The 111,107-nt window shown below is 70.5% G+C and carries 110 protein-coding genes and 2 pseudogenes (2 of these 112 only partly in view); 60 read left to right on the top strand and 52 right to left on the bottom strand.

Going from position 1 to position 111,107, the window contains the following annotated elements; genetic code table 11:
* Nucleotides 1-597: the 3' portion of an SDR family oxidoreductase gene (locus OG302_RS03645; protein WP_371525340.1), read on the top strand. Its footprint begins 285 nt before the window's first position; the window shows 597 of its 882 coding nt (coding positions 286-882); its start codon lies beyond the left edge, outside the window; it ends in the stop codon at nt 595-597.
* A 58-nt stretch (nt 598-655) separates the two neighbouring features.
* Nucleotides 656-1,567 (top strand): non-homologous end-joining DNA ligase, encoded by a 912-nt coding sequence (gene ligD, locus OG302_RS03640; protein ID WP_371525339.1) that lies wholly within the window; start codon nt 656-658, stop codon nt 1,565-1,567.
* Between the two features lie 55 nt (nt 1,568-1,622).
* Here ligD and OG302_RS03635 read toward each other — a convergent pair whose 3' ends face one another.
* Entirely contained in the window at nt 1,623-2,420 is a 798-nt protein-coding gene (locus OG302_RS03635) for a VOC family protein (RefSeq protein WP_371525338.1), read from the bottom strand.
* Nucleotides 2,421-2,602: 182 nt separating this feature from the next.
* Between OG302_RS03635 and OG302_RS03630 the strand changes: the two genes are divergently transcribed.
* Complete coding sequence (locus tag OG302_RS03630) at nt 2,603-2,848, top strand: DUF6479 family protein (protein WP_371525337.1); 246 nt, start codon at nt 2,603-2,605, stop codon at nt 2,846-2,848.
* Here the strand turns inward: OG302_RS03630 and OG302_RS03625 are convergent.
* Nucleotides 2,839-3,600: a MerR family transcriptional regulator gene (locus OG302_RS03625; RefSeq protein ID WP_371750009.1), complete on the bottom strand. Its 762-nt coding sequence runs from the start codon at nt 3,598-3,600 to the stop codon at nt 2,839-2,841. The genes OG302_RS03630 and OG302_RS03625 overlap by 10 nt on opposite strands.
* Nucleotides 3,601-3,632: 32 nt before the next feature.
* Here OG302_RS03625 and OG302_RS03620 point away from each other — a divergent pair, with 32 nt between their 5' ends.
* Entirely contained in the window at nt 3,633-4,097 is a 465-nt protein-coding gene (locus tag OG302_RS03620) for a DUF6194 family protein (RefSeq protein WP_371750008.1), read from the top strand.
* Nucleotides 4,098-4,195: 98 nt separating this feature from the next.
* Nucleotides 4,196-5,215 (top strand): Gfo/Idh/MocA family protein, encoded by a 1,020-nt coding sequence (locus tag OG302_RS03615; protein WP_371525336.1) that lies wholly within the window; start codon nt 4,196-4,198, stop codon nt 5,213-5,215.
* Nucleotides 5,216-5,308: 93 nt separating this feature from the next.
* Here the strand turns inward: OG302_RS03615 and OG302_RS03610 are convergent, their stop codons facing one another.
* On the bottom strand, nt 5,309-6,292 hold the full coding sequence (locus OG302_RS03610; RefSeq protein WP_371525335.1) for an NADP-dependent oxidoreductase: 984 nt from the start codon (nt 6,290-6,292) through the stop codon (nt 5,309-5,311).
* Nucleotides 6,293-6,361: 69 nt separating this feature from the next.
* On the opposite strand from OG302_RS03610, the gene OG302_RS03605 reads away from it, so the two are divergent.
* Both OG302_RS03605 and OG302_RS03600 read left to right on the top strand, forming a co-directional pair.
* The gene (locus OG302_RS03605) at nt 6,362-7,348 is read left to right on the top strand and encodes a GlxA family transcriptional regulator (RefSeq protein ID WP_371525334.1); all 987 of its coding nucleotides are present in this window, start codon (nt 6,362-6,364) and stop codon (nt 7,346-7,348) included.
* A gap of 88 nt (nt 7,349-7,436) precedes the next feature.
* Entirely contained in the window at nt 7,437-7,649 is a 213-nt protein-coding gene (locus OG302_RS03600; RefSeq protein WP_371525333.1) for a hypothetical protein, read from the top strand.
* An 11-nt stretch (nt 7,650-7,660) separates the two neighbouring features.
* On the opposite strand, the gene OG302_RS03595 is transcribed toward OG302_RS03600, so the two are convergent.
* From OG302_RS03595 to OG302_RS03585, 3 genes are all read right to left on the bottom strand, one after another.
* Nucleotides 7,661-8,299, bottom strand: coding sequence for a disulfide bond formation protein B (locus tag OG302_RS03595; protein ID WP_371525332.1), 639 nt, complete (start codon nt 8,297-8,299; stop codon nt 7,661-7,663).
* Nucleotides 8,299-8,463 (bottom strand): DUF5993 family protein, encoded by a 165-nt coding sequence (locus OG302_RS03590; protein ID WP_371525331.1) that lies wholly within the window; start codon nt 8,461-8,463, stop codon nt 8,299-8,301. The genes OG302_RS03595 and OG302_RS03590 overlap by 1 nt, the downstream gene beginning before the upstream one ends.
* Before the next feature lie 108 nt (nt 8,464-8,571).
* Nucleotides 8,572-9,024 carry a hemerythrin domain-containing protein gene (locus OG302_RS03585; RefSeq protein WP_371525330.1) on the bottom strand — a complete coding sequence of 151 codons (453 nt, stop codon included), beginning with the start codon at nt 9,022-9,024 and terminating at the stop codon, nt 8,572-8,574.
* A 404-nt stretch (nt 9,025-9,428) separates the two neighbouring features.
* Between OG302_RS03585 and OG302_RS03580 the strand changes: the two genes are divergently transcribed.
* Entirely contained in the window at nt 9,429-10,610 is a 1,182-nt protein-coding gene (locus OG302_RS03580; protein WP_371525329.1) for a hypothetical protein, read from the top strand.
* A gap of 26 nt (nt 10,611-10,636) precedes the next feature.
* Here OG302_RS03580 and OG302_RS03575 read toward each other — a convergent pair whose 3' ends face one another.
* The gene (locus OG302_RS03575) at nt 10,637-11,248 is read right to left on the bottom strand and encodes a dihydrofolate reductase family protein (protein ID WP_371525328.1); all 612 of its coding nucleotides are present in this window, start codon (nt 11,246-11,248) and stop codon (nt 10,637-10,639) included.
* A 281-nt stretch (nt 11,249-11,529) separates the two neighbouring features.
* Between OG302_RS03575 and OG302_RS03570 the strand changes: the two genes are divergently transcribed.
* Both OG302_RS03570 and OG302_RS03565 read left to right on the top strand, forming a co-directional pair.
* Nucleotides 11,530-12,681, top strand: a complete 1,152-nt coding sequence (locus OG302_RS03570; protein WP_371525327.1) for a hypothetical protein — start codon at nt 11,530-11,532, stop codon at nt 12,679-12,681.
* Between the two features lie 39 nt (nt 12,682-12,720).
* Nucleotides 12,721-13,146, top strand: a complete 426-nt coding sequence (locus tag OG302_RS03565; protein WP_371525326.1) for a hypothetical protein — start codon at nt 12,721-12,723, stop codon at nt 13,144-13,146.
* Nucleotides 13,147-13,187: 41 nt separating this feature from the next.
* Here the strand turns inward: OG302_RS03565 and OG302_RS03560 are convergent, their stop codons facing one another.
* Entirely contained in the window at nt 13,188-14,189 is a 1,002-nt protein-coding gene (locus tag OG302_RS03560; RefSeq protein ID WP_371525325.1) for a helix-turn-helix transcriptional regulator, read from the bottom strand.
* A 91-nt stretch (nt 14,190-14,280) separates the two neighbouring features.
* On the opposite strand from OG302_RS03560, the gene OG302_RS03555 reads away from it, so the two are divergent.
* From OG302_RS03555 to OG302_RS03535, 5 genes are all read left to right on the top strand, one after another.
* Nucleotides 14,281-14,883, top strand: coding sequence for a DinB family protein (locus OG302_RS03555; protein WP_371750007.1), 603 nt, complete (start codon nt 14,281-14,283; stop codon nt 14,881-14,883).
* Nucleotides 14,884-15,094: 211 nt separating this feature from the next.
* On the top strand, nt 15,095-16,222 hold the full coding sequence (locus tag OG302_RS03550) for a winged helix DNA-binding domain-containing protein (RefSeq protein ID WP_371525324.1): 1,128 nt from the start codon (nt 15,095-15,097) through the stop codon (nt 16,220-16,222).
* Nucleotides 16,223-16,287: 65 nt separating this feature from the next.
* On the top strand, nt 16,288-17,091 hold the full coding sequence (locus OG302_RS03545; RefSeq protein WP_371525323.1) for an NAD-dependent epimerase/dehydratase family protein: 804 nt from the start codon (nt 16,288-16,290) through the stop codon (nt 17,089-17,091).
* Nucleotides 17,092-17,274: 183 nt separating this feature from the next.
* The gene (locus tag OG302_RS03540; protein ID WP_371525322.1) at nt 17,275-17,682 is read left to right on the top strand and encodes a RidA family protein; all 408 of its coding nucleotides are present in this window, start codon (nt 17,275-17,277) and stop codon (nt 17,680-17,682) included.
* 60 nt (nt 17,683-17,742) lie between these two features.
* Entirely contained in the window at nt 17,743-18,351 is a 609-nt protein-coding gene (locus OG302_RS03535) for a hypothetical protein (protein WP_371525321.1), read from the top strand.
* A gap of 155 nt (nt 18,352-18,506) precedes the next feature.
* Here OG302_RS03535 and glgB read toward each other — a convergent pair whose 3' ends face one another.
* The 5 genes from glgB to OG302_RS03510 form a co-directional block, all read right to left on the bottom strand.
* Nucleotides 18,507-20,825, bottom strand: coding sequence for a 1,4-alpha-glucan branching protein GlgB (gene glgB / locus OG302_RS03530; RefSeq protein WP_371525320.1), 2,319 nt, complete (start codon nt 20,823-20,825; stop codon nt 18,507-18,509).
* Nucleotides 20,826-20,889: 64 nt separating this feature from the next.
* Entirely contained in the window at nt 20,890-22,236 is a 1,347-nt protein-coding gene (locus tag OG302_RS03525; RefSeq protein ID WP_371525319.1) for a maltokinase, read from the bottom strand.
* 14 nt (nt 22,237-22,250) lie between these two features.
* Entirely contained in the window at nt 22,251-23,975 is a 1,725-nt protein-coding gene (gene treS, locus OG302_RS03520; RefSeq protein WP_371525318.1) for a maltose alpha-D-glucosyltransferase, read from the bottom strand.
* Between the two features lie 52 nt (nt 23,976-24,027).
* Nucleotides 24,028-26,004, bottom strand: a complete 1,977-nt coding sequence (locus OG302_RS03515; protein WP_371525317.1) for a maltotransferase domain-containing protein — start codon at nt 26,002-26,004, stop codon at nt 24,028-24,030.
* 71 nt (nt 26,005-26,075) lie between these two features.
* Nucleotides 26,076-26,327 (bottom strand): DUF5133 domain-containing protein, encoded by a 252-nt coding sequence (locus tag OG302_RS03510; protein WP_371525316.1) that lies wholly within the window; start codon nt 26,325-26,327, stop codon nt 26,076-26,078.
* 292 nt (nt 26,328-26,619) lie between these two features.
* Here OG302_RS03510 and OG302_RS03505 point away from each other — a divergent pair, with 292 nt between their 5' ends.
* Nucleotides 26,620-27,138: a pep a2 gene (locus OG302_RS03505; protein WP_371525315.1), complete on the top strand. Its 519-nt coding sequence runs from the start codon at nt 26,620-26,622 to the stop codon at nt 27,136-27,138.
* An 89-nt stretch (nt 27,139-27,227) separates the two neighbouring features.
* On the top strand, nt 27,228-29,327 hold the full coding sequence (gene glgX / locus OG302_RS03500) for a glycogen debranching protein GlgX (RefSeq protein WP_371525314.1): 2,100 nt from the start codon (nt 27,228-27,230) through the stop codon (nt 29,325-29,327).
* A gap of 9 nt (nt 29,328-29,336) precedes the next feature.
* On the opposite strand, the gene OG302_RS03495 is transcribed toward glgX, so the two are convergent.
* The 10 genes from OG302_RS03495 to OG302_RS03450 all read right to left on the bottom strand — a co-directional run bounded on the left by OG302_RS03495 (nt 29,337) and on the right by OG302_RS03450 (nt 38,337).
* Nucleotides 29,337-30,086 carry a FadR/GntR family transcriptional regulator gene (locus tag OG302_RS03495; RefSeq protein ID WP_371525313.1) on the bottom strand — a complete coding sequence of 250 codons (750 nt, stop codon included), beginning with the start codon at nt 30,084-30,086 and terminating at the stop codon, nt 29,337-29,339.
* Nucleotides 30,087-30,091: 5 nt separating this feature from the next.
* On the bottom strand, nt 30,092-31,144 hold the full coding sequence (gene denD / locus OG302_RS03490; RefSeq protein WP_371525312.1) for a D-erythronate dehydrogenase: 1,053 nt from the start codon (nt 31,142-31,144) through the stop codon (nt 30,092-30,094).
* The gene (otnI, locus tag OG302_RS03485; protein WP_371525311.1) at nt 31,141-31,944 is read right to left on the bottom strand and encodes a 2-oxo-tetronate isomerase; all 804 of its coding nucleotides are present in this window, start codon (nt 31,942-31,944) and stop codon (nt 31,141-31,143) included. Before otnI ends, denD begins: the two co-directional genes overlap by 4 nt.
* Nucleotides 31,945-31,985: 41 nt before the next feature.
* Entirely contained in the window at nt 31,986-33,290 is a 1,305-nt protein-coding gene (locus OG302_RS03480) for an MFS transporter (RefSeq protein WP_371525310.1), read from the bottom strand.
* An 85-nt stretch (nt 33,291-33,375) separates the two neighbouring features.
* Entirely contained in the window at nt 33,376-34,068 is a 693-nt protein-coding gene (locus tag OG302_RS03475; protein ID WP_371525309.1) for an aldolase, read from the bottom strand.
* Entirely contained in the window at nt 34,065-35,345 is a 1,281-nt protein-coding gene (gene otnK, locus OG302_RS03470; protein ID WP_371525308.1) for a 3-oxo-tetronate kinase, read from the bottom strand. Before otnK ends, OG302_RS03475 begins: the two co-directional genes overlap by 4 nt.
* Nucleotide 35,346: 1 nt before the next feature.
* Nucleotides 35,347-36,270 (bottom strand): L-threonate dehydrogenase, encoded by a 924-nt coding sequence (ltnD, locus tag OG302_RS03465; protein WP_371525307.1) that lies wholly within the window; start codon nt 36,268-36,270, stop codon nt 35,347-35,349.
* Nucleotides 36,271-36,423: 153 nt separating this feature from the next.
* Nucleotides 36,424-37,074 (bottom strand): dienelactone hydrolase family protein, encoded by a 651-nt coding sequence (locus OG302_RS03460; RefSeq protein WP_371525306.1) that lies wholly within the window; start codon nt 37,072-37,074, stop codon nt 36,424-36,426.
* Nucleotides 37,022-37,888 carry a cytochrome c oxidase assembly protein gene (locus tag OG302_RS03455; RefSeq protein WP_371525305.1) on the bottom strand — a complete coding sequence of 289 codons (867 nt, stop codon included), beginning with the start codon at nt 37,886-37,888 and terminating at the stop codon, nt 37,022-37,024. Before OG302_RS03455 ends, OG302_RS03460 begins: the two co-directional genes overlap by 53 nt.
* Nucleotides 37,889-37,905: 17 nt before the next feature.
* Entirely contained in the window at nt 37,906-38,337 is a 432-nt protein-coding gene (locus OG302_RS03450; protein ID WP_371525304.1) for a DUF2243 domain-containing protein, read from the bottom strand.
* A gap of 268 nt (nt 38,338-38,605) precedes the next feature.
* Between OG302_RS03450 and OG302_RS03445 the strand changes: the two genes are divergently transcribed.
* From OG302_RS03445 to OG302_RS03435, 3 genes are all read left to right on the top strand, one after another.
* Complete coding sequence (locus tag OG302_RS03445) at nt 38,606-39,280, top strand: HAD family hydrolase (RefSeq protein WP_371525303.1); 675 nt, start codon at nt 38,606-38,608, stop codon at nt 39,278-39,280.
* Nucleotides 39,281-39,365: 85 nt separating this feature from the next.
* Nucleotides 39,366-40,268, top strand: coding sequence for an NADP-dependent oxidoreductase (locus tag OG302_RS03440; RefSeq protein WP_371750006.1), 903 nt, complete (start codon nt 39,366-39,368; stop codon nt 40,266-40,268).
* Between the two features lie 26 nt (nt 40,269-40,294).
* Entirely contained in the window at nt 40,295-40,867 is a 573-nt protein-coding gene (locus OG302_RS03435) for a MepB family protein (RefSeq protein ID WP_371525302.1), read from the top strand.
* An 84-nt stretch (nt 40,868-40,951) separates the two neighbouring features.
* Here the strand turns inward: OG302_RS03435 and OG302_RS03430 are convergent, their stop codons facing one another.
* Nucleotides 40,952-41,563 (bottom strand): helix-turn-helix domain-containing protein, encoded by a 612-nt coding sequence (locus OG302_RS03430; protein ID WP_371525301.1) that lies wholly within the window; start codon nt 41,561-41,563, stop codon nt 40,952-40,954.
* Nucleotides 41,564-41,625: 62 nt separating this feature from the next.
* Here OG302_RS03430 and def point away from each other — a divergent pair, with 62 nt between their 5' ends.
* Nucleotides 41,626-42,225, top strand: coding sequence for a peptide deformylase (def, locus tag OG302_RS03425; RefSeq protein WP_371525300.1), 600 nt, complete (start codon nt 41,626-41,628; stop codon nt 42,223-42,225).
* 27 nt (nt 42,226-42,252) lie between these two features.
* Here def and OG302_RS03420 read toward each other — a convergent pair whose 3' ends face one another.
* Nucleotides 42,253-43,581 carry an aspartate aminotransferase family protein gene (locus OG302_RS03420; RefSeq protein WP_371525299.1) on the bottom strand — a complete coding sequence of 443 codons (1,329 nt, stop codon included), beginning with the start codon at nt 43,579-43,581 and terminating at the stop codon, nt 42,253-42,255.
* A 90-nt stretch (nt 43,582-43,671) separates the two neighbouring features.
* On the opposite strand from OG302_RS03420, the gene OG302_RS03415 reads away from it, so the two are divergent.
* The 4 genes and pseudogenes from OG302_RS03415 to OG302_RS03400 all read left to right on the top strand — a co-directional run.
* A complete protein-coding gene (locus tag OG302_RS03415) occupies nt 43,672-44,592 on the top strand; it encodes a LysR family transcriptional regulator (protein WP_371525298.1) in 921 nt (306 codons plus the stop codon).
* Nucleotides 44,593-44,640: 48 nt separating this feature from the next.
* The gene (locus OG302_RS03410) at nt 44,641-44,919 is read left to right on the top strand and encodes a hypothetical protein (RefSeq protein WP_371525297.1); all 279 of its coding nucleotides are present in this window, start codon (nt 44,641-44,643) and stop codon (nt 44,917-44,919) included.
* Nucleotides 44,920-45,017: 98 nt separating this feature from the next.
* Nucleotides 45,018-46,727 (top strand): immunity 49 family protein, encoded by a 1,710-nt coding sequence (locus tag OG302_RS03405; protein ID WP_371525296.1) that lies wholly within the window; start codon nt 45,018-45,020, stop codon nt 46,725-46,727.
* Nucleotides 46,728-46,788: 61 nt separating this feature from the next.
* A pseudogene (locus OG302_RS03400) lies at nt 46,789-47,010 on the top strand (ATP-binding cassette domain-containing protein); the annotation flags it as partial.
* A 59-nt stretch (nt 47,011-47,069) separates the two neighbouring features.
* On the opposite strand, the pseudogene OG302_RS03395 reads toward OG302_RS03400, so the two are convergent.
* Nucleotides 47,070-48,870, bottom strand: a pseudogene (locus OG302_RS03395) (BTAD domain-containing putative transcriptional regulator); the annotation flags it as partial.
* A 173-nt stretch (nt 48,871-49,043) separates the two neighbouring features.
* On the opposite strand from OG302_RS03395, the gene OG302_RS03390 reads away from it, so the two are divergent.
* The gene (locus tag OG302_RS03390) at nt 49,044-50,018 is read left to right on the top strand and encodes an MBL fold metallo-hydrolase (RefSeq protein WP_371525295.1); all 975 of its coding nucleotides are present in this window, start codon (nt 49,044-49,046) and stop codon (nt 50,016-50,018) included.
* 252 nt (nt 50,019-50,270) lie between these two features.
* Here OG302_RS03390 and OG302_RS03385 read toward each other — a convergent pair whose 3' ends face one another.
* Nucleotides 50,271-51,176: a helix-turn-helix domain-containing protein gene (locus OG302_RS03385; protein WP_371525294.1), complete on the bottom strand. Its 906-nt coding sequence runs from the start codon at nt 51,174-51,176 to the stop codon at nt 50,271-50,273.
* A gap of 147 nt (nt 51,177-51,323) precedes the next feature.
* Between OG302_RS03385 and OG302_RS03380 the strand changes: the two genes are divergently transcribed.
* The gene (locus OG302_RS03380; protein ID WP_371525293.1) at nt 51,324-52,148 is read left to right on the top strand and encodes a helix-turn-helix domain-containing protein; all 825 of its coding nucleotides are present in this window, start codon (nt 51,324-51,326) and stop codon (nt 52,146-52,148) included.
* A gap of 87 nt (nt 52,149-52,235) precedes the next feature.
* Nucleotides 52,236-52,940, top strand: a complete 705-nt coding sequence (locus OG302_RS03375; RefSeq protein WP_371525292.1) for a beta-ketoacyl-ACP reductase — start codon at nt 52,236-52,238, stop codon at nt 52,938-52,940.
* A 28-nt stretch (nt 52,941-52,968) separates the two neighbouring features.
* On the opposite strand, the gene OG302_RS03370 is transcribed toward OG302_RS03375, so the two are convergent.
* On the bottom strand, nt 52,969-54,192 hold the full coding sequence (locus OG302_RS03370) for an erythromycin esterase family protein (RefSeq protein WP_371525291.1): 1,224 nt from the start codon (nt 54,190-54,192) through the stop codon (nt 52,969-52,971).
* Between the two features lie 58 nt (nt 54,193-54,250).
* Between OG302_RS03370 and OG302_RS03365 the strand changes: the two genes are divergently transcribed.
* Complete coding sequence (locus tag OG302_RS03365; protein ID WP_371525290.1) at nt 54,251-54,997, top strand: TioE family transcriptional regulator; 747 nt, start codon at nt 54,251-54,253, stop codon at nt 54,995-54,997.
* A 58-nt stretch (nt 54,998-55,055) separates the two neighbouring features.
* Here OG302_RS03365 and OG302_RS03360 read toward each other — a convergent pair whose 3' ends face one another.
* Nucleotides 55,056-55,544 carry a hypothetical protein gene (locus OG302_RS03360; RefSeq protein ID WP_371525289.1) on the bottom strand — a complete coding sequence of 163 codons (489 nt, stop codon included), beginning with the start codon at nt 55,542-55,544 and terminating at the stop codon, nt 55,056-55,058.
* 351 nt (nt 55,545-55,895) lie between these two features.
* Between OG302_RS03360 and OG302_RS03355 the strand changes: the two genes are divergently transcribed.
* The 5 genes from OG302_RS03355 to OG302_RS03335 all read left to right on the top strand — a co-directional run bounded on the left by OG302_RS03355 (nt 55,896) and on the right by OG302_RS03335 (nt 58,864).
* Complete coding sequence (locus OG302_RS03355; protein WP_371525288.1) at nt 55,896-56,372, top strand: DUF3995 domain-containing protein; 477 nt, start codon at nt 55,896-55,898, stop codon at nt 56,370-56,372.
* Nucleotides 56,362-56,862 (top strand): RNA polymerase sigma factor, encoded by a 501-nt coding sequence (locus tag OG302_RS03350; RefSeq protein WP_371525287.1) that lies wholly within the window; start codon nt 56,362-56,364, stop codon nt 56,860-56,862. The genes OG302_RS03355 and OG302_RS03350 overlap by 11 nt, the downstream gene beginning before the upstream one ends.
* Complete coding sequence (locus tag OG302_RS03345; RefSeq protein WP_371525286.1) at nt 56,859-57,320, top strand: hypothetical protein; 462 nt, start codon at nt 56,859-56,861, stop codon at nt 57,318-57,320. The genes OG302_RS03350 and OG302_RS03345 overlap by 4 nt, the downstream gene beginning before the upstream one ends.
* 79 nt (nt 57,321-57,399) lie before the next feature.
* Nucleotides 57,400-58,368: a polyphosphate kinase 2 gene (gene ppk2 / locus OG302_RS03340; RefSeq protein WP_371525284.1), complete on the top strand. Its 969-nt coding sequence runs from the start codon at nt 57,400-57,402 to the stop codon at nt 58,366-58,368.
* 151 nt (nt 58,369-58,519) lie between these two features.
* Nucleotides 58,520-58,864: a VOC family protein gene (locus OG302_RS03335; RefSeq protein WP_371525283.1), complete on the top strand. Its 345-nt coding sequence runs from the start codon at nt 58,520-58,522 to the stop codon at nt 58,862-58,864.
* Between the two features lie 36 nt (nt 58,865-58,900).
* Here the strand turns inward: OG302_RS03335 and OG302_RS03330 are convergent, their stop codons facing one another.
* On the bottom strand, nt 58,901-60,448 hold the full coding sequence (locus tag OG302_RS03330; protein ID WP_371525282.1) for a hypothetical protein: 1,548 nt from the start codon (nt 60,446-60,448) through the stop codon (nt 58,901-58,903).
* Nucleotides 60,448-61,632, bottom strand: a complete 1,185-nt coding sequence (locus OG302_RS03325; RefSeq protein ID WP_371525281.1) for an FAD-dependent monooxygenase — start codon at nt 61,630-61,632, stop codon at nt 60,448-60,450. The genes OG302_RS03330 and OG302_RS03325 overlap by 1 nt, the downstream gene beginning before the upstream one ends.
* 194 nt (nt 61,633-61,826) lie before the next feature.
* Here OG302_RS03325 and OG302_RS03320 point away from each other — a divergent pair, with 194 nt between their 5' ends.
* The 4 genes from OG302_RS03320 (at nt 61,827) to OG302_RS03305 (ending at nt 65,690) form a co-directional block, all read left to right on the top strand.
* Nucleotides 61,827-62,423 carry a hypothetical protein gene (locus OG302_RS03320; protein WP_371525280.1) on the top strand — a complete coding sequence of 199 codons (597 nt, stop codon included), beginning with the start codon at nt 61,827-61,829 and terminating at the stop codon, nt 62,421-62,423.
* A gap of 135 nt (nt 62,424-62,558) precedes the next feature.
* Entirely contained in the window at nt 62,559-64,103 is a 1,545-nt protein-coding gene (locus tag OG302_RS03315) for an FMN-binding glutamate synthase family protein (RefSeq protein WP_371750005.1), read from the top strand.
* A 142-nt stretch (nt 64,104-64,245) separates the two neighbouring features.
* On the top strand, nt 64,246-65,142 hold the full coding sequence (locus tag OG302_RS03310; protein ID WP_371525279.1) for a universal stress protein: 897 nt from the start codon (nt 64,246-64,248) through the stop codon (nt 65,140-65,142).
* 155 nt (nt 65,143-65,297) lie between these two features.
* Nucleotides 65,298-65,690 (top strand): hypothetical protein, encoded by a 393-nt coding sequence (locus OG302_RS03305; protein ID WP_371525278.1) that lies wholly within the window; start codon nt 65,298-65,300, stop codon nt 65,688-65,690.
* Nucleotides 65,691-66,213: 523 nt separating this feature from the next.
* On the opposite strand, the gene OG302_RS03300 is transcribed toward OG302_RS03305, so the two are convergent.
* Nucleotides 66,214-66,768 (bottom strand): hypothetical protein, encoded by a 555-nt coding sequence (locus OG302_RS03300; RefSeq protein WP_371525277.1) that lies wholly within the window; start codon nt 66,766-66,768, stop codon nt 66,214-66,216.
* A gap of 74 nt (nt 66,769-66,842) precedes the next feature.
* Between OG302_RS03300 and OG302_RS03295 the strand changes: the two genes are divergently transcribed.
* Nucleotides 66,843-67,292 (top strand): RDD family protein, encoded by a 450-nt coding sequence (locus tag OG302_RS03295; protein ID WP_371525276.1) that lies wholly within the window; start codon nt 66,843-66,845, stop codon nt 67,290-67,292.
* A gap of 455 nt (nt 67,293-67,747) precedes the next feature.
* Here OG302_RS03295 and OG302_RS03290 read toward each other — a convergent pair whose 3' ends face one another.
* A complete protein-coding gene (locus tag OG302_RS03290; RefSeq protein WP_371525275.1) occupies nt 67,748-69,187 on the bottom strand; it encodes an MFS transporter in 1,440 nt (479 codons plus the stop codon).
* Nucleotides 69,188-69,356: 169 nt separating this feature from the next.
* Here OG302_RS03290 and OG302_RS03285 point away from each other — a divergent pair, with 169 nt between their 5' ends.
* The 4 genes from OG302_RS03285 to OG302_RS03270 are packed head-to-tail and all read left to right on the top strand — an operon-like array spanning nt 69,357 to nt 75,252.
* Nucleotides 69,357-69,779: a hypothetical protein gene (locus OG302_RS03285; protein WP_371525274.1), complete on the top strand. Its 423-nt coding sequence runs from the start codon at nt 69,357-69,359 to the stop codon at nt 69,777-69,779.
* Nucleotides 69,780-69,792: 13 nt separating this feature from the next.
* A complete protein-coding gene (locus OG302_RS03280; RefSeq protein ID WP_371525273.1) occupies nt 69,793-70,821 on the top strand; it encodes a polyphosphate kinase 2 family protein in 1,029 nt (342 codons plus the stop codon).
* Nucleotides 70,818-73,553, top strand: coding sequence for a cation-translocating P-type ATPase (locus OG302_RS03275; RefSeq protein WP_371525272.1), 2,736 nt, complete (start codon nt 70,818-70,820; stop codon nt 73,551-73,553). The genes OG302_RS03280 and OG302_RS03275 overlap by 4 nt, the downstream gene beginning before the upstream one ends.
* 7 nt (nt 73,554-73,560) lie before the next feature.
* Nucleotides 73,561-75,252, top strand: a complete 1,692-nt coding sequence (locus tag OG302_RS03270) for a SulP family inorganic anion transporter (RefSeq protein WP_371525271.1) — start codon at nt 73,561-73,563, stop codon at nt 75,250-75,252.
* Nucleotides 75,253-75,281: 29 nt separating this feature from the next.
* Here the strand turns inward: OG302_RS03270 and OG302_RS03265 are convergent, their stop codons facing one another.
* From OG302_RS03265 to OG302_RS03255, 3 genes are read right to left on the bottom strand one after another with little or no spacing between them, the layout of a single operon-like run.
* A complete protein-coding gene (locus tag OG302_RS03265) occupies nt 75,282-76,778 on the bottom strand; it encodes an alpha-amylase (RefSeq protein WP_371525270.1) in 1,497 nt (498 codons plus the stop codon).
* Nucleotides 76,775-79,474, bottom strand: coding sequence for a glucosidase (locus OG302_RS03260; RefSeq protein ID WP_371525269.1), 2,700 nt, complete (start codon nt 79,472-79,474; stop codon nt 76,775-76,777). The genes OG302_RS03265 and OG302_RS03260 overlap by 4 nt, the downstream gene beginning before the upstream one ends.
* Before the next feature lie 21 nt (nt 79,475-79,495).
* Nucleotides 79,496-80,929 (bottom strand): hypothetical protein, encoded by a 1,434-nt coding sequence (locus OG302_RS03255; protein WP_371525268.1) that lies wholly within the window; start codon nt 80,927-80,929, stop codon nt 79,496-79,498.
* Nucleotides 80,930-81,064: 135 nt separating this feature from the next.
* On the opposite strand from OG302_RS03255, the gene OG302_RS03250 reads away from it, so the two are divergent.
* The 3 genes from OG302_RS03250 to OG302_RS03240 all read left to right on the top strand — a co-directional run bounded on the left by OG302_RS03250 (nt 81,065) and on the right by OG302_RS03240 (nt 84,566).
* The gene (locus OG302_RS03250) at nt 81,065-81,619 is read left to right on the top strand and encodes a DUF1269 domain-containing protein (protein ID WP_371525267.1); all 555 of its coding nucleotides are present in this window, start codon (nt 81,065-81,067) and stop codon (nt 81,617-81,619) included.
* Nucleotides 81,619-82,104 (top strand): DUF1269 domain-containing protein, encoded by a 486-nt coding sequence (locus OG302_RS03245; protein ID WP_371525266.1) that lies wholly within the window; start codon nt 81,619-81,621, stop codon nt 82,102-82,104. Before OG302_RS03250 ends, OG302_RS03245 begins: the two co-directional genes overlap by 1 nt.
* Nucleotides 82,105-82,265: 161 nt before the next feature.
* On the top strand, nt 82,266-84,566 hold the full coding sequence (locus OG302_RS03240) for a LuxR C-terminal-related transcriptional regulator (protein WP_371525265.1): 2,301 nt from the start codon (nt 82,266-82,268) through the stop codon (nt 84,564-84,566).
* A gap of 25 nt (nt 84,567-84,591) precedes the next feature.
* On the opposite strand, the gene OG302_RS03235 is transcribed toward OG302_RS03240, so the two are convergent.
* A complete protein-coding gene (locus tag OG302_RS03235) occupies nt 84,592-84,996 on the bottom strand; it encodes a LuxR C-terminal-related transcriptional regulator (RefSeq protein ID WP_371525263.1) in 405 nt (134 codons plus the stop codon).
* Nucleotides 84,997-85,150: 154 nt separating this feature from the next.
* A complete protein-coding gene (locus tag OG302_RS03230) occupies nt 85,151-85,423 on the bottom strand; it encodes a hypothetical protein (protein ID WP_371525261.1) in 273 nt (90 codons plus the stop codon).
* Nucleotides 85,424-85,653: 230 nt separating this feature from the next.
* On the opposite strand from OG302_RS03230, the gene OG302_RS03225 reads away from it, so the two are divergent.
* Nucleotides 85,654-86,115 (top strand): hypothetical protein, encoded by a 462-nt coding sequence (locus OG302_RS03225; protein ID WP_371525260.1) that lies wholly within the window; start codon nt 85,654-85,656, stop codon nt 86,113-86,115.
* Nucleotides 86,116-86,170: 55 nt separating this feature from the next.
* Here the strand turns inward: OG302_RS03225 and OG302_RS03220 are convergent, their stop codons facing one another.
* On the bottom strand, nt 86,171-87,475 hold the full coding sequence (locus tag OG302_RS03220; protein ID WP_371525259.1) for a diacylglycerol kinase family protein: 1,305 nt from the start codon (nt 87,473-87,475) through the stop codon (nt 86,171-86,173).
* A 123-nt stretch (nt 87,476-87,598) separates the two neighbouring features.
* Here OG302_RS03220 and OG302_RS03215 point away from each other — a divergent pair, with 123 nt between their 5' ends.
* On the top strand, nt 87,599-89,002 hold the full coding sequence (locus tag OG302_RS03215; RefSeq protein WP_371525258.1) for a DUF2252 domain-containing protein: 1,404 nt from the start codon (nt 87,599-87,601) through the stop codon (nt 89,000-89,002).
* On the opposite strand, the gene OG302_RS03210 is transcribed toward OG302_RS03215, so the two are convergent.
* Nucleotides 88,994-89,803 (bottom strand): YhjD/YihY/BrkB family envelope integrity protein, encoded by an 810-nt coding sequence (locus tag OG302_RS03210; protein ID WP_371525257.1) that lies wholly within the window; start codon nt 89,801-89,803, stop codon nt 88,994-88,996. The two genes, OG302_RS03215 and OG302_RS03210, sit on opposite strands and share 9 nt — an antisense overlap.
* Nucleotides 89,804-89,952: 149 nt before the next feature.
* Between OG302_RS03210 and OG302_RS03205 the strand changes: the two genes are divergently transcribed.
* The 5 genes from OG302_RS03205 (at nt 89,953) to OG302_RS03185 (ending at nt 94,339) form a co-directional block, all read left to right on the top strand.
* Nucleotides 89,953-90,861 carry a LysR family transcriptional regulator gene (locus OG302_RS03205; protein WP_371525256.1) on the top strand — a complete coding sequence of 303 codons (909 nt, stop codon included), beginning with the start codon at nt 89,953-89,955 and terminating at the stop codon, nt 90,859-90,861.
* Nucleotides 90,862-90,925: 64 nt separating this feature from the next.
* Nucleotides 90,926-91,552, top strand: coding sequence for a 2'-5' RNA ligase family protein (locus OG302_RS03200; protein WP_371525255.1), 627 nt, complete (start codon nt 90,926-90,928; stop codon nt 91,550-91,552).
* Nucleotides 91,539-93,293 carry an ankyrin repeat domain-containing protein gene (locus OG302_RS03195; RefSeq protein ID WP_371525254.1) on the top strand — a complete coding sequence of 585 codons (1,755 nt, stop codon included), beginning with the start codon at nt 91,539-91,541 and terminating at the stop codon, nt 93,291-93,293. The genes OG302_RS03200 and OG302_RS03195 overlap by 14 nt, the downstream gene beginning before the upstream one ends.
* A 33-nt stretch (nt 93,294-93,326) precedes the next feature.
* On the top strand, nt 93,327-93,485 hold the full coding sequence (locus tag OG302_RS03190; protein ID WP_371525253.1) for a hypothetical protein: 159 nt from the start codon (nt 93,327-93,329) through the stop codon (nt 93,483-93,485).
* 50 nt (nt 93,486-93,535) lie between these two features.
* Nucleotides 93,536-94,339 (top strand): carbon-nitrogen hydrolase family protein, encoded by an 804-nt coding sequence (locus OG302_RS03185; protein WP_371525252.1) that lies wholly within the window; start codon nt 93,536-93,538, stop codon nt 94,337-94,339.
* A gap of 21 nt (nt 94,340-94,360) precedes the next feature.
* On the opposite strand, the gene OG302_RS03180 is transcribed toward OG302_RS03185, so the two are convergent.
* The 6 genes from OG302_RS03180 to OG302_RS03155 all read right to left on the bottom strand — a co-directional run bounded on the left by OG302_RS03180 (nt 94,361) and on the right by OG302_RS03155 (nt 99,389).
* On the bottom strand, nt 94,361-95,008 hold the full coding sequence (locus OG302_RS03180) for a GntR family transcriptional regulator (protein WP_371525251.1): 648 nt from the start codon (nt 95,006-95,008) through the stop codon (nt 94,361-94,363).
* A gap of 259 nt (nt 95,009-95,267) precedes the next feature.
* Nucleotides 95,268-95,459, bottom strand: a complete 192-nt coding sequence (locus OG302_RS03175) for a hypothetical protein (RefSeq protein WP_371525250.1) — start codon at nt 95,457-95,459, stop codon at nt 95,268-95,270.
* A 100-nt stretch (nt 95,460-95,559) separates the two neighbouring features.
* Nucleotides 95,560-97,704 (bottom strand): tetratricopeptide repeat protein, encoded by a 2,145-nt coding sequence (locus tag OG302_RS03170; protein ID WP_371525249.1) that lies wholly within the window; start codon nt 97,702-97,704, stop codon nt 95,560-95,562.
* 100 nt (nt 97,705-97,804) lie between these two features.
* The gene (locus OG302_RS03165) at nt 97,805-98,152 is read right to left on the bottom strand and encodes a hypothetical protein (protein ID WP_371525248.1); all 348 of its coding nucleotides are present in this window, start codon (nt 98,150-98,152) and stop codon (nt 97,805-97,807) included.
* Between the two features lie 236 nt (nt 98,153-98,388).
* Nucleotides 98,389-98,847, bottom strand: coding sequence for a GNAT family N-acetyltransferase (locus OG302_RS03160; RefSeq protein ID WP_371525247.1), 459 nt, complete (start codon nt 98,845-98,847; stop codon nt 98,389-98,391).
* 38 nt (nt 98,848-98,885) lie between these two features.
* Nucleotides 98,886-99,389, bottom strand: coding sequence for a hypothetical protein (locus tag OG302_RS03155; protein ID WP_371525246.1), 504 nt, complete (start codon nt 99,387-99,389; stop codon nt 98,886-98,888).
* Nucleotides 99,390-99,615: 226 nt separating this feature from the next.
* Between OG302_RS03155 and OG302_RS03150 the strand changes: the two genes are divergently transcribed.
* Nucleotides 99,616-100,068 (top strand): SRPBCC family protein, encoded by a 453-nt coding sequence (locus OG302_RS03150; protein WP_371525245.1) that lies wholly within the window; start codon nt 99,616-99,618, stop codon nt 100,066-100,068.
* A 22-nt stretch (nt 100,069-100,090) separates the two neighbouring features.
* On the opposite strand, the gene OG302_RS03145 is transcribed toward OG302_RS03150, so the two are convergent.
* Together OG302_RS03145 and OG302_RS03140 are read right to left on the bottom strand one after the other, a co-directional pair.
* The gene (locus OG302_RS03145) at nt 100,091-100,531 is read right to left on the bottom strand and encodes a S1 RNA-binding domain-containing protein (RefSeq protein ID WP_371525244.1); all 441 of its coding nucleotides are present in this window, start codon (nt 100,529-100,531) and stop codon (nt 100,091-100,093) included.
* Between the two features lie 225 nt (nt 100,532-100,756).
* Complete coding sequence (locus OG302_RS03140; protein WP_371525243.1) at nt 100,757-101,389, bottom strand: hypothetical protein; 633 nt, start codon at nt 101,387-101,389, stop codon at nt 100,757-100,759.
* A 407-nt stretch (nt 101,390-101,796) separates the two neighbouring features.
* Here OG302_RS03140 and OG302_RS03135 point away from each other — a divergent pair, with 407 nt between their 5' ends.
* Entirely contained in the window at nt 101,797-102,996 is a 1,200-nt protein-coding gene (locus OG302_RS03135) for a hypothetical protein (protein ID WP_371525242.1), read from the top strand.
* A gap of 93 nt (nt 102,997-103,089) precedes the next feature.
* Here OG302_RS03135 and OG302_RS03130 read toward each other — a convergent pair whose 3' ends face one another.
* Complete coding sequence (locus OG302_RS03130) at nt 103,090-103,581, bottom strand: Rrf2 family transcriptional regulator (protein ID WP_371525241.1); 492 nt, start codon at nt 103,579-103,581, stop codon at nt 103,090-103,092.
* A gap of 106 nt (nt 103,582-103,687) precedes the next feature.
* On the opposite strand from OG302_RS03130, the gene OG302_RS03125 reads away from it, so the two are divergent.
* From OG302_RS03125 to OG302_RS03115, 3 genes are all read left to right on the top strand, one after another.
* Nucleotides 103,688-104,428 carry an SDR family oxidoreductase gene (locus OG302_RS03125; protein ID WP_371525240.1) on the top strand — a complete coding sequence of 247 codons (741 nt, stop codon included), beginning with the start codon at nt 103,688-103,690 and terminating at the stop codon, nt 104,426-104,428.
* 598 nt (nt 104,429-105,026) lie between these two features.
* Nucleotides 105,027-105,536 carry a transglycosylase SLT domain-containing protein gene (locus OG302_RS03120; RefSeq protein ID WP_371525239.1) on the top strand — a complete coding sequence of 170 codons (510 nt, stop codon included), beginning with the start codon at nt 105,027-105,029 and terminating at the stop codon, nt 105,534-105,536.
* A gap of 58 nt (nt 105,537-105,594) precedes the next feature.
* Entirely contained in the window at nt 105,595-106,731 is a 1,137-nt protein-coding gene (locus OG302_RS03115) for an LCP family protein (protein WP_371525238.1), read from the top strand.
* A gap of 39 nt (nt 106,732-106,770) precedes the next feature.
* On the opposite strand, the gene OG302_RS03110 is transcribed toward OG302_RS03115, so the two are convergent.
* Together OG302_RS03110 and OG302_RS03105 are read right to left on the bottom strand one after the other, a co-directional pair.
* Nucleotides 106,771-108,924, bottom strand: a complete 2,154-nt coding sequence (locus OG302_RS03110) for an MMPL family transporter (RefSeq protein ID WP_371525237.1) — start codon at nt 108,922-108,924, stop codon at nt 106,771-106,773.
* A gap of 152 nt (nt 108,925-109,076) precedes the next feature.
* On the bottom strand, nt 109,077-109,523 hold the full coding sequence (locus OG302_RS03105) for a MarR family winged helix-turn-helix transcriptional regulator (protein WP_371525236.1): 447 nt from the start codon (nt 109,521-109,523) through the stop codon (nt 109,077-109,079).
* A 339-nt stretch (nt 109,524-109,862) separates the two neighbouring features.
* On the opposite strand from OG302_RS03105, the gene OG302_RS03100 reads away from it, so the two are divergent.
* Nucleotides 109,863-110,219: an STAS domain-containing protein gene (locus OG302_RS03100; protein ID WP_371525235.1), complete on the top strand. Its 357-nt coding sequence runs from the start codon at nt 109,863-109,865 to the stop codon at nt 110,217-110,219.
* A gap of 43 nt (nt 110,220-110,262) precedes the next feature.
* Here the strand turns inward: OG302_RS03100 and OG302_RS03095 are convergent, their stop codons facing one another.
* A complete protein-coding gene (locus OG302_RS03095) occupies nt 110,263-110,865 on the bottom strand; it encodes a HutD family protein (RefSeq protein ID WP_371525234.1) in 603 nt (200 codons plus the stop codon).
* Between the two features lie 143 nt (nt 110,866-111,008).
* Here OG302_RS03095 and OG302_RS03090 point away from each other — a divergent pair, with 143 nt between their 5' ends.
* Nucleotides 111,009-111,107 carry the beginning of a GNAT family N-acetyltransferase gene (locus OG302_RS03090; protein WP_371525233.1) on the top strand. 435 nt of this gene lie beyond the right edge of the window, so 99 of the gene's 534 nt are visible here — the first part of the coding sequence; its start codon is at nt 111,009-111,011; its stop codon lies beyond the right edge, outside the window.

The raw sequence follows: 111,107 nt of genomic DNA, 5'->3' as shown, positions 1-111,107 counted from the left end.
GTCGAGAAGGCGGGGCGCCGAGGCCTGGCCGTGCCGTGCGACGTCCGCGAAGAGGAGCAGTGCCGTCGCCTCGTCGAGCGGGCCGTGACGGAGTTCGGTCGCATCGACGTACTGGTCAACAACGCGGCGTACCAGATGTCCCAGCCCGAGGGCATCGCGGACATCTCCACGGAGCAGTTCGACCGCGTCGTACGGACGAACCTGTACGGCATGTTCTGGCTGTGCAAGATGGCCGTGCCGCACATTCCGGCGGGCGGGTCCATCATCAACACCACCTCGGTGCAGGCCTACAAGCCGAGCCCGCACCTGCTCGACTACGCCATGACCAAGGGCGCCATCGTCACGTTCACCCAGGGTCTGGCGCAGATGCTGGTCGAGAACGGCATCCGCGTCAACGCCGTTGCTCCCGGGCCGGTTTGGACGCCGCTGATCCCGGCCACGATGCCGGACACCAAGAAGTTCGGCCAGCAGGCCCCGATGGGCCGGCCGGCCCAGCCCGCCGAGATGGCGCCCGCCTATGTGTTCCTGGCTTCCGAGCACGCGAGCTTCATCACCGCGGAGATCATGAACGCCACCGGCGGCACGCCGTTGCCGTGACCCGGGGGAGCCGGGAAGGGGCGAGGCGGCGGAAGCATCGGTGCGAAGGAGGCGTGACATGAGCCCCACGGTTGATCTACGGGTCGGACGGCGCAGGATCGAGGTGAAGCGAGCCGAGAAGGAGCTGTTCCCGCGGGACGGCATCACCAAGGCGGATCTCGCCGAGCACTACCGGCGTGTGGCACCGCGCATGCTGCCCGAACTGCGCGGCAGGCCGCTGATGCTGGAGCGGATGCCGGACGGGATCGAGGGAGACCGCTTCTACCAGAAGGAGGTCTCCGACTACTTCCCCGACTGGATCCATCGCGCCACGGTGGCCAAGGAGGGCGGCGAGGTGACGCATGTGGTCTGTGACGACGCGGCGACCCTGGTCTATCTCGCGGGCCAGGCGTGCATCACCCCCCATCGCTGGCTCAGCCGCGCCGACCGGCCGCGCCGCCCCGACCGCCTGGTCTTCGACCTGGACCCGCCCGCCGACGACTTCGAGCCGGTGCGCGGCGCCGCGCACCGCCTGCATGAGCTGCTCGATGAGCTGGACCTTCCGTCGGGCCTGATGACCACCGGCTCACGCGGCCTGCACGTCGTCGTACCGCTGAACCGGCGCGATGACGCCGACGACGTGCTCGCGTTCTCCCGCGCCGCCGCTCGCACGCTGGCGGCGCGGCACGAGAAGGAGCTGACGACCGAGCCCCGCAAGGACGCCCGCAAGGGGCGGCTGTATCTGGACGTCGCGCGCAACGGCTACGCCCAGACCGTGGTCGCTCCGTTCGCCGTCCGGACCAGGCCGGGCGCTCCTGTGGCCGTGCCGTTGGGCTGGGCCGAACTGGACGATCCTGAGCTGACCGCCCGCCGCTGGACGGTGACCGACCTCGGCGATCGCCTCGACAAGGACCCCTGGGAGGGACTGGCCCGGCACGCGCGCGGCGTGAGCGCGGCCGCCCGTCGCCTGGAAGAAGATGCGTACGCCTAGCGACATCGCGACCCGCGGAGCCCGATCCGGATGATCAAGACGCCGATCCGGATGCTCACGACGCTGAGTTCACCACGAAGTGCGCCCCGTCGGGATCGCACAGGATCGCCTCCCGCGTCCCGCCCGTGCCCCACAGGACACTGCCGCCGTGGGCCAGCGCGGCCTGGGCGCAGGCGTCCACGTCCTCGACCGTGAAGTGGATCTGCCAGTGGGGCCGGACCTCCGGATCGGGCGCGGACTCCACCGCGCCCGAATGGATGCGGGCCACGACGTCGCCCTGGCTGCGCAGAACGACCCCTTCGTCCTCGTAGTGGACCTCGCAGCAGCCCGAGGCCGCGGACGCCCAGCCCAGGACCTCGGCATAGAAGATGGCCGCGTCGAAGGCGTCCCGGGTGTAGAGCTCCACGAAGACCGGAGCCGCGCGGCGCCAGTCCTCCCAGTCGGACACCAGCTCGCCCTCCCAGATGCCGAAGACCGCTCCCTCGCGATCCGCGACCAGGGCCGCCCGCCCCGGAGGGAACGACAGGGGGCCCACGGCGGTCGTTCCGCCCCGTTCCTGGCTGCGGGCCACGGTCTCGTTGGCGCTGGACGCGGCGAAGAACGGGGTCCAGGCGACGCCGGTGTGCCCGATGGCAGCCACGGCGGACACTCCCGCCACCGGCACTCCGTTCACACTCGCGAACCTGTACTGATCGCCGAGCTTGCCCACGCGCCAGTCCCAGCCCAGTACGGCGTGGTAGAACTCCTGCGCAACCTCTAGATCCCGGGTGGTCAAGCTGACCCAGCAGGGTGCCCCGAACACCGAGCTGCTGGCTACGTTGTGGTGGCTTGCAGGTGCTTTGCCGCTGTTCATCTTCGTACCGTTCCGAGGTCGATGGGCGCCCCACCCCCTTGCGGCTCCATCATCCCCACCGACGGGCCTCACGTCGCGCTGTGTCCCCGGTGGCAGCGAAGAACGGCAGGGCGGGGACGCCATGGAAGGCCGGTAGGGCTAGCGAAGGGGCGTTTTCGCCGTAAATGGGGTAGACGAGTGGTATGCGCACTCACAGCTATACCGTTCTGGCCGTCGAGGGCGGCGGCTCGCTGGTCTTCATCATCGTCGGCGTCGCCGTGGTCCTCGGCCTGCTCGCCATGTTCGTCAGCGGACGGCGCCGCGCGGCCCGCGGTACACAGCCCACCACGCCCGCCCCCGGTGAGGAGCCCGCCAGCGGCGAATCCCAGCGCGGCACCACCTGGCAGACCCCCGACGACGACCCCGACCAGGGGCACCCTCACCCCTGACCGGGCCGGACGGCCGTGACGACGGCTGCCAGGTCGGCGCCCGCCCGAAGCAGTGCCACGGTCTTCGCCGCGATCTCGTCGAGGCGCTGCTGCAGGATGCGTTCCGTGGCTCCCACGCCGTCGGGCCGCTGCAGCGAACCCATGATGTCGCGCACTGCGGGGATGCCGTATCCGGTGGCGCGCAGGGCCGCGACGATCCGGGCCGCTCTGATCGCCACAAGGCCGTAGCGACGTGCGCGCAGTGACGTCACACGCTCGGGGGCGATCAGCCCTTCCTCCTCCCAGAACCGCAGGGCCGATGGGCGTACGGCGAGTGCTCCGGCGAGCTCCGTGATCGTCATGGCGTCCCCCTCGGGCTCGAACCCGCCCGCCCCCGCCTCGGAGTGGATCGCACGCAACGCCTCTTGCGCACGCAGCGCCTCATCCCGTTCCCGCGCAAGCCGGACATGCATCGCGTTGATCGCCGCGGCCGCCTCCGAGAGCGTCTCCGTGCGCAGCTCCGCGCACATCCGCCGGGCCGCGACAGGCCCGACCGCACTCGCAAGACCCCGATAGGCGCGCAGAGCGTGCACGTGGACAGGTGCGTAGGACCGGTAGCGGTTACTCGACCGTGCGGCCGGGGGAATGACTCCCAGCCGCTCCAGGTCGCGCACCTGTTGCACCGAGTACCCCGAGGCTCTGGAGACATCGACGGTTCTGAGCACTGCTCCTTGCACGCCGTTCGCGGTCCCGTCCACCGGCCAACCCCACATAAGCACTTGAAGGTCATGCTTGAACCATGAGTATGGAACAGATCATCGCGACCGTGCGAGGCTTCGACGGCGTGCTCGTGTTCGCCCCGGAAGAGGGAAGTGATGTTCCCGAGCTCGCGTGGGGAGACGCGTTCTTCTACTACGCCCCCGACGGCAGGCTGCCCACGACCGTCCAGCCGTACGGGACGATCGTCACCAAGGACTACCCCGACGACACCGCTTCCGCCCTTTCCCCGCCGGGCCGCTGGCGGGTGAACATCCACGTCGACCGTGCGGTGTTCCGGGAGCTCACCGGGGAGGAGCCACGCAGCCTCGGCCGCCCCCGCGATTTCGCGGCCGCCGACGAGGTGCTGCCGCACCCGGTGTACGGCTCCCTCGGCTGGATCTCCGTCGTCAATCCCGGTGTGCGCACGACGGACACCGTCGTACGGCTTCTGCGCGATGCCCACGAGGCCGCTCGCGCCCGGTTCGCGCGACGACACGAAAGGACGGCCTGACGGAGGGCGCGGCATTGACGCCATGGCGCAATGGAGGGTTCTCTCGCAGGAGATGAGGTGCGGGAGAGTCCTTCACCGGGAGGGGAGAGACCACCGTCATGGCATCTCAGCGAGGACTCGGTGTGGCCGTCGTCGGCACCGGGAAGATGGGCGCGGACCATGTGCGCCGGCTCCACGAGGTCATCAGCGGGGCGCGGGTGACGGCCGTCGCCGACATCGAACCGGAGCGGGCGAAGGCCCTTGCCGCCACGATCGACGGCTGCACGGCCTACACGGAACCGGCGGCCGCCATGGCGTCGGGAGAGGTGGACGCCGTACTCATCGCCTCTCCCGGCCCCGCCCACGAGGCAGCCCTCGTGGACGCACTCGGCCATGATCTGCCGGTGCTGTGCGAGAAGCCGATGACTCCGGACACGGCCTCTTCCCTGCGGATCCTGGAGGCGGAGCAGCGGCTCGGGCACCGGCGCATCCAGGTGGGCTTCATGCGCCGCTACGACGCCGAGTACGTCAAGCTCAAAGAGCTCCTCGACAGCGGCGAGCTGGGCGCGGCGCTGATGCTGCACCAACGCCACCGCAACCTGGCCATGCCCCCGGGCTTCACCGACGAGATGCTCATCACCAGCTCGGTCTCCCACGAGGTGGACGCGACCCGCTGGCTGCTCGGCCAGGAGATCGCGGCGGTCACCGTGCACAAACCGAGGGCGACGTCGCTCGCCCCGGCCGGCATGAACGACCCGCAGTTCATCCTCCTGGAGACCGTGTCGGGCGCGCTCGTCGACGTCGAGATCTTCGGCCACTGCGGATACGGCTACCAGGTCCAGGCCGAGGCGGTCTGCGAGCGGGGCACCGTGCGCATCGGGGACGAACAAGGACCCCGGGTGAGCGCCGACGGCCGCTGGGGAGGCCACGTCCCGCCGGACTACGTCGAGCGCTTCGAGGACGCCTACGACCGCGAGGTGCAGGCCTGGGTGGATGCCACCCGCAGAGGTGAGATCACCGGCCCCAGCGCCTGGGACGGTTACGCCACCGCGGCCGTCTGCGAGGCGGGCGTCGCCTCCCAGCGGGAGGGCGGGCGCATCCAGGTCGAGCTGGCCGAACGCCCGGACTTCTACGGCTAGACGGCCGGCCGTCCGCCGCCGGACGGCGCGGCGGGACTGTGGGGGCGGCACCGAATCGGTGCCGCCCCCACAGTCCCGCAGTCCTCGCGGCGCCTACGGGCGGACCGTGAGCACCAGCTTGCCCGTGACGCGGCCCGTCTCGCCCTCCGCGTGCGCCTTGGCGGCCTCCGAGAGGGGGTAGGTGTCCGAGACGTGGACCCGCAGCTGTCCGGACTCGGCGAGTGCCGCCACGGCCGCCATGCCCGCCTGGTCGTGCTCCACCAGCATGTCCGTGGCCCGCACGCCCAACGCGGCGGCGCGCTCGGCAACTTCGCCGAAGTTGCCCGGCAGGATCGACACCAGGATGCCGCCGGGCCGCAGCACCTCCAGGGAGCGCAGCCGGTCCTCGCCGCCCAGCGGGTCGAGGACCACGTCGATGTCACGGGCCTCCTTCACGAAGTCGGCGCTGCGGTAGTCGATGACCTCGTCGGCGCCCAGGCCGCGCACGAAGTCGTGCTTGGCGGCCGATGCCGTGCCGATGACGTACGCGCCGCGCGCCTTGGCGATCTGCACGGCCACGTGGCCCACGCCCCCGGCCGCGGCGTGCACCAGCACCCGCTGCCCCGGCTCCACTTGGGCGTTGTCGACCAGGGCCTGCCAGGCGGTCAGGGAAACCAGCGGCAGCGCGCCCGCCTCTACGTGGCTCAACCCTGCGGGCCTGGGTACGAAGGCGCGGGTGGGACCGGTCACGTACTCGGCGTGCGAACCGGCGCCGTACGGATACGGCAGCATGCCGAACACCTCGTCGCCCGGCTCGAACAGCGAGACGCCGATGCCGACCGCCTCGACGACGCCCGACACGTCCCAGCCGAGCGTGAACGGCGGCTCACCCAGAAAGGCGCCGAACCTGCGGTGCTTCCAGTCGGTGGGGTTCACGCCCGCCGCGTGCACGGCGACGAGGATCTGGCCGACGCCGGGCTCGGGGCGGGCGACCTCGATCTCCTTGAGCACCTCGGGGTCGCCGAGGACGTCCTGGCTGATGGCCCGCATGGTCGGCCGGGTCGGTTCGGTGGGCTGAGAGGCGGTGTTGTTGGTCATGGGTCCAGCCTGCGGCAAGGGGCTGACCTGGGCAATGGCAAGATTGCCATTAAGCGATAGGATCGTGCCATGGCTTCGATGCAATTCCTCGCCGATCGCCCGCACCGCGTGGTCGTCCTCGCCCTCGACGGCGTCTACCCCTTCGAGCTGGGCATCCCGAACAGGGTCTTCTCGTTGGTCCCAGGGGCTTACGAGGTGGTGACCTGCGCGGCGACGGAGGAACGCACGGTGGCCACCAACGCCGACTTCACCATCACCGTCGGGCACGGCCCCGAGGCGCTGGCGAGCGCCGACACGGTGGTCATGCCGCCGTACGACCTGCGGTACATCACCGCAGGCCTGTCGGAGCCGGTGCGCGACGCGCTCGCCCGGGTCAGGCCCGGCACGCGGTTCGTGTCCATCTGCACGGGGGCGTTCACGCTGGCCGCGGCCGGTCTGCTCGAGGGGCGGCCCGCGACGACGCACTGGGCCCTCGCGGACCACTTCCGGGAGCTGTTCCCCCACGTCGACCTGGATCCCGACGTGCTGTTCGTCGACGACGGCGACGTGCTCACCTCGGCGGGCGCCGCGTCCGGGCTCGACGTGTGCCTGCACGTGGTGCGCTCGGACCACGGCAGCACGGTCGCCAACCGGGTCGCCCGGCACTGTGTCGTGCCCCCGTGGCGTGAGGGCGGTCAGGCCCAGTACATCGAGCAGCCCATCCCGGACGAGGGAGCCACCGGCACCGCCGCCACCCGCGCCTGGGCCCTGGAGCACCTCGACCGGCCGCTGGCCCTGCGGGAGCTGGCCGCGCACGCCCGGATGAGCCCGCGCACGTTCGCCCGCCGCTTCCAGGAGGAGACGGGCACGAGCCCCGGCCGATGGCTGATCCAGCAGCGGGTGCACCGGGCCCGGCATCTGCTGGAGTCCAGCGACCTGTCGATCGACCGGGTCGCCGCGGAGGTCGGCTTCGCCACCGGCACGTCGCTGCGGCAGCACCTGCAGGCGGCCATCGGGGTGTCGCCGCAGATGTACCGGAAGACGTTCCAGGCGGGAGCGGCGGTGGGCGGCGCGTAGGCGCTGCCGCCACGTCGAACGGCTGGTCGGCGGGCGGCTCCCGGCGGCTCGGAGTGCTGGAGCGCGCGACACGGAGCACCCTGGACACATGCAGACCGCGCCGATAATCGTCCACGCACTCTCGCCCACGGGCGGGCGCAGAGTGACCGCGCGCGGACAGATTCTCGGCCTCGCGCACTCGGACACGGACGTGATCGAGTTCCTGCGCCGGGCCGGGTTGCCGGACGCGGAAGTACTGCTCGACGATCCGGCGTGGGTGAAGTGGCGGGGCGGCCGGGCCCACCACTACGAAGCGGCATAGCGCCCGCTCGCTCAGCCGATGATCCCGACGTCGTGGAAGAAGCGGTAGCGGTCCGGGTCGTCCGGCAGGAACCAGTGGAAGCCCTCCAGGAGGAAGACCGCCACCAGGTTCACCGCGATCACCAGAGCGAGGAAGCCGAGCACGACCCCGCCCGCCATGCCGTACACCCCTGACGTAGGCACCGTGGTGTCGGCCGTGGAGTGCGCGAAGGCCAGCACGACACCGATCGCCACCACCGAGGCCATGAAGAGGATCCACGCCCAGACGTACATGTGCAGACCCAGCACGGGCGCGCCGTACCCCTTGTCGCCCGGCAGGATGTGCAGCATCGTCTGCCGCCAGGACGCGAAGGCGCCGCACATCACGGCGACCAGGGCGAGACCCCAGCCCATCATGTAGTCGCGGCCCGCGATGGTGCCGGTCATGCCACGGCGCACGATGTACGCCGACCCCAGCGCGGCGAGCAGCATGAACATGCGCTGCACCATGCACAGCGGGCACGGATAGTCCCAGGAGATGAACTGCACGCCGAGCCCGCCGCAGACCACCCCGGTCCAGCCGACGGCGAAGAAGCAGGCGAACCAGTACTGGACCCTGCCGAGCAGGTGGGAACGGTCGGTACCCACGAGCGGGGACGTCAGCGTGCTCATCAGTAGCTCAGCCCCAGCTTGAGGCCGCTGGTGATGTGGTGGGCGAGCAGCAGGATCGTGAGCGCGAGCATGACCCACCAACCGCCGAGCAGCACGGCCCGTGACCGCTGCCGGTGAAGCGCGTACAGGGTGGCCAGGAGGCCGCCGAAGATGAGGGTGTCCATGGGCGCGGAAGGTATCCGGCGCGACGGCCCCACAGCCGCAGGCCGGTGGGGACGCGCCACCGGTCCACGGGAAGGGACCAACCCCGACCACCCCGCGCTCTTTGGTGCTCAGGCGGGGTGCGCCTCACGCCAGGCCGCCATCGAGAGGTTCCACTCCTCGCCGTCGAGCGCGGTGAGCGAGGCCGGGAACAGGCCGTCCTCCTCCTTGGCGATGTGCCGGTGCAGTTCGTCGACGGCTTCGACGAGGGTGCGTACGTCGTCGGGGTCCGACAGATCGAGAGCGGGCAACAGGGCTGCCAGCTCGCGGTGTTCGCGCTCCAGGCCCGCGATGTAGTCCGCGTACTCGGGGTCCTCGCGCATCACCGTGAACAGGCCGTTCTCCTCGCCCCGCCAGTGCGCGTCCAGCTCGCGGGCCATGGCGTCCACGAGCGTGCGTGCCCGGGCGGTGTCGCCCTGCGCCAGGGCGCGGAGCGCATCGCCCGCCGCATCGGTGACACGCTCGTGCTCGGCGATGAACTCCTTGATGAGCGGGATCTCCCGGCAACCGCAGTAGTGGCACATGAACCTGTTTCTAGGCGAGCCCCCACCCCTCGGGCGAGACGCCACGCATGTGCCGGACAACTCTGTCCCGGCCCACCCTCCCCGTGACACTCTGCGTCCATGGGGTGGGTGGGGTGGGACAGGAGAGTCGGCAGGGTGGAGCCGTGCCTATGGTGCCGCGAGCCGGTCGAGCAGACGAGTCGCTGGCGCAGGCGCAGTTACTGCTGCCGGAGTCATCACCGAAAGGGCAGCGCTTTGTCGTGGGCGTGGGACCTTCTCGACTGGCTGACCGGCTGACGGGCTGACTGGTTGATGGGCCAGCGCCGCTCCCAGGTAGGCTGCCCGCTCGCTGAGGTGCGAGAACTCGCTGAGGTGCGACAAGGGGAGCGATCATTCGCGGCGTTGCGGGAATCAGGCACAGGGGAGTGGCGGCCGTCGTCGTGCTGGCGGCCGTGCTCACGGCTGCGGGGTGCGGCACGGACTCCGCTCCCGGCGGCTCCCGGGAGGATGACCGGGCGAAGGGCTCCGAGGGCTCCCTCACCTGGGAGTTCGAGCACATCGCGGACTTCAGCGGGGAGCTCGCCGATGTCGCCGTCCTCGCCGAGGACGACATCTGGGCGGTCGCGACCGAGAACAACGGTGAGTCCAACGCCCACCTGCTGCACTACGACGGCACGAAGTGGAAGCGCGAGCCCCTGCCCGAAGCTCTCGGCGACAGCACCTACCCGCCCATTCTCGAAGAGGTGGGAGAGAAAGCCCTGTGGCTGCGGCCGCAGACCTCGCAGAACGGCAACGCCGTGAACCGCTGGGCCGAGTGGGACGGCAGCCGCTGGTCCGCGGTGCCCAGCCCCCCGCCGGGCAACATCGGGGACTTCGAGGCTCCGGGCGCGGACGACATCTGGGCGCTCGACAGCGAGCGGACCGCCCAGCACTGGGACGGCACCCGCTGGACCACGACCCGGCTGCCGTACGGCACCTCCGACCTTGCCGTGGCGGGACCGGACGACGTCTGGGCGGTCGGCAGCCGCTCGACCGGTCCCGGCACCCGGATCGAGGGCTCCGGCGAGCGGTACAGCCAGCCCGCATCGATGCACTGGGACGGCACCTCCTGGAAGGCGGTGGACACTCCGCAGGCCCGCTTCGAGGAGCCGCTCCCGCCGGAGCCCGGCGCGAGCCTCGGCCAGGTCTTCGCGCTCGACAACGGTGAGGTGCGCGCCTACGGCAGCAATTCCTTCAACCACGGCGAAGCCGAGAACGAACCCGCGGACGAGTTCATCCGGCTGCGCCGGGACGGCTCGAAGTGGGTCGACCAGAAGGACGCGCCCGGCGGATGCGCGCTGCGGACCCCGGTGGGGCAGGACGACAAGGGGCTGTTCCTCGACGGGAACTGGTACCTGACCGATGACGGCCGGTGCGTGAAGATCGAGCGCCATCGCCTGCCCCTGTCGACAGGGGCCCGCAAGGGGTCGAATCAGTCGCTGTGGCTGAAGGAGATCCACCGGGTGCCCGGCACCGGCGAATGGCTGGGTGCCGGGCACGTCCAGGTCAACCAGTCCGGAGACCCCTTCGGTGCCCCCGTCGTCGTACGCCTGAAGCGTGGCGGCTGACCTTCCGGCCGCACTGCCGGGAGTGGCTACGCGTCGGCCCCGTACGTTCCGTACTCCGGAAGCCCCGTCGACTCGTAGACGTGAATCGCCAGCCCGCCCGGAGTCGTCGCGTTGCTCAGGAGCCGCAGTCCGGCCGGCGCACCGCCGTCCGGCAGCAGGCGGCGGCCCGTGCCCACGACGACGGGGGCGATCGCCAGGCGCAGCTCGTCGACCAGACCGGCGGCCAGCAGGGACTGGCCCAGCCGCCCGCTGCCGTGGATCTGCAGCTCACGGCCGGGCTGCCGCTTCAGCTCGGCGACCTGGGCGGGGATGTCGCCGGACAGGATGGTGGTCGGGTCCCACTCGGCCGTGGTCAGGCTGCGGGAGGCGACGTACTTCGGCAGCCCGTTCAGGAACGCGGCCGACGGGTGCTCCGTCATCTTCGGCCAGTCCCGCGCGAAGTTCAGATACGTACGGCGGCCGAACAGGAACGCGTCCGCCTGACGGAGCCAGGTGCCGACCAGCTGTTCGAACTCGTCGTCGAGGTGCGGCACGAACCAGCCGCCCCGGGTGAAGCCGTCACTGGTGTCCTCGTCCGGCGCCCCGGGGCCTTGGTAGACGCCGTCGAGGGAAAGGAATTCCTGCAGGACCAACCTCATCGCGCACCACTCTCCTGGCCGGGGACGTGTGCGTCCCCCTCACTCTTCAGACATCGTGCCGCGCCAAGACTCATCGGTCCGGGCGCCGTCGATTGCTTGTTCCCGGGGATCAGGCCGCCGGATGTGGCCGCCCCCGTTTGACCTGCGATGGCTGGATCAAAGCGGCTTGATGGCTTACGTACGATCCGTCCGGCGTGGCGAAGCCGTGGGCGGGGTACCGCTTCCCTCCTCAGGTCCACGGGCCATACTGGTCGGGCCCCGACCACTCACAGAACGACTCCATGGCCAAGAAAAGCAGCTCCTCGACCACCGTCCCCGACACCGCGTGGCTGGGGCGCGGGCGCCACCTCGGGCCCGAGCCCGAGCAGGATGTCCGGCGCAACCTGATCGCCCTCAAGGCGGCCGGGGTGCTCGACGACTTCCTGGACCTCGACCCCGTCGAGGCGGCCCGCTCCACCGTCCTGCACCCGCGGGACGAGTCAGCCGACCCCGGCCCGGCCTCCCGCCGCCTCTTCGAGGCGCGATGGCGGGTGGCGGACGACATCACGGTCCGCGCCCAGCTGACCCTGTACGACCCCGAGACCCGCCGCAAGGAAGGTGAGGGCGTCACCTGGGTCCTCGCCGCCGAGGCGGAGCGGGCCTGGGACGCGCACTGGCCCTCGCCCGCCCTCATGTTCTGGCCCGACAGCGACCGGGTCGCCTGGGACCACGACACGGTGCCCGGAGTGCGTCTGCGCACGACCAACCACCTGCCCAAGGACGACGACGAGCTGCGCCACCGGCTGCGGGACTGCACCCGCCAGAGCTGGTACATCCACCTCGTGGTGCACGAGGCGATGACACCGGACGCGATCGGGCAGAAGCCGCTCTCGACGTTCCTGCCGCCGAGCCTGCGGCACCGGGTGGTCGAGCACCGGGGCACGCCGGAGCAGGCACAGATCGCCGACTTCGCGATGAAGCGGGAGCTGAGCGTGCGGATGCCGCGCGGCGGCGCCGTCATCCTGCCCACGGAGCCGCAGACCGCGGGGTACGACGTGGACCACATGACGGTGCGCAGCGTCTTTCTGGACGGCTCGGAACCGACCGAACTCCTCGACAGGATCAAGGAGTTCGCCGCCCTGCCGCGACCGCTGCCCGCCGAGGCCGAGCGCGCCCTGACCCGGCTGCGCCAGGGCTGGCACCTGCTCACCCCGGACGAGGAGCTGACCCACGCCCAGGACATGGTCACCAAGTACGCCGAGGCCCTTGAGGCCATGACGACCTCCCGTGACCTGTATCAGCAGGCCGCCGAAGCGGCGCAGGCCGCGCTGGCCGAGGTGACCGGTGGCGATGGTGTGCCCCGGCCGTCCGCGCCGGGCCACGTCAAGGCGGACGGCTCGCCGCTGAGCGCACTGACCAAGGCGTTCGGCCGCTTCCGGGCCCCGAACAAGTAGGCCGCGCCACCATCGCTCCGGGGGAACAGGACGTGTCGCATGGACAAGTACACGGTCAAGCAGCACGTCACACGGTTCTTCTGGCTCCCGCGCGACGCGAGACGGAAGCCCCCCACGTCCTTTCGGCGCTTGGCGGGGATCTGGCTGTCCGTCCTTGCCGTCGGGGCCGGGTTCACCGCGATCGGGTGGGACGACGAGTTCGGCGGCTCCTACCTCATGGCCGTGATGCTCGTCCTGTACGTCGCCGACGACATAGTCGAAGGGGTACGGCACCGCTGGCCGGCCGCACTGGCCGCGGTGGCCGTCCTGTTCGGCGCGGGCCGGCTCACCGGCGCCGTCCTGCCCGGCTCCCTCGACGCCGCATGGGCGGAGACCTTCGCCGCCGCCGTCGGGGTCACGCTCGGGCTGGCCGTGTCTGCCGCGATCGCGCGACTTCCGTATCCGGAGCGCCCGCGCACCGCCTGATCGGTGGTGGCGGGACGGACTCGCCAAGTGGGGCGGTTTCGTCAAGTGGGCTCATGGGACGCGGCATTGGCGTATCGGCGAGCCAAGTATGCGAAGGCGTCCTTGAGTTCACTCGGGCCGACGACCTCGATGTCGGCGTCGAACCTGCCGATGGCGGCGGCCAGACCGGGCCATGACCACGATCCCAGGACGAGCCGGCAGCGGTCCGGGCCGAGTTCCTCGACGATCCCCTCGCGGGTGTGGCGGGACACCGCCGCCGCGGGCAGGTCGAGGATCACCTCGCCCCGGCAGGGCCAGTCGCCCGAGCCGTCGAAGCCCTGGAACCGGCCTGCGACGAACGCGGCCACCTCGCCGCCGGGCACTTCGCGCGGGGTGAAGCGGGGGCCCGTGGGGATGCGTGGGGTGATCCGGTCCGCGCGGAAGGTGCGCCAGTCCTCGCGGTCGAGGTCCCAGGCGACGAGATACCAGCGCGAGCCCCACGTGACGAGGTGATGGGGCTCGGCCCGGCGGGGAGGGGGATCAGCGCGGTCGCGGTCGGTGGCCTCCGGCGGGGATACGGGGGCGTAGTCGAAGCGGAGCACTTCGCGGGCGTGCACGGCGTTGCTGAGCGCCATGAGCACCTCGCCGCTGACCTGTGGGTCCGGTGCCACGGACGGCCGCTGGACGGCGGTGACCTGAAGCGTGTCGATGCGGTGACGCAGCCGGGCGGGCATGACCTGCCGGACGGTGGTCAGCGCACGCGCAGCGGCTTCCTCGATGCCGGCGCCGGTGGTGGTGGCGATCTGGAGGGCGACGGCAAGGGCCACGGCCTGCTCGTCGTCGAACAGCAGCGGGGGCAGTTCAGCGCCCGCGTCCAGGCGGTAGCCCCCGTCAGGGCCCTTCAGGGCGACCACGGGATAGCCGAGCTCGCGCAGGCGATCGACGTCGCGCCGCACCGTGCGCGGGCTGATGCCCAGTCGCTCGGCGAGCAGCGCCCCCGGCCAGTCCCGGCGTGCCTGGAGCAGGGAGAGCAGCGAGAGCAGTCGCCCTGAGGTCTTCGGCATGACTCCATGGTGCCTGGAGAAGCGGCCACAACCTGACCGCTTCTCTTGCGAGGGTCGTACCTGCCGGACAACGAGCACGACCGAAAGGCCGATCACAGTGACCAGCACGCCCACGCCCACCCCTACGCCCACACCCTCCCCGCTCCTGGACCCCGAGCGCACCGATCTGCTCGCCGCGCTCGCCGGCGCACGATCGGCCCTGCTCAACACGGTGAGCGGGCTCAGCGACGAGCAGGCCGGGCAGCAGCCGACCGTCAGCGAGCTGTGTCTGGGCGGGCTGATCAAGCATGTCGCGTCCATCGAGGAGGGCTGGCTGCGCTTCGTCGTCGAAGGCCCGGCGGCGATGCCCCACGACCTGCCCGACGGGGTCACCTGGGAGGATCTCGCGACCGGTACCGCCCGCGAGTACCCGCGATGGGCGATCGACCATCAGAACGACTTCCGGATGCTGCCCGGCGAAACGCTGGCCGGGATCGTCGCTCGCTACGAGGACGTCGCCGTCCGCAGTGCGGAGACCATCGCCTCCGTACCCGACCTCTCGGCGACGCACCCGCTGCCGGAGGCCCCCTGGCACGAGCCGGGGGCCGTACGCAGTGTGCGCGGGGTGCTGATGCACGTCATCGCCGAGACCGCGCAGCACGCCGGTCACGCGGACATCCTGCGGGAGGCGCTCGACGGCCGGAAGTCGAGCTGAGCGAGCGGAGCCCCGGTGGATTTCCCTGGCCGGTCGGGCGGCGAGTCGCCGCCCGACCGGCCAGGTCCATGGGCTTGCTGGTCCAGCCCAAGAAACCGGCCGAACGGAAAGGCGTCACAGTGAAGACGCACGAACTGGTGAAGATGCGCGAACTGGCGGTGGCCGACCCGTCCCTGCCCCCGCGAACCGAGCACGCCGCAGGAGGCCTCCGATGACTGTCCTCAGCACCCGGGCGCTCAACCGGGCGACGCTCGCCCGGCAGTTGCTCCTGGAACGGTCCGACACTCCGGCCCTCGACGCGGTGGCGCACCTCGGCGGTCTGCAGGCGCAGGAACCGCAGGAGCCGTTCTTCGGCCTCTGGTCGCGGCTGCGGGGTTTCGACCCGGCGGAGCTCTCGGACCACCTGGTCCAACGGCGCGTGGTGCGCACTCACCTCATGCGCCGCACCGTCCACCTGGTCACCGCCGACGACGCCCTGGCCTGGCGCGCCCGCCACGACGCGATGCTGCGCCAACGGGTGTTCGGGGTCTACCGCAGTGAACTCGACGGGACGGACCTCGAAGAGCTCGCGGCAGCGGGCCGGGCCGTCCTGGCCGACGGTGAGCCGCGCTCGATGACCCAGCTCGCGCGTGAGCTCGCCGAGCGCTGGCCCGGGCCGGGGGCGCGGGCCCTGGGGGAGATGCTGATGGCCGTCGTCCCGATGGTGCAGCTGCCGCCACGCGGGCTCTGGCGCACGAAGGCAGGAGTGCGCAACGTCCCGCTGGCCTCCTGGCTGGAACGCGAGGTCGACCCTCCGTCCACGGACGGCTCCGATCCCGTGGGACAGGCGCTGCTACGGCGCTACCTGGCCGCGTTCGGCCCGGCGGCCTCCGCCGACCTGCGCGCCTGGTGCGGTCTCGCCGGACTGCCGGCCGCCGTCGCGGCAGTGCGCGAGGAGTTGATCACCTTCAGGGACGAGCGGGGCCGTGAACTGCTCGACCTCCCCGATGCGCCACGTCCGGACCCCGACACACCCGCCCCGGTGCGGTTCCTGCCGGCGTTCGACAACGCGATCCTCGGCTACCACGACCGCACCCGCATCATCGACGACGCACACCGAGGCCTGTCCGTCGCCGGTGCCCGCGTCGTCCTGGTCGATGGCCGGGTCGCCGCCACCTGGACGGCCGAGGCGGGCACGGTGACGGTCACCCCATTGGCCCGCTTCTCCCGCGCGGAACGCACGGCGGTCACGGAAGAGGGAGAGGCGCTGGCGTCTTTCCTCTCCGCCGACTCCAGCGACTCCGGTGACTCCGGTGACGACGTCCACGGCGTACGGATCGGTGAAGTCGCCTCGCCTTGACGGACAGTTCGCCGGAACCGAGTGTGGCAGGGTCAGGGGACTGCCGGCATCAGAGGGGGAACGCAGTGGCACTCGGGACGGTGGCCATCACGGGCGCGGCAGGGAACATCGGATCGGTGGCGCGTGAGGCGCTACGTGGTGAGGCGAGCCGGTTGGTGCTGCTCGACCGCGTTCCCATCCACCCGGTGGCCGACGACGAAGAAACCCACACCGTCGATCTGCGGGACGCGGCAGCCGTGGAGTCGGCCCTCTCTGGAGCCGATTGCGTGCTCCACCTGGGAGGGGTGCCGGACGAGGCTCCCCTCCCCGACCTGCTGGAAGCCAACGTGCTCGGCACCCACCACGTCCTGGAAGCCGCGCGGCGCACCGGGATCGAACGAGTGGTGCTGGCCAGCAGCAACCGTCTGACCGGCTTCTATCCCACCGGACACCTCACCGGCCCCCAGGAGCCCGTGCGTCCCGATGGCCTGTACGGGGTGAGCAAGGCGGCACTGGAGGCGCTGGGGCGGTTGTACGCCGACAAGTTCGGCCTGTCAGTGATTTGTCTGCGCATCGGCAGCTTCGAGCAGACACCCACCGAGCCACGCCACCTGGCGACCTGGCTGAGCCCACGCGATGCCGTCGGCTACATCCGGGCCGCGCTGACCGCCCCACCGACCACCCGATTCAGCGCCGTCTACGCCGTCTCCGCCAACACCCGGCGCTTCTGGGAACTCCCGGCCAGGACGGAACTCGACTACACACCCCTCGACGACGCCGAATCGCACGCGTCACACATCCCGGGCGCCGACGCACCGGCGGACCCGTCAGCACCCCAGGCCGGTGCCTACGCCTCACCCGAGTTCACGCTGAAGCACCTTCGACGCTGACGAACCTGACGTACGCGTAGGCGTGGTTGGGGGGTGGCCATCCTGAACTCCATGCCTTGGTCACCAAAAGGTTCCCCAGGCACCGGAAAGTGCGTTCTTCCACGTCAGCGGGCACTCTCCTAGGGTTTCCCAGTAACTGCTGGAGACCAAGGGGCCTTGGTCCGTAACTAGGAGACAGACAGCATGGCCATCACTCTGGTGAATCCCGACGGGCTGCCGAAGATCGACGCCTACCGGCAGGTGTCGGTCGCGACGGGGTCGAAGCTGGTGTTCCTCGCCGGGCAGGTCGCCTGGGACGCCGAGGGCGTCACGGTCGGCGAAGGTGATCTCGCCGCTCAGGTCGAGCAGTGCTACCTCAACGTCGCCACCGCCCTCGCCGGGGTCGGCGCCTCCCTCGACGACGTGGCGAAGCTGACCGTGTACGTCGTGGACTGGACTCCCGACAAAATGCCCCTCTTCGGAGAGGGAGTCGCGCGGGCGGCCGCGAAATTGGGCGTCACTCCGGTGCCCCCGGGTACGTTGGTGGGCGTCGCGGCACTGGATGTCCCCGAACATCTGGTGGAGGTCGAAGCCACCGCGGTCATCGACTGAGCGCAAGTGTCCCTCGCTCGGGGCCCGTTGTCGTAACACGGTGGAGGAGAAGAGCTGTTGATGCCATTCCGGCAGCACATGGGGCAGATGGCCGCGCGTACCTTGGCGGAGTTCCCTGAAGAATTGATCTCCGACATCTACGCGGTCACGTTCCGGATCGACAGCGTCGACCAGGACCCGAGGTTCCCGTACCTGGCGATCGGCTACAACACCGAGGCCGAGGCGGCCAGGGCGAACGCGGAGACGGCGGACACCGAGCCGTGGGAGAGCCGCTGGAACTACGCCTACTTCCCGCCGTCAGGGCTGGAGGGTGTGCGCGTCATCGGCCATGATCCCGCGCACGATCCGGTCGGCTCCGACCTGCACAGGCAGGAAGCAGTGACCCAAGGCCTCTGGTACGAGGAGGAGGACGAGGACTGCCTCTCCGAGCAGGAGCAGGACGAGCGCGGCGAAGCGCTCGCCGAACAGTTTCGCGAGCTCTGCGTCGACCTGGCGCGCCGACTCCACGAGGACGGCACGCTCGTCGGCGTGCTCGGACGCCCACTGCCGGTGATCCTCTACGACATGTTCGACCCCGACGAGATGTTCGCCATGACCCGTGCCGCCAACCCGCCTGACCTGGTCACGGAGTTCCTGAGCGAGGACCCGCAGGCGCAGTCGCAAGTCTGAGACTTGCCTCCGCCCTTACGGTTCGCAAGGCCCTCATGTCCCTTCCGGTTTCCGGGCCAGGAAAGTGGCGATCGTCCGCGTCGCGCCCTTGTCCGCCGGACGCGAGTGTGCGACGGAACTCGGCGAAGACGACGGGCCGTGACTCCGGCGGTGTGTCACGCGGGTCCGGTTGGTCGCAGCCACAGGGCCGACAGTGGTGGAAGTGTCACGGTGATGGATGCGGCGAAGCCGCGGTCGGGGTGGGGATCCCGCCGACGGGGGCTGTCGTTTCCGATTCCGCCGCCGCCGTAGCGCGAAGCGTCGGTGTTGAGGATCTCCTCCCAGGCTCCGCCCGCCTCGGGGGGTACGCCCAGCCGGTAGTCGTGGCGGACCACCGGTGAGAAGTTGAAGACGGCCAGCAGCGGGCTGCCGTCGGAAGCGTGGCGGAGGAAGGCGAAGACATTGTCCTCGGCGGCGTCGGCGGTGACCCAGGTGAAGCCGGACGGGGAGGTGTCCTCCTCCCACAGGGACGGTGTCGTGACGTAGTGGTGGTTCAGATCGGCCACGAGATGCTGGATCGCGCGGTGTTCCAGGTGTGCCGGATGGTTCTCTTCGAGCACCCACCACTGAGGCCCTTCGAGCTCCGACCATTCGGCGCCCTGCGCGAACTCCTGGCCCATGAAGAGGAGTTGTTTGCCGGGGTGGGACCACATGTAGGCCAGGTAGGCGCGGTGGTTGGCGCGCTGCTGCCACCAGTCGCCCGGCATCTTGTCGACCAACGCCCGCTTTCCGTGCACGACTTCGTCGTGGGAGAGCGGCAGGACATAGTTCTCGCTGTAGGCATACACCATCGAGAACGTCATCTCGTCGTGGTGGTACTTGCGGTGCACGGGCTCGTGGGCGATGTAGGCCAGGGAGTCATGGGACCAGCCCATGTTCCACTTGAGCCCGAACCCCAGGCCTCCGAGTCCGGCCGCCGCGGGCTGGTCCGTGGGCCGGGTGACCCCGTCCCACGCGGTGGACTCCTCGGCGATGGTGACGACGCCGGGGCAGCGGCGATAGACCGTCGCGTTCATCTCCTGCAGGAAGGCCACCGCGTCCAGGTTCTCGCGTCCGCCGTGGGCGTTGGGCGACCAGCCCCCCTCCTCGCGCGAGTAGTCGAGGTAGAGCATGGAGGCGACGGCGTCGACGCGCAGGCCGTCGATGTGAAACTCCTGGCACCAGTAAGTGGCGTTCGCGACAAGGAAGTTACGGACTTCCTTGCGGCCGTAGTCGAAGACGAGAGTGCCCCAGTCGGGGTGCTCGGCCTGCCGCTGATCCTGCGGCTCGTAGAGGGGCCGCCCGTCGAACGAGGCCAGCGCCCATGCGTCGCGCGGGAAGTGACCGGGGACCCAGTCCAGGAGTACGCCGATCCCGGCCTGGTGCAGCGTGTCGACCAGGTGCTTGAAGTCGTCGGGAGATCCGAAGCGTGCGGTGGGGGCGTAGAAGCCGGTGACCTGATAACCCCAGGAGCCGCCGAAGGGGTGCTCGGCGACCGGCATCAGCTCGACGTGCGTGAACCCCAGCTCCAGTACGTAGTCGGTCAGTTCCTTCGCCAGCTCGCGGTAGGTGGATCCCGGTCTCCACGAGCCGAGGTGAACCTCGTACACGGACATGGGCGCCGCATGGACCGGACGGTCGGCCCGGTGTTCCATCCAGTGGGCATCGCCCCACTCATGGTGGCTGCGCGTCACGACGGAAGCCGTCGCCGGAGGGGTCTGTGTGTGGCGTGCCATCGGGTCCGCGCGCTGCGTACGGGAGCCGTCGCCCCGGGTGATCTCGAACTTGTACATCGCCCCTTCGCCCAGGCCGGGCACGAAGAGCTCCCACACGCCCGACGACCCGAGGGACCGCATGGGCAGTGCGGTTCCGTCCCAGTGACAGAAGTCCCCGCAGACCCGTACACCGGCCGCGTTCGGGGCCCACACGGCGAATCGTGTGCCCTGGACCCCTTGGTGCTCACCTGCGTGCGCGCCGAGCGCCGTCCAGAGTTCCTCGTGGCGGCCCTCGGAGATGAGATGCAGATCCAGCTCGCCCAGGGTGGGAAGGAAGCGGTAGGGGTCCTCCACCTCCATGACGGCCTGGGGATAGTGCACGCGCAGCCGGTAGGGCGCGGGTGCGCCGGCCGGAATGCCGCCCGATGCCCGAATGCCGCCCGATGCCGGAATGCCACCCGAGAACAGGCCGTCTCCTTCGTCGTGCAGCTCCCACGTGCAGCCGTCCGTCACCGCGGACACCGCCTGCGCGCCTGGACGCAGGCAGCGCAGGTGTACGCCGTGCGGCACGGGGTGCGCTCCGAGGACGGCGTGCGGATCGTGATGCGCGCCGCGCAACAACCGGTCCCGGTCGGCGGCGGCCAGCGGGGGCACCGCGCACGCGCCGCGGACGGCGGTGGCGGCGGGGGACACGTCGGTGACGGCCATGGATGCTGCTCCTCGAACCGGGCGTCCGGTCATTGGTGAGCGGTCAGCTGTGGGGGGCTTGGGAGGTGAGTGGTGGGGGTGGGTCAGTGGTGGGCGGTCAGTCGTGGCGGGCAAGACGTGCGACGGCCCGCAGGGGGACGGTGATCCAGTCGGGGCGGTGCGTCGACTCGTAGAGAACCTCGTAGACGGCCCGGTCGGCCTCGTGCGCGTGCAGCAGCACCGGGATGTCCTGCGGGTCGAAGAGGCCCGTCGCGCCGTACCCGTCGCAGAAGGCCGTCCGGCAGCGTGCGGCCCACTCCGGCCGCGCCCCCTTCTCGACATGGGCGGCGTAGTCGAAGGAGCGCAGCATGCCCGCGATGTCATGGATCGGGGAGCGGTCGGCACGCCGTTCCGTCAGGGGTTTGGCGGGCTCGCCCTCGAAGTCGACGACATGCCACTGGCCGTCGGCTTGCAGTACCTGACCCAGATGGAGATCGCCGTGGATGCGCTGCAGGTGCAGGCCGCCGTCGGCCGTGGCGAGCCTGATGAAGACTTCACGCAGGCCCGGTACGTGCGAGCGCAGGGCCGGCACGGTGGCCGCCGCCTGCAGCAGCCGATGTGTCATCTGGTCGGCCAGGCGCGTGTGGTGGTCCGCGGCGGGCTCGCCCACGGGGAACGATTCGGCGAGCGCCACATGCAACTCGCCCGTCAGCGCACCCAGTTCCCGTGCCTGGTCGGAGAAGTCCCCCTGGGCGAGCGCCGACTGGAGGGCCAGGGTCCAGCCATCGGTCGCTCGCGGCAGGAAGCGCTGCACGACGCCCAACGTGCCCCAGAACGGCTGGGTGGTGTGGAACCAGGCGACGGGCGCCGGCACGCGGGTGTACCCGTGCCGGGCGAGCACCCCCGGAATCTCCAGGTCGGGGTTGATGCCGGGCTGGACGCGGCGGAACAGCTTCAGGATGACCTCGTCGCCGTACACGATGGACGTGTTCGACTGCTCGACGTCCAGGACGTGCGGCATGAGACCCGCCGGGACGGCGGAGCGGGGGTACGACTCGAAGCGGAGCGCGCCCATCACGCCACCACGCCGTATCCGGTCGAGGAGCAGGATCGTCGCCCGGGGGTCGTACAGCGCGTCGTAGACCAGGAGGTCCTGGCCGCGGGAGCCTTCCATCCGGCCCAGCAGACGCTCGCCCAGGCGGGGCGGCAGATCGGGGACGGCGCCCAGGAGCAGTTGGTAACAGGCGGCGTCCTGCGGGAGACCGCTCTGTTCGACCCGTACGAGCAGGTGGAAGATGTCGGGGGCCAGCTCCGTCGCGGCCGTCACGGAGACGCCGGTGACGGCACGCTCCCGGTGGGCGAACCATCGTTGCCGTGGCAGCCAGCGGCTCAACAGGGCCGCCAGCGTCGGGCTGGCGATGGGGTGAGGCTGGGTGTCGTGCGACAGCAGCAGAGGCGAAGACATGACGTCACGTCCGATCACTTGGTAATGCGCACGGTCCGACGAGGCTCGCTTTCGCAGAGTCGGAACCAGTACGAGCCGTGTCCGGCGAGGGTGAGGAGGTAGGGAAGTTCGCCGATGGCGGGAAAGCGCACTCCGCCCATGAGTTCGACGGGGTTGCGGCCGTCGTAGGCCCGGAGGTCGAGCTCGGTGGGCTGGGCGAAGCGGGAGAAGTTGTGCACGCACAGGACCAGGTCGTCCTTGTACTCGCGCAGGAAGGCGAGGACGGAGGCGTTCGAGGAGGCGAGCTCGATGTATGAGCCGAGTCCGAAGGCGGGGTTCTGTTTGCGGATCTCGATCATCCGGCGGGTCCAGTGCAGCAATGAGGAGGGGGAGGACATGGAGGCTTCGACGTTGGTGACCTGGTAGCCGTAGACCGGGTCCATGATCGTGGGGAGGTAGAGGCGTCCGGGGTCGCAGGAGGAGAAGCCGGCGTTGCGGTCGGGGGTCCACTGCATGGGGGTGCGGACGGCGTCGCGGTCGCCGAGCCAGATGTTGTCGCCCATGCCGATCTCGTCGCCGTAGTAGAGGATCGGTGAGCCGGGCAGGGAGAGGAGCAGGGCGGTGAAGAGTTCGATCTGGTTGCGGTCGTTGTCCAGGAGGGGGGCCAGGCGGCGGCGGATGCCGATGTTGGCGCGCATGCGGGGGTCTTTGGCGTATTCCGCGTACATGTAGTCGCGTTCTTCGTCGGTGACCATTTCGAGGGTGAGCTCGTCGTGGTTGCGCAGGAAGATGCCCCATTGGCAGCCGGAGGGGATGGCGGGGGTCTTGGCGAGGATTTCGGAGACGGGGTAGCGCGATTCGCGGCGTACGGCCATGAAGATGCGGGGCATGACGGGGAAGTGGAAGGCCATGTGGCATTCGTCGCCGCCGTCTTTGAAGTCGCCGAAGTAGTCGACGACGTCTTCGGGCCATTGGTTGGCCTCGGCGAGGAGCACGGTGTCGGGGTAGTGGGCGTCGATTTCGGCGCGGACGCGTTTGAGCAGGGCGTGGGAGCGGGGGAGGTTTTCGCAGTTGGTGCCCTCTTCGGCGAAGAGGTAGGGCACGGCGTCCAGGCGGAAGCCGTCGATGCCCAGGTCGAGCCAGAAGCGCAGGGCGGAGATGATCTCTTCCTGGACGGCCGGGTTCTCGTAGTTGAGGTCGGGCTGGTGGGAGAAGAAGCGGTGCCAGAAGTACTGTTTGCGCACCGGGTCGAAGGTCCAGTTGGAGGCTTCGGTGTCGACGAAGATGATGCGCGCGTCCTGGTACTGCTTGTCGTCGTCGGCCCAGACGTAGTAGTCGCCGTAGGGGCCTTCGGGGTCGCTGCGGGACTGCTGGAACCACGGGTGCTGATCACTGGTGTGGTTCATCACGAAGTCGATGATCACGCGCATGCCCCGCTGATGCGCCGCATCGATGAATTCGACGAAATCCCCCAGATCGCCGAACTCGGGCAGCACGGCGATGTAATTGGCCACGTCGTAACCGCCGTCGCGCAGTGGTGACGTGAAGAACGGCGGCAGCCACAGACAGTCCACGCCCAGCCACTGCAGATAGTCCAGCTTGGCGGTGGCCCCCTTGAGGTCACCGATGCCGTCGCCGTCACTGTCGTGGAAGGAGCGGACCAGGACCTCGTAGAAGACGGCGCGCTTGAACCACTCGGGGTCTCGGTCCTTGGCGGGCGCGTCCTCGAACAGATCGGACACCGGCTCGTTGATGGTCATGCATCCTCCGTTGCCGCAGAGCTGGGGCGCGTGCTTCTTGCTCGGCCTCGACTTACTCGGCCTCGACCGCGCATACGTGCGCGGGGGAGACGCCCGGCGTCAGACGTACGAAATTGGACTCGCCCCACGTGTAGGTCGCGTCGCCCAGTTCGTCGTGCACGCGGAAGGTGGAGCCGGGCGCGAGGTTCAGACGGGTGAGGTCGAGGCGCACGGTCGCCTCCTGGGTGCGGTGCGGGTCGAGGTTCACGACCACCAGCACCGTGTCGCCGGGCTCATGACGGCTGTACGCGATCACCTGGTCGTTGTCCACGGGGTGGAAGTGCACGTTGCGCAGCCGGTGCAGCGCCGGATGGCGTCGGCGTATCGCGTTGAGCGTGGTGATCAGCGGCGAGATGGTGCGTTCCGCACGCTCCGCCGATTCCCAGTCGCGAGACCGCAGTTGGTACTTCTCGGAGTCCAGGTAGTCTTCGCTGCCGGGCTTGAGGGGCGTGTCCTCGCAGAGTTCGTAGCCGCTGTAGAGACCCCATGCCGGGGAGAGGGTCGCGGCGAGTACCGCGCGCAGTTCGAAGGCCGGGCGTCCGCCGTGCTGGAGGAACTCGGGCAGGATGTCGGGGGTGTTGACGAAGAAGTTCGGCCGCATGTAGGCGGCTGATTCCCCGGTCAACTCCTGTACGTATGCCGTGAGTTCGGGCTTGGTGTTGCGCCAGGTGAAGTAGGTGTAGGACTGCTGGAAGCCGATCGCGGCGAGGGTGCGCATCATGGCGGGGCGGGTGAAGGCCTCCGCCAGGAAGATGACGTCGGGGTCGGTGCGGTTGATGTCGGCGAGGACCTGTTCCCAGAAGGTGACCGGTTTGGTGTGCGGGTTGTCGACGCGGAAGATACGCACGCCGTGGTCCATCCAGAACCGCAGCAGGCGTACGGTCTCGGTGATCAGACCCGGCATGTCGCGGTCGAAGGCCAGGGGGTAGATGTCCTGGTACTTCTTGGGCGGGTTCTCCGCGTAGGCGATGCTGCCGTCGGCGCGGTGCTGGAACCACTCGGGGTGCTTGTCGACCCAGGGGTGGTCCGGCGAGCACTGCAGGGCGAAGTCCAGGGCGACTTCCAGGTGCAGGTCGGCGGCGCGGCGCACGAAGGCGTCGAAGTCCTCCAGGGTGCCCAGGTCGGGGTGGATGGCGTCGTGGCCGCCCTCGGGGGAGCCGATGGCCCAGGGCACGCCCACGTCGTGCGGGCCGGGGGACAGGGAGTTGTTGGGGCCCTTGCGGAAGGTGGTTCCGATGGGGTGGACCGGCGGCAGGTAGACCACGTCGAAGCCCATCGCGGCGATAGCCGGGAGCCGTTCGGCGGCGGTGCGGAAGGTGCCCGAGCGCGGGGGCTCGCCCTCCCGGACGACGGCACCTTCCGAACGCGGGAAGAACTCGTACCACGACCCGAACAACGCCCGCTCCCGCTCCACCAGCAGCGGCAACGGAGCGCTCTCGGTGCGGCGTTCACGCAGGGGATGGGCCGACAGGAGTGCGCGTACGTCCGGTGCCGTGGCCGCCGCGAGGCGGTCCAGCGGGGTGCGGGTGTCGTCGCGCAGCAGGCCGAGCGCCGTGCGCAGGGTGGAGCGCGCCGCGTCGTCGGGCGCCTGGTCGACGGCCCGCTCAAAGAGCAGGATCCCGTCCTCCAGGGTGACCCCGGTGTCCACGTCGGCGTGCACCTTGATCACCGCGTCGCGCTGCCAGACGGCCATCGGATCGGTCCACGCCTCGACGGTGAACGTCCAGCGGCCGATCGCGTCCGGGGTCACGTCGGCGGCCCATCGGTCCGTACCCGGTGCCACTTCCCGCATGGTCCGGCGCCGGGTGGTGCGGCCGTCGGGCGCGTACAGGACCGCCTCGGCGCCGACCACGCCGGAGCCTTCGACGAAGACGAGGGCCGTGACCTCGACGGCCTCGCCGACGACTGCCTTCGCCGGGCGCAGGCCACCGTGGACACAGGGCCGCACATCCTCGATGGGGATGCGGACGTGACTGGGGTCCACCGACATGCTGTCCACCTCCGGGGTCGTCCGGTGCGTTGTTCGTCTCTGCTGCGTTCCTTGGGGCTTCGCTTCCCGCCTCAGTCGCTCCCGGGCGGGGCCGGGCGGCGGGCGGAATCGGGGCGGGCCGACGCGGGGAGCGGGCCGCGTTCCGCGGCCTCGGCCGCCTCACGCCCGCAGCGCCGGCTCGTCACCGCGCACAGGGCGGCCACGGCGTCCTGGAACCCCGCGCGCACCGCGGCGTCGCTGGGGGAGGCGAGGAAGCGGCGCTGCCACGCGCGATACCTCTCCAGTTGCCGACCGACGTCATCTGTGGCGCGCTCCGCCCGCATCGCACTCGACCTCCTGGACCTCCACGACGGTGAGCCCTGGCGGGCTCTCGGGCCGTTCACGGAGGGGGAGCGAACCATCACAGCGGGTTTGCTCACTCCCTCATGGTGCGAGGTGAAGCGCGCTCCGTCCTGTTGAACGCAGAGCGCTCGGCCGATCACTCTCGTGTTGCACGAATGGAGTAGAGGGGTGAAGCTGAATGCTGACTCTCAAGCGATCACTGCTCACGCTCTGTGCGTACGGCGACTCCGTCGAAGCGTCCGAGCGCGAGCTCCGCGGTGAGGAGCAAGAACGATGAAGCACCACGCAGCGCCCCGCTACTACCACCTCGACGTGGACCTGGTGCCGGAGCGCGTCGGTCAGGTCCGGCGCATCCTGGCCGCCCATCTGAGGTACTGGGGGCTGGAACAGCATGTGCCGGACGTGTCGCGGGGGATCGGTCTCCTGCTGGAACCGGCGGCGCGGAACACCTCCGCGGGGCGGACCGCGATCGAGACCTGGTGGACCGGACACCATCTGATCACCGCGGTCTCGCACGACGATCCGGCCGTCGCGGCCGCGCACGGCGTCGAGTCGCACTCCCTGGCCGAGATCGCGGCGCTCAGTGACGGGTGGGGCAGCTGCACCGCCGCCGACCAGCACATCGTCTGGTTCTCGCTGCGCAGCCGCAGGCAGCTTCGCGAACCCCTGGTTCCCAAGGGCCCGGCGCCCAGCACGATCGAGGCGCTTTCCCTGCCCCGCTCCGCTCCGCGGCCGGTCGCCGTGGGCGCCCCGGAGCGGACGGCGCCCCTGGAGGTCGCAAGCCCCGCCTGACCGGACCGTGTCTGCCGGGTGCGCGCCGGAGAGGCGCGCACCCGCCGCATGCCCGAAGGTCGGACCGGGGGACGACGACGGGAGATCTTGTGCGCGTGTGGACCGGCCGGCCCTTCCCGCTTGGCGCCACCTACGACGGTGACGGGACGAACTTCGCCCTGTTCAGCGAGGTGGCCGAGCAGGTCGACCTCATCCTGCTCGACGCGGACGGGGCCGAGCGGACCGCGACGCTGACGGAGGCCGACGGCTCGGTGTGGCACGGCTACCTGCCGGACGTCGGCCCGGGCCAACGCTACAGATATCGCGTCCACGGCCCCTGGATGCCCGCCGCCGGTCACCGCTGCGACCCGGCGAAGTTCCTCCTCGATCCCTACGCCAGGGCCGTCCACGACCTTCGCGACGACGCCGGGCCGGATGCCCTGTGCGGTGTCGTCGTCGATCCGGAGTTCGACTGGACCGGGGACAGCCCGCCCTCGCACGCCTACGCCGACTCCGTCATCTACGAGACGCACGTACGCGGACTGAGCCGCACCCACCCCGGCGTCCGCGAAGAACTCCGCGGCACCTACGCGGGCCTGGCCGCACCGGCCGTCCTCGACCACCTGACTTCTCTGGGGGTCACCGCGGTCGAGCTGATGCCGGTGCACCAGTACGTCCAGGACGGCTTCCTGCTCGACAAGGGACTGTCCAACTACTGGGGCTACAACACGATCGGATTCTTCGCCCCGCACCACGCGTACGCGGCCCACGGGACGCTCGGCCAGCAGGTCACCGAGTTCAAGTCCATGGTGAAGGCCCTGCACGCGGCCGGCCTCGAAGTGATCCTCGACGTGGTCTACAACCACACGGCGGAGGGCAACGAGAACGGTCCGACCCTCTCCTTCCGCGGCATCGACAACGCGTCGTACTACCGGCTGTCCGACGACGACTTCAGTCGCTACTACGACACCACGGGGACGGGCAACAGCCTGCTGATGCGTCACCCCAACGTCCTTCAGCTGCTCATGGATTCACTGCGCTACTGGGTCACCGAATGCCATGTCGACGGATTCCGCTTCGACCTGGCCGCCACCCTCGCCCGGCAGTTCCACGAGGTGGACCGGCTCTCGGCCTTCTTCGACCTCATCCAGCAGGACCCGGTGATCAGCCGCGTCAAGCTCATCGCCGAGCCGTGGGACCTGGGTGACGGCGGCTACCAGGTGGGCAACTTCCCGCCGCTGTGGTCCGAGTGGAACGGGAAGTACCGCGACTGTGTCAGGGACTTCTGGCGCGGGGGCGACCGGACCCTCGCGGAGTTCGCCTCACGCCTGACGGGATCCGCCGACCTCTACCAGCGCGACCGGCGCCGCCCGCGCGCCAGCGTCAACTTCATCACCGCCCACGACGGATTCACCCTGCGCGACCTCGTCTCGTACGACGCCAAGCACAACGAGGCCAACGGCGAGGGAAACCGGGACGGCGAGAGCAACAACCGCTCCTGGAACTGCGGCACGGAAGGCCCCACCCGCAACCCCGAGGTGCGCGCCCTGCGCGCACGACAGCAGCGCAACTTCCTCGCGACGCTGATGCTCTCCCAGGGCATCCCGATGCTCGGCCACGGGGACGAACTGGGCCGCACCCAGCTCGGCAACAACAACGCCTACTGCCAGGACAACGAGACCGCGTGGATCGACTGGGACCTCGACGAGGAACGCGAGGACCTGCTGGACTTCACCCGCCGGGTGGTGGCGCTGCGCACCGCACACCCGATCCTGCGCCGCCGCCGCTTCTTCCGGGGCGACACCGTCACCCACCAGGGGCAGCCGCTGCCCGACCTGGTCTGGCTGCGCCCCGACGCCGCCGAGATGACGACGGCGGACTGGGACCGGCCCGACGCGCACGCGGTCGCCGTCTTCCTCAACGGCGACGCCATCGCGGAACCGGACCGCGTCGGCCGGGCCGTCGTCGACGATTCCTTCCTCGTGCTGTTCAACTGCTACTGGGAGCCGATGGAGTTCCGGCTCCCCGACACCGCGTACGGAGCGTGCTGGACGACCCTGCTCGACACGTACGAAACCGGCGGCCCGCCGGACGAGACGGAGCACAAGGCCGACACCACCCTCAGCGTCGGCCCGCGGTCCCTGGTCGTCCTCTCCCGGCCCTCGGATCGGCCCTCGGAGCAGCCCTCGGACCGGCTTTCGGACCAGTGACAGGGCGGGTCATCGCTGGTCCAGGTCCACCTTGAGCTCGTCCGTCTCCGTCCAGAAGCCCTCGTCGGCGTCCTGCAGCCGGGACGCGGCGTGCTTCATGTGACGGCGCACGGCGCTGCGGGCCGCCTCCGCGTCGCCCGACTCGACGGCCGCCAGGATCGCGTGGTGCTCCACCCGCACCGCCTCGATGAAGTCGTCGCGCCGCGCCTCGTTCGCCCGCGTGACGCGGATGCCGCCGCGCATGACCTCGCCCAGGTACCGCACCGTCGAGACCATCACCGCGTTCCCGGTCGACTCGGCGATCGACTGATGGAAGGCCAGGTCCTCGTCGACCCCGTCACCGCCGTCCGCCACCGCCTTGTCGATCGCGGCCAGCGACTGGCGCATCCGGGCGACGTCGTCCGGCGTGGCCCTGACGGCCGCCAGTGATGCCGCCTCGCCCTCCATGGCGCGGCGGACCTCCACGATCTGCAGCACCTTGGACTTGGTGCCGGATGCCTCGGCCTCCAGGTCCAGCGGCCGGGTGCGCCGGGGCATGACGAACACGCCCCGGCCCTGGCGCGGTTCGACGAGCCCGGCGTTGCGCAGCCGGGAGACGGCCTCGCGGATCACGGTGCGACTGACGCCGAGCTGCTTGACCAACTCGACCTCGGTCGGCAGCTTGTCGCCCTCGGCAAGACGCCCGGACTCGATCTCCTCCGAGAGGATCGCGGCGACCCGGTCCGCGAGCCGAATGGGGCCACTCACCTTGGAGAACATGCTCGTCAGTCTATCCGTCGGGCCCCGATCGCCCCGGCCGCGGGCAGGTCCGCGGACCTCACGGCTTCGGGGTGGTCCTCGACGTACGCCCGCACGACCGACTCGAAGCTCTCGTCGGGCCGCAGGCCGAGCGCCGTGGCGCGCGCGTTGTCGAAGGCGGCGGGCCAGGAGCCGACGATGGCCTCGACGGCGGGGTCGGGCGAGAGCGTCACGCGGTCGGCGACGGCGTCACCGGCCACCCGGCGCAGCGTGTCCAGCATCTCGGCGACCGTGACCGTCAGCGCCGGAAGATTGACCGGAAGCCCGCCCTCCAGCTCACCGGGGCCACTGCCGCGCCCGGCCTCGGCGATACGCAGGATGCCTTCGACGGTGCGCCGCGGCGAGGCCAGGGCGACCCGCAGGTCGGGGCTGACCGGGCAGATGGCGGGCAGCCCCGCGAGGGGCTCGCGGATGATGCCGGACAGGAAGCCGGATGCGGCGGCGTTCGGCTTGCCCGGCCGCACCGTCACGGTCATCAGGCGCGCCACGCGTCCGTCGACGAAGCCCCGCCGGGTGTACTCGGCGACGAGCTGCTCGCAGATGCGCTTCTGCGTGCCGTAGCTGGACTGCGGTGTGGGCAGCGTCGACTCGCTCACCACGGGCGGCAGCGGCAGCGCGGGGTCGGAGCCGTAGACCGCGACGCTGCTGGAGAACACCACCCGGGGCGTCGGGCCGCCGGCGGCCGACTGTGCGCGGGCGGCGTCCAGCAGCGCGCGGGTGGTGTCCAGGTTGGCGCTCATGCCGAGTTCGAAGTCGGCCTCGCACTCGGACGAGACGGCTGAGGCCAGGTGGATCAAGATGTCCACGGGCTGCGCGAAGATCTCGTCGAGGCGCTCGCTCAGGTCGCCCTGGATGACGTCCACCAGGGGATCGGAGGCCACCGTCGCCTCGGCGGGCACGAACCGGTCGGCGAGTACCAGGCGGTCGATGGGCGCCCTGCACAGGGTGCGCCGCGCCAGCAGGGCGTCGGCGACCTGCCGTCCCAGGAAGCCGAAGCCACCGGTGATGACGATCCTCATGCGTGTTCTCCTCGGTAGTTCTTGAGCCAGCCGAGCCCCTCGCTCGTACCGGCCCGGGGGTGGTACTCGCAGCCGATCCACCCGTCGAAGCCCAGCTCGTCGACGACGTCGAACAGGTGGCGGACGTCGAGTTCGCCCCGGTCGGGCTCGTGGCGGTCGGGCACGCCGGCAATCTGCAGATGGGCGACGCGGCCGGTGGGCAGGTCGCGGCGCAGTGTCGTGGTGAGGTCGCCCTCCACGATCTGGCAGTGGTACAGGTCGAGTTGGACCTTGAGGTTCGGGGCGCCCACCTCCTGGACTACAGCGTGCGCCTCGGCCTGCCGGTGCAGGAAGTAGCCCGGCATGTCACGTCCGTTGATCGGCTCGATCAGGAGGTCGACGCCCACGGCGGCGGCCCGCTCGGCGGCCCAGGCGAGGTTGGCGAGGTAGGTGGCGCGGTGCGCGGCCCGCTGATCGGGCGTGCTCCGCTGCGGCAGGAGACCGGCCATCACGTGCACCTGGCCGCAGCCGAGCACCGCGGCGTACTCCAGCGCCCGCTCGATCCCGGAGCGGAGCTCGCCCTCGCGGCCGGGGAGCGAGGCGATGCCCCGCTCCCCGGACTCCCAGGCGCCGGGCGGCGCGTTGAAAAGCACCTGGCGAAGGCCGTGGTCATCGAGCCGGCGGCGCAGCTCGGCGGCGTCGTACGCGTAGGGGAAGAGGTACTCCACGGCCTCGAAGCCGTCCGCTGACGCCGCGGCGAAGCGGTCGGGGAAGTCGTGCTCGGTGTACATCATGGACAGGTTCGCGGCGAACCTCGGCATGCTTGCTCCTGTGGTGGGGCCGGGACCGTGACCGGACCCGGTCAGCGGTTGACGACTTCCTTCTTGGTGGTCAGCACGGCGACCGCGCCGATCACCAGGCTCAGGGCGAGGACGTACATCGGTATGGAGGTCGATCCGGTGGCGTCCTTGAGCCCGCCGATCATGTACGGGCTGACGAAGCCGGCCAGGTTGCCCACCGAGTTGATCAGGGCGAGCCCGGCCGCCGCCGCGGTGCCGCCGAGGAACGCGGTGGGCAACGACCAGAACAGCGGGGCACAGGTGAGCACACCGGCCGCCGCGAAGGACAGGGCGATCAGGGACAGCACCGTCGATCCGCTCCAGCCGGCGGCCAGGGAGAAGCCGAGTGCGCCCATGAGGCTGGGGACGACCAGGTGCCAGCGGCGCTCGCGGCGCTTGTCCGCGGAGCGCCCGAACAGGTTCATCGCGACCAGCGCGGCCAGGAACGGCACGGCGCTGAGCACACCGATCGTCAAGTTGTCGTCGATGCCGGTGGACTTGACGAAGGTGGGCATCCAGAAGGTCAGGGCGTACTGACCCATCACGAAGCAGAAGTAGATCAGGCACATCAGCCACACCTTGGGGTCGCGGAAGCCGTCCCACACGCGGCCGTGCTTCTGGTGCGCGGTGTCCTTGGCGATCGCCGCCTCGACGATGTCCTTCTCCTCCTCGGAGAGCCACGTGGCGCTGCGCACCCCATTGTCGAGGTAGAACACCGTCGCGACACCGATGAGGAGCGCCGGAATCGCTTCCAGCATGAACATCCACTGCCAGCCGTGCCATCCGCTGACCCCGTCGAAGCTGTCCATGATCCAGCCGGAGAGCGGGTTGCCGAAGATGCCCGCGACGGGGATCGCCGACATGAACATCGCGATGACGCGGGCCCGGCGGTGGGAGGGGAACCAGTAGGTGCAGTAGAGGATCACCCCCGGGTAGAAGCCGGCCTCCGCCGCGCCCAGGAGGAAGCGGAGCACGTAGAACGCCGTCTCGTTCGTGACGAAGGAGAACGCGCCCGAGACCAGCCCCCACGTGATCATGATCCGGGCGATCCAGGTGCGCGCGCCCACGCGCTGCAGCATCAGGTTCGAGGGCACCTCGAAGATGAAGTAGCCGATGAAGAACAGACCGGCGCCGAGGCCGTACGCCGCCTCGCTCAGCCCGAGGTCCTCGGACATCTGCAGCTTCGCGAAGCCGACGTTGACGCGGTCCAGGTAGGAGAAGACGTAACAGAGGATCAGGAAGGGGACGATACGGAGAACGACCTTGCGGAACACGGCGTTCTCACGGGCGAGATCGGGGGTCTCGGCCGTCGCGGTGGGCGTGGGCATGCGGAATCCTTACTGCGGCTCAGGGGATTCTCCGACGGAGGGCGCGCGGTGCGGTGTGCGGCGCTGCGCGCGGTGCGGTGCGCGGTCACCAAGAGGCGCCGAGCACGGACCTCAGTTCGTCGAGAGCGGGGGAGGGGAGCGGCTCGGGGCGACGGTCGGTCAGGAGCCAGAGGCGCGCCGTCTCCTCGAGTTCTTCGAGGACGGCGAGAGCGGACGCGGCGTCGGGGCCCCAGACCACCGGGCCAAGACGGTCGAGCAGCACGGCCCTGATCGGCGTGCGTGCCGCCGCACGATCAGCGATATGGCCGGTCACCAGGTCGGCCACGCGCGGATCGCCGGGCCGGTGGTAGGGGATGAGCGGGACGTGCCCGACCTTCATGACGTAGTACGGCGTGAGGGGCGGAAGCACGTCGTCCTGGCTCCACACGCCGGCCAGGGTGAGCGCGACGAGATGCGTGGAGTGGGTGTGGACGATGAACCGTGCCGTGGGGTCGGCGGCACAGATGCGGCGGTGCAGGGTGAGGGTCTTGCTGGCGCGGTCGCCCGCGATCTGCTCACCGTCGGGATCGACCAGGGCGAGGCGCTCGGGCTCCAGGAAGCCCAGGGCGGCGTCGGTGGGTGTGATCAGGTGGGAGTCGCCGACCCGCGCGCTGATGTTGCCGGCGCTGGCGTGGACGTAGCCCCGGGCGAACAGGCTGGTGCCCACCCGGACGATCTCGGCGCGCGCCGTGTCCACACTGTCTTGGGTGTCCGGGGCAGGGCTCGGGAGCCGGGTCATGCCGTCTCCCGGTCGAGGTGGGCGAAGGACGCGGTGAAGAAGTCGGGGCCGCCGAAGTTGCCGGACTTCAGCGTGATGTGGAGCAGGTCCCCGCCGGGCAGGGCCGCCGCGCACCAGGGCACACCGGGGTCGATCTGCGGCCCGATGCGCAGGCCCGTCAGGCCCAGCGCCTGGACGACCGCGCCCGAGGTCTCGCCACCGGCGACGACCAACTGACGCACACCCAGCTCCACGAGCCCCTGGGCGACACGGGCCAGGGTCCGCTCGACGAGCGCACCGGCCTCGGCGACACCGAGGCGGCCCTGCACGTCCTTGACCGCGCCGGGCGCTTCGGTGGAGTAGACGAGGACAGGCCCCTGGGCCAGATGTGCGGCGGCGAAGGCCAGGGCCTGCCCGGCCACGTCGTCGTCGGCCGCGATCCGCAGCGGATCCACGCTGAACGCGGGCCGGCCGCTGTGCAGGAACTCCCGGACCTGACCGTTTGTGGCGGTGGACACCGACCCGGAGACGATGGCCTGATGGCCGCGGGGGGAGGGCAGTCGGGCGGCGGCGGGGGACGGCTCGAACCCCCAGTTCGCGGGCAGGCCGATCGCCAGGCCGGATCCGGCGGTCACCAGCGGCAGCTCCTTGACCGCCGCACCGAGCCGCAGGAGGTCGTCGTTCGAGACGGCGTCCACGATCGCGGCGCCGACCCCCTCCTTGCGCAGCGTGTCGACGCGCTCCCGGATCGCCCCGGCACCGGCGGCGACCACGGTGTGGTCGATGAGGCCGACCGGACGCGCGGTCTGCGCACCGAGCACGGACACCAGGTTGGAATCCGTCATCGGCGTCAGCGGGTGGTGCCGCATGCCGCTGTCGCCGAGCAGTACGTCGCCGACGAAGAGATGTCCCTTGAAGACGGTGCGCCCGTTGTCGGGGAACGCCGGGGTGGCGACCGTGAAATCGGTGCCGAGCGCGTCCATCAGGGCCTCGGTGACGGGACCGATGTTGCCGGCCTGCGTCGAGTCGAACGTCGAGCAGTACTTGAAGTAGATCTGCTCGGCGCCCGCCGAGCGCAGCCACTCCAGCGCCCGCAGCGAGGCCGCGACCGCCTCGGGCGCCGGGGTGGTGCGCGACTTGAGCGCGATGACGACGGCGTCGGCGTCGACCGGCCCCTCGGTGCCGGCGGGCGGTACGTCGATCAGCTGGACGACGCGCATGCCCGCGCGCACCAGGTTGTTGGCCAGGTCCGTGGCGCCGGTGAAGTCGTCGGCGATGCAGCCGAGCCGGATGGCCATCTCAGACCTCTTCCCGTGCGGGTGCGGGCAGCTCGATCCCCGGGAAGATCTTGATCACCGCGCTGTCGTCCTCGCCGCCCAGACCGGAGGCCGACGCCTGCAGGAACATCTGATGGGCGGTGGCCGCCAGGGGGAGGGGGAACTTCTCCGGCCGGGCCGCGTCGAGCACGAGCCCCAGGTCCTTGACGAAGATGTCGACCGCGGACAGCGGCGTGTAGTCCCCGGCGAGCACGTGCGCCATGCGGTTCTCGAACATCCACGAGTTGCCCGCGCTGTGCGTGATCACTTCATAGAGCGCATCGGCGGGTACGCCCGCCTTGATGCCCAGCGCCATCGCCTCGGCGGCCGCGGCGATGTGCACTCCCGCGAGCAGTTGGTTGACGACCTTGACCTTGGAGCCGATCCCGGCCTCGTCGCCCAGCCGGTACACCGTGCTGCTCATGGCATCCAGCACCGGATCGGCGATCGCGTACGCGGTCGGGGCGCCCGAGGTCATCATGGTGAGCTCGCCCTTCGCCGCCCGTGCGGCACCACCGGAGATGGGAGCGTCCAGGTAGAGCACGCCGCGCTCGGCCAGCCGCCGCTCCAGCTCGGCGGACCAGGCGGGGTCGGCCGTGGAGCACATGACGTAGACGGAACCCGGGTGCAGCCGCTCGGCCGCGCCGCCCTCACCGAACAGCACCGACTCGACCTGTGCCGCGTTGACCACGACGCCGACCAGGACGTCGACGGAGCCCGCGAGTTCACCGGCGGTGGCGAAGGCGGTGCCGCCGTCCGCGGCGAAGGCGGTGGCCACGTCGGGGCGCAGATCATGGACCCCTACGTCGAAGCCCGCGTTCCGCAGGCTGTGCGCCATGCCGAGTCCCATGGCCCCGAGCCCCACCACGCCTACGCGTGGCCGTGCCGGACTGTCCTGGTCGTTCATGCCCGTCCTCGTCTCGCTGTGCCATGCCGTCAGGAGCGCGGCACGGCTCGGAATCCGTGCGGCGGTCGGGTCATATGATGACCTGAGGATGTGGCGTGGCGCACTGTGATGCCGGTCACGCATCGGGGTGTGCCGCTGATCTGTGCCTGGTCCTCAGATCTCTGCCTGGCCCATGCCGGCGAACCACCGGGCCGCGACGGCGGCGACCTCGTCCAACGCTCCGGGCTCCTCGAAGAGATGCGTGGCGTCGGGGATCACGCGCAGCCGGCTCAGGACACGCATCCGGTTGGCCGCTTCCCGGTTGAGTCGCAGTATTTCGGTGTCGCGCCCTCCGACGAGGAGCAGGACCGGGGCGTGCAGATGGCCGAGAACCTCCTCCCCGGCCAGGTCGGGGCGGCCGTCGGGGCAGACCACCGTGTCCACGAGGCCGGGCCTGGCGGCAGCGGCGCCGAGCGCGGCCGCTGCTCCCGTGCTCGCGCAGAACAGGCCGACCGGCAGATCGGAGACGCGGGCGGAGAGCCAGTCGACGGAGGCGATCAGCCGGTGGGTCAGCAGATCGACCTCGCTGTGCCGCCGGCCGGTCGGCCTGCCCCTGGCCGCTTCGTCGGGCGTGAGCAGGTCGATGAGCAGCGTCCCGACTGCGGCGTTGTGGAGCGTGCCGGCCAGGGCCCGGCTGCGGGGGCCGTACAGGGAACTGCCGCTGCCGTGGGCGAGCACCGTGACGCCGAACACCGTGTCCGGCACGGTCAGTTCACCGATGAGTGCCCCCTCGCCGTTGGGCACGGTGACTGTCTCGCACAACATGGGACCTCCGGATTCCGGGGACGAAGTTCGCCGGGTACCCCGCGAGAGTGGCGCTACGCGGCAGCCGTACGGGGCGGGTGTGCGCCCGGGGCGCACGCCGGGCCCGGACCAGGGCCCGGCCCTCGGCCGCGTACCACTGGTGGCCCAGCAGTACGGCCAGCGCGATGCCGACCACGTCCCCGCCGTAGTACATGACGTACGACGCCACACGCAGATCGGCCGCGGCGAAGGAGGTGCCGGGCGGGCCCGTGGCGTAGAGCGACTTGGCGAGGATTCCGTGCGCGGCCGACGCGGCCAGCATGGCTCCGCCGCGCAGCGTGAAACCGGCGCGGTGACGCAGCGGGTCCAGGGCCAGGACGGCGAAGGTGAACAGCAGGCCGGACGCCACGAGATGCACGCTGACCAGCGTGTGCAGCCACGGACGGTGGTGCGCGGCGGCCATGAGCGGCGTGCGGTACACCGCCCAGAGTCCGGCGATGTGCACGAGCGCGGCCACCGGCGGCCACACGAGCAGGGCTGCGGGGCGGGAACGTACGCAGGAGAGAAGCCGCCGCCGCGGCCCCACCGGCAGGGCGCGCAGCGCCAGCGTCACGGGACGGCCGAGCACGAACAGCAGGGGCGCGATCATCCCGATGCCCAGATGGGTGGTCATGTGCCCGGTGAACGGCGGCCACCTGTCCCACGGGGCGGCGAGCGAGGTGATCAGTGCCGCGCCGCCCGCACAGACCGCCGCGTCACGCCGGTGGGGCCAGCGGTCGCCGCGCCGACGCAGCTGCCGGGCCGCCGCCACATAGCCGAGACAGCTCACGGCCACGGCCGGCACGACAACCGTCACCGGCGGGCCCGGAGCAGGAGCAGCACGCCGGTCGCCAGGAACAGCACGGCGATCACGTTCCACGTCCAGTCGTACGGTGCCAGCTCCACGCCGTAGCGGATCTGGTGCAGCTCCAGCGCCTTGTGCTGGAACGTGCCGTCGTAGAGCTGGAAGCCGCCGAGCCCCAGACACAGGCCGGACCACCAGGCGGTGAGGTGCCGGGCGCCGCGGCGCCACAGATCCGCGTACAGGAAGAGGCCCGCGACCATCGCCAGCCAGCCGAAGGCATGGAAGATCCCGTCGGAGACGAGGCCGGCCTCGCTGGACGCCTTGTCGTAGAAGTGGTGCCAGTGCAGCAGTTGGTGGAACACCATCTCGTCGACGAACGCCGCGATACCGACGCCGACCAGTGCCCCGGAGAGGAGGGAGCGCCGCTTCACCGGCGTCACCGGTCCATGGTGCTCGCGTTGCCGCGCATGATGCTGCGTGCGTTGCTGCTCACGAGGATGGAACGTCATCCGGGTCTCCTCGGCGCCGGGGCGGGCATAGGGGCAGGTTGAGCGGGAACGAGGAGCCGAGTACCCGGGAAGCGGAATGGCTGACCGCCACATTTGGGCCAGAGTGCGCCGGGGCGCGCCGCCGGTGAGGTTCAGCCATGCGGATTGTAAATACGACTATTACGGTGAAAGCCCACGAAAGATCGTGAATGGAGCCCTCGTGACGCGTGCCGCCCTGTTCGACGTCGACGGAACGCTCGTCGACACCAACTACCTGCATGTCACGGCCTGGTGGGAGGCCTTCCGGCAGGCCGGTCACCGGGTGCCGATGCGCGCCGTGCACCACGCAATCGGCCTGGGCGGCACCGACCTGATCGAACACGTCCTCGGCGACGACCGCGATCCGGACCAGGACGACGCCATCAGCGCGGCGCACAAGACGCTCTACGGCACCCACTTCGACCGCCTCGAAGCTTTCGAGGACGCGGGACAACTGCTGCGTTCCCTCGCGCGGGAGGGGTGGACCATCGTGCTCGCCACCTCCGCCGGCGGCGCCGAACTCGACGCGCTGCGCGCCGCCGTCGACGCGGACGACGTCATCACCGCGACGGCCAGCGCCGACGACGTCGACGAGGGCAAACCGGCCGCGGAGCCCGTGGCCCACGCGCTGGACCTGGCCGGTGCGAAGGCGCAGGACAGTGTGTTCGTCGGCGACTCGGTCTGGGACATGAAGGCGGCGCGGCGTGCGGGCGTCACGCCCCTGGCCGTGCTCAGCGGCGGCATCCCCCGCGCCGAACTCTCCGGGGCCGGAGCGGCAGAGGTGTACGACGACACCGCCCACCTCCTGTCCTCGCTCGGGAGCAGCGCGTTCGCCGGTCTGGAGAGCCGGGGCTGACCCGCCGGAGGCTGCCGGGCAGGCCGCGGGTGCGACACTTCGGGGCAGGATCGGAGCGACCTCGGGGGCGAGATCGGAGCGCATGATGAAGGCAGCCCGCTTCAGCCGGTTCGGGGGTCCGGAGGTCCTCGAGATCGTGGATCTGCCCGCCCCGCGCCCGGGCCCCGGCGAAGTCCGGATCGCGGTGCGCGCGGCCGGCATCAACCCGAGTGACTGGAAGAAGCGCCAGGGTCTGATGGATCAGGAGCTCCCGCAGACCATGGGCCATGAGGCGGCGGGCGTCGTCGACGAGCTCGGCGCAGGCGTCACGGACGTGGCCGTCGGCGATCGCGTGTTCGGCCTTTCCGCCGACGGAGCCACCCAGGCCGAGCTGGCGGTGCTGCCCTTCTACGCACCGATCCCGCCGTCGCTCGACTTTCCCGGCGCTGCCGCGCTGCCGGCCGCCGTGGAGACGGCCACGCGCGCGCTCGACCGACTCGGCGCCGGGAGCGGCAGCACGCTGCTCGTCAGCGGCGCCTCGGGGAGCGTCGGCAGCGCCGCGGTCCAGCTCGCCGTGGCGCGCGGCGTCCGCGTGATCGGCACGGCAAGTCCGGCGAACCACGCGTACCTGCGCTCCCTGAAGGCCGAGCCCGTGGCCTACGGAGAGGGCCTCGTCGAGCGGGTTCGCGCGCTGACGCCCGACGGCGTCGACCTCGCCCTGGACGTCGCGGGGAGCGGCATCCTGCCCGAGCTCATCGACCTCGCGGGGGCACCGGAGCGCGTCGTGACGCTCGCCGACTTCGCCGGTGCGCGCGAGTACGGGGTGACGTTCAGCCGCGGGGACTCCGGCCGTGCGGTCCACGCGCTCGCAGAGATCGGCGGGCTGATCGAGTCCGGCCGCTTCTCGCTCCCGGTCGCGAAGACCTTCCCGCTCGCCGCCATCGCGGAGGCGCATCGCGTTGGCGAGGACGGCCGGGTGCGCGGAAAGATCGTACTGGTGATCGAATAGGGCGGCCGTCATGACAGGGTGGACGCATGGCAACGACCCGCGCACACGCGTCCGCTCCCGCACCGTGGCCCGACACGGCCTCCGTTCACGGAGATCTCGCCGCGGCCAAGACGCGCGTGTACGACCCCTGCGGGTTCGCCTGCTCGCGACCGGTGCCCGAAGCCGAGAGCGCCGAATACGCCGCCCACGAGTTCACCCTTGAGGGGCGCTCCATCCGGTTCCGTGCGGCCAAGACGACCCCCACCAAGGTCGGTCAGTTCGTCACCGTGTGGAAGAGGTCCCAGGACGGACCCATCCAGCCCTTCGACGTCACGGACCCCGTCGACCTCTTCGTCATCAGCACCCGCGACCACGACCGCTTCGGCCAGTTCGTCTTTCCCGTGGACGCCCTCCGCGAACAGGGAGTCGTATCCGGGGGCGGCTCCGCCGGGAAGCGCGCGTTCCGCGTCTACCCGCCCTGGGTGATCACCACGAACCGCCCGGCCGCCAGGGCGCAGGCCTGGCAGGTGGACTTCTTCCTGCACCTGCCCCCCCAGGACGGTCCCGTCGACCTCGCCCGCGCCCGGCAGCTCTACGGCCCGCAGGACGGGACCGTGTGAGCGGGCTCTGGTGATCAGACCTCAGACGGCCGCGGACCCCTCGTGTTGTGCGGAGGGCGGGACGGCGTATCTCCAAGGTGCCAACTAGGCAGCTGAAGGCGGAGTGCCTCCCCCGTCCGCACCGGAGTCGGGCTGCGGCAGCAGGGGGAACAGCCGGGCGATGAGAGCCACCGGGCGGGCGCCGTCAGGCCGGGCCAGAGGGCGCTGCTCGCGGTCCTGGTAGGGGGCGAGTGCGCGTCGCACGGTGTCCGAGACCCGGCTCATCTCCTCGGGCGTCAGATAGGCGATGGCGCTGAAGGCTTCGTCACGGCGCCATTCGTCCGGGGCCTGGTCGCGCCGGCCGAGCCAGCGCTGCCAGCTCTCGTCCTCCAGCCCTCGCGCCAAGTCCCCGAACTCCTCCACCGCGGGTTCGCCGACGGTGGCATCGTCCTGCCTCAGGCGCCAGGGGCGTGCGCGGCCTCCGTGGTGAGGGGCTTCCTCGATGAGTCCGTGACGTGCGAGCTGCCGGAGGTGGAACGAGCAGAGCCCCGAACTGTGGCCCAGCCGGGCGGCGGCCTCGGTCGCCGTCACGGTGCCGACCTCGGCCAGCAGGGCCATCAGGGCCGTACGGACATCGTGCTCGCGCAGGGCGTCGCCCTGGGTGCCCGGCGTCTGGTCGGCCCTGTCGGGGGAGGGGGTGAGGTCATCTTCAGTCACTTTGCAAAGTCTGCTACTTTGCAAAGGACTTGGCAAGCATTGAACTGAAGGGGGAGACAGCGATGTCTGTTCGTCACGACCTGCCGCCGGAGGCGGAGCGGGGCTCGGTGCGCAGGGTCACGGTGGTGGGCGAGGAGATCCTGGGCCGGCGGTGCCAGGAGGTGACCGAGTTCGGGACCGCGGAACTGTCGGCGCTCATCGACGACATGTTCCTGACGATGTACGTGGCCGACGGTGCCGGGCTCGCCGCCAACCAAGTGGACGTCGACCTGCGGCTGTTCGTCTACGACTGCCCGGACGACGACGGGATCCGGCATGTCGGCCACATCATCAACCCCGTCCTGGAGCTGCCCGGACCGGGCAGCCGCCGACTCGTCGACGCGTCCGAGGGCTGCCTGTCCGTACCCGGTGCGACCATGGCGGTTCCGCGCACCGACCGTGCCGTCGTGCGCGGTCGGGACAAGGACGGCAACCCTCTCGTCATCGAGGGCACGGGCTACTTCGCCCGGTGCCTGCAGCACGAGGCCGATCATCTCGAAGGCCACACCTATCTCTCCCGGCTCTCCAAGCGGGACCGGAAGGACGCCTTGCGGCAGATGGAGGACCGCCGTGAGGACGTCTTCGCCCAACGTGCCGCCAAGGCCGAGAACTTGGGGCGCTGAGGCCTGGGACCGCGGCGGGGGAGTGGATCAGAGAGCGGCGCCGGCGTCGCCGATCGCCTGGTCCAGCATCGACAGGCCGAGGGACAGTTCGTCCTCGGTGGCGGTCAGCGGTGGCGCCATCCGCAGGACCCCGCCCATGTTGGCGAGCTGGACGATGTTCATGTGCAGCCCCAGCTCGAGGCAGCGCCGGGTGACCAGCGCGCCCAGTTCGTTCGAGTGCTGCTTGGTCTCGCGGTCGACGACGAGTTCGACCCCGGCCAGCAGGCCCCGGCCGCGGATGTCGCCGACGACCGAGTGCCGCGAGGCGATGTCGGTGAGGCCCTGGTGGAGGAACGCGCCGAGTGACTGCGCGCGCTCGTCGAGCCTTTCGGCGATCAGGACATCGAGGACGGTGTTGCCGACCGCGGCGACCAACGGGTCGGCGACGTGCGTGGTGAAGAACAGGAACCCGCGCTCGTAGGCCTCCTGCTCGATCTCGGCGCTGGTCACCACGGCGGCCAGGGGCAGCCCCGCACCCAGCGTCTTGGACAGCGTGAGGATGTCGGGCACGACGCCGTCACGCTCGAACGCGTACCAGGTGCCGGTGCGGCACAGGCCCGTCTGGGCCTCGTCGAGGATCAGCAGCATCCCGCGTTCCCGGCACTTGGCCCGCAGGGCCGCGAAGTACCCCGGCGGCGGCTCGATGATGCCGCCGGAACTGAGAATCGGTTCGACGAGGCACGCGGCCAGGCTGCCGGTCGACTGGGCGTCGATCAGGTCGAAGGCGAAGTCCAGCTGACGTCGCCAGTCCAGGGAGCCGTCGTCCGTGGTGAAGTCGGGACGGTAGGCGTTCGGCACGGGGATGGCGAAGTTGCCGGGTGCGCCCGGACCGTAGCCCTTGCGTCCCGCGCTGTACGTGGCGGACGCGGCGGCCTGCGTCATGCCGTGCCAGGACCGCGCGAACGAGACGACCTCGTGCCTGCCGGTGACGAGCTTGGCCATCCGGATGGCGGCCTCGTTGGACTCGGCGCCGGTCGTCAGCAGCAGCGCCTTCTCCAGCGGAGCGGGCAGCGTGTCGGCGAGGCGCCGGGCGAGGTCGACCACCGGGCGGCTGAGCATGCCGCTGAAGAGGTGGTCGAGGCTCGCGACCTGCCGCTGGACGGTCGCGACGATCTCCGGGTGCGAGTGACCCAGGATCGCGCTCATCTGGCCGGAGGTGAAGTCGAGGATCTTCCGGCCGCCCGCGGTGAACACGAAGCTTCCGGCGGCACGTTCGATGATCTCGTGCGTGAACTCGCCGCCGTAGCGCACGAGATGCCTCTCGGCATCGGCCCAGAAGGTTTCGGTGGACGGCAGGGCGGTGGTAGAAGCGGTCATGCAACCGACGGTAGGCGGCGGCCGAGCGACACGTCCATCTCACGATTCCGGCTTTCCTGTTCGGTAGAACCGCACAACAATGGGGGAGTGATGAACCCCTGGAGGCTGCGTCTGCTGAGCCAGCTCGACACGCTGGGCACCGTCCGAGCGGTCGCCCAGGCCGCCAACCTGAGCCCGTCGAGCGTGTCCCAGCAGCTCGCCGTCCTTGAGACCGAGACGCGCACGCAGCTGCTGGAACGGACGGGGCGCCGGGTGCGGCTGACCCCGGCCGGGCTGATCCTCGCGCGCCGGGCGCGGGCGATCCTCGACCACATCAACAGCGTGGAGGCGGAGCTGCGCGGCTTCGGCGAGGAACCGGCCGGCCTTGTGCGCCTCGGGGCGTTCCAGAGCGCGATCCACACCATGGCCGTACCGGCGGTGAGCCGGTTGGCGCGCGAGCATCCGCACCTCGACGTCGAGCTGCTCGAACTGGAGCCGCACGCGAGCATGCCCGCGCTGCGGGGCGGCGACGTGGACATCATCGTCACGACCACGGACTTCGACGAGTTGCCACTGGGTCCGGACCTGGACATCGTGCCGCTGGCCATGGACCCGATCCTCCTGGTGGTCCCGCCCGGACATCCGGCGGCAGGCCGCGGTGCCGTGGACCTCGCGGCGTACGCGGACGAGGCGTGGGCGTTCGACATCCCGCAGTCGTACATGGCCAATCTCGCGCTGCGCCTGTGCCGTCAGTCGGGCTTCGAGCCGCGCGTGGTGTGCCGGTTCAGCAACTACATGATGACCCTGCAGCACGTCGAGGCGGGGCTGTCGATCGCGCTGCTGCCCGGTCTGGCGGTCGACCGCCGCTATCACGTCACGACCAGGGAACTCGCCACCCCCATGACGCGCACCATCACGGCAGCGATCCGCCACGGCTCACCGCCTCGCGCGGCGGTGCGCGCCGTGCTGGAGGCACTGCGCCACCATCCGGAGCTGCCGCTGCCGGGTGCGGACGGGGGCCCGCCCGGGTGAGATCGGGCAGGAGCCCGATTGTCAGTGGTGGCTGGGAGTGTGGGACGTATGGACAGGGATGAGGAGTTGCTGCGCGGCCGGGTGTACGGCCAGGACCATGACGATCCCCGGCGGGGCCCGCAGCCGGGGCGGGATTACGGGCAGCTGGTCGGTGGCCCGCTGGACGGGCTGTTGCTCGACATCACCGGCTGGACCAGGACCGAGAGAGCGACCGGAGTGGCCCTGCCCACGGAGCTCGGGCAGTTCGGTGCGGGCGGGCGGGCGACGTACGACCCACGCCCCGGCGACCGGCGGTGCCGCTGGGACTGGTCCGGCGATACTCCATGACTTCACGACCTCATGAGTCCCCGCCCTCATGACTCCATGGCGACGGGTGCGCATGCCCGTGGTCGGACCGCCCACGCACAGATCGTAGAGTCACAACGGTGAACGAGACCAACACCTTTGGCACACCTGACGCTGCCTTCGCACCCGACCGCGATCTGCCGATGCTGACCACCGCCCAGGCCACCCGCCTGCGGGCACTCGCCGTCCCGTACGCGCAGGAAGGGCGCACCTACTCGCTGTACAACCTGGCGCAGAACTGCCGGCAGACACCGGAGGAGCGTTGGCCCGAGCTGGTCGAGGCGCATTTCGCCGCTCTGGCGGAGGGCAGTCAGGGCGGCGAGAGCGCCGCGGAGCTTCTTCGCGGTGTGCACGCGCGGCTGCTGCCCACGGATTCGCTCACGCCCGAGATAGCCGGTGCCATGCGTTACGCACGCGTGGTGGCCGAGGGACTTGTATTTGCTTACGCCCTCGACATGCCCACGAGTGTACGGATGCTCACCGACTCCGACGTGGAGCGCGCCGGGATCGAGGAGTTGGGGCAGGCGGCGTACGCGAACTTGATGAGTGTTCCGGTCGAGCACGACGAAGTGCACATCGGGGGAAGGGCGTTGCTGCACTCCCTGTACGGCGATTCGCCGTTCGTCGCGAGCAAGGCGCTGTTCCTGTCCGAAGCGGCCCGGCAGGTCACCGGCGAGTCACTTCCGGACGCCGGAGCCCTTTTCGTCGTGCCCAATCGGAACCTTCTGGCGTACCACCCGATCGCCGACGGGTCCGTTGTCGACGCCGTCAACGGCCTTGCCTCGTACGCCCTCGGCGCCCATGAGGACGGGCCGGGCGGGCTGTCCCCGCGGGTCTATTGGTGGCATCGGGGCAGTCTGACGTCGCTCACGGTCATCGACCACGACACCCGTTCCTTCTCCCTGCAGCCGCCGCCGGAACTGCTCGCCCGCATGAAGGGCCTGGTCCGCCTCGATGGTGCCGGGCGCCTTGACACCGCAGCTGTCGCCAAGGCACCCGACGCGGCCGTCCTCACCCTCGACACGGCCGAGGCGATGGCCGGTCTCGCCGCGAACCCGGCCGGACTGGGCGATGCCTTCGCCTCGGCACTCACGCTCGCCCACGCCCGCTGCACGGCCGACCCCCAGGCGGGGAACATCGAGACCTGGGATGCCTGGGCCAGCGCAGTACAGCTCGGCTCGGCGCTCTTCACCGGTGCGCAGGCCCAGGAGTGCCATCTGGGCGAGGACATCGTGAGGCAGCTGCCCGCGACTCCCGCCGCGCCGCCCGCGGACGCCCGCGCCTGGCTCGACGCCTTCTACGTCGCGGTCGCGTGCCGTCAGCAGGCCAGGGCCGACCGGCTGTGCCAGGTACCACTCGACGTGCTGCGGCAGGACGACTCCGTCGACGAGTACGTACTGCACTGGATAGACACGCTGCAGACCTACTGGGCAGAGCGCCCGATGGACGACGTCGTGGCAAAGCTCCTCGCCACTATGGAGACGTCGCAGCCCCAGTCCTTGACCCACACTCCCAAGGACTTCGCGGACCTGGTCGACTACCAGCCCGTCGCCCTCTTCCACCGCCTGCTCACCCGCGACCACGACGCCTTCGCCGAGGCCCTGACCGAAGCCGTCGCGCACCACGGCACCTACTGGGGCGACTCGGCGGCGCCGCGTGCCCGGGTGGCGCTCGGGACCCTGGCGATGGCGAGCCTGGCGTACGACTACGGCTTCCCCGTCGCCCTGCCGCAGCCGTACCTGCCCACGTACCTGCTCAACCGCGAGCGGATCGAGGAGATGCCGGGCTGAGGTCCCGCGCTGAAACCCTCGTGAAAGCGCGCTGCATGCGCCGTGCCGCAGCCTCTGCGGCATGACGACACCGAGGACAACGACACAGACACCGGCTACACGGCCCTCACCGGCCATCGTGGCCACGGGGCTGCGCAAGGCCTATGGGGACAAGACGGTCCTCGACGGCATCGATCTGTCGGTGCCGGCCGGCACCGTCTTCTCCCTGCTCGGGCCGAACGGCGCCGGGAAGACCACCGCGGTCAAGATCCTGTCCACGCTCATCAGCGCCGACGCCGGCACGGCGGCGACGGGGCCACCCCCGTCCGAGGCGAGCCGGGAGCCCGGGGAGGCGGGCGGACAGAAGAGCACGTCGTGGTGGGCGACCCCGAAGCCCCGCGCCCACGCCAGGAAGCGGCCCACGGCGTCGTCCTCCTCGCCCGCCTCCGCACGGCGCGCCGCGCTGAACTCCCGTACGGCTTCCAGCATCCGAAAGCGCGCACCGGCCGGGGTGCCGGTCACGGTGAGCAGTGACGGGCCGGCCAGCTGCTCCAGGAGCCCCAGGGCATCGTCGCCGAGCACCTGCTCCGCCGCCGCACCGGAGAAGCCGCCGGGGAAGACCGACGGCAGGCGCAGCGCCGCCCTGGCTTCCTGTGCGAGCAGGTTCCAGCTCCACTCCACGACCGCGTGCAGCGTGCGGTGGCGCTCCGGCACGTCGCGCGCCCCGCCTCGCAGCAGCGCGAACCGGTCGCCGAGCCTGCGGGCGATCTCCGGCACCGACAGCGCCCGCACCCGTGCCGCCGCCAACTCCACGGCGAGCGGCAGCCCGTCGAGGTGACGGCAGACCTCGGCCACCGCGTCCGGGGGCAGTCCCACGCCGCTCCTCGCGGCCCGCGCCCGCTGCGTGAACAGCTCGGCCGCGGTGTCGAGTCCGAGTTCCGGCAGCGCGTACACCGCCTCCGACGAGAGCTCCAGCGGGGCCCGGCCGGTGGCCAGCACCCGCAGTTCCTTCGACGAGGCGACCAGAGCCTGGACGAGGTCGGCGGCGCCCCGGACGACCTGCTCGCAGTTGTCGAGCACCAGCAGCGCGGGCCCGGAGCCGAGCACGCCCAGGATGCCGGGGACCGGGTCGGCCGCGGCGTGGCCGCTCACGACGCCGTGCCGCCCCTCGCCCGCACCCAGTGCGGAGGCCACCTGCGTGGCGACGTCCGCGTCCGCGGTGACGGCGGCGAGCGGCACGAAATACACCACGCGCTGCTCGGCCCGGCGGCTGACGGCGCGCGAGGCGGGTCTTGCCGAGGCCGCCGGGCCCGACGACGGTCACGGCACAGGAGGTGCGCAACAGGTGCTCCACCGCCGCGATGTCCTCCTGCCGTCCGAGCAGCGGATTCGGCTCGTGCGGCACACCGTGCCGGACCACCGGCGCCTCACCGTGCAGCAACTCCCGCTGTACGGCCCTGAGCCCGGTGCCGGGATCCGTGCCGAGCGTCTCGCGCAGCTCGCGGCGGTAGGCCTCGTAGCGTGTGAGGGCGGCGGGCGGGCCCGCTGTCGCCGCCTCGGCGCGCAACAACTGGGTGAGCACTTCCTCGTCGCGCGGGTGCTGCGCGGCGGCCACGGTCGGCGGACCAATGGCCTCCGCATGCCGTCCCAGGCGGGCGAGCGCGAGCGCTTGCGCGCGTACGAGCGTGTCGCGGACGGGAGCGCGGTCGGCGCGCAACGCGGCGACAGGATCGTCGGTGGCGTCGGGGCCGTCGGTGTGGGCCGCCCCGCCAGGGGCTCCCTGCCACAGCGCGAGCCCGGCCTCGGCCTCGGCCAGGGCCCCCGCGTGGTCCCCTGCCCTGGCACGCTCCGCGCTCGCGGCGGCGTGCAGCAGCAGGGCGGAACTGTCGACCTGGTCCTCGGCCAGGGTGAGCCGGTATCCCGTCGGCGTGCTCGCGATGACGTCGGCACCGAACTGCGCCCGCGCCCTGGACACCAGGACCTGCAACGCCTTTCCCGGCCGCTCCGGCAAGGTGTCCGGCCACAGCCCTGCCACCAGCCGCTCGGTGCCGCAGCCCGAGCGCAGGTCGCCCGCGAGCAGTGCCAGGAGGCCGCGCAGGCGTGGCGCGGTGACCTCCTGCCCGCGATGGGCGACACGCGGCAGCAGGGTCAGTTCGGTGCTCACCCGAGCAGATTGGCCACGGCGCCGAGAGCCCCCCGGCCCCGGTCACGAGCCCAACTCACGCGGGGCGGGCGGGGTCTCACCCGACGTACGCACGGTGGACGCGAGGCCCGCGACGCCCGTCATGTGCCCCACGCCACACGACGTGAGAAGACATCTTCGGCGAGAATGCGCCGATGGACCTCCCCCGCCAGCTCACCCCGATCCCCAACGCCACCGGGCTGCACGTGTGGATGCCGCCCGGCGGCGGCAGTTGGGGCTACGCCAACTGCCTGTGGATCATTTCCGGCGACGAAGCCGCCATCATCGACACCCCCTACGACGGGCCGCTGACCGGCGCGATGATCCGGGCGGCCCGCCCGGTTCTCGGGTCGCGACGCGTGACCACCGTGGTCAACACCCACGCCAACGGCGACCACAGCTGGGGCAACCACCTGTTCCCCGGCGCGAACATCATCACCACCCGCACCGGCTCCGAGCACCTGGCGCACGAGCCGACGCCCCAGGAGATGCACCGCCTGCTGAACGACACCCCCTCCGACGGGGCGTTGGGCTGGTACATCCGCCGTCACTTCGGTGTCTTCGACTTCCTCTCGGCCCGAGTGACCCCACCCACGTCCACCTTCAGCGGGCACCACACCTTCACGGTCGGTGAAACGGAGGTCGAGCTCATCGAGGTCGGTCCCGCGCACCACGCGGGAGACCTCATCGTCAAGGTGGGTGACGTGGTCTGCGCGGGCGATGTCTTCTTCCCCGAGGACCATCCTCCGCACTGGTCGGGCCCGTTGCAGAACATCATCGACGCCAACGAGACCATCCTGGGACTCTCGCCCCGTGTCATCGTTCCCGGCCACGGCGGGCTCAAGGGGCCCGGTGACCTGAGCGAGCACATCGACTACCTGCGCACCATGCAGAGCGAGATCCGGCTGCGTTTCGAGAAGGGCCTGTCGGCCCGTGAGGCCATGGACGACATCTTCCGACGTGGCCTCTACCCTCAGCTCGGCCTCCCGGAGCGCCTCATGATCGTCATAGCGCTGGAGTACAGCCACCTCCGGGGCACCAGCCCCGACAACACCGTCATCGAGCTGGCGCACAGTGCCGCCCAGTGGGCCTTCGACCAGCGCACCGAGCCTCAACTGCCGGTCGCCTGACGGTTCTGACGGCGGCCGGCCGCCCCCTGCACCCAGGCGGCACCCGACCATGCGTGGCACGGCCGGGGGCGACCGTCCCGGCTCCCTGAACACACACACCCGCTCTGGGTTCGGCGCACTAGGTGAGGCCATCAAAGCGTGGTGGCCGGATCAGGCGCACCACACAAGACCGCGAAATCGGCCCCGGTTCCAACGGCCGGAAAGGGCCGGGGCCGTGATTTCACCCAGCGGAACGCAGGTGCTGCCGGGACGTCATTCCCGCGTCGCGACGAGGGGTCCGGGGACGGGGTCGGGCCTGAACACCAGCATCGTGAACCGAGCGCCGGGCGAGCCGAGCGGCATGGCCGTACACATGGTGACGTCGCCCACCCGGGAGGGAGCGTGCCGCTCGCAGCACTGGTCCAAGTACGCTTCCTGGTCCGGGCCCCCGTACGCGTGGTACCGCATCTTCCGCGTGTCACCGTTGGGGTGGACGTAGGCCACATGCCGGGTCCGGTAGATGGGGCCCACCACCGGATCGGCGTCGATCTCCTGGTCCAGATCCTGCAGGTCCGTGTTGTCCGGATGGGTGGCCACCGCGGTGCGCAACTGGGCGGTGAGCGGTATCGCCCACTGCGTCTCCCAATTGACCATGTGGTGCTCTCGCGTGTCCTCCCGCAGCAGCATGTAGCGCATCAGGTTCTGCTCCGGCAGCGCTGGTTCCGACGTGGCTCCCTTGCGGCGTGGGAACATGCGGATGAAGTCGTCGTTGCAGGCGAGGACGTTCCAGGCGACGTCGTTGACGTAGCACGGCTGTCCCTTGATCCCCTCCACCGCCACCTTCCACCCGGGCGGGACGTTCGTGCCGGCCATCGGATCCTGCGGGTGGGGCGGCTCATGGCCGAGGGAGTAGACGTAGAGCGCTATCCGTTCCCTCTCCTGCAGCTGCAGGACCTTGGACACCCGGTCGAGGAACTCCGCTGAGGGCGAGGGCATTTCACCGCGCTCGAGCTGGGCGTAGGTCCGCTCCGAGACGTAGAGGAGCTGTCCGACCTGTGCCTGGGAGAGGCCGGGGGAGCGACGGCCGCGGCCGGTCCGCGGGGGCCAGCCGAGGGTCGAGGGGTCCACCTGTTTCCGCTTCCACTGCAGCAGTTGCCGCAAAGCCGCCTTGTTGTCCATCGTTCACCCCTTCCTGGGCCGGCGTCCGTCCGAGCGCACCTCATATACCGGAAGAGCATCTTCCTGAAATTCGCCGACAGGAAAAAACTGGTCCTGGTGGTGGACGTGGGGCGGTCGCGACAATGGACGCCTGGATCCAGCCGTGTTGTGGCAGACGCGGTGGTCCGCGACCGCAAGGGGGAGTTCGCATTGCAGACGCCTGCCGCCGCTACGCCCTCGGAGTCCGGGGGCGGCTCCGTGGGGCGCACGCTCGCCGTACTGCGGGCTCTGCATCAACTCGGCCCCGGAGCCCATCCGCTGGCCTCCGTCGCCACGCGGGCGGGACTGCCGGCACCCACCGCCCACCGCTACGTCCAGGCACTGGTCGGCGAAGGGGCCGTGCAGCGGCAAGGCCCGCGCGGCCACTACTCCCTCGTAGAGGCACCGCATCTGTTCTCCGGCTCCTTCTCGGACTCGTCCGGTCCACCAACCGGCACGGGGTCGGCTACTCTTCGCGCCGAACTGATCACACTACAGTCACGCACCGGCCATATCGCTCTGGCGTACGTACCACTCCTCATCGGCACCCCGATGCGCATCCACGCCGAGCAGGCTCTGGGCGCCCACGCGCAGCAGTTGCAGGCCACCCCGCATTCGGTTCTGCAGGCCCTGTGGCGAGCTCCGCTCGAGGCTGATCCCGCCGGATGGGCCATCCAGGCCTGCGTCGGGGACGTCACCGCGGCACGGCCGCAGCTCGCGCGCATCCGCCAGGAGGGCTATGCCCTGGGTCCCTCCCTCCTGCTCGGCAGGGATGCCATCGCCGCACCCTTCTGGCGGGGTTCGACGGTGGCCGGCGCGGTCAGCCTGCTGGCGGCCCACAGCCAGGTGCGCAGCCCCGCCGTGCGCAACCGCTTCATCTGGGCCGTGCTGGACGCCGCAGCCATGATCAGCCGTCAACTCACCCGGGCAGGCGTCTCCGCCCCCGCTCTTTGACCTGATCCGACGTGACCTAACCTGATCTGTTCCGACCCATCCATCGGATCAAGCAACTGCACGACAGCACTTCGCGAAAGGCTTTCTGTGACCCGCTCCGTCCTGATCACCGGCGGCAACCGCGGCATCGGCCTGGCCACAGCCCGCGCCCTGCAAGCGGCAGGCGACCGCGTCGCCGTCACCTACCGCACGGGTGAACCCCCCGAGGGACTCTTCGCCATCCGGTGCGACATCACCGACACCGAGCAGGTGCAGGCCGCCTTCAAGGAGGCGGAGAACGAGCACGGCCCGGTGGAGGTTCTGGTGTGCTGCGCGGGCATCACCAAGGACCAACTCCTCATGCGCATGAGCGAGGAGGACTTCACGTCCGTCATCGACACCAACCTCACGGGCACGTTCCGCGTGGTCAAGCAGGCCAGCAAGGCGATGCTGCGCGCCAGGTTCGGGCGCGTCGTGCTGGTTTCCTCGGCGGTGGCCCTGCGCGGGGAGAGCGGCCAGGCCAACTACGCCGCCTCCAAGGCGGGACTCGTGGGATTCGCGCGCTCCATGGCGCGCGAACTCGGCTCCCGCAACGTCACCTTCAACGTCGTCGCCCCCGGCCTCACCGAAACACAGATGATCGAGAGCCTCACCGACGAGCAGCGCGAGAGCCTCGTACGGCAGATACCCCTGGGCCGGCTGGCCCGCCCCGAGGAAATCGCCGCGACCATCGCCTTTCTCGCGTCCCCCGCCGCCAGTTACATCACGGGTGCCGTCATACCCGTGGACGGCGGGGGCGGCATGGGGCACTGACGCCCCCGCGAAGTGCCCCGCCGGACAGTCAGGTCCCGTTGCTCGGGACGTCCTTGACGAATACGAGCCCGTCGAGCCCGGTCAGGTGGGCCGGGTCGACCGGGGCGTAGCCGAACCAGGGGGAGACGCGGGGTGCGGTTGATGTGCCTACGAGGGCGCTCGCCAGCCGCGGGGCGTCGATGAGGCAGCGGTCCTCGGGGAGCGCGTAGAGGAGCCCTTCGACCGTGTCCGGCGGCGGGGTGCCCACTCCCTGGTGCTGGAGCGTGCCGAGGGCCGTGGCCAGGAAGGCGTACTCCTCACCCAGCCGTGCGCTCACGAGGGCGCCGGCGCTCCACCACTCGACCAGCGGCTGGTCCCACATGCGCATCGTGCTCTTGTCCCGCTGGAGATGACTGTTGTGGGCGTGCACGAAGGTGCGGCCCCGGTCGGCGAGGGCGAGGAGGTTGTCGGCCATCATCTGGTCCCGCAGACCCACCAGCCGGGCCATCCGACGCGGTGAGGTGTCGGCCATCCAGTGGTGATAGCGCAGCAAGCCCGTGGCGGTGCGCCCGTACAGGCGCGCTCGGTCCAGGTCGTCCCGCGAGGTCACCGTGATCAGGTGCGGGGTCTGCGCGTCGAGCAGGGCCACGAGGTCGTCGGCGAGCAGCCGCAGTTCCTTCGCCTCCGCCGACTGCCCCACGGACTGTGCCGGGTCCATCATCGCGTCGGGATGGGTCCACTTCTCGTCGGCGCCGAGCAGGCGGTCGAGGGTCTCCGCGGTGCAGGGGAGCAGGCCCGCATCCACCGTCCGGGCCGAGAGGCAGCTGTGCAGCGACATGAGTGCCTGGCGGGGGCTCGCTGCGTGGGTGATCTCCAGGGGGCCGTCGAAACCGGCGAAGCGGACCTGCTCGGACGCGGGTCGGCCGTCGTTGAACGCCCGTGTCCAGCGTACGAGTTCACGGTTGGCCGTCGAGGTGCCCAACCCCAGGTCGGGGTGGCTGAATCCATGTTCCATGACCTCGTCGAGGGTGCCGGTGCCCGAGGTGACGTAGTCGTCCACGACCAGCCCCCTCATGCAGTCGCTCTCGATCGCGATCGTCCGGTAGCCCTCTTCCTCGACGAGCTGCCGGAAGAGCTCGTTGCGCAGGTCGAGCAGAGTGTCCTCGCGGTGGGTGGGCTCGCCCAGGGCGAGGATTCCCGGCCGTGCCGGGAGGAGCTTCATGACAGCGGTCGCTTCGAGGGCATGGGCGGTGTCTTTGATGTGAAGAGCCATGCCTTAAACGCTATCGTTGAACCATCGGTTGAAACTTTTCTGCGACATGGGTGGGCGCATGGGGGAAAACCTTCAAAACGGGGTGCGGCTCAGGCCGATCGACCTGGCACGCGGGCACGGTCTGTCCACGCAGGCGATCAGGAACTACGAGGAGGACGGGATCCTCCCGGCCGCTGACCGCACACCGAGCGATTACCGCACCTACACCACGCTGCACGCGCGGGCCCTGCGCGCGTTTCTCGCCCTGGTGCCCGGCCACGGCCACCGGACCGCGACGGCGATCATGCGGGCCGTGAACCAGGGCGAAGCCGAGGAGGCGTTCCGTCTCATCGACGAGAGCCATGTCCAGCTCCTCGACGACCGGCGGACCCTCCAGGCCGTGGAGAGGGCACTCGGCGACCTGGGGCCCGCACCGGTGTCCGGGGCGGGGCCCGGAGCCGCCGACCGGTTCATCGGGCCGCTGGCCGGGAAGCTCGGGATCCGGCCCGCGACGTTGCGCAAATGGGAGACGGCCGGTCTCGTGCACCCGCGCAGGGACCCGCGGACCGGGTACCGCGTCTACGACGAGGCCGACGTACGCGATGCCCGGCTGGTGCACCAACTCAGGCGGGGCGGCTACCTGTTGGAGCAGATCGCCCCGCTGATCGCCCAGGTACGAGCGGCCGGCGGCCTGGAGCCCCTGGAGGCCACGCTGAGCGACTGGCACGATCGGCTGTCCGCCCGCGGACGCGCGATGCTGTCGGGCGCCGCCGAACTGGAGGCGTACCTCCGCGAGAGCGGACCAGCCGGATCCGGATCACCGTGACTCGACGCTCCACGGTGTCGTTCTGCTGCCCGCCTTTCCCGCATCATTTCTTTCCGCATCAATGCAGGATTTCCGCGCGCAGCCTCTCGTCCGGTGTGGCGATGTCCCAGTAGCGAACAGTGCCCCGCGCAGCACTGAAAGCGCCGGTGCCGCCGGTGATGGCCATGTCGAGGGAACGTGAACTTGTTCCGCTGGTCCAGAGCGACTGCATCGTCAACGAACCACGCTGGAGTTCCATCGTGATCAGACACTGCGTCGTGCGCTTCTCGCCCTCGATGCGAACGACCTGACACGAGCCGCCACCATGCCCGACTCGGCGTCCGTCCTGTAGCGCGATACCTGAGTAGACGTCCATATCACCAAGGCTCGGCCCTGCCGGGCCGAGATCAGTGGCCTCGTGCTGGTCGTTCTGAATCTTGATCTCGAGGACCTCGACCTGACGCTTCCCGCCCTGTGCCGGGGAATCGGCGGTCGCGCCTCCCGCGGCACAGAAGCCGACTACAGCGGTGGCCAGCGATATCGCGAACAATCTCTTGCTGGTGACCATGGTGGATTCTCCCCACTTGGAATTCCTGTTTCCCGTGCGAACAACTCGACGCTATGGCTTGCGAGTCATGACGTCTAAGATCAATTTCGCTATGGGGTCATGGCCGCGGAGGCATGAGGAGCGGAGCGTGTCAGGTCTGCGAGGCTCCGACGACCACCCACCTGCGGCCCTGCTCGAGATGATCACAGAGCAGGGGCGTCAGGCCACCTGAGCGCCGAGCGGCAGACATACGCTCTGGCCTGCCGCCCCTATACGGGTGGACGCCCGTGGGAGAATTTTCTGCACCTCTTCGGGAACCTTTGCCCAAGTCGGCTCCTCTGTCGGGCATCGATTCCCGACGCAGGAGGTCTCATGTCCGACCGAACGGCACAGCGGGCAGCCATACTTCTCGCCTCGGTACTCACCGTGGACGCGCTGTTCCACCTCTACTGGGCCACCGGTTCCACCTGGCCCGCCGAGGACGCGGAGAGTCTGTCGTACGCGGTCCTGGGCACCGAAGCGCCGTTCACCCCGCCCGTCGTCCTGCCGCTCGCCGTCCTCCTGCTGGCAGCGAGCGGCCTCGTCGTCGCTCAGTCCCGGCGCCCCCGCCGACTGTTCCGCCTCGGAACCCTCGCAGTGGCGGGCGGACTGGGCCTGCGCACGCTGGCGGGCCTGTACTGGCTCTTCGCGCAGGACACCGGGTCAGCCTTCTACTGGCTCAACCTCGGGCTCTACACCCCGCTGTGCGCCCTGCTGGGCGTGGCCGCACTCAGAGTCGTCCGTGGCGCGGCGACACCCACCCTCCGCAAGAGCAAGGCCCGTTGGGAAGATGCCGTACGTGTCCGATGAGGAAACGGCGCGCCGGGTGCGCGCGGCGCAGCGCGGCGACACGCTGGCCATGGCCGAGCTGCTGGACGAACTCGCCCCCTACGTGGGCCGTATCTGCGGCCCCATCGCCCTGGACCAGGGCCCGGACGCCGCGCAGGAGGCACTTGTGGCGGTGTTCCGTTCGCTGCGCACCCTCAAGGAGCCGACGGCGCTGCACGGCTGGGTCCGTGCCATCGCGGTGCGCGAGGCCGTCCGGCTGGCCCGGCGCGCCGCCCGCGCGATGCCCGCCGACCTGAGCACCCTGCCCTCACGCGGAGACCCCCAACTGGGTGCCGACATCAGGGACGTACTGGAACGACTGTCCCCGGAGCACCGGGCCGTACTCGTGCTGCGTGACGTGGAGGGTCTGGACGAGCGGGCCGCGGCCGAGCTGCTCGACATCCGCGTCGGCACCGTCAAGTCCCGGCTGCACCGGGCCCGCGACACCTTCCGGAAGGCATGGACCTCATGACTGAAACCACCGGCGGTTGGCCCGCCGCCGACCTGGACCCGGTGCGGCGACTGCACGTGCTCGCCGCCGCCATCCCCGGCGCACAGGTCACCGAGGGCTTCGTCGCGGCCCCCTGCGACCGCGTCCGGGCCCTGCTGGGCGATCTGGAGGGCGCTTTCGGGCGGATCACCCCCGACATGCGGGGGCTCAGGGTCGTACGAAGGGACGGCGTGAGTGTGGAGGCGCTGGTCCGCAGCAAGTACGGGATGCGGGCCCGACTGCACGGGGAGCAGAGGGACGGCTGGTGCTGGCTGCAGAGCCGCTTCCTGCTCATCGGCGCCGCGGCGGCACCGGACGGCGAGGGCACCCGGGTGGCGTTCACCGGCGGGGTGCGGGTGCCGGGACGTGCCGCTCTGGTGCCGCTGGGCGTGCGGCGGGAGGGGGAGCGGAGCCTGCAGCGGCTGACGAGTCTGCTGTGAAGGGGGTGGGCGCGGTCCCGGGCATATGGCGATTTCTGTGGAGCAGCGCTCGATCCGGGTAGAAAGGAGGGACGCGGCGATGAGAGGAGACGTAGTGGCGTCGGACGACAAGGACGCGGAGCGCCTGCTGGACGGCCTTTCGGTCGATGAGGCCCGACCCGAGCGCCCGGTGCTGCTCGACGCGCAGGGTGAGCCGCTGCGGACCTGGCAGGAGAACTATCCCTATTCGGAGAAGCTGAAGCGCAAGGAGTACGAGCGCCAGAAGCGGATCCTGCAGATCGAGCTGCTGAAGCTGCAGAAATCGGTGCGCGATCAGGGCCAGCGTGTCGTGGTCGTCTGCGAGGGGCGGGACGCGGCAGGCAAGGGCGGCACCATCAAGCGCTTCACCGAGCGCCTCAACCCCCGAGGGGCCCGCGTCGTGGCGCTGGACAAGCCCACGGAACGGGAATCGGGCCAGTGGTACCTGCAGCGCTACGTCGCGGAGTTGCCGTCCGCCGGGGAGATCGTCTTCTTCGACCGGTCGTGGTACAACCGAGCCGGCGTCGAGCCCGTCATGGGCTTCTGCACCCCGCGCCAGCACGAGGAATTCCTGCGGCAGGTGCCGATGTTCGAGAAGATGATCACCGATGACGGCATCGTGCTGGTCAAGTTCTGGTTCTCCGTCTCCAGGGCGGAGCAACGTACGCGTTTCGCGATCCGCCAGGTGGATCCCGTACGGCAGTGGAAGCTCTCGCCCACGGATCTGGCCTCGCTGGACCTCTGGGACGCCTACACGCGCGCCAAAGTGGAGATGTTCCGCGCCACGGACACCGCCCACGCACCGTGGTCGGTGATCAAGTTCAACGACAAGCGCCGTGGTCGCCTCGAAGCCATCCGGCACCTGCTGCTGCGTGTCGACTACGAGTCGATGGACAAGGACGCGGTGGGGGAGTCGGACCCGCTCATCATCGGTCCGGCCGACACGCTCCTTGAAGCGGGCGAGGATCCGACGGACCTGTCACCCAGCAGACTCGCGGAGACCGGCCAGGGACCTGGCCTGCACCCGTAAAGGCCGGCCGGATGTTCCGACCCGCGGCGTGACCTTGGCCTGTAGTGCTCGTGCACGTATTCGTATTCGGAAAAACCAGGTGAGACGCCGTGCTGTCCTGGTGTCGCGTACGCAAGGGGCCCGCGGGCGCCGGCGTGCTTAGCATGGCCTCATGACCGTAGATCTGTTCGCGGGCATTCCTGTCCGCGACTACACCACGGCGGTGGCCTGGTACGAGCGACTGCTCGGCGGGCCGCCCTCCTTCCTGCCCAATGAGACCGAGGCGGTCTGGGAGCTCGCCGAACACCGGTACGTGTTCATCGAGGTGCGGCCCGAGCACGCCGGGCACGCCCTGCACACCCTCTTCGTCGAGGACTTCGACACCCGCCTCGCCCGGATCGTCGAGCGGGGTCTGAAACCGGACACACGCGAGACCTACGCCAACGGCGTCCGCAAGGCCACCTTCCGCGATCCGGACGGGAACGAGATCGGAATCGGCGGCGGTCCGACGGACTGACCGGGACTGACCGGGCGGACGGGACCGGCGACTCGTTCAGCTCGGTGAACTCGCCACCGACGCGCTCGCCTTGGCGCAGAGGTAAGGGCGCGCGAGGAACAGGGCGGTGCCGGTCAGGATGATGCCGAAGTAGACCGGCGCGAGGTGGATGAGATCGGTGTAGTGGATCGTGCCGTGCACCACGACAGCCGGCAGGAAGCCGGCCGCGCCCGCCGCGGCCAGGGTCCAGAACACCCACGCCTCACCCCGTCGCCAGCCCCACGCGCTGAGGAGCACGATCGCCACCGCGGCGGACATCAGGGCGCCGCCGAACCCCGCGCGGTCGTGGGCGAGGAACGGGACGAGCCGCGGATTCACGGCTTCCAGGGTGTGCGCGTCGGTGCCGAGGAAGGTCAGGTCGGTCGGTACGAAGACATCGGTCAGACCGACCACTGAGATCACCGCCCCGCCGACGAAGAGGCCCGCACCCGTGAGAATCATCAGGAGCTGGCCGACCAGTGCCCGCCTGCGCTCGGGCTCCGGCCCCTCGGGCGCAAGGCGCCACCGCGGCGCGTGCGAGGTACGGCGGACGCCTGCCACGAACATCGGGAACAGCACGAGCGCGGTGGCCGTGTGCAGGGGTTCCACGAAGCCGGTGGCCAGGAAGTAGAACAGGGTGGGGAAGCCGATCGCTCCCGAGAGCAGATACACCTCGCGGGCCCATGGCCAGCCGCGGCGGATCCCGCCCACGGCGAGTCCGGTGTAGAGCGCGCCGATGGACACCATCGTGCCGGCCATGGTGATCCGGTCGTGCTGGAGGAAGTGCACCAGGTGGTGGTTTGCGGCGTGCAGTTCGTGCAGTGTCATGCCGAGGTAGTCGCGGTCGTACCAGAGCAGCACCGGCCCGAGCGTGATCGCCGCGGCGCCGAGTCCGGCGCCCGTCATGCCGAGCCCGACGAGCAGCGCCCACCACCAGGCGGGCCAGCGCCGGGGATCGCGGCCGACGTCGCGCAGCACCGGAGCGGGGCCGGTGGGCGTGGCCGCCTCGACGACCCGCGCGAACCAGCCGGGTCCGGCCGCCACGAGCACCCCTGGCCTGGCGAGCACGACGGTGCCCGGCTCGTCGAGCACGGCCGCGGCGGCGGTGACCGACGGATCGGACACGTGGACGACGCGCGGGTCGTCGTCGCCCGTGAATCCGTCCACGTGAGGCTTGAGGGCGGCCTCGACCTCCGGGTCGCAGGTACGCGCGAGCACCGGTATCGCGCGGCCGTCGGCGGCCTCGCGCACGGTCTGTATGTCAGCCGCCGAGACGGGCGCGACCTCGACGACACCGGCCCCCAGCGGTGACATGGCGCGGACCGTGTCGCGGGCCAGCGAGGGCGGGACGGTGATGCCGAGGCGGACGGCCACGGGCACACCGGACACCTCGCCGGCCAGCCGGTCCGGCGGATGCCGGTGGCCGAACCCCCGGGCGATCAGCCGCGCTCCTGCGGGGCGGGAGCCGATCGAGGCGAGCATCCGCAGGGCGGTCCGTTGCGAACGGCGCAGTCCGAGGACGGCAGCGGCGGCGCCACGCAGGGGTTGGTAGGTCCAGTCCGGCATCAGGGGGTCTCGTTCTTCGTCGTGGGCGACTGCTCACCGGGCGCGGTCCAGCCGAGGACCCGCGTCATGGACCGCAGCGTCGCCCGCGCGGGCATCAGCCGCGCTGCCGCGTCGCGCAGCAGCACGGCGGGCGGCCATGCGAGCTGGCCCATGTCGCCGAGCCGGGCGGAGCGGCGCGTGATGGCCTGGGTCCGTGGGCGGCGCAGCAGGTCGTACGAGCGGAGTGCGGCGGCCATGTCGTCAGGGTCGGAGTCCAGGCAGTGGGCCAGAGTGACCGCGTCTTCGAGCGCCTGGCACGCACCCTGGCCGAGGTTCGGGGTCATGGCATGGGCCGCGTCCCCGAGCAGCGCGACCCGGCCGCGTACGAAGGAGGGCAGCGGTGGCAGGTCGTAGAGGTCGTGCCGGAGCACCGCGTGCGGGGGGACCGCGGCCAGAAGACGGGGGATGGGGTCCGGCCAGGACCCGAACCGGCGCAGCAGTTCGTCGTGTTCGGACGAGTCGCTGGTCGTTCCCGCCGGTAGCGAAGCGGTCGCGAAGCAGTACATCCGCCCGCCCGGCAGCGCCGTGCAGCCGAACCTCTCCCCGCGACCCCAGGTCGCCGCGCCCTCGGCGGGCGGGTCGGCGAGCGGCTCGGTGACCATGCGCCAGGCGGTATATCCGGCGTACCGGGGGCCGGCCGCACGGGGCCACAGCGCACCGCGGACCGCGCTGCGCAGCCCGTCGGCGCCGATGACGAGGTCGGGCCGGGACTCGCCGCCGGGGTGCTCTACGACCGGGCCGTGGTCGTCGTCGCGGACCTGGGAGACCTCGCTGTCCGGCCGCAGGCTGTCGGCGGGCAGCGCCTCGGTGAGGGCACGCAGCAGGTCGGCGCGGTGGAGGACCAGCAGGGGGTGGCCGAAGCGGCGGGTCAGCTCCGCATTGTCCGTGCGGGTCAGCCAGCGGCCCTTGCGGTCGCGTACGCCGCCGCCGTCCTCGACGGCGCCGAGTGCCCGGACGGTGTCGGCCAGGCCGAGCGCGTCGAGGGCTCGCAGCGCGTTGGGCCACAGGGAGATGCCGGCGCCGATCTCGGTGAACTCCGGGGCCCGCTCCAGGACTTCGACGCGCCAGCCCCGGCGGTGCAGGGCGATGGCTGCCGCGAGGCCGCCGATCCCGCCGCCGACGATGGTCGCGGCGCGCTGCGGCATGGTTCCTCGCTCAGGGTTCGGGGGCGCCACCCCCGGTCAAGTGGCCTGCGATCCGGTGCCCGAGCGGCATGCGAGGTGCGCAAGTCCGGCTGAGCAGCGCCTTATAGCAACATGTCGACAGGAGCCTGTCAACGTGACGAGGAGCGGTTCGCCCCCGCCGCCTGGCGCTCGATCAGAAAGCCTAGCCTTGCGGCATGGGCGTGGACATCGAGGTTCTTGTCGTCGACTGTGACCGGGTCGATGCGGCACCGGCGGGTGAACGGCGTGAACTGCTGGAGGAGGCCGCATACGGAGTCGAGGGTGACCTCGACGAAGAGGGCTGGATCTGGCCTTCGGCAGCGGGCACCGACTGGTACGGCCGGTACGCCTTCCGGCGCACCTTGGGCTCGTACAAGCCGCACTTCTGGGCGGGCGAGCGATGGGAGCACGTCAGGGATTTCGCCGCCCCGGGCCTGCGCGCGGCCCTCGACCGCTTCACGGCCGCACTGTTCTGGCAGGGCCTGGAGGACGTGGCCGGGGAGACCGCCGGGGGTCTGCCCGAGCGGGAGTGCCCGTGGGACGCGAACCTGCTCCTGTGGCGGCCACCGCACGACATCGCCGCCATCAAGGCCTTCTGGACCCAGGCAGCCCCTGAGCTGGACACCTTGCGGGAGCCGTTCGCGCGACACGCGGCGGTGCCGAACGGTTGGATCGGCGACTTCGTATCGTTCGCCGAACTCCTCAAGGGGTGGAGCGAGGTGGTCGCCGAGGCGGACCGCCGGGGCTGGGGCATCATCGGGCTTCGCTGCTGAGCCCCGAAGGGAGCTCCCCTCCGCGATGGCGTGCCGGACCTCCGCGACGGCGTGCCGGAGATACGGCGAGACACGGGGCGGACGGGGATACTGTCCGGTGTGATGCGGTTTGTACTGTTGTTCGTGCTCGCGCTCATGGGCTTCGGGCTCACGGCGCTGTCCCTCACGGTCTCGCCGTGGTGGTGGCCACCTGCCGCGATCGCACTGGCCCTGACCGCCGTAGGCCTGTACGACCTGCTCCAGCGCAAGCATTCCGTGCTGCGCAACTATCCACTCCTGGGTCACCTCCGCTACCTGCTGGAGAGCCTGCGCCCGGAACTCCAGCAGTACTTCGTCGAGCGCAACAACGACGGCCGTCCCTTCGACCGGGACGTCCGCAGCATCGTCTACGAGCGGGCGAAAGGCACCGCGGCGGAAGAGGCCTTCGGGACCGAACGCGACGTCTACGCCGAGGGCTACGACTTCCTGGTGCACTCCATCGCGCCCGTACCGGTACGCGAGACTCCGCCCGTCGTCCGCATCGGCGGTCCGGACTGCACCCGGCCGTACGACATGGCGCTCCTGAACGTCTCGGCGATGAGCTTCGGTTCGCTGTCCGCCAACGCCGTGCTCGCGCTCAACCACGGCGCCGCGCTCGGCGGCTTCGCCCACGACACGGGAGAGGGCGGCATCTCCGAGTACCACCTGCGGTACGGCGGCGACCTCGTCTGGGAGGTCGGCACGGGATACTTCGGCTGCCGCACGAAGGACGGCGGCTTCGATCCGCGGCAGTTCGCCGAGCAAGCAGCGCGCGACGAGGTCAAATGCGTGTCGCTGAAGCTGTCCCAGGGCGCCAAGCCCGGCAGCGGCGGCCTGCTGCCCGGCAGCAAGGTCAACGCGGAGATCGCCCGGGCCCGCGGCGTTCCCGAGGGCGAGACCGTCGTCTCGCCCTCCTACCACCGCGTCTTCAGCACGCCACGTGAACTGATCCGGTTCCTGGCACACATGCGGGAACTCGCCGACGGAAAACCCGTGGGGTTCAAGCTCTGCGTCGGATCCCGCCGCGAGTTCCTGGCCCTCTGCAAGGCCATGCTGGCGGAAGGCAGCACCCCGGACTTCATCATCGTGGACGGTTCGGAGGGCGGCACCGGAGCCGCGCCCCTCGAATTCGCCGATCACCTCGGTCAGCCCCTCACCGACGGACTGCTCATCGTCCACAACGCCCTGACGGGCGCGGGTCTGCGCGACCGGATCCGCATCGGCGCCAGCGGCAAGGTCGCCACCGGCGCCGACATCGTCAAGCTCCTCATCCAGGGCGCCGACTACACCAACGCGGCCCGCGCCATGATGTTCGCCGTCGGCTGCATCCAGGCCCAGCGCTGCCACACCAACACCTGTCCCGTCGGCGTGACCACCCAGGACCCACGCCGTGCCCGCGCCCTCGACGTGCCCGACAAGTCGCTGCGCGTCGAACGTTTCCAGACGGCCACGGTCGCCGGCGCGATGAAGATCATGGCGGCCATGGGGGTGTCCGAGCCCGGCGAGCTCCGCCCGCACATGCTGCGCCGGCGCACCGGCCCTGCCACCATCCTCGCCGGTCAGGAGCTCCACGAACGCCTGGCCCCCGGGGAGCTCCTCGACAACACCCCGCCGCACTGGGCCGATGACTGGTCGGCCGCCGATCCCGACCGGTTCGCCTAGCGGAGCGGCGGATGGGGCTTTGCGGTGATTCATGCAGGGCGCGAGGGGTACCGGCAGGGCGAGTGATCGTTGGCCCGCTGAAGCCAACCGACAAAAAATCGACCGATCGATCGACCAAATGACCAATCGGCAAGGAGAAGTCATGTCAGAGCACGGCAAGGGGGCGGGACGGCCTGTCCTGGTCGGAGTCGAGCAAGGAGGCGACCAGCCCGCCGTGGTGCGTTACGCGGCGCGGCACGCGTCGCTGCACGGCCTCCCACTGACCCTCCTGCACGTCGCGGCGGAGGGATCTTCGTTGGCCGGGCCCGGGGAAGGGCACGCAGACGGGGGAGAGCCGGGCCCGGTGACGCAGGCGGTGGCGACGCTCGTGAAGCCGTTGGTGGAGCTGGTCGAGACGGAGTTCCCCGATGTGGCGGTGACGGCAGAGGCCGTGGCCGGACGGCCCGCGGCGGTGCTGGTGGAACGCTCCGCCGAAGCGGCATGGCTGGTGGTCGGCCACCGCGGCGGTGGCGGATTCCCCCGCCTGCCGCTGGGCTCGGTGAGCTGGCAGGTGGCCACCCACGCCTCCTGTCCCGTCGTCGTGGTCCGCCCGGGGGAGAACACCGCCCGGGAGAACCGGGTCGTGGTCGGCGTGGACGTCCACGACGTTCCGCACGAGGCCCTGGATCTCGCCTACGCCGAGGCGCACGTCCGAGGAGCCAGGCTGGAGATGGTGTACGGCGCGTTTCATCTCGGCCAGATGCCCGCGGGGCCGGGCATGGTGGCGCCCAATTTCGAGGAGCTCGACGAACGGGCGCGACAGGCGCTGCGGGCAGAGGCCGCCAAGCGCCTCAGCCGGTACCCGGAAGTGGCGGTCGACCTGCGGGTCGAGCAGGTGCGGCCCGCGACGATCCTCTCCGAGGCGTCACGGCACGCGGCCCTGCTGGTCGTGGGTTCGCACGGACGTACCGGACTGCGACGGCTGATGCTCGGATCCGTCAGCGGCGAGGCGCTGCACACGGCGGAGTGCCCTGTGGCGGTAGTGCCGCACAGGCATTGATCGCGACGCGGTACGGCAGCCCGCGCCCCGCCGGGAGCCGGTGACCGCGGCCAACGGCTCCGTGGCGCGATTTCTCGGTCACCCCTGCCGAGCGACGCCGCCGGGACGGCCCTCCGTAACGCTGGTGCGGATGTCCGTCTTGCCTAGGGGGGACCATGGCGTGGAGCGTCGTCGTCCGTCGGCCGAAGGTGCTGGTGGCGAGCGGCCTGTGGGCACTGGTGTCGAAGCCGTGGGCGGGCAGCGTGCGTGTCGCCCGTCCAGAGGCGCCGCCGGTCCTGATGCGCCGCGTCGACGGATGCCTGGTGATCGAGGTCAGGGACTCGATCGGCCCGGCCGCCGAAGCGCGGCTGGGCCGGGTGCTGCATGCGGCGATCCGTGCGGGCGGGACGGGCGTGCTCGTCGACCTCCGGCGTGCGCGGGACCTCGGCGTCAGCGGATTCAGCGTGCTGCAGCTCGCCCGCACTCTGGCGGAGCAGCGAGGCCTGACCTTCGATGTTGCCGCCGAGGAACAGTCGACGCCTGAACTGCCCCGCTCATCGGCGAGTTGATGGTTCCCCCGGGACAGTGCACGCCGACTCACCCGTCACGGAGGATGTCCGGCACGCGCCCTCTTGCTTCGGTCGCCAGATGGCAGAGGAAAACGCGGCGTGGCCGGTGGGCAGCATCATGCGGTGGGCGCGGGGTGTGGGGGGATTGCTGGGAGGGGCGACGGATCTACTGGTCCGGCCGTTGGTCACGATGGTGCTCGACCGCATCGATCTGGACGCCCTTGTCTCGCGAGTGGACGTGAACCGGGTCGCGGACCAGGTGGACGTCGAGCGGATCGCCGTCCGTATCGATGTGGATCGGGTCGCCGACCGTGTCGACGTGAACCGGGTGGCCGACCGCGTCGACATCGACGCGGTGCTCGACCGGATCGACCTGGTCGGCCTCACGCGTGACGTGCTGCGCGAGATAGATCTCGGGCGGATCGTTCGTGACACCGGGGGCGGGATGACCGTAGAGACCGTGGAGGCGGTCCGGCTGCTCGGACAGCGCGGAGACCGAAACGTAAACCGCCTGACGGACCGACTACTTCGCAGGACTGCCCGCGCACAGGACGCGGACGCTGTCCGCCCTCAGGGCGGTGGTGCAGGCGGAATCCAGGGCAGTGATGCAGACCGACGCCAGGGTGACGGCTCCGGGCGACTCCGGGGTGACGGCGCAGGCCGCCCGGAAGGCGACGGCGCCGACGGACACGAGGGCGAAGTTGCGGGCCGACCGCAGGATGACGGCCCCGGTCGAGCTCAGGGCGATGGTGGAGGCCGACTCCGAGGGAGGGGCGGAGGCAGACGTCAGGGTGACGGCCCTGGGCGACTCAAGGGCAGTGGTAGAGGCCGACCTCAGGACGATGGTGGAGGCCGCCCGGAAGGGGACGGTCCCGGCCGGCTCCTGGGCGATGGTGGAGGCAGACGTCAAGGTGACCGCTCCGGCCGACTTCAGGACCACGGCGTAGGTCGCCCCCAGGACGTTGGCGCCGACCGACTCCAGGACGATGGTGCGGGCCGACCGCGGGATGACAGCCCCGGCCGACCTCAGGACGATGGCGTAGGCCGCCCTCAGAGCGATGGTCCCGATCGACTCCATGACGACGATCCAGTTCGACCTCAGGACGACCGCCCCGACCGCACCCAGGGCAACGGCCCCGGGCCGACGGTTCGGTGACCGTGGTGGGCGGCGGGGTTCGGCCCGGACCCGATGCTGCCGGGATCGTCTCGCGTGGGGTCGCGGCAGTGGTCGACGCGCTGATCCTGGCGTTGATGGGCCTCGCGGTCCAAGTGGGCGCCGGGTGCGCGCTCCTGCTCACCACCGGGCCCCCGTTCCGGTTCGCCGAGTTCCCCCCATGGCTCTCCGTGTCCGTCAGCTGGGCCGTGACGGTCGCCTACTTGGGGGGCGCGTGGGCCGCGATCGGCTGTACGCCCGGCTGCCGCCTGATGGGCCTGCGCGTCACCGACCGCGCGGGCCGACTGCTGGGGCTGCCGCGTTCCCTGGCACGTGCCGTGCTGTGCGTGACGTTTCCGCTGGGGCTGTGCTGGATACTGCTCAGTCGGCGCAGGGCGGCGCTGCAAGACCTGGTGGTGGCCAGCACCGTGTCGTACGACCGCCGTTGACGGAGACGCGCGACCGGCGTCGACCGTGTCATGCGGCCGCCATCGGTCGGGGTGTTACGACTGCCGTCGACCGGTTCTAGGGCCGCCGTCGGCGGAGACGCGGCCGCCGCTGACCGTGTTGTGCGGCCGCCACCGGTCGGGTGCTACGCCTGCCGTCGACCGGGCACTTCGACCGGCCAACCGCGTCCTGCGACCGCCGTGGACTGGTTGCTAGGACCGCCGTTGGCGGAGACCCGCGGCCGCCGCTGACTGTGTCCTGCGGCCGCCACCGGCCGGTTGCCAGGACCGCAGTCGAGGGCGTTTCGACCGCGCCGGCCGTGCCCCGCGCGCCATCGGCCGGGTGCTACGACCGCGTCAACCGTGTCCCGCGACCCCCGTCGACCGGGCGCTTCGACCGCCCCGACTGTGCCTTGCGCGCGCCGTGGGCGGGAGCTACGACCGCCATCCACCGCGCCCTACGACCGTCGCTGACGTGGCCCGGTGGTCTTGGCGGGGTGTGTCGGTGCCGGGGTGCGAGGGAGCATTGAGGCGGCGGCCAGGCCGCCGAGGCCGATGGCGGCCAGCACTACGAGCGAGACGGCGTACGGGCCCACGGACGGGTCGGCGACCAGGATGGTGCCTGCGATCGCGGTGCCCACCGAGGAGCCGAGGTTGGACACGCTGCGGGACAGGCCGGAGATCTCGCCCTGCAGATCCTCGGGGAAGCTCGACTGCACGATGTTCACCGACGGAGTCAGCATCACCCCGAGCCCCAGGCCGATGAGAAGCAGCCCGGGGGCGAAGCTCCAGGCGCTCGGTGAACCGTGGGCCATGGCGATGAGCAGACAGATGCCGCAGACGGTCACGGCGAAACCGGTCATGACGAGGGTCCGCTGCTCGCGCCGTTTGGCGAAACGCTCGGCGCCGAGCGAGGTGGCGAGCAGGCCCACGGTGGAAGCGCTGAAGATCACGCCGGTGCTGATCGCGTCGTACCCCCGGACGACCTGAAGATAGGCGGCGACCACGAAGGAGATCCCCATGAGCATCAGCCACTGGGTGTGCTGGGTGATCAGACCGAGGTTGGACGTCCGGTTGCGGAACAGCTCGGTGGGCAGGAGGGGTTGGGCCCCGGCACGCTCCTTGGCGCGTATCCAGCGGAAGAACGCCACCAGGACCAGAGCGCCGACCAGCAGCAGACCACCCGCGAGCCAGCCGTTGTCGTCCGTGGCGAGAATCCCCATGACCACGAGGATCAGACCGACGGCCGACAGGATCGCGCCGACGGTGTCGAAGTCGCGATCGGTGTCCACGGGCAGCGGATCGACGAGGTGACGGCTCAGCAGGATGATGACCGCGACCACCGCGGCCTGGAAGACGAACGCCGCCCGCCAGCTGATGGCCGAAGTGATGAGGCCGCCGAGCAACGGCCCGGCAGCCGCCCCGATACCGCCCATCGCCATGATCGCCCCGAATGCGCGGGCCCGATCGGTGACCTCCGTGAACAGGAGGGTCGTGAGGATGTAGACCGGCGGGATGAGCAGGGCGGTGCCGATGCCCTCAAGGATCGAGTTGCCCAGGATGAGGACGCCGAGGCCGGGCGCGACAGCGCTGATCAGCGCGCCGATCCCGTACACGGACAGGCCGACGACGAGGCAGCGCTTGCGGCCGAAGCGGACGGTGAGGGTGCCGGCGGGGATCATCAGGGCCGCCATCACCAGCAGGAATGCGGTGATCGCGACCTGCACGCCCTGCACGGTGGTGTCCAGGTCCTCGCTGATGTCCTGGATCATGACGGTCATGTTCGATCCGGCGAAGCTGCAGATGAACTGTGCCAGCGCGAGTGGCACGAGCATCCGGCGCCGGTCGCGGCGCCGCTGTAGGGCTGCTGCTGCGTCGGGTACGGACGCCACGGTCATCGCCTCGTTTCCACTGTGCTTCCCCCGTCGGACCGGTCCAGGGTCAGCCTCTTGATGGATCAGGCCACGGGCGTCACCCCTGGAGGGTGACGACCCGGCTACGACCGGTCGTGAGACTCGGCGTCACAGCGGTGCAATCGGCACCCTCCAGGAGCATGGGGGTTCGGTCATGACCACCTCGACCACTCACGACCGCGGTTCCACCACCGCGAAGGCGGTGGCTGCCGGCGGGTTGACGATCTTCGCAGCGGTGATGCTGTTCATCTCCGGGTCCATGGACTTCTGCCGCGGCCTCATGGCGGCGCTCGAGGACAAGGTGTTCCTCAACACGCCCGACTACGTATTCGAGTTCGACCTGACGACCTGGGGCTGGATCCACATGCTCTTCGGAGCGGTCGCGGTGATCGTCAGCCTCGGTCTGCTGGTGGCCATGAAATGGGCCCGCGTCATGGGCGTGATCATCGCCGCACTCATGGTGATCGCCAACTTCCTGTCGATTCCGTACTACCCCCTGTGGTCCCTGACGCTGATCGCGCTGGACGGCTTCGTCATCTGGGGTCTGTGCGTCGTGAAGAAGGAAACCCTGTACTAGCCGAAGGGGCCCCATGAAGGACGGACGGGCACGTACCAGGGACGCGAGGGCCGAGCGGATCGCGGAGTTCGTCGCGCCGCTGCGAGTCGAGCCGGGCTCGAAGGTGAACCTGTCCAAGGACTTCGACCCCGCTCGCAAGGCAGGCATCAAGAGCCGGAAGGAGGGAGAGGAGCTGCTGCGCAGCGGGGTCGTCCTGCTGGCCGACTACCAGCAGAGGCTGGCCGCCGAGGGCAGCCACGGGGTGCTCCTCTGTCTCCAGGCGCTGGACGCGGGAGGCAAGGACGGCACGATCCGTCATGTCATGAGCGGGGTGAACCCGCAGGGCGTGCACGTCGCCAACTTCAAGGTGCCGTCGGCCGAGGAACTGGGGCACGACTATCTCTGGCGCTACGGCCGCAGGCTGCCGCGCCGCGGAGAGATCGGCATCTTCAACCGGTCGCACTACGAGGAGGTCCTCGTGGTGCGGGTGCACCCGGAACTCCTGGACCGCCAGCGGCTGCCGGGCAAGACCAAGGGCAAGAAGAAGTTCTGGCGCCGGCGCTACCGGGAGATCAACGCGTGGGAGCGCTATCTGACCGACAACGGGTTCAGGATCGTCAAGGTGTTCCTGAACCTGTCCAAGGAGGAACAGCGCATCCGCTTCCTCAAACGGATCGACGTCCCGGACAGGAACTGGAAGTTCTCGGCGGCGGACGCGCGTGAACGCACCCGGTGGGACGCCTACCAGGCGGCGTTCTCCGACATGCTGTCCGCCACGAGCACGCCCTGGGCCCCGTGGTACGTCGTGCCCGCCGACCACAAGTGGTACGCCCGCATCTGCGCATCCGCGGTGCTCTCCCACACCCTGATCGACATCGATCCGCGCTTCCCGGAGATCGACGACAAGAGCCGCCACGAACTGGAGCTGGAAAAGCGGCAGTTGGAGGACGAAGCGCCAAGCGGCGCGGCCCGCGACCCGTATGCGGAGTCGCTCAGCCTCCGAGGCCTTCGAGGCCACCGGGACCACCAAGGCCACCGGGGCGATCGGAGGCGGGCGCGATGACCGCCCAGGCGCCGGGCCAGGGCGCACCTGTGACACCGGGTCACGCCTGGTACGCACGCTCGGCAGAGGCGGTGGCCGGGCAGCTCGGCGTGGACCCGGCCGTGGGCCTCGACGCCGCCCGTGTGGCGTCGAGGCGCGCCGAGGACGGGCCCAACGTCCTCCCGGAGGAGCGGCCGACACCGGCCCTGCTCCGGTTCCTCGGTCAGTTCACCTCGTACATGCAGATGATCCTCGTCGCCTCCGCGGTGGTGTCGCTGGCCATCCAGGAATGGGGCACGGCGGTGGTGCTGATGGCACTGACCGTGCTGAACGCCGTCATCGGGATACGTCAGGAGGGCAAGGCGGAGAGCGCCATGAACGCCCTGAAGGCGATGACGAAGGCGACGGCGCGGGTGCGGCGCGAGGGGCGCGAGGCCGAGATCCCCGCCGAGGAGGTGGTCGTCGGGGACATCGTGCTGCTCGCGGCGGGGGAGGAAGTACCCGCGGACGGACGGCTCGTGGCGGCCAGCGCCCTGCAGATCGACGAGTCCGCGCTCACCGGCGAGAGCGTCCCCGTGTCGAAGGACGCCACAGCCGTGAGGGGGGAGGAGCTGGGCCCGGTCGACCAGACGGACATGGCGTTCATGACGACCCCGGTCACCCACGGCAGCGGCGTGCTGGTCGTCACGGCCACCGGCGCCGCCACGGAACTCGGCCGCATCTCGGGCATGTTGTCGGCGACCAAGCGTGAAGAGTCGCCTCTCACCCGGGAGTTGAACCGGCTGACGCTGTGGATCGTCGGAGCGGCCGGGATCACCATGGTCGTGATGTTCGCCCTGGGACGCGGACGGGGCGAGGCGTGGGACGCGCTGTTCATCAGCGCCGTGTCGCTGGCCATCGCCGCCGTCCCCGAGGCGCTGCCGACGGTGACGCAGACCATCCTGTCGATGGGCGGGCTCGACCTGGCCCGGCGGCACGCCATCGTCAAGGATCTGCCGTCCGTGGAGACGCTGGGCTTCACCTCGGCCGTGAACTCCGACAAGACCGGCACCCTGACGATGAACCAGATGACCGTGGTCGAGGTCGTGGACGCCTTCGACCGCTACACCGTCTCGGGAAGCGGCTACGCCCTCGAAGGCAAGGTCCACCACGCCGCGGGCACCAGCGCCTCCATCGACGACGCGATCCTGCCCTATCTCGTCGCCAGCGACGCCTCGCTCGTGGACGGGCGGCTGGTGGGCGACCCCACCGAAGGCGCGCTTCTCGTGCTCGGCCACAAGGCGGGCCTCGACGTGACGGCGACCCGCGAGCGACTGCCCCGGCTCGCCACGCTTCCGTTCGACCCGGCGTACAAACTGATGGCCACCTTCCACCCGGCCACCGACGACAAGGGACAGCCGGTCGTACGCTGCTTCGTCAAGGGCGCGGCGCCCGCCGTCCTCGCCCGCACCGCCACGGCCCTCTCTGGCCACTCCGAGATCGCGTTCGATGCCTGCCTGCGGGAGCGGGCCGAGGGCGAGGTCGAGCGGATGGAGCGCATCGGCCACCGGGTGATGGCCGCCGCCACCCGGGACCTCGACCCCGCGACGGTCAAGCTGGACGGCGATCTCCTCGCCCTGGTCACGGAGTTGCGGATCACCAGTCTCGTCGGCATGGTCGATCCACCGCGCGCCGAGTCCAAGGCCGCCGTCGCCGCCGCGCAGGCCGCCCACATCCGCGTACGGATGGTCACCGGCGACGACGTCATCACCGGTGCGGCGGTCGCCGAGCAGGTCGGGATCGGCGGCGAGGCGATCCTCGGCGCCGAGTTCGCCGCCCTTCCGGAGGACGAGCGGCTCGCCCGCATCGACGACATCGGCGTGGTGGGCCGGGTGGCCCCCGAGCACAAGGTGCTGCTCGCCGAGACCCTGAAGAAGAACGGCGACGTGGTCGCGATGACCGGCGACGGAGTCAACGACGCCCCCGCCATCAAGGCCGCCGACATCGGCATCGCCATGGGCTCCGGCACCGAGGTCGCCAAGAACGCCGGGCGGATGATCCTGTCCGACGACAACTTCGCGACGATCGTCCACGCGGTGGAGCAGGGCCGCAAGATCTACGACAACCTCACCAAGTACATCCGCTTCGTCCTGGTGCTCCTCGTCGTGTTCGTGCTGACGTTCCTCGGCGCCGCCGTGTTCGACATCGCCGACGGCGAGCCGTTCACGCCCCCGCAGGTGCTGTGGATCCACTTCGTCGTCAACGCGGCCTTCGGCTTCTCCCTCGGCTTCGACCGGGTCAGTCCCGGACTCATGGCCCGGCGCCCGCGGCCGCGCGGCGAAGCGGTCATGACACCCGCCCTGATGCTCACGGTCGGCCTTGCCGGGGTGGCCGTCTCCGCCGGACTGCTCGCCCTGATCCAGCTGGGCGAGTCGCGCTACGACAGCGTGCGCGTCGGCAACTCCATCGCCTTCGCCTCGTTCGCGCTGTGCCTGATCGTGGCCGCCCTGGAGTGCCGCAGCCAGACCGGAACGGTGCTGACCGCCGACACCTTCGACAGCAAGCAGCTGAACTGGACGATCCTGGGCGAGTTCATGCTCGCCGTCCTGGTGACGCAGACGGACGCCTTCAACCGGCTCCTGGACACCGTGCCGCTCGGCATCGGCCAGTTCGGCTGGGCGCTCCTGCCCGCCCTCGCGCTGCTCGCGCTGTGGGAGGTGGGCAAACTCATCGCCCGGAACCGCGCGCGGCCCGCGGGCCCCGAGCGGCGGTGAAGCGGCGGTGCCCGGAGTACCCCCCGGCGTCCGGACGCTGCGCACCTACCGCCGGGAGTGGCTGTTCAAGGACCTCGTCGCCGGAGTCGTCCTGACCACGCTCCTCGTCCCGCAGGGCATGGCGTACGCGGAGCTGGCGGGGCTGCCCCCGATCACCGGCCTGTACACGTCCGTGCTCTGCCTGCTCGCGTACGCCGTGGCGGGGCCTTCCCGCATCCTCGTGCTGGGCCCCGACTCGTCCCTCGGCCCGATGATCGCCGCGACCGTGCTGCCGCTGGTGGCATCCGACGGCGACAGCGCCCGCGCGGTCGCCCTCGCCTCGGTCCTGGCCCTGATGGTCGGGGCGATCACGATCCTGGCGGGGGTCGCGCGCCTGGGCTTCGTCGCCGACCTCATCTCCAAGCCCACCATGATCGGCTACATGAACGGCCTGGCGCTGACCATCCTCATCGGCCAACTGCCCAAGCTCTTCGGCTTCTCCACGGACGCCGACGGGCTGATCGCCGAACTGGACGCCTTCCTCGACGGACTGTCCGACGGGGACGCGGTGCCCGCCGCCGTCACCGTGGGCGGCTGCGGCATCGTCCTGATCCTGTTCCTCCAGCGTTTCCTGCCGAAGGTGCCGGCCGTGCTGGTCATGGTGGTGCTCGCCATCGGCTCGTCGGTCCTGTTCGACCTGGGCGACCACGGGGTGCGCCTGGTCGGCAGGCTGCCCGAGGGACTGCCTCCCTTCACCGTCCCCGACATCCGCTGGGACGACCTCGGGCCGCTCTTCGTCGGTGCGCTGGGCATCGCGCTGGTGTCCCTGGCCGACACCATCTCCAACGCCTCGGCCTTCGCGACCCGCACCGGCCAGGAGGTCCGCGGCGACAACGAGATGATCGCCATCGGCACGGCCAACGCGGCGGCGGGCCTGTTCCAGGGCTTCCCCGTCAGCACCAGCGGATCACGGACGGCCGTGGCCGAACGGGCCGGAGCCAAGACCCAGCTCACGGGGGTGATCGGCGCCGCCCTGATCCTGCTCATGCTCGTCCTGCTGCCCGGCCTCTTCCGCGCACTGCCGCAGCCCACCCTGGCCGCGGTGGTCATCACCGCCTCGCTCTCGCTGGCCGACCTGCGCGGCACCGCGCGGCTGTGGCACCAGCGAAAGGCGGAGTTCTGGCTGTGCGTGGCGGCCTTCCTCGGCGTGGCGCTGCTCGGGGTGCTGCCGGGCATCGCGGTGGCCGTGGGCCTGTCCATCCTGAACGTGTTCCGGCGCGCGTGGTGGCCCTACAGCACGGAGCTCGGTCGCGTGCCCGGCCTGGAGGGATACCACGACGTCCGCTCCCACCAGGGCGCCGAGCACCTGCCGGGCCTGGTGATACTCCGCTTCGACGCGCCCCTGTTCTTCGCCAACGCCAAGTCGTTCCGCGACCAGATCCTGCGCTACACCCGCACCACGTCACCGCTGGAGTGCGTGCTGATCGCGGCCGAGCCGGTGACCGACGTCGACACGACAGCGGCCGACATCCTGGAGGACCTGGACCGGACGCTCCAGGACCGCGGCGTCGCCCTCGTCTTCGCCGAACTCAAGGACCCCGTACGGCGCAAGATCGAACGCTACGGCCTGACCCGCCCCTTCGACCCGGCCGCGTTCTACCCGACGGTGGAGAGCGCGATCGAGGCCTACCGCTCACGCACCGGCACGGACTGGGGCTAGGCGGCGTATTCAGGGGCGGGCGGACACGGTCAGGACACGGCAGGTGATCCGCTCACGACGGACAGCACATGCGATCCCCAGGGCGGCAGATCGACGTACAGACCGCTCTCCAGCAGATCCGCCCCCCGGCGCTCGTACCGCCCGGAGCCGAGCACGTCGAGCAGCTCCCAGGTGTCCGGGCCGAGCAGCTCGGTCCACGGCAGCCGTACGCGTGCCTGCGCCGGATGCGCGGAGAGGTTCACCACGGTCAGGAACCGGCCCGCGGGGCCGGTCCAGCACGAGGCGATGAGATCGCGGCCGGATGCGTTGTCGGACCAGCCCTCGCAGTCCAGGAGCTGCCAGCGGCCCGTGCGCATCCCGCTGCCGTGCACGCTCGACAGCAGCCGTTCGTGGAAGGACCGCAGGGGCGCGTCGGCGGGCTCCTCGGGGCGCCGGTCCAGGAACACCGGAAGATGGACGCGGCGTCCGGTGAACTGTCCCTCGTGCCACAGCGTGGCACCGGGCAGGGTAGCGATCAGCGTGGCCGCGGCCCGCTCCTTGGCCGGGTCCAGCGTCCGCGCGGCCCGTGGCTCGTCGTGGTTCTCCAGGAAACGCACGAGCCGGCGCTGATACTCCTCGTCGGCGCGCAGATGCCCCCGGACGGCCTCGGGGCTCTCGTTGAGCAGCCGGTCGTAGAGGCGCTTGTCGTAGCAGAAGTCGAACCCCTGCTGCTGCAGGGCCCATTCGAGGTCCCAGTACGCCTCGGCCGCGAAGATCAGCCGGGGGTGCTCCCGGCGGACCTCGGACACCACCTCGGGCCAGAAGTCCTCGGCGGGCGCCGGCCCCACCCGCTCGCCCCACGTCCGCGCGAAGACGTCGTTCATCAGCAGCATGGCCATGTCGCAGCGCAGCCCGTCACAGAACCGGCCGATGTGGCCCAGGAGATGTGCGGTCGCCCGGCGCAACTCCGGTGCGAAGGCGTTCAGTTGCACCACGTCCGGCCAGGGCGGGAAGAACGGGTCGCGGCCACGGGCCAGGACGGCCCGCCCGGTGTCGAGGAAACCGGCCGGATCCCGCCGGAGGTCCTCCGTGTCGCCGCGCACGAAGTACTCGGGATGCTCGCCCGCCCAGGGGCTGTCCGGCGCCACGTGGTTGGGCACGTAGTCGAGCAGCAGTCCCACGCCCCGCCGGTCGAGTTCGGTCCGGGCAGTGACGAGCCCCGCGGCGCCGCCGAGCGCCGCGTCGACCTCGTAGCGGCGGATGCAGTACGGCGATCCGGCGATGTCCTCGTCGGACGCGTCCGGCACGGCCGTGCTGAACGCGGTCCGCAGCTGCGGGTTCTCCAGGGCGATGGCGCGGCCCTGGGGGCTGCGCTCCCAGACACCCATCAGCCATACGGCGTCGACACCCGAGGGCGTGATCTCGTCCCACACGTCTTTCGGCACGTCCCCGAGTCCGGTCGGGCGACCGGTGCGGAGCGCGATCTCCCGCAGCCACACACGGGTGTTGACCTCGTAGACGACGGGCTGTGCGGGCAGTGCGGTCATCGGCTCTTCCTCCTGGTGGGCCCGGGGCCGAAGGCGTCCGGGCCGAGCGTGCCGAAGATCTTCATCAGGGCGGCGACCAGGCCGGTCCAGCCGGTCTGGTGGGAGGCGCCGATGCCGGCGCCGTTGTCACCGTGGAAGTACTCGTAGAACGAGATCAGGTCGCGCCAGTGCGGATCGTCCCGGAACAGTTCCTGGCCCCCGTACACCGGGCGCACGCCGTCCTCGCCGCGCAGGAAGATGCGGCCGAGCCGGGCGGAGATCTCCTCGGCGACCTCGAAGAGGTTCTTGTGCACGCCCGAGCCGGTCGGGCACTCGACGGTCAGGTCGTCGCCGTAGAAGCCGTAGAGGTTGAGCAGCCCGCGGATGACGAGCGTGTTCATCGGCATCCACACCGGACCGCGCCAGTTGGAGTTGCCGCCGAACATGCCGGTGTCCGATTCGGCGGGCAGATAGCCGACCTTGTACTCCTGGCCGTGCACCCAGAACGAGTACGGGTGCTCGGCGTGGTGGCGGGAGAGCGCCCTGATCCCGTAGGGGCTCAGGAATTCGTCCTCGGAGAGGAGATGGGCGAGTACGCGCACCAGCTTCTTCTCGTCCACGACGGACAGCAGCCGTGGGCCGCCCACCGCACCGGCCTGGGCCGACGTGAACGTCACGGACAGCGACGGGTGGCGTTCGGCGAACCGCTGCAGCCGCTCGCCGAGGCCCGACAGGCGCTCCAGCTGCTCGGGCCTGAAGACGGTCGACGCGCACAGCGGCAGCAGCCCCACCATGGAGCGGACCTTCAGCCGGACCGACTGTCCGTCGGGCAGTCGCAGGACGTCGTAGAAGAATCCGTCCTCCTCGTCCCACAGTTCGTCACCGAGATTTCCGAGCCGGTCCATCGAGGCGGCTATCCACAGATAGTGCTCGACGAACTTCAGCACGAGGTCCTCGTACGCCGCGTTGTGTTCGACGAGTTCCACCGCGATCTGCAGCATCGACTGGCAGTACAGCGCCATCCAGGCCGTGCCGTCCGCCTGTTCCAGGATGCCCCCGGTGGGCAGCGGCGCGCTGCGGTCGAAGACACCGATGTTGTCGAGGCCCAGGAAGCCGCCCTGGAAGACGTTGCGGCCGTCGGGGTCCTTGCGGTTGACCCACCAGGTGAAGTTCGTGAGCAGCTTCTGGAAGGTGCGCTCCAGGAACGCGTGGTCGGCGTGGCCGGTCGTGTCCTTCTCGACCGTGTACACGAAGTACGCGGCCCAGGCGTGCACCGGCGGGTTCACGTCGCTGAAGTTCCACTCGTAGGCGGGGATCTGGCCGTTGGGGTGCAAGTAGGAGTCCCGCAGCAGGAGTTCGAGCTGCTGTTTGGCGAAGTCGATGTCGACGACCGAGAGGGCCACCGCGTGGAACGCGAGATCCCAGGCGGCGAACCAGGGATACTCCCACTTGTCCGGCATCGACACGATCTCGTCGCTGACCATGTGGAACCACTCGCGGTTGCGTATCCCCGGCCTCGGTGCGCTCCAGGGCGTCAGGTCGTGTTCGGCCAGCCATGTCTCCAGGTCGAAGGCGTAGTACTGCTTCGACCAGAGCATTCCGGCGAGCGCCTGGCGCATCACCCGGGCCTCGTCCTCGCTCGCCCGCGGGGGCGTCAGGTCCCGGTAGAAGGAGTCCGCCTCGGCGATGCGGTCCTTGAACACCGAGTCGAAGCCCCGGGCGAGCGAGAGCTGGGCACCCGCGGGCCCCAGACGCAGCCGCAGCGTCTCGGACCCGCCGGCCGGCACGGTCAGCCGGTGGTGTACGGCCGCTTTGGTGCCCTCCTGGGCGGGGTTGACGGCGCCTTCTTCGCCGTCGACGACGTGGCGGCCGATGCCGTCCTTGACGTAGGGAGAAGCGCTGGTGGTGCCGAACAGCCGCTCGTTGTGGGGCTCGTTCTCGGTGAACAGCAGCGCGGCCGGTCCGGCGCACCGCAGGTCGTAGCTGCCCAGCTCCGGATGGTCGGCCCTGACGGTGAGCGTCGAGGGCGGTCCCTCGATCTCCTGCAGCCGGGGCCGCCGGTCCCGGTCGGGGTGCTCGCCCCACGACCAGGTGTTGCGGAACCACAGCGTCGGCAGTACGTGCAGCGTCGCCTCTTCGGGGCCACGGTTGTCGACGGTGATCCGCATCAGCAGGTCGTCGTGGTCCGCCTTGGCGTACTCCACCGTCACGTCGAAGTACCGGTTCTCGCCGAACACGCCGGTGTCCAGGAGCTCGTACTCGAACTCCTGGCGCGTCCGTTCCCGGTTCACCGCGGTGAGGTCGCCGTAGGGGAACTCCGCCTGCGGGTACTTGTACAGGTAGCGCATGTACGAGTGGCTCGGCGTGCTGTCGAGGTAGAAGTAGTACTCCTTGACGTCCTCGCCGTGGTTGCCCTCGCCGTTCGTGAGGCCGAAGGCCCGCTCCTTGAGGATCGGGTCGCGGCCGTTCCACAGGGCGAGGGCCAGGCACAGCCGCTGCTTGTCGTCGCTGACGCCGCCGAGGCCGTCCTCGCCCCAGCGGTAGGCGCGGGAGCGGGCGTGGTCGTGCGGGAAGTACGACCACGCGTCGCCCCCGGAGCTGTAGTCCTCGCGGACCGTGCCCCACTGGCGTTCGCTCAGGTAGGGGCCCCACAGCCGTGACCGGTCGCTCTTGTCGCCGACGGGTCCGATCCGACCGGCGTGCGTCTGGAACTTCATGCCGCGTCTCCCTGCCCTTGGTCAGCCGGAAGCCCCAGTCTTCGCGGGCGCCCGCGGACCGGCCTCACCTGCCGGGGGTGAGCCCCCGTTTCTGGCGAGCAGCGTGATCGCGATCTCGTACGCGGCGAGCGCACAGGCGATCACGAGCAGCGCGGTCCACGACGAGAGGAGCAGGGCGATCAGGGCGGCGACGACGAGCCCGGACACGCGCAGCACATCGGCGTGACGGGTCAGCCACGGCCGCACGGGGGAGTCATGGGTGAGGCGCTCTCCTGCCCTGGCCGCGAAGTGGCCGGTGGCCCGCGCTCCCTGGGCCGCGTACCGGCGCAGGGCCGTCGGCAGCCGCCCCGGCCCGACCAGATAGGCCAGCACCGCGATGCCGACACCGAGCCACAGCAACTGGTCGCCGCGTTCGCGCAGGGTGGTGAAGACGGTCCACAGGGCCGCGGCCAGTCCGTCGCGGTAGACACCGGACGGCACCTGGCCCAGCAGCTGGTCCCGCACGGCACGCAGCACGCTCGACAGTACGGTGACCGTCACCACCAGCCACAGGCCCAGCTGGAGCAGGGTGCGCCGGCGGTTGGGGGAGACCCACAGGGCCAGGCCGAGCAGGACCGGAACGGCGATCAGTAGTCCGACCACGGCCTTTTTGAACAGCACGACGGCGTCCTGGAGCTGGCCGAGTTCGTTCCGGTTGTACAGCCGGATCTGCCCGAAGCTGTCGGGCAGGCTCACCCCCAGCGCCTTCTCGATGCGCGCGTGCAGACCCGGCGGGACCTCGCCGGAGGACAGGGCCGGCAGATCGAGCTTCTTGCCGAACATGGACGGCAGTTGCTGCTCCAGGTTCGTCAGCAGGTTGTTGACCATCGGCAGCAGGTTCAGCGTCACCGTGTCGCCCTTCACCTGCACGTTCTCGTTGCGCTTCTCAAGCACCGCGACGATTCGCCGGTGCGCGCGCTCGTTCGTCGCACGCCACAGGTCCTGGAACTGATCCGTCGCGATGAGCTTCGAGATGGAGTCCCGCATGAAGTCGTGGACGGCTCCCGTGACCGGCGCCGCCAGGAAGGAGGCCCGGGGCGGGAGTGCCTCGGACAGCCGATCCCTGACGTCCAGTTGATCGAAGATCTGGTCCGCCAGGTACGTGGAGACGGCGGCGTTCACCTTGGGATCCTCCGGCAGCGGCCCCACCGTGGCGATCCAGCGGTCCGTGTTCAGGGTGGTCCGCGACCCCCACACCCCGACGACCGAGGTGACCGAGACGATGGCGACCACGGCGATCAGCAAGGCCGCGAGGACCCGCCGGAGCGACAGCAGGCGGGCATGGCGCCGCCGCTCGGTGCCGGCACGGTCCCGCAGTTCTTCGACCTCGGCGCGCAGGCGGGCTACTTCGGACTCGGTGGCGGTGTCCCGGGAGAGCACACCGTCTTCCTGGCCCGGCGTGTGTTCATGGCTCATGGGCGTCGCACCTCCGTCGGCCAGCGTCGCCGCGCCGCCTCGCGCGTTGCTCACCTGCGGCGGGTGAAGCGCCGCAGGTGATCCGCCGCTGTGATGACGGCCGTGACGGCGGACGTTCCGCCAGAGGGAGGGATCATGGTGGGGATCGGACCGGTACAACTCCTGACGGTCGAGTTCGGCCAGGACGCCAAGTTCGAGGGCCGGATCATCGAGGAGCTGGCGATCCTCGAGGCGAACGGGCAGATCCGCGTCCTCGACATGCTCTTCGTCAGCAAAGAGCCCAGCGGCGATCTGTTCAGCCTCGACTTCCAGGCAGAGGGGATGGGCGAGACCGTCGCCGCCCTGCTCGGCATCCCGGGGGAGCGGATCCAGGCCGCACAGACCACGTACCCGAGCCTCGTCGAGGGCAACGCCTTCGGACTGAGTCTGGACGAGATCCGGGAGATGGCCGAGTCCCTCGACCCGAACACCGCGACGGCCGTCGTCCTGCTCGAGCACGTATGGGCGAAGTTCTTGCGCAAAGCGATCCGTGACGCAGGTGGAGTGCCCGTCGCGGAGGGCTTCCTCACAGAAGAGGCACTCGAACCAGTCGTCGCCGAACTCGCGGCAGCGGCACAACGCCTGGGCGAACCGGTCGTACCCGGATCAGACGCGGACCCGGCGCCCCGCAACACACGGAGGAGGACCTGATGGCCGATCTCGTCGTACTGGGATTCACGGACAAGGAGAAGGCGGAAGGAGTCCTGCGCCTCGCGAAGGAACTGTCCCGCCAGGAACTGCTCGACCTGGAGGACGCCGCACTCGCCTGGCGCACCATGGACGGCAAGATCCATGTGCGTCAGACCTACAACACCAAGGCCACCGGCGCGGCAGGCGGCGCCCTGTGGGGCTCCCTGTTCGGGCTGCTCTTCCTGATGCCGGTGTTCGGCGCCGCGGTGGGTGCCGCCACCGGCGCCATGGCGGGCAAGCTCACCGACATCGGCATCAACGACGCGTTCGTCAAGGAGGTCGCGGGCACCCTCGAACCGGGCCGGGCCGCCGTCTTCGCCCTCGTGCGGCGCTCGACACCCGACCGGGTACGAGAAGCGGTACGCCCCTTCAACCCCAGCGTGATCCGCACCTCGCTGACCAAAGACCGGGAAGAAGAACTGGTGGCGGCCCTGCAAGGGACGTAGCCGGGGCGCTTGACGTCCCGCATCGCGCACACCCTCGGCGCGCGTCGTTTCGCCCGGGAACTTCACCCGGGTGAGATGGCGCGCGCTGCGTGTTCCGGTTGCGTGCCCGGCCCCACACTTGCCCTGCGACACGTCAGCTCGTTCCGAGGGAGGTGCTGCGCATGACCGAGGGAGCACGCCGTACGCAGGACAGCCGCACCCGGGACACTGGTCCTGACCGCGAGTCAGCCGGAACGGCGCCCCCCTTGCCGGGCTGGCTCGTCCCGAGGCCCCGGCTGACGGACCGACTGGCCCGAGGCGTTCTGGGCTCGGTGACCGTGGTCGTCGGGCCGGTGGGCGCGGGCAAGACCGCGCTCGCCGTGGAATGGGCGCACACCCGGCGGCTGCCGGGGCCGCTCGCCTGGGTCACCTGCGACGGCCAGGCGGAACAGCCCGCCGTGTTCTGGCAGCGGGTGACCCACGCGCTGCGCTCGGCCGGCGTGGAACTGGCGGAACCCGTCACGTCGGACGACCTGCCGCTGCTCGTCGCGGCGCTCGCCGCCGGTCTGAACGAGCACGTCGAACCGGTGGTGCTCGTCCTTGACGACTTCCACCCCGCGCCCAGCTCGCCGATCGCGGAAGGGGTCACCACCCTCCTGCGGCACACCCCCGGCGTACTGCGCATGGTGGTGCTCGCGCGCCGCGACCCGCCCCTGCATCTGCGCCGCGGACGGCTCACCAGCGACGTCACCGAACTGCGCACCGCCGACCTCGCGTTCGACGACCGGGAAACGGCGGAACTGCTCGCCCAGCACGGGATCGACGTGCCCAAGCAGACGGTGAGCACACTGCGGCGGCGCACGGAGGGCTGGGCCGCGGGGCTGCGGCTCGCCGCCATGTCGATGGAGAAGAGCCGTGAACCCGACCGGTTCGTGGCGCAGTTCGCCGGTGACGACGAGGCGATCGCCAGCTACCTCGTCGAGGAGGTGCTCGACGCGCAGTCGGCGGGCATGCGCCGGCTGCTACTCATGACCAGTCTGCTGGACAGCGTGAACGCGGAACTGGCCGTGGAACTCTCCGGCGAGGAGGCAGGACGGCACTTCGCGGTCCTCGTACGGGAGAACTCGTTCCTGCGCCCCATCGGGCAGGGCTGGTACCGCTGCCACCAGATGTTCGCCGACGTGCTGCGGATGTGTCTGCGCCACGAGGCACCCGGGCTCGAGGCCTCCCTGCATCGCCAGGCGGCCGCCTGGCTCGGCGAGCACGGCCTGCTCGTCGACGCGGTACGGCACCTGCTCGCCGTGGACGACTGGGACCAGGCCGCTCGCCTGATCGTGCACCGCCTCGCGATCGGCCAGGTCCTGGGCCTAGCCAAGACGCGGCTGCCCGTCGAGGTGGTGCGTCACCTGCCCGACGACGCGCCGGCGGACGAGCCCGAACCCGTCCTGCTCGCGGCGGCCGTCGCCCAGGCCCGCGGCGACGACGCGACGTGTGCCCGGCACCTGGAGCTCTCCGCACGGCTGATCGGCTGTCTTCCGCCGGAGGACAACGGTCGCGAGGCACGATGCCGCATGGCCCACGCCGTGATCCGCATGGAACGGCTGCGCTCCCGTGATCCGAAGGCCGCACGGACCGCGGCGGCCGACGCGGAGGCGGCCGGACTGCAGCTGCCGCACGCCCTGTTGGTGCAGAGCCCCGAGATCCTCGCCCTCACCCTGGCCATCCGCGGCAGCAGCGAACTGCGGGCCGGGAACCTCAAGGCGGCCGAGGCCTCCCTGACCGGAGGACTCAAGGCCGCCGGTGCCGCCGCCAACGGCACCCTGCGCCGCGACTGCCTGGTCGAGCTCGCGCTCCTGGACGCGCTGCGCGGGCGCTTCAGGGCCGCCGATGAACTCGCCACCCTGGCCACCCAGCCGCCCCTGCCCTCCTGGACCACGGCCGAGCCCTCGTCGGCCGCCCTGCACCTCGTGCGGGCCTGGGTGGAACTCGCCCGTGGCGAGCCCCGCCGAGCCCGTCGCACACTCGCCAGGAGCGAAGCCGCGCTGAGCGGCAGGCCCGACGCGTTCCTCTCCGCCTTCGGCTCGCTGGCGGCGGGCCTGATCGGCCTGGCGGAGGGCGCCGGTGGCCCCACGGCAGCCCCGGTCGGTGACGTGGTGGCCCGGTCCCGGTTGCCCGGCGCCGTGTTGCGGAGCCTGGGGCCCGCGTGCACCACCGTGCTCGGCTCCGTCCGTATGGGGAGGGTCGGGCCCGCCGCGGCGTCCGAGCCCCCGACCGGTCCGACGGCACCCGCCGAGCGGCTCAGCGCACGGGAGCGCGACGTACTGGACCGGCTGGCGCAGATGATGACCACGGAGGAGATCGCCCAGGAGCTGTACCTCTCGGTCAACACGGTGAAGACACACCTCAAGAGCGTGTACCGCAAACTCTCCGTCTCACGGCGCTCGGCCGCCGTGCGCAGGGCCCGCGAGCTGGAGTTGCTGTGACCCCCCTACGCGCCTTGTGGGACCGCTACACCAGGCCCAGTTGCCGTGCCCGGTGCACGGCTTCGGCCCGCGAGCTGGCGCCCAGCTTGCGGTACACGGCACGGGTGTGACTCTTGACGGTGTTGTGCGAGACGTACATCCCGTCGGCGATCTGGCGCAGTGGCACCTCCTCCTGCAGCAGCCGGAGCACGGTCAGTTGACGGCCCGTCAGCGGTTCTGGCCGAGGGGCGGTGTTCCCGTTCGGTGCGGGCACCTCGGCCAGCACCGCCGACGCCTCATGGGCCAGCGCTCCGGCGCCGCGCGGATCCCCCACGTCCGCGGCGATCTCCAGGAGGACGCCCGCGACCCACAACAGGCAGGTCGTCACGGCCGCGTCCACCGGCGCGGTCTCATGGCCGAGGGAACTCAGCCTTCCTTGCAGCACGGACACGCGGCCTTCCCCTTGAGAACCGCCGTCCGGAAGCGTGTACAGCGTTGTGGACATGCCCCTCCCCTCCCCATGCGCTGGGCATCGCCCCTCCACCGTGGGGGGCGATGCAACCCAGTGGAAGGTGCCTGTCGGCCCAGTTTTCGCGGAGGGTGGCCTAACCCGCGTCGCCCGCGGGTCCGGGCAGCCGGCGTACCTCGAGGAGCTCAAGGCCGAGCGCCTGGATGCGATCGAGGATCGCGTACAGGGCGGACTGGTCGAGCCCCGCGCCCAGCAACACCGTCTCGGCGGGGCGCAGCACCACCGTCAGTTCATCGAACGCCGACTTGAAGGTGTCACTGATCTTGCCTCCGACGCGGATCTCGAAGCCGCCACCGCCTGGGGGCGTCCCGGCCGGTCCAGGGCCCGAGCTCGCGTGCACCCCATCCATGGCGTCCCTCCTGTCGTCACACCGAAGGCCGACCCTCGACCGACATTCTCGCGGCGGCACCGCTCACGGCATCACCTTGAGCGGGTGACGGCAGACGGGTGACAGCAGACGTGACGGCGCCGCCGGGATACGGGGGCTCATCCCCTGCGGGTGAACCGGCCGGGTGTGCGAGGGCGGGATGCTCCGGGTTCACCGGGTCCACCGGGTTCACCGAGGAGGAGGTCGTCGACATGGCTGAGCAGAGTTCGCGGGGCCAGGTCCGATCCGGCACGCCCGAACCGGATCCCCGCATCAGCGCGCCCGCTCTGGGCGGAGTCGTCTTCGCCGTGTGCGTGATGGTCATCATCGGCGCCTGCCACGCGATCGCGGGCCTCACCGCGGTCCTCAGCGACAACTACTACCAAACACAGAACGACTACCCGTTCGACTTCGACGTGAACGGCCGTGGCTGGGTGCAGATGATCACCGGGGTCATCGTCCTCGCGGCGGGCCTCAGCCTCTTCCGCGGCCGGACGTGGGCGCGTGCCGTCGGCATCACGGTCATGGGACTCAGCGCCGTGGAGAACTTCTTCTTCACCCCGTACGAGCCGGTGTGGTCGGCCATCATCATCGCGCTCGACATCTTGGTGATCTGGTCGCTTGCCTCGTACGGGCATCGCGAGGCACACAAGGCGTACGGGGAGCCTTTGTAGCCGATGGAGCTGACGAGGTAGCGATGCAGCCGAGCCGGCCCCCGCGGGGGCAGGCTCAGTGTCGCGACGTCAGCCCGAGCCTGGCGAGCAGACGCCAGTCGAGCGGCGGTCGCTCCCGGTACACCCCCGGTCGCCGTCGGGGCACGACCACGCGAAGGGCCCCGGGACGCACCTCGCAGTGCACCGGCACGCTCAGCTGCAGGGCCTCGCCGTCGACGCCGACCGGGATCAGCTGCTGGTCGGCGTCGACGACGACCGTCATGGCGGTCGCCGTGGTCAGCCCCGCGGATTTCCGGCCCCGGAGCAGGCCCACCGCCTGGGAGGCCGTCGTGACCCGCACGCCGACGCAGCCGAGGGTTCCGCCGTCCAACCGTGTCCGCCGACCGAGCCCGGCGACGTCGTTCGCCCCGTAGGGGTTGTTGCTGACCAACAGGGCCTGCGGATCGGTGAACTCCTCCTTGTCCGCACGTGCCGTGAGCCGCGCGCCGCGGTGGTGGAGGAGGAGATCGGGGAGGAGTTCGAGGGTGGTGCGGGTCTTGCCGTCCCGGTACGACGGGCTCTGTACGACCTCGGCGTACGCACCGAACGACACGTTGTTGACGAAGGGCAGCCCGCCCGCACGGCCGAGGTCCACCTGGATCTCCACCCCGTCGCTCAGGGCGTTCAGGGCCTTCGCGGGGTCGTCGCGATCCAGGCCCAGGTCCAGGGCGAAATGGTTGCGGGTGCCCGCGGGGATCACCAGGAAGGGCAGATCCAGTTCGGCGGCGACCTCGGCGACCAGAGCCTGGGTGCCGTCCCCGCCCGCGACCCCGAGCAGGTCTGCCCCCTCGGCCGCGCACGTGCGGGCCAGCGCCGCCACATCGATGACCTCGGGCCCCTCCAGGAGTACCACTCGGGCGCCCAGCGCCTCGGCGCGTTCGCGCAGCTCGAAGCGGCCGACCTTGCCGCCGCCCGAGCGCGGATTCATGATCAGGGCGGGGTGCCGGAACGTCGGCGGTGGCCGGTCCGTCGGCGGTGGCGCGGCCGAGCGCGGGCCCAGAGCCGCACGGCCCGCTCCTGCCGCCAGGAACCACAGGGTGATCGACACGACGACGACCCAGGTCAGGTGCGCCCGGGTGTACGCCACCAGCACGCCGACCGGAGCGGCGAGCGCCAGGACCGCAGCGAGGAACCGCGTCACCCCCCGCCTGCTGAGCACCCACCAGACCGCGGCGGCCGTCACCGCAAGACCGGCCAGGCCCACACCGAGCAGGGCGAAGGTCCGGACCCCCGCGAACACACCAAGGACCAGCACCGCGGCAGCCGCGCCCGATAGGGACGCACGAGCCAGCCACCGCCGGCCACGCATCGTCGGTTCCATGCCCGCCAGTCTGCGCCAAAGCCCTCGCGCCGGGCCTCACCCCTGGAAGGCGACTTCACACCGGCGGGGTGACGCCACGGGCACCGGCCGCGGGCAGAGTGCTCACCGTCTAGGGAGGGTGTCATGACCGAGACCACGAGCCGTCACCTCACTGCCCAGGAACGGGCCGCAAGGGGAAGGGCGGCCCGCTCCCGGGTCCCGCGATCCGGCCACGCCGACTTCGCCCCCGCGGCCGGGCGGCCGGACCCGGTCGACATCATCGAGCGTCAGTCGGCCAGCAGGCTCCAGGACCTGGTGCCGATCCGCTACGGGCGCATGCTCGAATCGCCGTTCCGCTTCTACCGGGGAGCGGCGGCGATCATGGCCGCCGACCTGGCCGCCACCCCGGCCACCGGTCTGCGGGCCCAACTGTGCGGAGACGCGCACATGTTGAACTTCCGGCTGCTCGCCTCGCCGGAGCGGCACCTGATGTTCGACGTCAACGACTTCGACGAGACACTGCCGGGACCCTGGGAGTGGGACGTCAAACGCCTCGCGGCCAGTCTCGTCATCGCGGGCCGCGGCAACGGGTTCCGCACCGCGGAGCGCGCCCGGGTCGTACGGGCGGCGGGCCGCTCGTACCGGATGTGGATGGCGCGGTTCGCCGGGATGCGGACGCTCGACGTCTGGTACTCGCAGATCGACGCCGATCAGCTGTACGCCACGATCTCCGCCAGGCTGGATCCCCGGGCGCGGCGGCGCATGACCAGGGCGATGGGCAAGGCCCGCACCCGAGACCACCTCCAGGCGCTGGAGAAACTCGCCCGCCCGGTCGACGGCCAGCTGCGCATCATCCCCGATCCACCCCTGATCACCCCCCTCGGCGACTTCCTGCCGGACGTCGAGCGCAAGCACATCGAAGAGCAGCTGAGGGACCTGATCGAGCGCTATGCCCACACGCTCACCGCCGACCTGCGGGCGTTGCTGGCCCAGTACCGGGTGGTCGACATGGCCCGCAAGGTGGTGGGCGTGGGCAGCGTGGGGACCCGCTGCTGGATCGTCCTGCTGCTCGGCAGGGACGACAGCGATCCGCTGCTGCTGCAGGCGAAGGAGGCCCAGACGTCGGTGCTCGCGGACTTCGCCGGACCGAGCGACCACACGAACCAGGGCGAACGCGTGGTCACCGGCCAGCGGCTGATGCAGGCGACCAGTGACATGTTCCTCGGCTGGGAACGGGCCGAGGGCTTCGACGGCAACGAACGTGACTTCTATGTACGGCAGTTGCGCGACTGGAAGGCCATTCCGCAGGCCGAGCTGATGAGCCCGGACGTCATGCGCGTGTTCGGCCGGATCTGCGGTGCGACGCTGGCCCGCGCCCACGCGCGCTCCGGCGACCGGATCGCGATCGCCGCCTACCTGGGGCGCTCCGACACGTTCGACCGGGCGTTGGCACGCTTCGCGGAGGCCTACGCCGACCAGAACGAGCGTGACCACGCGGCGCTGGCCGCGGCGGTGCGGGCCGGCCGGGTGGCCGCGGCATCAGCGTGACGCGGCACCCGCCGCGGCACCGAGCCGGTGCCGCAAGAACTCCTCCTGGGCGAGCACGCGGCCCACGGCGACCCCGAACACGACACACGTGAAGAAGACGATCAACCAGGACAGCATGGTGAACACCGAGCCGAGCGCGCCATAGCGATCCGTGCTCTTGTGCAGGGCGTGCGGCAGCCACAGCCCCGACAGGACGCAGAACGTGACCGCGCCCGTGCCGGTCAGCACGGCCCCCGGCAGCAGCGGCAGCCATGACACCCGCCCGGCGAGCAGCAGGTGCTGCGTCCACCACCACATCAGTACGGACGCCGCCAGTTGCAGCGGAAACCCCAGGATGAGACCCGCGCCGAACGCCCGGTGCAGGGTGCCCTGCACCACCAGCATCACGATCCACACCAGCAGCCATACGGCCCAGCGCCACACGGCGATGCGGATCCCGGCGCGTGGCAGACCCCAGGAGACCTCGCACAGACGCTGCAGGGCGCGCGTGAACGCGGTGGCGGACAGCAGCGCGACCAGCACGCCCGCCGCGCCCCAGCTGTGCAGGGTGTTGTCGCCGCCCGCGCCCAGCTCCCCGGTCTGCGCCACCACAGGGCCGCCGGTGCCGATCAACGTCCGCAGGGAGCGCAGGAGTTCACGCTGCACGGCCGCCGGACTGAACGACGCCACGGCGATGAGCATCGGCAGGGCGGCCAGGAACGCCTGCGCGGCCAGGCGTGTCGCCATGTCCAGGATGTTGATGCGGACCAGCTGTTGAACGACACGGCCCGCCAACGGCCGTGCGACGTCCGCGATCGGCATGACGGCATCCTTCCGCGACGAGGGCACGCTCCTGCACGGGACACCTTCGGACGAAGCGGCCCGCCGCACGTCGCCCGCTCCGGGTGACGGGATATCGGCAACCGGGGTCCGCGCAAAGGGGATATCCGGCATGGGCGAGGGTGTGAACCATGGACCTTCTGCAGTTGCGCTACTTCCAGGCCGTCGCCCGCTTCGAGCACATCAGCCGCGCCGCTCAGGAACTGCGCGTCGCCCAGCCCTCGTTGAGCCGCACCATCGCACGCCTGGAGTCCGAGCTCGGCTCGCCGCTCTTCGACCGGCAGGGGCGCCGCATCAGACTCAATCCGTACGGCGCGATGTTCCTGCGGCACGTGGAGCGCGCGCTGAGTGAGCTCGACGACGGCTGTAGAGCCGTGCATGACGCCCGCGACACCGGGCTCGGGCGCGTCAGCGTCGCCTCCGAGACGCTGCTGACGGTCACTCACCTCCTGGGCAGTTTCCGGACCGATCATCCGCGGGCCGACGTACGGCTCTTCCAGTCGACCGCGCAGGAGATGGACCGCAGGTTGCGCACCGGAGAGGTCGACTTCTGCGTGGCTTCACAGCCGCTGACCGGCACGAACCTCCAGTCGGTCGAGCTCGCGCGCGAGGAGGTGCTGCTCGCGGCGCCGCCCGGGCACTGGCTCGACGGCCGGCAGAGCGTGACGATCCCCGAGATCGCCGACGAGCCCTTCGTCACCACGCGCCCGGGCCACTGGCAACGCGCCCTTTTGGACCGGCTGTTCGCGGCCGAAGGGCTCACGCCGCTGCTGTCCTGCGAGGGCGATGAGCCGGGCGCCACCCAAGACATGATCAGCGCCGGGCTCGGCATCGGCCTCATCCCGGAGATCTCCCACCAGTCGGGCACGGAGATACGGGTGCCGGTCGCCTGGACCCACGTGGACGCGCCCGGCTGCGAACGGATACTCACCCTGGTGTGGAGCCGCGACAGCTACCTGTCCGAAGCGGCCCTGAAGTTCCGCGAATTCATCACCCGCCAACCTTTCACGACCCACCGCCTGCCTGACGCACGCGGCTGAGGCGCTCCCCCCTCCACCTCCAGGAGGTCGGCCTCGATCGCTTGGTGTGTGCGAGCATGCCCAGATGGGCGAGGTGGACCTGGACGATCTGGCGGACGCGACGAAGACGGCGATCGTCGTTCCAGTACCCGAAGTCGAGGCGGTCGTAGGGCCTTACCGGCGCGTCTTGGACCACACGGCGTCCTGGCCGGTTCCGGCGCACGTCACCGTTCTCCACCCCTTCGCCGCTCCGGCGAGAATCACCGACGGCATGCTCGAGGACGTGCGGACATGCCTGGCGGAGGTCGCCGCCTTCACCTGCACGTTCTCTGAGGTCTCGTGGTTCGGGCAGGACGTCGTGTGGCTGGCTCCCGAACCGGATGCGCCCTTCCGTCGGCTCACCGACGTCGTGTGGCGTCAGTTCCCCGAGTTCCCGCCCTACCGAGGTACACATCCCGAGCCGACGCCGCACCTGACTGTCGGGAGCACACGCCTGGCGGATCTCGCCGGTATGCAGCGGGCAGCCGGTGACTTGAGGGCGAAGCTGCCGATCGATGCCCGCATCGACCGTGTCCGTCTGATCGCCGGTACTGAGGCGCCAGGCTCGTGGCGGACCGTGGCCGAATTCGCGTTGCCGTCCACAGCGGCCACGAACGCCGTACGCGAGGGATGTCAGACCCCTCTGCCACGATCGGCGCATGGGATTCTTTGACGATCTGGTGTTGGCGGAGGAACCGGCCGCGGAGCGGGACGCGTTGGTCTGGCTGTGTCCGCCGGGGGGTGATGCCGGGCGTCACGCGCCGCCCGTCGACTGGTTCGCACCGGTGCTGCACCCGCAGTTGGAGGTGGTCGGTGCCGCGGCGCACGCCCGGGTGGTCGTGACGGGATGGTCTCTGTGGCCGCAGGCGGCGACCCTGCATCTGTCGGTCTTCCGCAAGGCCCGCTGGTCGACCGAGGACGCAAGGCGGCAGTCGGGGCTCAGGGTCGGCCTGTCGTTCTGCGACGGCCGCCGAGTGACCTCCCTGGACGCCCCGGTGCACCGAGCCGTGGAGTGGACGAGACCAGACGGGCAGCAGACCACGGCAGTCACGGAGCAGGCCGTCGGCCTGATTCCCCTGGACGCCGGTCTGCACCAGTCCCGCCGCTCCCTCTTCAAGACCGACGTCGACCTGTACCTGGCGGAACTTCCCCCGCTGGGCGAGGCGCAGTTGGTCGTCGAGTGGCCGGACGAGGGCATCGACGAGACACGCACCTCGATCGACACCGCTGCGCTGCATGCCGCGTCGGCGCGCGTGCTCGAGGTCTGGCCGGGCCTCGAACCGCCGGAGCCGAGCCAGCAGCCGGGTTCTTTCGCGACCTTCGAAGTGGGTGGAACGCCCGGGTTGCTGGCTCGGCCTCTGACAGGGCACCAGCGCACGATGCTGCGTCGTCAAGAGGAGGAACAGCGGCGCTATCTGCCGCGGGCCGACTGGGAACAGGTGGCCTACGGGGACTGGGGGGACGCGGCCGTGATCCGGGCCCGGCTCCAAGGCGGTGCACCGCCCGACGCCCGTGTCGGATGGCTGGGGTCGACCCCGCTGCACCAGGCGGCGGAGCTCGGAGCGGCGGAAGCAGTCGCCGCGCTCCTGTCCCATGGCGCGGAGGCCGACCCAACCGACGACGACGAACACACACCACTCTGGTACGCCGCCTGCACCGTGGACGAGGACACCGTCCGGGCACTGATCGCCGCGGGGGCCGATGTATGGACACCCCAGACGGGACCCTGGTCGCCGGGTCGACTGCTGCTGACCACGTCGCTCGCGCCACTTGTCGCGGGACTTCCCGGGGCAGTTGAGCTCCCCGCCGAAGAAGCCGCCGCCTTCCGGGAGGCGGATGCGCTCATCGCGGCATGCGGCGAGCGAGAGCTGTGGACCGAGGGGCTCGGCCTCTGTTTCGTGCGGGGGCTGAGCGAGGAAGAGGTGATACGCCGCCTGGGCGCTGACCCCGCACAGTGCCCGATCGTGGACCTTGAGCACACTCCCTTCGACCTGGCGGACTACGACGAAACCCTCCGCTACGTGGGGGTAGGCAGCGTGCCCGGGGCACCAGGCGGCTGCGTGATCACACAGGAGGGATACATGCCGAGCGACGACTCCGTGCTGCGGGCGATATCGGCAGGCACTGCCGCGTACGGCATGTACTTCAACCCCAAGGGCGGCACCTTCGGGACTCTGGCCGAAGACGGCGAGGTCACTGCGCACGAGGAAATCGGCCTGCGGCCGGACGAGTCGGATCCGTCCGCCTACTGGCACTTCCGCTTCTGGCAGCGAAAGCACCCCTTCCCGCACGACGCCAACACCTTCGCCTACGCCGCCGCGGCAGCCGGTCTGCACATCAGGGACGCCCAGGAGTCGCTCGACCTTCGCAGGCCGCGCCGCTGGGTGGAACTGCCGCCCCAGCTTCGGCGCTGAGAGGTCCAGTGCGCGGCCGCGCGTGATCAGCCGATGGGCGCAGGCAGGAGAACCACCCGGCTCGCCGTCGCGGCAGCCGTGACCCTCGTCGGTCTCGGCCTGGGCCGGGACTCCGCCCACGCCGAGAAGGAGGACGAACTGCTCGCCGGCGCCACCACACCGGAGGCCGCCCCCGCCGCCCGCGTACCGTGACCCACCAAGCCAGCCCCTGACGTCCTCCCGACCCCGAAAGGCGGCCCACCGTGCGCATCGCACTGAGCCAGCTCACCACCGGATCCGACCCGGCCAAGAACCTCGCCCTCATCGAGGACTGGACCGCACGCGCGGCGGACTCCGGCGCGGACATCGTCGTGTTCCCCGAGGCGTCGATGGCCTGCTTCGGCACCCCTCTGGCGTCACTCGCCGAACCCCTGGACGGCCCCTGGGCCACCGCGGTGCGCGCCATCGCCGAGGCGGCGGGCATCATGGTCGTGGCGGGCATGTTCACCCCGGCTCCCGGCGGCCGGGTGACCAACACCCTGCTGGCCACGGGGCGCGGCGTCGACGCGACGTACGACAAGATTCATCTCTACGACGCGTTCGGCTACGCCGAGTCCGACACCGTGGCCGCCGGTTCGCGGGTCGTCACCGTCGACGTGGACGGCGTACGACTGGGCCTGGCCACGTGCTACGACGTGCGCTTCCCGGAGCTGTTCCGGGCCCACGCCGACGCGGGTGCCACCGCGACCCTTCTGCCGGCGTCCTGGGGCGCGGGCCCCGGCAAGGTCGACCAGTGGGAGCTGCTCGTGCGGGCCCGCGCCCTGGACGCCACGCTGTGGATCGCGGCCGTCGACCAGGCCGACCCGGCCGCCGGGGGAGTGGCGGCGGCAGGCACTGCGCCCACGGGCGTGGGGCACAGTATGCTCGTCGGCCCCGACGGGACCGTACGCCGCCGACTGGGGGCCGAGCCCGAACTGACAGTGGTCGAGATGGATGCCGACGAGGTCGCGGCGGTCCGCAAGAACATTCCGGTACTGGCCAACCGCAGGCTGGGGGAACAGCGCTGAGCGCCAGGGCCACAGGCCTGCCTATCCGGCCAGCAGTACTTTCAGCGTCGACTCCAGGTGGCTGTCGATCGCGGCGCAGGCTGCCTCCGTGTCGCCGGCCGCGATCGCGTCCACGATCGCCCGGTGCTCGTCGAGCACGGCTTCCTGGCGGCCCTGCTGGTTGCGGAGGGCCACGACACCGGCCCGCACCTGGCGGCTGCGCAGCCCCTCGTAATGCCGGTCCAGGAGCGTGTTGCCCACGGCCGACACGAGCGACGAGTGGAAGAGGTGGTCCACGTCGATGAACTCCTTGGCCTGGTCGGGGCCGCTCAGCGCGCGCTGCCGCTCCAGGCAAGCGCCCAACTCCCGCACCGGAGCCCGTCCCGAGCCGATGACGTGCTGCGCCGCGTACCGCTCGACGATCCCGCGGAGCTGCATCAGCTCGGTGATCTCACGCCCCGACAGCGGCGCCACCCGCGCACCGCGCTTGGGCACGAGATCGACCAGATCCTCGGCGGCCAGCAGGAGAAGGGCCTCGCGGATCGGGGTGCGCGAGACGCCGATGCGATCGGCGATGTCCTGCTCGGAGAGGAACTCGCCCTGCATCGCAGGGTCCGTCAGAACCGTCTCCTTGAGGTACGCGTACGCCTTCTCCCGACCCGATGCCACCACTACCCCCAGAGATCGCATACACCTTGTATACGGAAGTTACCACGAGGCCCCGCTCCCATGCCTCGCCCGGGCCGGAGGAACGCCACGCCGCGAAACGGCCACAACTGGGCCCTTCGGCGTGATTCAGTCCGCCAAAGCTGGGAACGCCGCACGAGAGGGCCCCGAGTGCCCTCCGGGCGCCGTCCCGAACAGGGGCCCCGCACCCCTGGGCGCCCGTCGAGGGAGTGCGTCCCGCTGGGGGAGAGGGGAGCTCGCCCGCGCGGGGCGCACGCAGCCCTCATCCCGGAGCTTCGCCCGTCGACGTGCTCGGGTTGTAGTCGGCGAAGTAGTGCTGGGGGTCGTCGATCTGCCTCAGCAGGCGGGCCATCGGCTCGGCCAGCGTGTCGCCGTCCAGGGACAACAACGCCTTGAGAGTCACCCCCTCGAGGTCGACCAAGTCGGACTTGATGGCGCTCATCGGCTCTGTCATGGCTGCCCGGACTCCCTTCCTGTCCTGTGCGCGGACGTCGGCCGGCTTGCGCCTGCCGAGGGTGCCGACGGCGTAAACCGGGTTCAACACGGTGGCCGGGTCAAGCCCAGCGCGTGCCTCGTCGCCAGCCGGTCATGGGCACCGTGTCCGCCCCTTCGGTCCGCCGGCCGAGACTGCTGGCAGTGGCCAGGGTGTCGGGATGGTTCTTCCCCAGCACGCGTTGCTGCACGCCGATGATCTCCTCGAACTCCCGGCGCGCCCACGCCGGTTCCCCTTGCTCACGCCGAACGCAGGCCAGGGCGTACCGGGTGTTCAAGGTGGCTCGGTGCTCGTCGCCGATGAGGCGCCGCTGAGCGGCGAACACATCCTCCAGCTCGGCCCGCGCCACGCCCAGTTCGCCCAGGTCGTACATGATGTGCGCGAGGTTGTAGCGAGTGGTCAGTGTGGAGCGGTGGTCATCCCCCAGCGTCTGCCGGCGGACGTCGAGAATGGCCTCGAACTCACTTCTGGCCACGTGAGCGTCGCCCAGGTCGTACAGCACGCGGGCGAGCACATGACGGGTGTTCAAGGTGTACCGGTTCTCGGGACCGAGCACCCGCTCCTCGGCGGCCAGCACCTCCTGCAGCTCCGAGCGCGCGATGTCCAGCTCACCGCAGTCGTGCAGCAGCCGCCCCAACTCGTGCCGTGTGGCCAGAGTGGAAGGATCGTCCTCGCCCATCAACGCGCGCTTGTCGGCCAGGACCGCTTCGAACTCCGAGCGTGCCTCGTCCAGTCTGCCCTGGCTGTGCAGCAAGTGGGCCAGGTGATGCCGGGTGTGCAGTGAGTCGGGGTGCCTGTCGCCCAGTGCGCTCCGAAAAACGGCGAGGATGTGGATGCTCTCCTCGTGGGCCGGCTCGTACAACGTGCGGGCGCTGAGATAGCGGACCGCGAGCTGCGCACACCGCAGCGCGTCCTCGACGACCTCGGACGGCGGGTTCGCGGAGGCGATTCGGCGCGACAGGTGCAGCGCGTGCGGGAGCAGGACCTGCCACGTGGGCCAGTGTGCGACGTCCTCGGGTACTCCGGTGGTGTCGTCGAGCGCCGCGCGGTGCATCAGCGCGACGGCGGTGGGGAGATCGGCGCGTGCACGGCTCGTGTCGCGGATCAACGGATGGAGCCGGGCCAGTGGAGGACCGGAACCGGGCTCCGGCGCCGCGAGCAGTCGGATGAGCCCGACTCCCGACAGCGCCTGCAGCAGCTCCCACAAGCCGGGGCCGTCGAGGCCGGGAAACGCTCCCGTCGCAGCCAGGGACGGGGGATGCAGGAGCAACGTATAGGGCAGGGGTGCGTCGGCGAACGTGGCCAGCAGGTCCAGCAGGGGCTGGGCCAGCGGCTGCCCCCGCCTTCTCAGCAGGTCCAGGGAGAAGTGCCAGGTCTGAGCGATGGCCTGCTCGGCGTTGACCAGGCCCAACCCGCCCTCCAGCGCGTCGCGGTACGCCGTGAACGTGGTGAACGTCTGCGCGTCGCGAAAGGCCGCCGGGATCTCCGTGGTGCGGGAGAGGTACGAGCCGGCCAGGGTCAGGGCCAGCGGAAGACCACCGAGACGGTGCGCCAGATTCTCCGCCTCCGCGGCGCCGCCCGCTCGGCCCCCGGTGTGATCGAGCAGTACGTGAGCGCCGTCGGCGTCGCTCAAGGTGTCCAAGGGGTGGAGAGCGGCGGTGGGGCCCCATGTGGCGCGCGTGCCGTCGCGAGTGGTGACCACGACATGGCCGTGCGGTGCGGTGTGCCGCCGGATCCAGCCGGTGCCAGCGGACAGGCGCCCGGCGCCGTTCAGCTCGGCGGGGTCGTCGGCGTTGTCCACCACAAGGAGCCACGGCTGGTCCAGAGTCGGCAGACACTGCCACAGCGCGTCGGCGGCTATGCCCGAACTCAGGTCGACGTCGGTGGCGCCCGCCTGCCGTGCGACCGCGCGCAGCCCGGCTTCCAGCGAAGCCGTCTGCCGGGCGTCCACCCACCAGACCCGCACCGCTCTATCCACCGCGGAGCGGGCCAGTTCCAGCGCCAGCGAGGTCTTTCCGCAACCGCCCATCCCGTGTACGACGTGCAGAGAACCGTCCGACTCCGTGTCGAGGAGCCCCGTCAGCTCCCGCAGAGCGGCGTCACGGCCCCGTAGCGGCAGAGCCGGATCCAGCAGACCCAGCGGCGGTGCCAAGGTGAGCACGGCCGACTCGGGCTCTCTGCCCTGCAGCAGCGTGCCGATGGCCACGCCACCGTGGCTGGACCGTACGGTCAATGACCGGTTGGCGGCCGCATCTTCCCGTGCGGCCTCGGTCGGGTCCGTGTCGTGCCGGGTACGTTCAGGAGCATTACGTACCCGGCCGTGGAGGGGTGGCGCCCAAGGTCACCGACCCACTGATGGTGGCTGCACCGGCGGCGAAGGAGCCCTGGTCGGCGTGGATGTCGACGTGCTCGCCGACCACGGCACCGGTGGTCACAGCCTTCCGGGCGTCGCTGCCCTGCCCGGCAACCCGCTGCACCATCTGGACCAACTCACGCAGTTGCTCGGCGCCTTCGGCGCGCTCGGGTTCGTCCATGGTCTCCAGCAGGTCCTCGAACCGTGTACGCCACACGGTGTCCATCCGGGTGCGAACCTCCGCCCCCTGGGACTCCGGCGCGTTCTCCAGTTCGGTCGCGGCACGGTCCAGCCGTTCCATGGCCGTCTCCGCGGCGCGCTGATCGCCTCGCCCGAAGAGCGCGGCGACCCGTCCCCGCAGTCCCGCCCAAGCGTCGGTCCCCGCCGCTGTCGCAACTGCTGAACCACCGGCCGCAGCCAGCACAGTCAACGATTCCGTCAACACCCTGGGTGCCCCCTCCCGCGTCCCACTCAGTGCATAGCACTCGATCCCTTCTGTCCAGACTGCGTGGGGCCTCCGCCGCACTCCTCGACCGTCTATGCGGCCGACCGGTAGCGAAGCTTTTCGAACGGCCAGTCGGACGCCAGCCAGGCCGCCACGGCCCGGTGCAGCGGGCCGTCCAGCTCGGCGCGGTCCGCGCACACCCAAGAGCGGACCTCCGTCACGCCCGCGTCCGCGTGCGACGGGTAGATGTAGACGCAGCCGATCACCCGGCCGGCGTCGTCGAGAACCGTGTACGTGAAGCCGGTGCGGGCCTCGAAGTCGTTCGCATGGCTCTCCAGGTCGCGCAGGTTGTCGGCCAGGCTCATTCCCGCGGGAGGCGGCCAACTCCGTTCCAGGAAACCGGGGGTGGCACGGATGTGCTCGATGCTCGACATCCAGGCGGCATGGTCGGCGTCGTTGTGCTGCGGCCCGAGAGGCTCCAGGCGGAAGCCGTCGGCCGCAAGGCGTGTGGGAGCGACGAAGTCATGGGGGACAAAGGGGTTCTCAGACATTCCCAGAGACTACTGAGGGCGTCAGCGGCGCGACCGGCTCACGGTGACCGGGTCTCGTAGGGGCCCCCTCTGAAGTACATGCTGCCGCGCGCTCGGGGACGGTCGCCCCGCTCATGCGCGGCATCGGACCGGTCGGCGGGCGCCGACCGGTCGGCCAGCGCCCGCAGGGTCCGCAGACCGGCCAGGACGTCGGCGCGCTGGCCCGACCCCTTCATCCAGGCGGGAAGCCGCGCGAACATGGCCATCGTCGGCCGGTACCGGCCACGCTCGCGCAACCCGGCACCGATATGGGCGGCCAGCTCGTCGACGTGCTCTTCGTTGTAGGCCCACAGGATCCGGCCCGCGCAGCGGGTCTGCAGCCAGAGCGGCTGCCGGAAGAACGGGTCCTCGCTGCCGCCAGGCGCCACACCGGCCAGCCCGACGCCCCGCACCTCTGGCTCCCAGTCGGCCACGGTCCCGCACCCGCCGCAGGCCACACGGCGTGGCTGGAACATCAGCTCGCTGACGTACCGGGGTACGGCGAGCCCAGGCCGGGGCAGCACGACCGCACGGCCGCCGCACGACCGGCAGACCACCAGCACGCGGTCGCTGAACCGGGCCAGCCAGCCCCGGCGTCGTGATGGCGGACGGGCCCGGTCTCCGGCGAGGAATCCATGGTCACAGCCTTCCAGGTGCGCCCGCCGGTGAGAAGGCGACGAGGAATGGACCGTCCTAGGGTGGGCACACCGGTCCAGGACCGTCCCACCCCACGTAGCGCAGGGAGCCGTCATGGCAGTACGTCACCGGCTGATCAGAAGGCCGCCCGCAGAGGTGTGGGCCGTGCTGGCCGACGGGGCCCGGTACGGCGACTGGGTGGTGGGCCCGGACTCGTCGCGTGAGGCCGGGAGCGACTGGCCGGAGCTGGGTTCCTCGATCGAGTACGCCGTCCGTCTGGGCCCGTGGACCGGCACGGGCAGAACTACCGTCCGCGACATCGATCCGCCACGCCGGATCGAGCTGGAGGCGGACAGCGGAAGGCTGGGCACCGCCCGCATCGCCATCGAGGTACGGCCCTGGGGCCGCGAGACGCTGGTCATCGTCGACGAGCACCCCCTGCGCGGCCCCGGCGCCGCCCTGCACAACGCCGCACTCGACGCGCTCCTCCAGCTACGTCACCGCAGCATGCTCGCCCGGCTCGCCGACACCGTCGAGAACTCCCCCTCCGAACCGGCACGGCGCTAGGAGCCCCCTGCGGCGCCGAGGGTCATCTCCCGAACTGACTCTCTGCATAAGCGGCTTGGGCGACGAGGTCTGTCAGGTACGGCAGGCCGGGGCAGTCACCCGGGAGCAACGCCTGTCGCCGTGACAGGGCCAGCCTGCGTCGTTCCCGGTCGACTTCCGTGACGGCCACGGAGATCTCGTCGCCGACCCGGACGGCATCCTCCGGGTGCTCCACGGGTGTCCGTGCGAGTTCGTGGAGGTGGACGAGACCCTCGATGCCGTCGGCGACGCGGACGAAGGCGCCGAGCGGGATCAGCTTGGTGACCAGCCCTTCCAGGCGCCGGCCCACCGGGGTGCGGTCGGCGAATTCCTGGAAGGGGTTGGGCTGCAGCGCGCACAAGGACAGCCTGGCCTCCAGGTTCCACGTGTCGAACTGGAGGAACTCGCCCTCGACGCGCTGCCCGATCGTGACGACGTCCGACACCGCTTCGATCCGGCGCCAGGACAGTTCGGGGATCCTGATGAAGCCGACCCCGGGGAAGACGGGGTGCGGGGGCCCTTGTCCAGCGCGACGAACACCCCGAACGGTTCGGCGGCCGTGACCGTACCGGCCAGGATCTCGCCGGGGTGCAGAGACTCCAGGAACGCCCAGAGATCCGGGTTCTCGGTCTGGCCCATCCTGCGCGCGGTCATGCCGGAGTGGACGGGCTCAGGTGGAGACGGGGACAGCCTGCGGGTCGACTTCACAGTGAGCGACCGAGTTGGCAAGGCCCTCACCACTGATCTCGATCCGGGTGGTCGCCTTGCCCTCCCCGGGCACCTTCACCTTCTCGCTCTCCTCGATGACGGTGATGCCGTTCGCGTCCTCGAAGGTGACCGACACCCAGAAGCGCGCTGCCTTCCGGTTGCCGTTCGTGACCTTGACCGTCGCGTATGGGGCCGTCTTGGTCGCGCAGCTCACCAACTTGGCCTGTGCGCTCTCCAGTTGCTCGCCGCCGGGGGAGCTGGAGGGGGTGGAGCGGTGGGTCGGCCGTCGGTTGTAGGAGCCGCCGCTGGTGCTGCTGTCGCCGCTGCTGCCGTACGTATCGTCATCGTCGTCGTAACCGGAGCCGGAGGTCATCGACCCGGAGGATCCCGAAGAACCGGATGACCCGGACGAACCGGAGCTGCTGGACGACGAACTGTCGTGGTTCTGGCTCGAACTGCTGCAGCCGCCTCCGCCGCCACCGCTGCTGTGGCGACTGCCACCGCCGTGGCCCCGGCCCGTCGTGAAGCCGGTCAGCGCGAGCGCCGACAGCGTCAGTACGGCTGTGATCTTGATTGTGCTCCCCCGATTGCTCATTCGATCATCCTACCCACGGCTGCTCACGGGCAGGCTCAGTTCGCCGGAGCAGGTCAACTCCCCATGCCCCACGGGAGGTTCGAGCGCACTCCGGGGTGCGGGTAATCCGCTCCCAGACCGCAAATAGCGCCGTACCGGCAGATACTCCTCGCCCCCCGGCTGGGCGGTCGTCTGCCCGCCGCGTTGCGTACGCGGTCGGTGCATGCCGCCGGTGGCGGCCCTCGGCGCGCCGGACGGCACGGAGGTGGCGTGACCTGCTTCCCGTGACCGGGCCGGGATCGATCGCTCATCCACCGCCGGTCGGTTCTCGGCGGCTCCTCCAGTGGCGGGGTGAAGGAAGCGTGCATAGAACGGGAGACACGATCACGCGCGGGACGAGGACGTCCCGCTGAAATGGAGAAGCGAAAATGGCCGCTGAGTCATTCTCTGCCGCTGGGGACACGTCCGGGACCGGCGACCCTCTGGTGTCGACGTCGGTTCACTGGGGCACCGCGCAGCTCGGCGCCCCGCCTGCCCACCAGCCCGCCCCGTGGCCGCAGGCCGTCGACCACGACACTGAGGACGTGCAGCCGGAACGGGCCGCGCACGCCGCCGCCGACGGCCCCCCGCAAGAGGCGTCCGAAACCGACGAGGGGCCTTCGGCGCAGGCAGCGGCCGGCCCTGACGAGGACGCCGTGGAAGAGCTCATACGCGTCGCGGTGGTGTCCAGGCCGCTGGACGACGTCGTCGACCTCGTCACTCTCCTGGAGCAGTCACCTGACGGCGTGACAACTGCCGCCTCTGTACTCCGCCTGGCCGCCGTGGCCCGCTCCGTCGACGACGTCACCCGGCTGGTGGAACTGCTCGGCCCGCCGAAACACCCGGCCGAGCACATGGACGAGGCCATTCGGCACGCCGTCGAGGAGCGGCCCGTGCCGGAAGTCAGCCGTCTCGTCCATCTCCTCTCCCGCCCTCCGCACGATCCGCACAGCAGCGCCGAGGCGGTGCACGCCGCGGGTACGGCCAGGTCCGTCGAGGATCTGATGCAGTTGATCGGCAGCCTCAGGGAACACAGGGACGCCGACCACTCCGAAGTCGGCCCCGGTGCCTTGGCCTCGGCCGCGCCGCTCGCGTCGACCGCCGAAGCGGCCCACCCGTCGCCCGCCCCGGCTGCCGAGGCCACGAAGGACTCGCGGAAAGCGGGGTCCGCGGAGGCGCAGGGCAGGACGTCCCTGGTGTGGCTGCGTCGTGTGGCAGGCGTACTGCTGCTGCTCTGTGCGGCGGCTCATTTCCCGCTGAAATGGTCGGAGGCTTCCGCCCTCGGTCTGTCCGCCGCGCTCTGCGTCTCGGTCATCTGCGCCCTGGCGGGCGTGGCGCTCTGTCTGAGCGGGTCGCCGGTGGTGGCCGTGGCGAGCACTGTGATCGCGGGCGGGCTGACCGTCGCCCACCTCGTGGACGATCGGTTCAACTCCACCACGCTCGCCTACGTGCTGCGGCCCGACGGGGTGTCGGCGCCGCTCCCGACCCTGTCGGCGGTGGCCGCCACGCTGGCCTCGCTGCTGGTCGTGGCACTCACGGTCGCCGGTCTGAGGGCAGCGGCCAACCGGAACGCCACCGCGCGTCTGTAGGCGCACACGAGTCGGGCACGAGGCGTGCACGAGGTGCTCGCGCGCCCCGGTGAAAGCCGGGGCGCGCGAGCACCTCTGTGTCTGTCAGGTCTGTCAGCCGTCGGAGCCATTGACCGCGTTGAGCCACGTCCCGATGGTCGGCAGGGCCTCGGGTCCGCTGTTCTCCTCCACGGAGCCGACCAGGTCGGCGATGGAGACCGCCTGGAGGGACGCTCGCCAGGCGGCATCGGCCGCGCTCATCGCACGGGCGATGGGGCACGGCTTGGTGCAGTCCTCGGGCGGTGTGCCGAAGGGGCCTCGCTGGCGGATCTCGGTGCAGGTGAAGGCCGGGCTCGCGCCGTCGACGGCCTGCACCACGTCCAGGACCGTGATGTCACCGGCCGCCCTGGTCAGGACGTACCCACCCGTCTTGCCCTGAATGGATTTCACCAGGTCGGCCCGTGAGAGGGCCTGCATCTGCTTGGCCAGATAGCTGGGCGAGACGTCGTGCAGCTGCGCCAGTCGCGCGGCCGGGACCGGCTCGGTTGCCGCGGTCAGCACCACACAGCAGTGCAGTGCCCATTCCACGCCGCCGGACAGTTTCATGCACCCTCCCAGTTGACTCGGACACAGAGTATCCGAGTATTATCTCGGACATTGGGTATCCGAGTTTGTGCCGGCAGGGGCGCTCGGCTCACAGAAGGGCACGATCATGAACATCACGGTCATCGGCGGTACCGGACTGATCGGTTCACAGCTCGTCTCCCGGCTGCGCGAGGCAGGACACGAGGTGGTCGCCTCATCCCTGTCCACCGGAGTCGACCTGCTCACCGGCGCGGGCCTCGGCGAGGCGCTCAAGGGTGCGGACACGGTCGTCAACGTGACGAACTCGCCCACGTTCGACGAAGCCTCCCTGGACTTCTTCCGCACCTCCGTGGGGCACCTGCTGGCAGCGGGGGAGCGTGCGGGCGTCCGCCATCAGGTCATCCTCTCCATCGTCGGCGTCGACCAGGTGCCGCAGCTGGACTACTACCGCGCGAAGGCGCTCCAGGAGGACCTGCTGCGGCAGGGGCCCACTCCGTACTCGATCGTGCGCGCCACGCAGTTCTTCGAGTTCATGGACGCGGTCATGACCTGGACCGCCGACGACCGGACCGTCCGGCTGCCCGCCACGCCCATCCAGCCCGTCGCGACCGCCGAGGTGGTCCAGACACTCGCCGACGTCGCCACCGCCGAGCCCCTCAACGGCACCCTCGACGTCGCGGGCCCCGATGTCTTCCCGCTCGACGAGCTCGGCCGCCTGACGCTGTCGGCCCGCAAGGACCCCCGCACCATCGTCACCGACGACACGGCGGGCATGTTCGCAGCCGTCGAAGGTGACGTACTGATCGCGGGCCCCGGCGCCCGCGTGGCCCCCACCCACTACGAGGACTGGCTCGCCGCCAACCGGTAGGCAGCTGACAGCTGGATCGGGCGGTCACCGAGGCGAGGCTTCGGTGGCCGCCTCCAGACGTGCGCCGGGTCAGGTCGGGCCATGAGCCCCATCGGCGCAGCAGCACCAGGTCGGCGGCCGCGTTGGTTACGCCTCTCCCGTGGCGTTCACCGCCGCCTTCCCCCGCGCCTTCGCCGCACCCCGTCACGCTTCACCGCGAGCCGCCAGGGCAAGACCGCCTGACCTGCACATTCGTCGAGAAAGCACCCGGCGGCGGTGGTCACCGGCGTCGAGCCCGGTCGACTACCCCTGGGATGCCGATTCCACGCTCCACGTTCCGGCCAAAGTCCGTCCAGGCTGTGAGCCCACCCATAGGAGCCACGTCACATGCTAACGGCGGTAGTAGACCCCTGGGGGCTGCCGCCGGAGGGCCGTGGGTCACTTGCGAGGCATCCGACCAGGGCGTCCTGCGTAGCGGGGTAGTACGTCACATCATTGCGCCCAGCTCCGGCCACCGCTAACCCTTGCTGAAGTTCCGGGGCAACCGGATCGCATCGGGTGAAACCGCCCGCTTCGACCGAGCCCCTCAACACACTTCGCATTGGAGAGTTACCCCCGCATGGCCATTACTCAGACGCAGACCAAGCCCGGCCGCACCATCCGACTGCGCAAGATCTCCGTCGCCGGTATCGCCACCGCAGGTGCCGCTGCCGCCGCCCTCACGCTGGTCCCCTCGCAGGCCCACGCCGCCGAGCCGACCGCCGCGAGCAAGCAGGTCACCAAGGCCGCCGCGGCCGACAAGGACTACGGCAACAACCTCGACGGGTGGATCCGCGAGTCCCTGGACATCATGAAGTCCAAGGGCATCCCCGGTTCCTACGAGGGCCTGCACCGCAACATCATGCGTGAGTCCGCCGGTAACCCGAACGCCCAGAACGGCTGGGACGTGAACGCGCAGAACGGCACGCCGTCCAAGGGCCTGCTCCAGGTCATCCAGCCCACCTTCGAGGCGTACCACGTCGCGGGCACCCCCAATAACCTGACCGACCCGGTCGCCAACATCACCGCGGCCGCCAACTACGCCGCCGACAAGTACGGCTCGATCGACAACGTCGACTCCGCCTACTGAGCCACCGGTCGTCCACCCCACTGAGCCACCAGCCACCGGTCGAAGAGAAGGGCAGCGCATGCCGCACGAGAGCAGCAACGAGCAGCAGGCGCACATGGCCGAAGGCCCCGCAGTGCCCGGCTACGGGCCCCCGCGGGTACGGCGCTCCCGGCGCAAGCCGAAGAAGAAGGCCCTGCGGTACGTCGCGTGGGGCGCGCTGGGAGCGGTCCTGATCGGCGGAGGAGGTGCCGCCTACGCCTGGCAGCACCTCAACGGCAACATCCAGGGCACGGACATGAACGCCGCCCTCGGAAAGGACCGGCCCGGCGAGCAGAAGGACGGCTCGATGAACATCCTCCTGCTCGGGTCGGACTCCCGGGCGGGAACGCACGGCCACTACGGCAGCGGCATCAGCGGAGCCCGCGCCGACACGGCGATGGTCCTGCACGTCGACAAGACCCACAAGAAGGCTTCGGTCGTCAGCATCCCGCGCGACACGATGGTCGAGCGGCCCCAGTGCGCGAAGCCGCACGGCGGTGAGGCGGCCGGCGCGCAGCAGGCCATGTTCAACTCGTCGTACCAGGTGGGCGGACCGGCGTGCACGGCGAAGACGGTCGAGAAGATGTCGGGCGTCCGCATGGACCACTATCTCGAGGTCGACTTCAAGGGATTCCAGAAGCTCATCGACGAGCTCGGCGGTGTGGACATCACCACCCGCAAGGCGATCCACGACCCCAACAGCGGTCTTGCCCTGAGCGCGGGCAAGCACACGCTCAAGGGCAAGCAGGCACTGCAGCTCGTCCGCACCCGGCACGGCGTGGGCGACGGAAGTGACCTGGGCCGCATCCAGCTCCAGCAGGCGTTCATCAAGGCGCTGATCCACCGTGCCGACACCGTCGATCCGCTGGGCAGCCCCGCCAAGTCCTACGACCTGGCGGACACCGCGACCAAGACCATCAGCGCCGACTCCGAGCTGGCGTCCGCGGACAAGCTCCTCGGTCTGGCCAAGGAGCTGAAGGGCATCAGCCCCGACCGCACCAACATGGTCACCATGCCGGTCACCTACGACGCCCAGGACGCGGGACGGGTCTTGCCGCTGGAGAAGGCCTCGCACCGGGTGTGGAGCGCGCTGCGGCACGACCGGCCCATCCCGAAGTCCGCGACGCAGGACTCGGTGGGCGACCGGACGGACTCGCCGGTCTCCGCGGGCACCTGACCCGCCCGAGCTCCTCGCCGCACGCCGGGCCGGCCCGGGTCACCGCACCCCGTCACGCCCCGTGCGGCTGAGGGCTCCCGGCCACCACGCCGCCGGCCCGATGTCGCGTACCAGGGCCGGCACCAGGAGCGACCGTACGACCAGGGTGTCCAGCAGGACGCCGAAGGCGACGATGAACGCGATCTGGACGAGGAAGGCCAGCGGGATGATGCCGAGTGCCGCGAAGGTGGCCGCGAGTACGACCCCGGCCGATGTGATGACGCCGCCGGTAGCGGTCAGACCGCGCAGCACTCCTTCGCGCGCCCCGTGGCGCAGTGATTCCTCGCGGACCCGGGACATCAGGAAGATGTTGTAGTCCACGCCCAGAGCCACCAGAAAGACGAATCCGTAGAGCGGTACGGAGGAGTCGGTGCCGCTGAATCCCAGGACGTGCTGGAAGACGAGGGCCGACACACCCAGCGTGGCAAGGAAGTTGAGTGCCACCGTCGCCACCAGCAGGACGGGCATGAGCAGCGAGCGCAGCAGTCCGATCAGGATGACGAGGATGATCGCGAGGACCACCGGGACGATGAGCAGGCGGTCGTCCTCGGCGGTCCGCTGGGTGTCGTACTGCTGCGCGGTGTAGCCCCCTACGAGTCCGTCGGCACCGTTCACCGCGTGGACGGCAGCACGCAGCCGCGCCACCGTGTCCTTCGCCGCGTCGCTGTCGGCGGCGTCCTCCAAGGTCGCATCGATGCGTATGCGGCCGTCGACGACGAGCACGTCTGCGGCGGCGTCCTGCTTCTCGGCCCCCTGCTCCGCAGCTTCCTGCTTTCCCGTGCCCGGCCGACCGGACGCGGTTACGGCGGCGGCCGATGACACCCCTTCGGTGCGTTCGGCCGCCGCCTTGACCTGCTCGACCCTGTCCGCATCCGCGATCACGACGGCCGGGTTGCCCGAGCCGCCGGGGAAGTGCTTGCCGAGCGTCTTCTGCGCGGCCACCGAGGGCGCGTCGTTGACGAAGATCTCGTCCAGGGGCACTCCCTTGGACTGCAGCGCGGGGGCGAAGGCGGCGCAGACGAGCAGACCGACGAGGGTGCAGGCCCACACCTTGCGCGGCGCCCGGTCGACGAGCGAGGCGATCCGCGTCCACACACCCTGGCCCGCGGACTTCTCCGAGGCCGACTTGGGCTTGGCGGGCCAGTACGCCACGCGTCCGAGCAGGACCAGGACCGCGGGCAGGAAGGTCAGCGTGCTGAGCACGGCGCAGGCGATGCCGATGGCTCCGACGGGCCCGAGCGCGCGGTTGTTGGTGAGATCGCTCAGCAGCAGGGCGAGCAGTCCGAGAGCGACGGTCGCCCCGCTCGCGACGATGGGGCCGAGCGAGCGCCTGAGCGCCGAGCGCATGGCGGCGATCTTGTCGCGGCTGACGGCCAGTTCCTCGCGGAAGCGCGCGGTCAGCAGCAGCGCGTAGTCGGTCGCGGCGCCGATGACCAGGATGGAGAGGATGCCCTGGACCTGCCCGTCGACCCGGACGACATCGTGGTCGGCGAGCACGTAGACGATCCCGCAGGCGAGCCCCAGGGCGAAGACGGCCCCGAGGATGATCACCAGCGGGAGCAGCAGGCTGCGGTAGACGAGCAGCAGGATGACCAGGACGGTGATCAGGGCGACCCCGAGCAGGAGGCCGTCGATGCCCCCGAAGGCGTCGGACAGGTCGGCCTGGCTGGCCGCGGGCCCGGCCACCCGGACCTCCGTCCCGGACACCTGGTCCGCCGCCTTCCTGACCTGCTCCAGGGTGGCTTCGAGATCCTCGCCGAGGTCGGACCGCAGGGGCACGACCCCTTGCAGTGCCCGGCCGTCCTCGGACAGGACGGCCGGGGACGCCGGCCCGGCGATGCCTGCGGCGTCCTTCAGGGAGGCGAGCGCCCGGGTGGCGCCGGCCTGCTGAGCCTTGTCGATTCCGCCGCCCCGAGCGGCTCCGTCCGCGGTCCAGACGACGATCGCGGGGAGGGTCTCCGCCTGGTGGAACTTCCGCTGGGCGTGGATGACTTGAGTGGCTTCGGCGTTCTGCGGCAGGAACGCGGACTGGTCGTTGGTGGAGACCTCCCCGAGCTTTCCGGCGTACGGCCCGAGCGTCCCGCCGATGCCGAGCCAGGCGACGAGCAGGACGACGGGCACCAGCCGGCGTGCCAGACGCGTACCTGTGGACATGGGTCTCCTTGCGCATATGATGCTTCAACGAAAAAGAATCTCAATGATTGAAACATCTCGTCCGGCAGGGATGCCAGGCGGGTACACCACAGGGGCCGGACCACCCTGCCGCGGGCGCACGACGGCCCGGTGCGGCATGTCCGGCGGAGCGCTCAGCGCTGACGGCCGCGCAGCTCGGAGAGTTCCTCGTTCATCGCGCCCAAGAAGCGCACCACTACGGCGAGTTCGTCCTCGCTGAACCGCACACGAGCGTTCTCCGTCGCCTCGGCCAGCGGCCGGAAGAAGGTGCGTGCCGCCGCCTTGGCCCCCGGAGCGTAGTGCAGGTGGACCACCCGGCGGTCCGCGCTGTCCCGCGACCGGCGGATGTGTCCGGCCCGTTCGAGACGGTCCAGGCACGCGGTGACGGCGCCCGATGTCAGCCCCAGATGGTCGCGCAGCCGCCCCGGAGTGAGCGGTTCACTCGCGTCCAGGATCGCCGCGAGAGCCTGCACGTCCGTCGCGTGCAGATCGTGGCCGGCGGCGAAACCATGGATGACCCGGTTGAGCTCGCCGTTCATGCGCCGCAGCTGCACCGCGAACGACTGCAGATCCGTCGGCATCTGATCCGATGCCGAACCGCCGCCTGACGCTGAACCCTCTGTACTGACCACAGGTGCAGCCTATAGATCCAGGCGCGGAGTCCGTGCTGCGCCCTGTCGGTCGACCCCCTGACGGGAGTAGCGTGGTGGCATAGTCCGTGGAACGACTGCTCGCCGTCAGCGCGGCAGCGGCGTTTCGGCGACCAATCGGGGCCGGAGTGCGGCCCCTACCGTCAACGGCTGTACCTGCGGGAGCCTGTGCCCGCCATCTGGCACCGCGAGGCGCGCCGCTTCCTTTGACGGCGACTTTCGCCTTGGAGCTCCGCCGCTTCTCGACGGTGCACGGCTTTCGGGACTTTCATGCACGGCTACTTCGCCGACGATCTGCTGCTCATCGTGCCGTCAACCCCCGCCGCCGAGGGTCTGTGTCTCTTCGGCGAGGTCCTGGGCGAACACAAGGGCGCTCTGGCCATGGCCCTGACCACCCAGTGCCGCGGCACGCAAGAGATCACCATCGACCTGACCGGCGTTCACTACCTCGCCAACAGCGCCCTGGAGATCCTCGTCGCCCTCGCCAAGAACCTCCAGCCACCCCAGCGCCTGCTCATCCGCGCCGCCTCCGAACTGGCGCTGCGCGAAAGGCTCACCGCACGTGGTTGGGACGGCATCGAAACACTGCGCCTCACCGAAGGGCAGGCACACGGCCGTTCCGAATGATGTCCGAGCCGGCCGACGGCGCGGGCCACCCGGGCTCGCACTCTCACCGAGCCGCGGTGATCCTGATCTCGGCCACCGTGCCGTCGCCCCGTAGGGACAGGGACGCCGGGCCTTCGTGACGTACGCAGTCGAGACGGCCGAGCACGGTCTCCCGCCCGCCCGGCCCGCCGACGGTGACTCCCTCGGTGGTCGCCATGACGAGCAGGGTCTCGCCCGCGGTGCACGTCATCTCCGCACCCTGTGCGGCGGCGATGGTGACGATCCGCACCTGCCCGGTCGAGCGGCCCCTGCGGGTCATCACATTCATGTCGCGCACCCCTCCGGCCTCAAGCCGGCAGTCCGTCACCGCGTCGCCGGAGAAGGCGAAGGGGCTCAGCGGCTCCACCCGTTGCGGGGTCCCGTCCACGGTCAACACCATGCCTACGCCCTCGACCAGGGTGATCACGCGGTCGATCCCGGGGAAGGAGGAGAAGGGTCCTCCCGCGTCCACGTCCGCGATGCTCACCCGCCAGTCGTAGCCGTCCGCGGGCCCCGCCGAGGCCGGAGGCGCTTGTACGGTGCCCGACGCGACCTCCCGCGTCATGCCGCCGCCGTTCTTCCACGGCATGCTGAGGTATGCGCTCCAGCGCAGAACATCGTCACCCATCCGACGCCGCCTCCTTCCTCTACTGAATCCGGGGGCAGCCTACGCGCCGACCAGCCGCGGGGTTCGCCCTGCTGGGATGTGACGTGCTCTTGATCGGTAGGGTTCGAGGACGTGTGCAGGCCGGTGATCCTGGAGGTGCCTTCATGGCCGTTGAGTGGGTTCGGCTCAAGCTCGACCTCGACGCGTTCGACGACACCCGGTTCGAGCCCCGCCTCCGAAGCTGCCGGCAGAGCGGCATCGAG

It is taken from the genome of Streptomyces sp. NBC_01283, from assembly GCF_041435335.1.
Classification (GTDB): Bacteria; Actinomycetota; Actinomycetes; order Streptomycetales; family Streptomycetaceae; genus Streptomyces.
Note: the sequence above shows the minus strand (reverse complement) of the source record. Positions and strands in the feature narration are given on the sequence as shown.

Bases quoted from the DNA above. Each gene is read 5' to 3' on its own strand.
- OG302_RS03315 (WP_371750005.1), top strand. From the start codon at position 62,559: ATGGGCTTCGGGCTCACGGCGCTGTCCCTCACGGTCTCGCCGTGGTGG.
- ligD (WP_371525339.1), top strand. From the start codon at position 656: ATGAGCCCCACGGTTGATCTACGGGTCGGACGGCGCAGGATCGAGGTG.
- OG302_RS03440 (WP_371750006.1), top strand. From the start codon at position 39,366: ATGAAGGCAGCCCGCTTCAGCCGGTTCGGGGGTCCGGAGGTCCTCGAG.
- OG302_RS03385 (WP_371525294.1), bottom strand. From the start codon at position 51,176: ATGGACAACAAGGCGGCTTTGCGGCAACTGCTGCAGTGGAAGCGGAAA.
- OG302_RS03120 (WP_371525239.1), top strand. From the start codon at position 105,027: ATGGCCATTACTCAGACGCAGACCAAGCCCGGCCGCACCATCCGACTG.
- OG302_RS03415 (WP_371525298.1), top strand. From the start codon at position 43,672: ATGAACCCCTGGAGGCTGCGTCTGCTGAGCCAGCTCGACACGCTGGGC.
- OG302_RS03615 (WP_371525336.1), top strand. From the start codon at position 4,196: ATGGCATCTCAGCGAGGACTCGGTGTGGCCGTCGTCGGCACCGGGAAG.
- OG302_RS03310 (WP_371525279.1), top strand. From the start codon at position 64,246: ATGTCAGAGCACGGCAAGGGGGCGGGACGGCCTGTCCTGGTCGGAGTC.
- OG302_RS03515 (WP_371525317.1), bottom strand. From the start codon at position 26,004: ATGTCGGTGGACCCCAGTCACGTCCGCATCCCCATCGAGGATGTGCGG.
- OG302_RS03135 (WP_371525242.1), top strand. From the start codon at position 101,797: ATGGCCGCTGAGTCATTCTCTGCCGCTGGGGACACGTCCGGGACCGGC.
- OG302_RS03160 (WP_371525247.1), bottom strand. From the start codon at position 98,847: ATGTCTGAGAACCCCTTTGTCCCCCATGACTTCGTCGCTCCCACACGC.
- OG302_RS03140 (WP_371525243.1), bottom strand. From the start codon at position 101,389: ATGAGCAATCGGGGGAGCACAATCAAGATCACAGCCGTACTGACGCTG.
- OG302_RS03330 (WP_371525282.1), bottom strand. From the start codon at position 60,448: ATGCCGGACTGGACCTACCAACCCCTGCGTGGCGCCGCCGCTGCCGTC.
- otnK (WP_371525308.1), bottom strand. From the start codon at position 35,345: ATGGCCATCCGGCTCGGCTGCATCGCCGACGACTTCACCGGCGCCACG.
- glgB (WP_371525320.1), bottom strand. From the start codon at position 20,825: ATGACCGGACGCCCGGTTCGAGGAGCAGCATCCATGGCCGTCACCGAC.
- OG302_RS03125 (WP_371525240.1), top strand. From the start codon at position 103,688: ATGAACATCACGGTCATCGGCGGTACCGGACTGATCGGTTCACAGCTC.
- OG302_RS03600 (WP_371525333.1), top strand. From the start codon at position 7,437: ATGCAGACCGCGCCGATAATCGTCCACGCACTCTCGCCCACGGGCGGG.
- denD (WP_371525312.1), bottom strand. From the start codon at position 31,144: ATGAGGATCGTCATCACCGGTGGCTTCGGCTTCCTGGGACGGCAGGTC.
- OG302_RS03540 (WP_371525322.1), top strand. From the start codon at position 17,275: ATGGCCATCACTCTGGTGAATCCCGACGGGCTGCCGAAGATCGACGCC.
- OG302_RS03275 (WP_371525272.1), top strand. From the start codon at position 70,818: ATGACCGCCCAGGCGCCGGGCCAGGGCGCACCTGTGACACCGGGTCAC.
- OG302_RS03525 (WP_371525319.1), bottom strand. From the start codon at position 22,236: ATGTCTTCGCCTCTGCTGCTGTCGCACGACACCCAGCCTCACCCCATC.
- def (WP_371525300.1), top strand. From the start codon at position 41,626: ATGTCTGTTCGTCACGACCTGCCGCCGGAGGCGGAGCGGGGCTCGGTG.
- OG302_RS03115 (WP_371525238.1), top strand. From the start codon at position 105,595: ATGCCGCACGAGAGCAGCAACGAGCAGCAGGCGCACATGGCCGAAGGC.
- OG302_RS03410 (WP_371525297.1), top strand. From the start codon at position 44,641: ATGGACAGGGATGAGGAGTTGCTGCGCGGCCGGGTGTACGGCCAGGAC.
- OG302_RS03105 (WP_371525236.1), bottom strand. From the start codon at position 109,523: ATGCCGACGGATCTGCAGTCGTTCGCGGTGCAGCTGCGGCGCATGAAC.
- OG302_RS03595 (WP_371525332.1), bottom strand. From the start codon at position 8,299: ATGAGCACGCTGACGTCCCCGCTCGTGGGTACCGACCGTTCCCACCTG.
- OG302_RS03435 (WP_371525302.1), top strand. From the start codon at position 40,295: ATGGCAACGACCCGCGCACACGCGTCCGCTCCCGCACCGTGGCCCGAC.
- OG302_RS03565 (WP_371525326.1), top strand. From the start codon at position 12,721: ATGGACAAGTACACGGTCAAGCAGCACGTCACACGGTTCTTCTGGCTC.
- OG302_RS03495 (WP_371525313.1), bottom strand. From the start codon at position 30,086: ATGTTCTCCAAGGTGAGTGGCCCCATTCGGCTCGCGGACCGGGTCGCC.
- OG302_RS03280 (WP_371525273.1), top strand. From the start codon at position 69,793: ATGAAGGACGGACGGGCACGTACCAGGGACGCGAGGGCCGAGCGGATC.
- OG302_RS03390 (WP_371525295.1), top strand. From the start codon at position 49,044: ATGGACCTCCCCCGCCAGCTCACCCCGATCCCCAACGCCACCGGGCTG.
- otnI (WP_371525311.1), bottom strand. From the start codon at position 31,944: ATGCCGAGGTTCGCCGCGAACCTGTCCATGATGTACACCGAGCACGAC.
- OG302_RS03420 (WP_371525299.1), bottom strand. From the start codon at position 43,581: ATGACCGCTTCTACCACCGCCCTGCCGTCCACCGAAACCTTCTGGGCC.
- OG302_RS03355 (WP_371525288.1), top strand. From the start codon at position 55,896: ATGTCCGACCGAACGGCACAGCGGGCAGCCATACTTCTCGCCTCGGTA.
- OG302_RS03585 (WP_371525330.1), bottom strand. From the start codon at position 9,024: ATGTGCCACTACTGCGGTTGCCGGGAGATCCCGCTCATCAAGGAGTTC.
- ltnD (WP_371525307.1), bottom strand. From the start codon at position 36,270: ATGAACGACCAGGACAGTCCGGCACGGCCACGCGTAGGCGTGGTGGGG.
- OG302_RS03220 (WP_371525259.1), bottom strand. From the start codon at position 87,475: ATGGAACCGACGATGCGTGGCCGGCGGTGGCTGGCTCGTGCGTCCCTA.
- OG302_RS03150 (WP_371525245.1), top strand. From the start codon at position 99,616: ATGGCAGTACGTCACCGGCTGATCAGAAGGCCGCCCGCAGAGGTGTGG.
- OG302_RS03175 (WP_371525250.1), bottom strand. From the start codon at position 95,459: ATGACAGAGCCGATGAGCGCCATCAAGTCCGACTTGGTCGACCTCGAG.
- OG302_RS03300 (WP_371525277.1), bottom strand. From the start codon at position 66,768: ATGGAGTCGATCGGGACCATCGCTCTGAGGGCGGCCTACGCCATCGTC.
- OG302_RS03610 (WP_371525335.1), bottom strand. From the start codon at position 6,292: ATGACCAACAACACCGCCTCTCAGCCCACCGAACCGACCCGGCCGACC.
- OG302_RS03205 (WP_371525256.1), top strand. From the start codon at position 89,953: ATGGACCTTCTGCAGTTGCGCTACTTCCAGGCCGTCGCCCGCTTCGAG.
- OG302_RS03250 (WP_371525267.1), top strand. From the start codon at position 81,065: ATGGTGGGGATCGGACCGGTACAACTCCTGACGGTCGAGTTCGGCCAG.
- OG302_RS03260 (WP_371525269.1), bottom strand. From the start codon at position 79,474: ATGAAGTTCCAGACGCACGCCGGTCGGATCGGACCCGTCGGCGACAAG.
- OG302_RS03345 (WP_371525286.1), top strand. From the start codon at position 56,859: ATGACTGAAACCACCGGCGGTTGGCCCGCCGCCGACCTGGACCCGGTG.
- OG302_RS03575 (WP_371525328.1), bottom strand. From the start codon at position 11,248: ATGAGGTTGGTCCTGCAGGAATTCCTTTCCCTCGACGGCGTCTACCAA.
- OG302_RS03100 (WP_371525235.1), top strand. From the start codon at position 109,863: ATGCACGGCTACTTCGCCGACGATCTGCTGCTCATCGTGCCGTCAACC.
- OG302_RS03265 (WP_371525270.1), bottom strand. From the start codon at position 76,778: ATGACCGCACTGCCCGCACAGCCCGTCGTCTACGAGGTCAACACCCGT.
- OG302_RS03535 (WP_371525321.1), top strand. From the start codon at position 17,743: ATGCCATTCCGGCAGCACATGGGGCAGATGGCCGCGCGTACCTTGGCG.
- OG302_RS03195 (WP_371525254.1), top strand. From the start codon at position 91,539: ATGGGATTCTTTGACGATCTGGTGTTGGCGGAGGAACCGGCCGCGGAG.
- OG302_RS03550 (WP_371525324.1), top strand. From the start codon at position 15,095: ATGACTGTCCTCAGCACCCGGGCGCTCAACCGGGCGACGCTCGCCCGG.
- OG302_RS03480 (WP_371525310.1), bottom strand. From the start codon at position 33,290: ATGCCCACGCCCACCGCGACGGCCGAGACCCCCGATCTCGCCCGTGAG.
- OG302_RS03505 (WP_371525315.1), top strand. From the start codon at position 26,620: ATGAAGCACCACGCAGCGCCCCGCTACTACCACCTCGACGTGGACCTG.
- OG302_RS03320 (WP_371525280.1), top strand. From the start codon at position 61,827: ATGGGCGTGGACATCGAGGTTCTTGTCGTCGACTGTGACCGGGTCGAT.
- OG302_RS03635 (WP_371525338.1), bottom strand. From the start codon at position 2,420: ATGAACAGCGGCAAAGCACCTGCAAGCCACCACAACGTAGCCAGCAGC.
- ppk2 (WP_371525284.1), top strand. From the start codon at position 57,400: ATGAGAGGAGACGTAGTGGCGTCGGACGACAAGGACGCGGAGCGCCTG.
- OG302_RS03325 (WP_371525281.1), bottom strand. From the start codon at position 61,632: ATGCCGCAGCGCGCCGCGACCATCGTCGGCGGCGGGATCGGCGGCCTC.
- OG302_RS03225 (WP_371525260.1), top strand. From the start codon at position 85,654: ATGGCTGAGCAGAGTTCGCGGGGCCAGGTCCGATCCGGCACGCCCGAA.
- OG302_RS03335 (WP_371525283.1), top strand. From the start codon at position 58,520: ATGACCGTAGATCTGTTCGCGGGCATTCCTGTCCGCGACTACACCACG.
- OG302_RS03240 (WP_371525265.1), top strand. From the start codon at position 82,266: ATGACCGAGGGAGCACGCCGTACGCAGGACAGCCGCACCCGGGACACT.
- OG302_RS03165 (WP_371525248.1), bottom strand. From the start codon at position 98,152: ATGGAACGGCTGGACCGTGCCGCGACCGAACTGGAGAACGCGCCGGAG.
- OG302_RS03460 (WP_371525306.1), bottom strand. From the start codon at position 37,074: ATGTTGTGCGAGACAGTCACCGTGCCCAACGGCGAGGGGGCACTCATC.
- OG302_RS03190 (WP_371525253.1), top strand. From the start codon at position 93,327: ATGGGCGCAGGCAGGAGAACCACCCGGCTCGCCGTCGCGGCAGCCGTG.
- OG302_RS03620 (WP_371750008.1), top strand. From the start codon at position 3,633: ATGGAACAGATCATCGCGACCGTGCGAGGCTTCGACGGCGTGCTCGTG.
- OG302_RS03570 (WP_371525327.1), top strand. From the start codon at position 11,530: ATGGCCAAGAAAAGCAGCTCCTCGACCACCGTCCCCGACACCGCGTGG.
- OG302_RS03475 (WP_371525309.1), bottom strand. From the start codon at position 34,068: ATGACCCGGCTCCCGAGCCCTGCCCCGGACACCCAAGACAGTGTGGAC.
- OG302_RS03360 (WP_371525289.1), bottom strand. From the start codon at position 55,544: ATGGTCACCAGCAAGAGATTGTTCGCGATATCGCTGGCCACCGCTGTA.
- OG302_RS03200 (WP_371525255.1), top strand. From the start codon at position 90,926: ATGGGCGAGGTGGACCTGGACGATCTGGCGGACGCGACGAAGACGGCG.
- OG302_RS03290 (WP_371525275.1), bottom strand. From the start codon at position 69,187: ATGACCGTGGCGTCCGTACCCGACGCAGCAGCAGCCCTACAGCGGCGC.
- OG302_RS03095 (WP_371525234.1), bottom strand. From the start codon at position 110,865: ATGGGTGACGATGTTCTGCGCTGGAGCGCATACCTCAGCATGCCGTGG.
- OG302_RS03230 (WP_371525261.1), bottom strand. From the start codon at position 85,423: ATGGATGGGGTGCACGCGAGCTCGGGCCCTGGACCGGCCGGGACGCCC.
- OG302_RS03590 (WP_371525331.1), bottom strand. From the start codon at position 8,463: ATGGACACCCTCATCTTCGGCGGCCTCCTGGCCACCCTGTACGCGCTT.
- OG302_RS03255 (WP_371525268.1), bottom strand. From the start codon at position 80,929: ATGAGCCATGAACACACGCCGGGCCAGGAAGACGGTGTGCTCTCCCGG.
- OG302_RS03560 (WP_371525325.1), bottom strand. From the start codon at position 14,189: ATGCCGAAGACCTCAGGGCGACTGCTCTCGCTGCTCTCCCTGCTCCAG.
- OG302_RS03605 (WP_371525334.1), top strand. From the start codon at position 6,362: ATGGCTTCGATGCAATTCCTCGCCGATCGCCCGCACCGCGTGGTCGTC.
- OG302_RS03285 (WP_371525274.1), top strand. From the start codon at position 69,357: ATGACCACCTCGACCACTCACGACCGCGGTTCCACCACCGCGAAGGCG.
- OG302_RS03210 (WP_371525257.1), bottom strand. From the start codon at position 89,803: ATGCCGATCGCGGACGTCGCACGGCCGTTGGCGGGCCGTGTCGTTCAA.
- OG302_RS03180 (WP_371525251.1), bottom strand. From the start codon at position 95,008: ATGCGATCTCTGGGGGTAGTGGTGGCATCGGGTCGGGAGAAGGCGTAC.
- OG302_RS03625 (WP_371750009.1), bottom strand. From the start codon at position 3,600: ATGTGGGGTTGGCCGGTGGACGGGACCGCGAACGGCGTGCAAGGAGCA.
- OG302_RS03245 (WP_371525266.1), top strand. From the start codon at position 81,619: ATGGCCGATCTCGTCGTACTGGGATTCACGGACAAGGAGAAGGCGGAA.
- OG302_RS03365 (WP_371525290.1), top strand. From the start codon at position 54,251: ATGGGGGAAAACCTTCAAAACGGGGTGCGGCTCAGGCCGATCGACCTG.
- OG302_RS03370 (WP_371525291.1), bottom strand. From the start codon at position 54,192: ATGGCTCTTCACATCAAAGACACCGCCCATGCCCTCGAAGCGACCGCT.
- OG302_RS03215 (WP_371525258.1), top strand. From the start codon at position 87,599: ATGACCGAGACCACGAGCCGTCACCTCACTGCCCAGGAACGGGCCGCA.
- OG302_RS03110 (WP_371525237.1), bottom strand. From the start codon at position 108,924: ATGTCCACAGGTACGCGTCTGGCACGCCGGCTGGTGCCCGTCGTCCTG.
- OG302_RS03130 (WP_371525241.1), bottom strand. From the start codon at position 103,581: ATGAAACTGTCCGGCGGCGTGGAATGGGCACTGCACTGCTGTGTGGTG.
- OG302_RS03630 (WP_371525337.1), top strand. From the start codon at position 2,603: ATGCGCACTCACAGCTATACCGTTCTGGCCGTCGAGGGCGGCGGCTCG.
- OG302_RS03305 (WP_371525278.1), top strand. From the start codon at position 65,298: ATGGCGTGGAGCGTCGTCGTCCGTCGGCCGAAGGTGCTGGTGGCGAGC.
- OG302_RS03510 (WP_371525316.1), bottom strand. From the start codon at position 26,327: ATGCGGGCGGAGCGCGCCACAGATGACGTCGGTCGGCAACTGGAGAGG.
- treS (WP_371525318.1), bottom strand. From the start codon at position 23,975: ATGACCATCAACGAGCCGGTGTCCGATCTGTTCGAGGACGCGCCCGCC.